Raw genomic sequence first — 115343 nt, 5'->3', positions numbered from 1 at the left:
TAAACAGATTCCTTTAGAAATTGAACCACAAAGTGCTATCACGAAGGATAATGTTATCGTTCAAATTGATGAAGCCATCAAATACCATGTCACAGATGTCCGGGCGTTTGTTTATGATAATGAAAACTCGGTCGTTTCTATGATCCAAGATGCGCAATCCAATTTGCGAGGAATCATTGGGAAAATGGATCTAAATGAAGTTCTCAACGGAACAGAAGAAATCAACGTGGCGTTGTTTACTTCCATTAAAGATATCACAGCGGGGTATGGGTTGGCGATCGACCGAATCAATATTGGTGAGATCAAAGTTTCGCAAGAAATCATTGAATCAATGAACAAACTGATCACTGCTTCACGGGATAAAGAATCCATGATCACGCGGGCACAAGGGGAGAAATCTTCTGCTGTCTTAAGTGCGGAAGCCAAAGCTTCTCAAATGACGATCGATGCCCAAGCCAGAGCGGAACAAACTCAGATTGATGCGGAAGCTCGTGCTAAACGTGTACGGATCGATGCAGACGCCGAAGCAGAACGAATTGCTAAAATTACTGAAGCAGAACGTAAACGGATCTTAGCCATCAATGAAGCAATCAAAGAAAGTCAATTAGACGAACGTTCACTCTCTTACTTGGGCATTGAAGCCTTTAAAGATATTGTCAACAGTAAGACGAATACAGTCATTCTACCATCAAACATGACAGAATTAGGCAATATTCCAGTTGTGAAACAACTCTGGGAACAAACAGACAAAACCAGCGAATAACAAACTAACTGAATCAACCAACATAAATGAGCTCCACCCATTGTTTGATAAACATGGCTGGAGCTCGTTTTTGATTTGTTGAACAATAGATTGATTACTGGATAGTTGTTGTTTTATTGGTACTTGTGGCGCAGTCTTTTTTTATCCTAAAGAGAAGAAGCAGTAATAGTTCGATTGTCTACTATCAACAATGCGATCATCACATAACCGATCCAACTATCTCTGGAATAGAGAATATAACGAGGAGACCAATTCGCTGCATACTTGCTCTTGTACTCCCGCAATCCCTCAAAGGAATAAAAGTGAGAACCAAAGTTATAGATCAAATAGGCGATCCGTTCTTGAATGAAACTGCTTCTGAACGTCCCTACATTCGCCAGCGGGGCCATCCCTAAGTCGAACTGTTCGAATCCTTGGTTTTTAAAATAATCGAAGAGATTGATGAACAAAAAGTCCATTGTGCCATTAGGTGCTTTTTCAGGATCATGACGCATTAAGTCGATTGACCCACAACCTGTCTGATAAGTAGGCATAAAAGAAGCAAATGCCACAATTTCTTGCTGTTGGTTCTTGACGACAGCGATTGGGACGGTGCTCAAGTAATCTTCAGAGAAAAATCCTAATGAGAAACCTTTTTCTTTGCGACCATCTAGCCAGCGATCAGAAATATCTCGTAGCTTAGCAAATGTTTCCGCATTGTACGGTGGTTGTAGGACATCGAAAGTAAAGCCTTCTTTATTGATTTTGTTGTTTAATGCCCGTTGACCCTTCATTTTTTTGCCAGACAAGGTGAAATTCTGTAGGTCCACGAAGGCTTTCTCACCAAATTTGATGAAGTCATAGCCGAATTCATGAAGAAGCATGACCATTTCTTCACTGCTTTCATAGAAGACAGGCAAATAATTCCACTGATCCATTTCTGTGATAAAGGCTTCTAGTGCAGCAGCAAAATCCTCTTGCTTACCAGCTGGGTCCCCCATGACCAAACATTTATTGTTATAGGTCGTAAACTGGAAAAAGACGGTAGGATCGGTCTCGTTCGGATAGAAATAGACTTCTTTATCTTTCAAAAAGACAAGATGGCTATCACTAGTACCACCGTAGGTCTCTAAAAGAGTCAAGATTTTTTCATTCTCAGGTCTCTGTCCAATTTGATGTTTGGGTCCCATTAAATAGCGTGAGAAAAGCAAGACCGCGATAGCGACGATCATGATAGCCAGAAAGCCTTGCAACCATAACTTTTCAGAAGGAAACAAAAGAAAATCAATGGAACGATGGGCGGGATGACGATTTAAATGGGGCATGTTATAGACCCCAATAATCACATAAAGGACAGTCAAAGATCCCATCAAAAGGCCATCGATCGTCAGCCATTCCCAAGAATAAACCAGTTGCTTACGAAATAGTTCACTTTTGGAAAGGACCATAATCGCCAATAAGAAGAGCAAGAAACACATGGTTGAAAAGCGGAAACCGGCTAAGACCGCATAGCCGATCGTTGCTGCAATCAACAGCAATGTTGGAAAATAAGCGCGCGAAACACGAGCTGAAACCCCACGACCAGCAATGATGAAAAGATAGCCTAAGAAAATACTTGGGTATTGCATGACAAAATTCAACCGTATCGGATTAAGATGGGCTAACCACTGAATGTGGTCAAATGCTTCCGGAATCGTTGCTGACAAAACCAGCATCGTACCAGTCAAATAGAGCAACAGTACTTCAATCTTATGGAATACTTCTAAAAGCAATCCTTTAGGAATACCAGAAAAGCGTGTGTTGAGCGTTACACTGACATTTTTAGAGAACAAAAGCACCCCAATCAAAAACGGAATGATGTAATAGAATAGCCGGAATAGCAGAAGCCACGCTACGACGCTTTCTCGGGGAATATTCAATGAACCCATTCCCATGATCATCATGACATCAAAGGTTCCTAATTCTCCGGGAATCATTGATACGATCCCTATCACAGATGCAGCAATAAATAATGGCAGTATTTGAAAAATATCCACAGAGATCCCCATCAGCATACCGGTGGTGATAAAGGCCGTAAATACCCCTACCCATTCCAATAATGAAACCAAAATCAGTTGACCGCGGTCAGAAGGGGTCAGACCGCCTAAATAGCCATTCTTCTTCGACAAACTTAAGACATAGACCACTGGAAAGTACAAACTTCCTCCCAATAGCCAAATCCAATATTGCTGCAGATAATCAGTTGTTGGTCCAAAGACGACGAACCCTAATGCCAGTAATGATAAAAGCGATAACCCAGACATCAGATAAATAAAAATTTTCGAAATTGCTTGAGCAACATCTTTGCCATTTTTTTCTTTGCCATAGAATTCGGAGCGAAGACCAATGCTGATAAAACCGCCGAATCCTACAAGATTATTCATGGTATTGATGATCCAGCTTGTTTCACTTAAATAACGGGCAGAAAGCTTTTGTCCTAAGAGCCGATTTAAGATAATGTCATAACCAATCATTGGCGCAATACAAAGCAAACTAATCAAAAACATCAATGCAACGCGCCAAACCGCTAATTCGGAAAACAGTGTCGTCAATTGATCGACGGAAATCGTCTTGCTTAAGGAAAGCAATTCACCTAAAACGATCACTGCTACAGCGATCAAAAAGAGTCCTTTGAACAAGGAGAGATGGTTACGAATCCATGTAAAAAGTTTCATTTTATTGTCCCACCTTATCTAAGAAAGAAAGAACTTTCTGATTGAATATATTTGGATTTTTGCGAGCAAAACTATGTCCTTGTCCCTTTACTACCATGAAATTGGCATTCGGAATATGATTGGCTAAATAAAATGAATGAGACAATTTGATTGAATCTCTTTTTCCTACCAAAATCAGTGTTGGGACAGTAATTTTTTTTAAATCGGTGGCTGATAAACCGATGTTACGAAAGAGTAGTGCAAGAATCGGTAAAAAACCACGCATGCCTTTATCGAAAGGCGCGCAAAGCCAAACGACTGCATATTGGATCAGACTGCCGATCCGTGCAAACAGCCGAACCCCTTTAGGATCCGTATTGCCGGAATTTAAAATCAGACAACTCACTAATTCCGGATATTTAAAACAAAACACCATAGCTAAATTTGCGCCATCACTAAAGCCTAGAAGAGCTACCTTTGACAGGTGTTCTTTTTGAATAATGGCATACAAGTCATCAGCCATCAAGAAAAAATCAATTTTTTTGCGGGTATTCGTTGATTTGCCATGCCCACGGCTGTCTATCAAGTACAGCTGATGTTTCTGACTTAATTCAGCTATCTGATTAGCAAAGTAAGCACTGCTCCCGCCATTGCCATGCAATAAGAATAATGGCTTGCCTTTTCCAATTTTCTCATAGTAAAGGACCGAGCCATCTTGCATTTTGGCATAACACTTTTCAGATTCCATTTTTTCACCTACTTTCTTTGAGTATACCTTGAAGCTCGCGATTGATAAAATCAAATGGTGATTTTTCACTAGAAATAATCATCGTTTATTCATTTTTGTCTTAGAAAACTGCTATCTTATTATATTAAGAAATCAGACAGATGCTGCTCTTTAGATTCATTTCTAGCCATATCTTAGGAGATCACTTCGAAATGGAACAGAAAACTTTGCCAAAATAGAAAATTTTCACATTTTCCCCCGTATTTTTCCTTCTTATTTCTTTAGAAGGAAACTATAGAAGAGAACTATAGAAGAAAACCATAGAAGAAAACTATAGAAGAGAACTATAGAAGAGAACTACGCAAAGCAGCAAGGATACCCCATAATGTCTCCCATTCAGTGACAATGGTTTTCATTAAACGGGGGAACAATGAATGATTTAAAGGTTGTTTAACATGTCTAAAGGAAATCCATAAGGTGCCTTCTGATTTTTTTATTTCATTCAGTTTGACCTGCAAGATGCATTCGTGGCGCAGAAAGCAAATGTTTGTTATTCCTAAAAGATTATATCTCTCCAATAATTACTGCAAAGTTTTAGGAATTCAGTTATTATTTTCAAGTTGTTATCTTGATGCTGGAGGGAAATAAATGAGAGAGACTAGATATGAAGAATTGAAGCGAGCAGAAAAGGGCGCTCTGCTTAGTATCATTGCCTATCTATTGATTTCATTCGTTAAATTATTGATCGGTAAAATAGCTGGATCGGAAGCTTTATGGGCAGATGGTTTAAATAATGCCACCGATATAATCGCTTCAGTGGCTGTTTTGATAGGTCTACGCTTAGCTCAAAAACCGGCTGATGAAGAACATAAGTATGGACATTGGAAAGCAGAGAATGTAGCAAGTTTGATTACGTCATTGATCATGCTTGCTGTAGGGCTGCAAGTACTTTATTCCTCTGTCTGGTCCTTGATCCAAGGGGAGACAGAAAGTCCTGATATGCTTGCGGCAATTATAGGTGTGGTCTCGGCTATTCTCATGTATGGTGTGTATACCTTTAATCGAAGATTGGCTGCACAAGTAAAAAGTTCCGCACTGCTTGCTGCTGCCAAAGACAATCGTAGCGATGCTTGGACCAGCATCGGAACCGCCATTGCCATTTTTGCCGCTTCTTTTGGCTGGGGGTGGCTTGATAGTCTAACAGCGATCGTTGTCGCTGTTCTGATCCTAAAAACGGCCATTGATATTTTTAAAGAAAGTGCCTTCTCATTGTCAGATGGTTTTGATCAAACATTGGTCAACGAGTACGAACAAGTCGTAGCCGATTTTCCGGAAGTAAAATCTGTCAAGAGTATTCGCGGCAGAATGTATGGCGCAAATGTGTTTCTTGATATTGTTATTACGATGGACAAATATTTGACAGTTGAAAAAAGTCATGCAGTAGCTGATGCCATAGAAGCATTGCTGTCTGATCGTTTCAATGTCTATGATACAGATATTCATATTGAACCAGATTAATCGCCGATTTATTTTTAAGGGTCATTTTGTGTTGTGTAAGTTAAAAAAAACAGTGTAAACACCACGTTTCTAGCATGTAAACATCCCGTTGCTTCTTTTTTTATTGAAAGAATGGCAAACTATTCTTATCAGAAAAAGAAAGTAGGGATCGTATGGAGACGATAAATATCACTGACCTTCAAGCAAAAAAAATTAATGAAGTGGGACAACCTGTCCTTTTAGAAATTTGTAAAAATTATATTTTATCAGTAGAAGATAGACAGATATTAGCCCTTCTTCAGAAACAAATTACAGAAAAAAAAGCTGAACTCGTTTGAGATTCAACTCGTTTTAGTCAAGTACAAAAAGAAAAACAGCAGTTTGATCCATCAATGATCAAGCTGCTGCTTTTTTAGCCTTTGAGAAAAGAAAGAATGAAGGTAATCCAACTTTTCTTTTGTCAGAGAAGATCAGTAGTCTGATGATATCCTAGAGGAAAGCAAAAGTAGAAATAAGAAAGATTTCGGTAGAAAGAAGTGATTCGATTTTTATAAAAGTCTTTTAAAAGACTTCAAAAAAACTTTTTGAGGTTAGTGACCGCTAGTCATTTTAATGCCTACAATACTGATCAATAATAATCCAACAAAAAGCCAAGTGGCTGGGTTTATCTTGTCATGGAACAATACCACACCAATGATGACTGAACCCACCGCACCGATCCCAGTCCAGATAGGGTAGGATAAACTCATTGGCAGTTGTTTGATTGCTTGCGACAAAAAGAAAAAACTGGCGATCATACCAATAATGGTGTAAATCGTAAAATTGATTTTTGTAAATCCTTCACTCCATTTCATCGTTGTGGACCAGAATACTTCCAGTACGCCAGCTAATAATAGTTCGAGCCAAGCCATTCTATTTCCCTCCTTTTTGATTATTTAGAAAACAAAAAGAGGAAGACCATTCCTTCTAAGACCTACTGGAATGATCGTCCTCGTTTAACTACCCGGTGGCAGTCTCTATTTTCTTGTAACCAGTATAGCACACTCGGATTTTTTTGGGGAATGAAAAAAACTTATCGAAAAAATGAGGGGTAGCACTTTCGGATAAAAATTGAAAGAAAGAGAAACTGTTCCAGAAAATGAGCTGGTCCTGTTTCTCGTCATCGCATCTAATTTTTCCTAACAAACTTGATGCGATCAGCAGAACTTTCTGATGGTGCTAAATCTTTCTTTCAATTGCGGATAGACAACATTATCAATAGTTAAGACAAAGAAAGACTTTTCTATTTATTTAAAAAACATTCCGATATAATAAAGATATGTAGGGATACATCTTTGAAAGGAGTCCACCATGAAAATTACATTTCAACCAGTCCGATCTTTAGAGGAGATTCAAGAATTAGAGCTTGTCGTTAAGGAGATTTGGTCAGAAGTCTTTACACCTATCATCGGGTCTGCTCAAGTCAGCTATATGCTAGAAACTTATCAATCTCCAGAAACGATCCAACAAGAAATCAAAGAAGGCGCCGCTTATTTTATTCTTCGATTAGAAGATGAGATTATTGGCTACACAGCTTACGAAGAAGAGGCAGACCGTCTGTATTTGAGTAAACTTTATTTAACACCTGCTATGCGAGGAAAAGGCGTCTCCAGCAAAGTATTTGATTGGGTTGAATCTTTAGCCGCTGGCAAAACACTCTTTTTGAACGTCAATAAAGGCAATCAACAAGCGATTGCCGTCTACGAACACCGGGGTTTTGTCCGGGTCGGGGAACGAAAGGTTGATATCGGTCAAGGTTTTGTAATGGATGACTATATCTACGAAAAAACATTCAAACAATGAAAGACATAAGCTTTTTTCCATCGCTCAGTTTGTGGGAAGAAAGCTTATTTCCTATTAAAAAAACGTTTACACACCTTTTTAACTGTGTTATATTGTCCTTGTAAAGATTATAATGTTATAATTAGGAGGGCTAAAATGAATGGATTTGTAGGGTTTATTGAACAAAAGTTAATGCCAGTGGCAAATAAGGTAGGTATGCAGCGACATATGGTGGCCATACGTAAAGGAATTATTGCCACATTACCATTGACGATCGTCGGTTCCTTTTTCACGATATTATTGAATTTTCCTATTGAGTCAGTTGCAGCATTTATTGAACCATATCGTGAAGTTCTAGACATTCCGTTTCGCTATACTGTTGGTCTGCTTGCACTTTATGCGACCTTTGGTATCGCATCTTCATTGGCAAAAAGTTACAAACTAGACTCATTGACAGCAGGTATTTTGGCAACAATGTCCTTTTTGATCACGGCAGCACCACCAATTCGGGTTCTTGAATCGGTAGAAGGTGTGATCGATGCTGGACGTTTCATCAATGTTGCTAACCTTGGTTCTGGATCACTATTTGGTGCAATTGTCACAGCTATTTTGTCAGTGGAAATCTATCGCTTCTTTATTGTCAAAAATATCACGATCAAAATGCCTGATGGTGTACCCCCTGAAGTGACCAATTCCTTCATGGCATTGATTCCCGGGGGAGCGATTCTTGTTTTGTTTTGGGTCATTCGTCATATCATCGGTTTTGATATCAATGGCTTCTTAAGTAACCTTTTGATGCCGCTGAAAGATGTTTTAGCAGGAAACAGTTTGTTTGGCGGCTTATTGACAGTTTTCTTGATTTGTTTCTTCTGGGTTCTTGGAATTCATGGACCAGCAATCATGGGTCCGGTGATCCGTCCTTTCTGGGATATCTCGATTGCAGAAAATATGGAAGTTTTTCAATCAACCGGCAATGCGCATGAATTACCAAACATCTTTACAGAACAATTTCTGCAATGGTTTGTTTGGATTGGTGGGGCAGGAACGACGCTTGCGCTGGTTGTCTTGTTTTTATTCTCAAAATCAAACTATTTGAAACAATTAGGACGTCTTTCGATTTTGCCAGGTATTTTCAATATCAATGAACCGGTCATCTTTGGGGCTCCGATTGTGATGAATCCGATTCTTGGGATTCCGTTTCTTGTAGCACCTTTGATTACAACGACAATTTCGTACTTTGCTACGACGACAGGGATCGTTCCAATGATGGCTGCCCGTCTAGGATTTGCCATTCCAGCACCCATTGCTGCTTGGATGAGTACAAATTGGAGTGTTGCCGCTGGAATCTTAGTTGTGGTGAACTTTTTGATCACATTGGCGATCTATTACCCATTCTATAAAGTCTTTGAAAAACAGCAATTAGAACGTGAAGAAGAACAAGCGACTCAAGAATGAAGGGTCTCTTTATCAAGAAGTCAAACGAGACGATGGGATAGGAGCAAAGAACGATCCATAAATGACAACCAAATGAGCTCTCTGGGAAATACCGAGTTCTTCTAGGTGACCAGAAACAATTCTACGGGATCATCCCAGTAAACACCTCAATCCCAGAGTGCTTTCTAGATGGTTCTTTTGAGTGAAGCAATTAGGGTTCATTTGTTGCTTAAACAGTGGTTCATGCGCGAGGATCCGCGTTTGATGATCGAAAGGAGACTAAGTGCATAAAATGATGCTGATGTATGCATGTTTATTATTTATCGGATTACAAATTTGGCTAACCAGACATGGAGCATTTATCCAGCAGATTCGCTTCCGCACACTGATAGCCGGATCCTTATTAGTATTAGTCATTGCCGTTATGCTATTTGGCAGGACAACGATTGCCCCGGTGATCTTGACAACACTGACTGTTGGTTGCAGTACGTTGCTGATCACAAAATTTTCTCAAATTGGTGCGCAGAAGGAGTGGACAAAATGAAAAGACAACTAGGAATCTCTATTTATCCAGACCACAGCAGTAATGACGAAGACAAAGCTTATTTAGAATTGGCTCAACGCTATGGATTTAGTCGAATTTTTATGAGCATGTTAGAAGTGACAGAAGGCAAAGAAATTGTTCGCAAGAAATTCTCAGAATTATTAAGATTTGCCAAATCACTTGGCTACGAAACGATTTTGGATGTTGCACCGGCAATTTTTGAAGAGCTGGAAATTTCTTATGATGATTTGACGTTTTTCCACGAATTGGGTGCGGATGGCATCCGCTTGGATTTAGGTTTTGACGGCAGCAAAGAAGCAATGCTGACTTATAATCCGTTTGGATTGGCGATCGAGCTAAATATGAGCAACGACGTCGCTTATTTAGACAATATTTTGACGTATCAAGCAAACTTGCCTTTCTTATATGGCTGTCACAATTTTTATCCTCAGGAAGGCACCGCATTACCGTATGAGTTCTTCGAAAAATGCAGCCAGCGTTTTAAAGCCAAAGGAATTCGAACTGCCGCTTTTATCACTTCACAGTCTGGAACGATCGGTCCATGGGATATCAATGACGGATTACCGACATTAGAGATGCATCGACATTTACCTGTAGAGATCGCAGCAAAACATCTCTTTGCAACAGGATTGATCGATGATGTAATCATTGGGAATGCCTATGCCTCAGAAGCAGAACTTGCAGCACTTGGCGCAATCAATCGTTACCAAACAGAATTTTCGGTGACTTTTACACCGGAGAGCACTTCATGCGAACGAAAGATCGTTCTGAAAGAGCAGCATTACCGTCGAGGGGACATTACTGATCGGATGATTCGATCAACAGAAGTCCGAAAAAAATACAAGCAATTTGATAACCCAGCCCACGATAATCTGGAGGAATTCCAACCTGGAGATATTGTGATCGGCAACGATGATTTTGGCAAGTACAAAAACGAATTACAGGTGGTGTTGACCCCTCATTGCGATCCGCGAAAAAATAAAGTTGGATCAATTGTCGCAGAAGAACGGCTGTTGTTGTCGTATATTCATCCGTGGACCAAATTTAAATTTACCGAGAGGAATGATTAACATGTTGGATATGATTATCCGCCAGGCACGTACACTCAATGAAGAGATTTTCGATATCGGGATCCAGCAAGGGAAAATTTGCCAGATCGCAAAAACGATCGAAGAATCCGCACAAAAGGAGTGGACACTTCTTCCGAATCAGTATCTTTCGGCAGGCTGGATTGATGATCATGTCCATTGTTTTGAAGAAATGAGCTTGTACTATGATTATCCCGATCAGATCGGTGTGGCAAAAGGTGTAACGACAGTAATCGATGCGGGGACTACTGGCGCCGAAAATATTCATCGTTTCTACGAATTCGCACAAGCAGCCAAAACGAATGTCTTTGCGCTTGTCAATATTTCAAAATGGGGCATCGTCGAACAAGATGAATTAGCCGATCTTTCTAAGATCAAGGGGGATCTGATCACAAAGGCCCTAAATGAATTTCCTGACTTCATCGTGGGGTTAAAAGCGAGAATGAGCAGGACAGTGATTGGCGAAAATGGCATCACTCCATTGAAATTAGCCAAAAATATCCAAAAAGAACACCCAGGCCTACCATTGATGGTTCATATTGGTTCAGCACCACCAGATTTGGCTGACATTTTGTCTTGTTTAGAGAAAGGTGACGTTCTGACCCACTGTTTCAATGGCAAGGAAAATGGTATTTTAGATCGTCAGTCAAATACCATCAAATCGTTTGTTTTTGATGCTTATGGCAAAGGTGTTGCTTTTGATATTGGTCATGGTACAGATAGTTTCAATTTTTCGGTGGCAGAAAAAGCCTATGCCGCCAATTTGAAAGCTGCTTCTATCAGCACCGATATTTATATACGTAACCGTATGAAGGGTCCGGTATATGATTTGGCTACTACTATGGAGAAATTAGCCGTTGTCGGTTATAGTTGGCAAGAAATCATCGAGAAAGTAACATTGGCACCAGCTCGTCAGTTTCAACTAAAAGGAAAAGGTGCGATCGAAGAAGAAATGGATGCTGATTTCACGATCTTTGAATTCAAAGAAGCAGCCAAAGTACTGATTGATTCAAATGGGAACAAGCGAAGTATTGATCGACAGATCATTCCGTTAAAGACTATAATTGGAGGACAAGTATATGACATTGAATATGACTAAACTTGGCTTGAAGCAAGTCATCAATGCTTCTGGTAAAATGACGATTCTCGGTGTTTCTAAAGTGAGCGAAGGTGTCTTAACAGCCCAACGCTTTGGTGGGGAACACTTTTTTGAGATGAGCGAGTTAGCAGTCAAAACAGGGGCCTATTTGGCCAAACTACTTCAAGTTGAAGATGCTCAAATCGTCTCTTCAGCTTCTGCTGGAATTGCTCAATCTGTGGCAGCAGTCATTGGACAAGGCTCATCATTCCATCTTTACCATCCTTATTCAGAAAAGATTCAGCGTCGAGAGATCATCTTGCCGAAGGGACACAATGTGGATTATGGCACACCTGTTGAAGTGATGGTTCAACAAGGTGGAGGCCAAGTTGTTGAGGCAGGCTATGCCAATATGTGCTCTGTTGACCATATTGCTCAGATGATCAGTCCCCAGACAGCTGCGATTCTCTATATCAAAAGTCATCATACAGTACAAAAAAGTATGCTTTCAGTAAAGGAAACAGCTCAAGTCGCAAAACAGTCGGGCATCCCTTTGATCGTGGATGCGGCAGCGGAAGAGGATCTTTTCAGGTACATCCAGGAGGGTGCCGATTTAGTGATCTACTCCGGAGCTAAGGCTTTGTCTGGGCCAAGTGCTGGTTTAGTGATCGGTCGTAAAGAACTAATAGAATGGGTGAGACTGCAATCCAAAGGCATCGGGCGTTCCATGAAGATCGGTAAAGAAAATATGATGGGGCTTACGCAAGCAGTAGAAGAGTATCTGGCTGAAGGAAGTGAGTCTGGCGCTTCCATGAAGCATCGTTTGGAACCCTTCGTCGCAGCACTCAATCAAATTACTGGCTTGTCTGCAGATATCGTCCAAGATGGTGCAGGGAGAGACATTTATCGCGCCCGGGTTCGGGTCCAAAATGGGCCATCGGCGATGGAAGTGATCCAGAAATTAAAGGTAGAAGAACCAGCCATCTATACGAGAGAATATCAAGCAAATCACGGCATTATTGAATTTGATATTCGGGCAGTCACAGAAACTGAAATGCATGTGATTGTCAATCGATTAAAAGAAATCATGAATCCGGAGGAACCAAAAGAATGAAAAAATCCCCGACTTATTTAGAAGATCGAATTTGTTTAAACGTTTTAGCTAACTCAGTGGAAAACGCCAAAGAATGTTTTGAAGCAGCCGAAGGGAAAATCTTATTAGGCGTTCTTTCCAAAAATTATTCCACGGATGAAGCAGCGATTGAAGACATGAAAAAATACCAAGCAGAAATAGAAAATGCATTATCAGTTGGTCTCGGTGCCGGTGATCCGAATCAGAGCGAGATGGTCTCTCGAATTTCTGCTGTGTTGCAGCCGCAACATGTCAATCAAGTATTCACGGGAGCTGCAACATCTCGGGCGTTGTTAGGACAAGAAGAAACTATTGTTAATGCATTAGTTTCTCCGACAGGCAAAGTCGGCTTTGTCAATATTGCCACTGGCCCGTTAAGTTCACAGGAAGAACCCACTGAGGTTCCTCTTGAAACGGCGATTGCATTACTCAAGGATATGGGCGCTAGTTCAATCAAATATTTCCCTATGAAAGGATTGGCGCACAAAGAAGAATATCAAGTGGTGGCAAAAGCTTGTGCAGCTCATGACTTTTATCTTGAACCGACCGGTGGGATTGATTTGGATAACTTTGCAGAAATCTTGCAGATTGCTGTGGATGCAGGAGTCAAGAAAATCATTCCTCACGTGTATAGCTCGATCATTGATCCAGAGACGGGCGATACCCGTCCGGAAGATGTGAGACGATTACTGAAGATGATGAAAGATTCATTGAAGTAAGAGTGAAGGAGGAATTGTGATGCGAATCGGTGCATACGGTGAAGTCATGCTGCGCTTGACACCACCTGAATATCGGACATTAGAACAAACCCATTCGCTGCGGATGGATTTTACAGGAACGGGCGTAAATATTTTAGGAAATCTGGCGCACTTCAATCTTTCAGCATCCTTATTGACGAAAGTACCAAAAAACCGTTTGGGTGATGCGGCCAAAGCGAATTTGCAAACTTATGGTATCAAGACAGAATTTATTGGTCAGGCACACAATCATATCGGCAGTTATTTTGCTGAAGTTGGTTTTGGCGCTCGCCCCACCTATGTGACGTATCAGAACCGCCGCGGTAGTTCATTTGGGGTTTCCGGACCTGCAACTTATCCCATCACTGAATATTTAGAAACGATCGATCTTTTGCATATTTGTGGTATTTCGTTGAGCTTGACCGAAGAAACGTGGCAAACCGCGATAACATTGGCAAAACAAGCTACTTTGAAGAACATCAAAGTTTGCTTCGATTTTAATTTTCGTCCCAGTCTGAATTTGGAAGAAGGACAGCGAGAAATCTTAAAAAAACGTTACGAAGCGATTCTGCCTTATTGTGATTTGGTATTTGGGTCTGTACGAGATTTGCACGGTCTTTTGGGATTTGGTGAGCAGCTGCCTATTGATGGACTAGAGGAACAGCAAATCGTTCAGGCCTTTATGGCGCAGTACGGGATTGAATGGTTTACAGGAACCAGACGGATAGCCAGTGAAGACAAACAGTTTATCAGCGGGATGATCTACACTAAAGAAGAAACTGTTGAAACTGCACCTCAATTGTTACAAGTGCTAGATCGAATCGGTGCAGGGGATGCATATGCAGCAGGTATTCTTTTAGGATATGCCGAGAAATGGCCACTAAAAAAAACCGCGGATTTTGCTATCACCAATGCTGTATTGGCCCATACGATGTTAGGAGATGTTCCCTTGATTACACGGGAACAAGTAGAGCAAGTGCTAAAGAATCCTGGGGTAGATTTATTTCGTTGAGTATTATTCGCTAGGATATACAAAGCACGCGTAAACAATAATAAATCATCCAACAAAGAGCGTTTGATGGCGAATCAGTGACTGCCGTCAAAAGGGCTCTTTGTTGGATGATTTTTGTTTTATTCGACAGGTAAGAAGACGAACAACAAGTGAATGGATTGTCGAGGGGGATATCAAGCAGCCGTTTTCATTGATTATTGATTCAGGTAGCGTTCGGCTTTCTTTTCGGGAATCACCCAAAGAAGTAGAACGAGACTATCGAGACTGATCACAAAAAGCGGATGAATCAACCAGCCAAGGAGCAATGCCACAATGTTGACAAAAAGAGTAAAGGTTAATTTCTGATAGCGTTGAAATAGTTTCCTAATGGTTGGATTATTTTGGCTTTCCCGGCTTAATGCTCGTCCTAACAAATAATAGCTAAAATCAGTCAAGAAAATCACAGCACCATAGAGCATTTGAGGAGCGAGGGACAGCGGGTATTGACTGACCCACGAAGTAACAAAAGGAAAAAGCGACAACGAGAGTATCAGCAAATGATTGGCCCATAATGTCCATCCATCAATATGTTCTGCAACTTGAAAGAGATGATGATGATTGTTCCAATAAATGGCCAGCATCACAAAACTGATCAAATAAATGATAAACTGATGTTCGATGCCTAGAAACGCTTGAAAGGTATCGTTTTTTGGTTGGTGAAGTTCTAAGACCAGCAAAGTCATCACGATAGCAATCACTGCATCTGTAAAGGCCTCGATTCGGTTCTTTGACATAACATGCTCCTTTCAGAATAGTAAATCAGTGTTAGTTTACGTCAATAGATACGATTCGTCTATCAAAGAGAATTGCAATAAAAAAAGGACAGTGATATAAGATCAAAGCTAACTCAAAAGGCAACGGTGAGTATGCCTTTGTGTCTGAAACTTCTCATTGCGAGAAGCATTAGCAGTATCTTATTTCATCGTCCTAATGGATTATTGTTTGACAGTGAATGTCAAATCAAATTGAGAAGGGTGGATGTAACGAAATTTTGGTCCTTGGCTATCGTCGATGATCAATTCGATCAATTCGCTGTTGATTTTTTTGACCTCAGTGATTTGATGCCCTTGGTCGTCACAAAGTTCAATCACCGCTTCTGGATAAATTGATTTGAGCTGATTGTATTTTGTGATAAAGGCGTTGACGATAGCAGCAGACGCAGTCAAGTCAGTATATTCTGGCATATTCTTCCTCCTTATTTAGTAATCAAGAATGAGTGGATGCGTTTGTCTAGTTAGACTCTTTATCTAAAACACCATATAAAAATAAATCAATGGCCTGATAGAGTTCAGTTTCTTTCTCTGCTGAATCTAAGTATGAAGCAATGAGAATAAACATTTGGCTGACAATAAACTGATAGGAAAGTTCGTTTCGTAATCGTAGTTCACTTGTTTGAAAAAGGCGAATAAATGGTTGCTGATAGTTTTCTTTCCAAATCAAGTAGAGTTTTCTGGCGGTTTCTTCAGAGACGGTATGTTTGATATCATCCATCATTAAGTAGAAATTGAAAGGGTGACGTTTTTGCAGAAATCGAGCCATCCGTTGCAGTTTCTCTGCTAAGGAGTCATTGGGATCATTAACGATCTGATATAAGTTTTCAGATACATCTATCGCTAACCGCGCAAGAACACCGTAATAAATATCTTCTTTTCTTTTGAAATGATAATACAAATTAGGCTGAGTAATGCCTAACAACTCCGCGATTTGTCTTGTTGAAGTTCCTTTATACCCTTGTTGCATGAACAACTGTTCAGCCACGTCTAAAATCTCATCTTGCATTATTTTCACTCCGGTTGGTTTTTATCTGCTGTTTTACAGAACGTAATAAAAAAGCTTTTCTTTGGATAGAGACAGCATTTTTTTTGAGAAAAACCTGGTAATTTTTCTCACGAATGACCGTCAATAGTTCGCGATAGATCAATAAAGCAGCCATAAGCGCTTCCTGGCAGTCTTCATCGATCTGAGGCATCATGGACAAGGCTTCATCGTACAGTTTTTCTGCTAGCAGAGCTTCAAACTCCCAAAGCTGGATAAAGGATTCAGTGACCTTTTTTTGTCTGAGGTGTTGAATGGTAATCTCAAACCGCTGCATCGTTTCTTTTGGTAAATAAATTCGATTCATCGCAAGATCTTCCCCAATATCCCGGAGAATATTCGTTCGCTGCATAGCTTCCCCTAGCTTCTTGGCCGGTTCTTGGATCTTGCCTGCCTGACTAGATAAAATCGGCAGCAACATCAACCCGACACTTCCAGCAACAAAGTAGCTGTAGCTACTCAAATCAGCCTCCGTTTCAGGTGGCTGAAAATTTAGATCCATCCTCTGTCCTGCGAGCATATCATAAAATGGCTGGAACTGTAAATCATATTTCGCAAAGACAACAGAAAGAGCCCGCCATAAAGGGGCATCCAGGACCTTTCCGCAAGCCATTTGTCGTAACCCGTGTTCTAGTTCATTTAATTTAACGATGTCTTGATAACGATCGAAGGCATCGTCTGCTTGCCGACAAAAGGCATAGACGGCAAATACGGAACGTGCTTTTTCTGAGGGTAATTGCGAAAAAGCACTGTAGAAACTTTTCGAATGTTTTTTGATGATTTGCTCGCAATAAGCAAAGTCTTCCTTATATCGTTCAAAAAGCGTGCTTTCCTTATTGATCATCTTTTAGTAACTCCTCTACGGCAAGCTTTGCACTTTGCATCACGATTGGGACACCGGCTCCTGGGTGAGTGCTGCTGCCACAAAAATACAAACCTTCTGCGTAAGCAAACTTATTATGAGGACGATAGTAATTGCTTTGAGATAATGTCGGTTTCAATCCGAAAGTCGCCCCGTTATAAGCGTTGTAGTGGTCTTTGAAATCTTGTGGTGTATAGTAGGTTTCAAAAACGATATGCTCATCGATATCGTTGAAAATCGTTTTTTCTTTTAGCGTGTGGATAATTTTGTTGCGGTAATTCGTGATTGTATTAGGTTGCCAATCATTAAACTTGGACAGCTCGGGAACTGGCACCAACACATACAAGCCTTCGTGACCCTCGGGTGCTAGTGAGGCATCTTTCAATGTGGGACGATAGAGATAAAAGGAAGGATCTTCTGGCAAAACACCAGTCTCAAAAAGGTCATCGACATTTTTTTTGAAGTCTTCGGCAAAGTAGATGCTATGCAAGCCATTGGCTTCATATTTTTTATCCAGCCCTAGGTACAAGAGAAAACATGAACAAGAATAGGCCATTCGGCTGATTTTTTTATTGGTGTATTTGCCCCGATTTTTTTCATTAGGAATCAATTCTTGCATCGCATAAGGAAAATCAGCCGCACAGACAATCGCATCTGCTGAATGGATGTGCCCATTTAGACGAATCCCTGTTGCTCGCTTGTTTTCAATGATCAGTTCTTCGATCGGTGAGTCATAATGAATCACGCCGCCTAATTCTTCAAATAAGCGAGCCAGCGAAGTCGCTAATGTATACATACCGCCTTTGATGAAATAGACGCCATAGAACAACTCGATCATAGGGATGATCGTATAAAGAGAGGGCCCTTGATAGGGAGAAACCCCGATATACAATGTTTGAAAGGCTAGCGACTTGCGCAAGCGGTCATCTTTAACAAACTTTGAGATCGAAGTGTAGGCATCGTTGAATGTTTTCAATTTCATTCCTGCCCAAAGGGATTGAGGATTATAAAAATCCCAGAATCCTCGAAACGATTTAGTGATGAAAGCTTCTTTTGCAATCACGTAGCGTTTATAAATATCTGCCAGAAAGGCGAAATAACCTTGGGCATCTTCTTCAGAAATCCCTTCTAATGTTTTAGTGAGTTCAATCAGATCATTGGAAAAGGTGAGAGGTGCTTCATCAGCAAAGTAGAGCTGCAGCATAGGATCAACCTTTTCCATCGGGATATAGTCATCTGGATCGACACCGCATAGTTCAAAAATCTCGCGATAAATCTCCGGCATCATAACAATGGTCGGGCCGACATCAAATGTAAAACCAGCTTGCTTGATTTGGTTCATTTTGCCACCGGGCTGGCTTTCTTTTTCGTATAGTGTGACCGCATAACCTGCTTGTTGCAATCTGACAGCGGCGGATAGTCCTGCGACACCGCCGCCGACAACGATAATTTTTTTCATGAGAACTCCTTATCAAATATTTCTTGGCTTCAGATTAATCGTGTTGTGTTTTTGTGTGTTCTTTTTCCTTTAAGACACCGTCTTCCATTACAAGCACCCGATCACAATAATCAGTTAGTCGGGTATCATGGGTCACCATAATCGTCGCTTTATTTTTTTCCTTTGTTTCTTGCGCAAGAATTTTGACTACTTCATAGGCTTTTTCGGAATCCAGACTGGCTGTTGGTTCATCCGCCAAAATAATTGTTGGGTCATGATACAAAGCTCTAGCGATCGCCACCCGTTGACGTTCCCCACCGGAGAGATCTTCAGGGTATTTGTTTTGCAATTTATCGATTCCTAATTGGGTAAATAAATCTTGGGCAGATTGGGTTTTATTCTCTTTGCTGACTTTGTCGACTAGTTTCAGTTGCTTTTTAACGGTCAAGAATGGGACAAGATTGGAAGCTTGAAGAATAAAACCGATCTCTTTGAATCGTAATTTGGCCCGATTTTTTTCTTTCTGGTCACTAAAAGGCTGATCGTTGATCAAAACTTCACCAGCTGTAGGTGCTTGTAATCCTCCCGCAATAGTTAAAAAAGTACTTTTACCTGAACCAGAGGGTCCAATGATGGCGACAAATTCTCCTTTTTCAACGGAAAAGTTTGTCTCTTTCAAAGCCTCAATCATCGTATCTCCATCTTTGAAGGTTTTCTTCACATCTTTAAATTCAATGGCACTCATTTTTATCCTCCTATCCAATAGCTTTCAATGGGTCAATCTTAACAATCGTTCTTACTGAGAAGAAAGCACCGACAATCGCAATCAAAATCATCAACACACTAATACCTGCAAAAAAGAGGCTGTTTACTTGAAAGGGCACAGCTTGTGGCAAGACCAACGCCGTTCCGATCGTCGCCGCTAATCCTACCAATACGCCCACCGTTGCTAAAAGGAAAGTTTGTGCGATGACAGAAAATGCGATGTAACGACTAGAAATTCCTTGTGCCTTCATGACACCAAAAATATCAGATTTCTGCATAGTCAAGACATAAATAAAGATCCCGATAACGATGGCAGCAATGACGATCAAGAAGCCGATCATAAACCCAAAGGTTAGCACTTGAGCACTATAACCAGGCAATTCATTGATGAAATCACTAATTTTGGTTGCTGTTAATTCATCCGGTACTTCTTCAACTGTTCCTCGCGTAACGATGGCATTGATGCGGGCTTTATCGCTGGTATCTTTTGTTTCAAAGCGAATTTCTTGATAGGCACCAATCGTCGTGTAGAGAACAGGTGCGACATTGAAGCGAGCATTTTCTGTAAAGCCGACGATCTTCAGTTTCTTTTCATTGCCGGCTAATTTGACGGTATCGCCGATCTTAATGTCGTATTCCTCTTTCAAACTGCTGTCAGCAACTGCCTCATCGTCGTTCGCGAAAAGTTCGCCTTCCGTGAGTTTAGGAGCCAAGAATTGATCTGGTTCGATCCCAAAAAAGCTGACATCAACTTTTTCACCACCGGAATCCTTGGTGATCACACCCGCAGTTTGAGCCAATACAGCTTTCTCATCTGCTTTGACTTCATCATAGAGATTACGAGGGATCATGGACATATTCAAATTGTTATTCGCTTCCTCGGCTAATAAAATCTCTGATGCCGACCATTTATCGACAGCAGTTCGGTTTTCTTGGGCAAGACCATAGGCTAGCCCCGTCAAGAAAAAAACTAAGTAAGCGATCAAAAACATGACACCGGTAACCAGTGCATACCGCAATTTAGAATGGCGGATTTCATTTATTGCTAAAAACATACAACTTCCTCCTAGAAATTTTATCAGGTGATAAAATCAAGTTACCACATTCTTATTCAGCTGCAAAATTTATTGCTTTGGCATGGATTCTTCCTTCCTGCAAAGATCTGACAGAAAAGCTGAAAAAAAGCCTAGGAAAAGCGATAGAACAAAAATCCTGATACCTGGCAATCCATAGAGGAATCAGGAAAAAACTTGCAAGAGTGAACAATGCTTCGTCTCCTAATCACAATTAAGCGTTTCGTTTGAGTAGGAACAATCAATCCTGATAGACTAATAGTGGATATTTTTATGGAAAGAGGAGATAGAAATGAAACAGTATGTGCGTTTTGGTGTGATGATTTTAGTATCGACGGTCGTGATGTTTGGGATGATGTACTTGAATGTTTTTCAATGGGATCATATCTTTTATAGTCAGACTCGATTATTTATGGCGTTGATGATGGGGGCCGTGATGGCGATGATCATGCTCTTATTTATGTGGAAAATGTACGAAAATAAGAAATGGAATCTAGCGATTTTAGCTGTCAGTGTACTCGTATTCTGTGGTTCACTTTTCATGGTGCGCTCCCAAACGGCTGTTGATGATGTGAAATGGATGAAAGCAATGATTCCTCATCATTCGATTGCCATTTTAACCAGTACCAATGCTGCCATCAAAGATCCTGAGGTCAAAGAACTAGCGGATGATATTATCCAAACTCAAAAAGAAGAAATTGAAAAGATGAAAGAAATGATCGAACGACTAGAAAAATGAAACAAAGCCGGATCTTGACGTCTTAGCTCAAGAAGTCGGCTTTTTTCATTCGTTGTTCATAGCAATCAGAAAAAGCGCTGTTAAATTTGATCGGATCTGTGAGCATTTCATGGATCTTTGCTAAGCCTGCGATATTTTTTGAATAGCCGAGCCAAAAGGTCAAGTGATGGTGGGGACCGTATTTTTGCTGAATGTATTCAAATGCCTCTTGGCAAAGATTATCAGGATCAGAAAGGCTCTTTCTTTCGATGGCAAAGTAAATCGTGCGTTCGAGAATCCGATAAAAATCAAGATCACGATCAGCTTCTGAAATGATTTTGCCATAGATGGATCGTGGCTCATAGGAGAGGGAAGCACGATGATCTTCGACGGCTTCTCCGATTATTTTACGCTGTTCTTTGGTAAAGTAATCCGCCAAAAAAGCATCTGATTCTACCATAGATCTTGAAGCGCGTTCATGATTTTTTCGTCCTTTTAATAGACCAAGATCATGAAAGACAGCAACAGTAGAGACAATGTCTAAGTCAACCGATAATGGGGCAGCGATTTCTATACTGTTTTCGAGCACTTGATAGACGTGCTCAGGGGAGTGACTTGTGTCTAATTGCTTGTATTGTGGAATGATTGTTGTTTCTAAATAATGCATTAGCTGTGGGTTGACCATCAAAAACCTCCATTGGCTCATTTCTTGTTTAGCAGACAAAAAGTCATCACAACAAAAGTCAATGCTTTATTAAGAATCAAAGCATTGATTTTTGTTGAATCAGCTACTTTCAGTTTAGCAAATACGACCTATTGATAAAAGAGTCATCGCGATCAATTTGCTAGGAGGGGGTAAGTGAGAGAACACCGTCTAACTTTTGGACGATTTCGTCTCGAAGGTGGTGGGTAATAAACAGGACGGTTTGCGGTTGTTGCAACAGTAATTTCTCGATCTTTTTAGCATTTTCTTGATCAAGATTAGAGGTTCCTTCATCAACTAACAAAATAGGTTTTTTCCATAGGAAGCCTCTAGCTAGTGCAAGACGCTGCAATTGTCCCCCTGAAAGATTACCGCCTGTTTCGGTAAGAACTGTGTCTAACTGCTCAGGTAGTTGTTCAATAACTGCAAAGAGTTCCGCTTTTTTTAGCGCTTGCTCGATTTCTTCATCGGAAAAAAATTGTCCTAATGTCAGATTCTCGCGAATCGATGCTTGATAGACAAAGGGACGTTGATCAATAACTGTCACATTGTCTTGCAATTCTTCTAAAGGGAATTCTTTTATTTCCGTTTCTCCCAAGCGGATCGATCCGCTATAGTCTTTGCGCCGTCCAGTCAACAAACTGAATAATGTTGACTTACCTGAGCCGCTTTCCCCCACGATGGCATACTTTTGTCCAGCTTTAAAAGTGGTTGAGAGATTGAACAACATTCGTTGCGGCTTTCCATCGGTCGTTTGATAACAATAAGAAGCTTGTGCCAACACAAGATCTTTTGCATCGTTTGTTTTTTTGCTGGGTAGCGAAATCTCATGCGCTGGCTTCTCATAAGCAAATGCATCGAATAAAGGGAATGTGCCTTGTATTTTTGACAGATAGGAACTGATATTTCCTAATGTATTAAAGATTGTCGAAGCAAGATTTCCTGTTGCTGTAATCGCTCCGATGGGAACGATTTGCAGAAATGCCAAGTAGCCAGTAAAACCTAAGACACTCAATTGACCAGTCACATTGCCAATTCCGCCAGTTACAGAGACAGCAGCCATCACTTGTGCTTGTTTTAGCTTTGCGGACTGGATTCTTTGTGCGGAACCCAAGAGTTTATTTTTAAGAAAATCAAGACGCTGGAAATTTAGGAAAGTATCAAATCCAGCTAACAGTTCGTTGGTTTTACTCAAAAAAGCTTCATTTGCCTGAGCAGTAGCGACAGCAGATTGTTTCATCTTTTTTTGGAAGATTTTCGGCAACAAAAGCAACAAACAGGACTGACCTAAGGTGAGCACGATCAATGACCAATGAAATTGGGCTAATGCGATAACGGCAAATAGTGAAGACAATACACCTTGCATGACCTGATAGATATTGGCGAAGCCATCTGTTTCGATCATGGTTATATCGTTACTCAATTTTGATGCATAGTTGCCTACGGTAACTTTGTGGAATGTCTGATAATCACTGTATCGTAGCCGAGTCAATAATTGATCTCGCAAATAAAGGGACATCTTCTGAGATGTATAGGCTGTATAACGGATTTGCAGATAAATAAACATCAGAAAACAACTATAGGCTAAGACCATCCCTACAACACCTTGGATAAATCCTTTTTGATCGAATTGGATGAGACTGTTTAGAACCTGCACATTTTGCAAGCTGGCTATCGTTTGTGAAAGTGCGACTCCTGCCATTAAAAGCAGGACGACCCCCTGATTTTTCCAATGTACCAATAACACCTTTTTCATTATTTTTTGCTCCTTTCTTATTACCTTTCTTGATATCTTTATTGTAAAAGGGTAAAGTAAAAGCGAAGGAATAATTACATATATGTAAAGAGGTGCTGTGAATGGACTATGGAGCGACATTTAAGAAACTGCGTTTAGAAAAAGGGATTACTTTGAAGGAAGCATGTCAGCAAGGGATATCAAGTGCACAACTTTCACGTTTTGAAAATGGAAAATCAATGTTGACGGTCGATCAGTTTTTTACATGCTTGCAAAATATCAATGTGACGATCGAGGAATTTCAATTTGTTGGGAAACAGACTTTTAAAGACCGTTTTGAAAAGTCTATCGAGCAGATGCAGGAGTATCTTAATACGAATCAAGAAGAGGCGGCTCGTTCGTTGGCACAACGTTTTTTTGCTGAAAGTCAGAGTCCGTATGATTGGCCGCAGTTTTTAGGCTGTTTCATTGAAGATGTACTCAATGCAGGAAATAATCGTCCATTCATTCATTCTCAAAAAGTACTCAGCTATCTCCAGCAAGTCAATAATTGGGGTGAGATGGAGTTGCGTTTGATCAGTATTTTTACCTTTGCATTGGACACAGAACAGATGGATCTATTACTGAAAAGCATTTTGAAAAAAGCCAAGCTGTACCAAAGTGTTCCGCAAACCAATGCCCTTTATTATGATCTGTTGGAGAACTTTTTTTCTAAATATGTGTTTCACCGCAATCTTCCAGCAGCCAGAAAGATCCAGAAACTGTATCGGCAGAGTCTGGACGAACGCACAATTTTATTGCGCCCCAGAATCACCTATATTTTTAACCAAGGAATTCTTTTTTATCTGGAAAAACAACCAGAACAGGGCAATGGATGCTTTGACCAAGCAATTTCTTTAGCGAGAATTTTTTATCAGAAGGAAACCGAACACTATTTTGAGAAGCGGGCCAAGAATTGGCGGGAAAATTATCAAGATACGAATTATCGTGAGCTGACGATCAATCTGAATTTTTTTAATTATTAAAAAGGGGTTGACTTGGAGTTCACTCGAAGGCGTATGCTAGAAGTATCAATCTTAAGGAGGAACGACAATGGATTATGTAAAATTTGGACATACTGGATTAGAAGTCTCCCCCCTTTGTTTAGGGGCAATGGGCTTTGGTGATCCGAAAAGCGGCTTTCATGAATGGGTATTGGAAGAAACGGAAAGTCGAGAAGTCATCAAAAAAGCCCTTGATCTAGGAATCAATTTTTTTGACACAGCGAATATCTATTCCTATGGTGCCAGCGAAGAAATATTGGGAAAAGCGCTGAATGATTTTGCCCCACGAGATGAAATCGTCGTCGCAACCAAGCTCTATTCTAAAATGAAAAAAGCCCCCAATAGCGGTGGGCTTTCACGCAAAGCGATCTTTTTTGAAATTGAACAAAGTTTAGAACGATTACAAATGGACTATGTAGACCTCTACATTATTCATCGCTGGGATTATACAACACCGATCGAAGAAACGATGGAAGCACTTCACGATTTAGTGAAAACAGGGAAAGTTCGCTATATCGGTGCCTCAGCAATGTACGCTTGGCAATTTGCCAAAGCACAGGCGGTTGCGGATAAACATGGCTGGACCAAATTTGTTTCCATGCAAAATCATTTGAATTTATTGTATCGAGAAGAAGAGCGGGAAATGCTCCCCCTTTGTGATGATCAAAAAATTGCGGTCACACCCTACAGTCCATTAGCTGCCGGTCGTTTGACTCGTGATTGGGATGCACAAACGAAACGTTTTGCGACAGATAAAACAGCACAATCAAAATATGATCAGACTAAAGAACAAGATCAATTGATCGTTCGCCGTGTGGCAGAGATTGCTGAGACACGTCAAGTCAAACGAGCACAAGTGGCCTTGGCATGGCTATTGCAAAAAGAATCAGTCGTGGCACCAATCATTGGGGCGACAAAAGAAAGTCATTTACTGGATGCTTTGCCAGCCATTGAGTTGAAGCTATCCACAGAAGAAGTTGCTTACTTAGAAGAACCTTATCTTCCGCATGCGGTTGTAGGCGCCAATTGATTTTACTAGAGAAATATCGTAGGAATAGCAGGAGGAATCTATGTGAATATCAAAAAAATAAGTGAACTTAGCGGTCTTTCTGCAGATACGATCCGCTACTATGAAAAGATTGCCCTTCTACCACCAGTCAAACGCAATGCTCATGGTGTTCGAGTCTTTGATGAAGAAGATCTCAAGTGGATCGAGTTTACCAGTAAGATGAGAAAAGCAGGACTTTCGATTGAGGCTTTGTCAACCTATTTGGCGTTATTTCGTGAAGGGAGTCAGACAGTTCCTCAAAGAAAACAATTGCTAGCAGAGCAAATCGCAGCGTTGCATGAACGAATTGCAACCATGACAGAAGCGGTAGAACGATTGGAATACAAATTGGAACATTATGATGACCACATCATTCCTGCTGAAGCTCGGTTACGCAAAGAAACGTTTACGAATTAATTTTGCAATTACACGCAATCCCTTTTAGGATACAGCCAAAATAGGAAAGGAATCGTTTGACAAAAGTAATGATTTTAGGTACCCAAGATCTTCTTCTGTTATCAGAAAACAATTATTAGCGAGAGACGAGACGCTTGTTTTGTACGTGCCAAAAAAGAATCAGACGACATTGCTTGATCCTCAACGAGAAAGCATGTTTCAAGGTGATTTACTAGATCTAGGCAGGATCTTGCGAGGAATGGTTGGTTGTGAAATCGTTTGCCTTTGTGAGATGCCTGAGCCACAAGTCACCTGGCGAATCATAGAAGCGATGAAACTACTTGACTTAACCCGAATCGTTTGCCTGGTGAAACCAGAGGAAAGCTTCCTGTCAGATCAAATCCCGGAAACAAAAACGACGCACAAGAAAGCTCGAAGCAGTCAAATGACATTATCTATTCGGATGATTGAAGAAGCGATGTGTGACTATACGATTTTGCATCTTCCTGCTTTTTTTGCATGAGTGTTCACCTGAATCTGATCTGCAAACGAGCAAGGACAATCAGCTAAGAGCAGTCGAATTACAAGTAGCAGATCTACTTGCGCAAATCAGTGAGCAGCCAACCTTCTTGGCTAAGAGAACTTTGTTTATTTCGAATCATTTGTTATAAAAAAATCCGTTGAATTAAATAAAGGTTGTCGTTTTAGCGATTACCAGAAGAGTCAAATTTTTCATAGCGACATGAAAAATTTGACTCTTCTTTCTGCTGCTTTTTTTGTTAAAATGGCAGCAATATCAAGAAGATCGATAGATTGAAATACAGAAAGGAAACAGGTGGATGACTATCAAACGAATAGGCTTGATTTCATTAGGGGTGTTATGGATCTGTATTGCATTGAACTTCTTTCTTTTACCTCACAGCATTGCCTCGGCCGGGGTGGGCTCAATCGGGTATCTTATAGAAACAGGATTAGCCATTGATCGCCATCTGATTGTCTGGGGAATCAACTTGATTATGTTAGGACTAGCGTTTCTTTTTTTAGAGCGGAAAGTCTTTATCAATACCGTCTTCGGAAGCCTGTTGTTTCCTGTCATGTTAGCATGGATTCCTGAATGGATGGTTTGGGAATTTTACCCAGCCTCTTTGATTCTAGGAAGCTTCTTCTTTAGCTTAGGGATATTTTCCCTTTACTGTATCGGTGCATCCAATGGGGGAGTCACGATCCCACCGTTGATTTTTGAAAAATATTTCGGCATAAAAAAAGCAGTCGGGATCTTCTTGACCAATACAACGATCATTGTTTTGAACTTTCTGGTCTTTGGACTGAGAGAAGCGATCATTTCTGCTTGCTCGATCTATCTCATTGCTTTCTTTATGAGTATCTTGCTCAAAGGGCAGCGTCAATTTGTCAAAAGAAAGGAAGCAAAGGAGTCCACACTTGCATCCGCTCCTGTCAAAGAAAAAAGAACGGCTGGATGAGGGAACCTCTCTTCCATTCCCTTTGTTGATAATCGCGTTCGCGAAGAGAGATTGAGATTACTGTCGGGACTAAAAAATATCACTTATTCAAAATAACAGCCTCTCTGACATCAATTGTCAGAGAGGCTGTTATTTACTACTTCCCAGAAATAATCAAATTAGTCTATAGCTTTCTTTTTTGAAAAATCGAACGACTAATGATTAATGACAGAAACGATCCGACTACAGCTATCAGAACAGCTGGTAAGAAGTCCATCAGCTCTGAATTTCCTTGAATATAAGCAATTGTCTGGCTGGACAATGAATAAGGATTGATCTTTTGGAGAGATTCAAAGAGACTACCCAATACGCCAATACCATAAAAAGCAGCTAAAAAGAGTAAGACTTGGTAAACATTTTTAGCAAATGCGGAGCTTAACAGCAGTAAGCTGATTGACAATAGCCCAAATAACCAATAACTAAAACCCGCACTGATAAGATGATGGGTCAAAGAGTCATTGAAATAAATTCTTGTATAAAGAAGACAAATGAGAAAAGCGGCAGCATAGAAAAGTGTCCAAAGGAAATAAAGATAAAGTGTTTTTGCTAAAAGAATCGTTTGTCTTGGCAATCCCTTTGTGATTAGATTGATCAGAGTTCCTTGCTCAATTTCCGCACAAATCGTATCCGCAAAGAGTATCACAAAAACCAAGAGACCCAATGAACCGATATTGTCATAAAATTGCATCCACGAATCGACAGATGTCGGCGTGGAAACAGTGATTTGGATCCCATCTGTCACCATGGAAGAAAAGATATCCGGCATTATTTTTGCCAGAAAAGGCGAGAGCATGCCCACCATCAGAAAAATCACACCACAAATGATGATCTTTTTATTCCGCCAGCCGCCTAATACTTCTTTTCTTAAAAAAACTGTTAGCTGCGTCATTTAACTACCTCCAAATAGATTTTTTCTAGCGAGGATTCATTTTTTTGGAAGAGTAAGGGGACCAATTCATTTTCAGCCATGAGTTGCAGCACTTTTTGGCCTTGTTGAAAAGTTTGATTTTCTGGAATAATCAGTTGATGTTTTTCCCTCGTCCAATTAATCGCCGCACCTTTCGCGAGCTGACAGAAATGCTCTGTTTCTTGTGAGCTGGCAAATTGAAGAAGATAATCTTCTTGGCGAAATTGTGTCTTTAATTCTTCCATTTCACCAAAGAGTTTGATCTTTCCCTGATGTAAAATCGCCACGTAATCCGAAATTTGTTCAACATCCGATAAAATATGTGAAGAAAAAAGAACTGTCGTTTCTTGTTTGATGGCAAGTAAAAGATCTAGAAAGGCTTTGCGTCCCAGCGGGTCCAGCGCAGAAGTCGGCTCATCACAAATCAATATTTCTGGTTTTGACAATAAAGCTTGTGCAAGACCCAGCCGTTGCCTCATCCCCCGTGAGTAGCTGCTGATTTTTTTGGTATTTTTTTCAAGGTTGACCAGCTGAAGAATCTCATCGATTCGGCTAGTCAGCTGTTTGCCAAGACCGCTTATTTTTCCGCAAAAATGCAGGTATTCTGTTGCGGTCATGAAAGAATAGAATTGGGGAACATCCGGTAAGTAGCCTATCTTACGGTTTGTTTGAGCATTTCCATAGACAACCGGCTCATCGCAGACCGTGATCTGCCCACTATCTGACTTTAGCAAGCCTAAAATCAGCTTCATCGTTGTTGTTTTACCAGCACCATTTTCCCCGACAAAGCCGACAACACTCCCTTTGGGAACGACAAAAGAAATGGCATCTAGAATTTTTCTTTCGCCAAAAGACTTAGATAATTGATTGATCTCAATGACGTTCATTCTTTTTCTCCTTTCCCAAAAGTGAAATACAAAATTGGTCCGATAATACTAATCAAACAAGAAACAAGTATCCATAACGTGCGGTTGCCGAATTTAAAGTGTTTCTGTTTAACGATATCTAAAACAGCAACAAGTATCAACCCGAATTGCAAAAGTGCTAATGGGATCAGAATGGGTAGATAGTCACCAATATTTTCTGGAATGCTCGTGGTCATCATCGTGTTTCCTCCTTTCCATGAGTGTCATCTGCAGTATGGGCGGCTACTGCTTGCAAGCGCTGGAATAATTCTGTAAATGATTGTTGATCTTTGAAGGGCTGCAATAGGGGTGATTCAAGAATCAGCCCTGTCAATTGTTTTTTTACCATATTAGAACTACGGGGCATCTGATTTCCAAGTTCCAACTCATCAATCCAACTTTCGATCTGATCAAAGTACGCATCACCATGAAGGAGATAAGGATCTTCTGTTTTTTCCAGCAATGAGACATAACGAGTCAAAGCGCAAAGCAAGCGGGCACTATTGCCTTGTACAGCAAAAGTGGTCAAACAGGCAGCCAAAAAATTGAGCATAATGACTGGATGTAGTCTGGATAAGTCAAATGTTTCACAAAAGGCCAGCCCTCGTTGGTAAGTTGCTTCCATAGCTTGGGGTTTTTTGGTCAGCAAAAGCGTGTAGTTAGTCAACAGACTGAGTAAAACTGTGACATATTGATAAATGGCACTTTGAAGAACAGTTTCTGCGGCTGAACCATCTGCCATTTGTTGGTGCGCAGCTGCAATCAAAGATTCCACTGGCAAGAAAACGGGTGTCTTATTTCCTAATACACCTAAAACGTCCTCTGCCTGACCAAGCATAAGCATTGAATAGGCTTCATAATAGCTAGCTTGTTGCAGGAGGTCAGCGGAACCGTTAGTTTTGACTAATTCAAATAATTTAACCGCCTCTTGTAAGTAATACTTTCGTTGATCCTCAACAGTTTTCTCATTATTTGGTACTTGTTCTGTCCTAGTAACTTGAGCTGGAATAGGCAACAGATCCCAATGATTCAGATAAAAAAGTCCCATCTGCAGCAGAAATGGATAGCAGGAATAATAACGGCGAATGAATCCTCTCAGCATAAGTAACACGTCATCAGCGGATTTAGTTTCAAACGAGTCTTTCAACAACTGGTAAATCCGCTTGATTTCTTGAGTTGTTAGCTGAGAATTGATCACTAAAAGATCATCGACGCTGCAATCAAAGAAAGCAGCCAAGAGTGGCAACAAGGTAATATCTGGATAAGATTGGCCCGTCTCCCATTTAGAAACCGAGGCCTTAGAAACACTCATAAAATCAGCTAGCTCTGTTTGAGTGATTTGTTTGTCCTTTCTTCTCTTGGCTATTTCCTGTCCAATTGGTAATTCCATGACGCACCTCCATTGAATTGGCTAGCTTTATTGTAGAACAGGAAAGAGAGGAGCACAATGGAGAACAAGTTAACTTTTGATTGATAAAGTTAACCATGGGTTGATAAAGAGTAGCAACACTCTTTTTTCTTGTTGTAAGACGTATTTCAGTGTTTAATGAAAGAAAACGAGGTGAGGGTTCGATATGAAAGTGATAGCAATGATTGACTCATTTAAAGGGAGTGCTACCTCGGAAGAATTAAATCAGGCAGCACTTAAAGGGTTTCCAGTCAAATGGGAAAAAGAATCAATCCCCATCGCAGATGGTGGAGAAGGAACAATGGCTGCGTTATTTGCTGCCTATGGAGGACAGTATAAATCCGTAACAAGTGTCGGTCCCCTAGGAGAAGAACGAGTAGTTTCGTATTTACTGACAACAATCAATCAAAAGCGAATAGCGATTATTGAATGTGCAGCAATCATCGGTATCCAATTACTTGATCCTTCAGATCAAACAACCAGACAGGCTAGTTCCTACGGGCTAGGTCTTTTGATCGCAGATGCAATCAATGAAAAAGTAACACAGATCTATGTAACGTTAGGTGGCAGTGCAACAACAGATGGCGGACTGGGTTTACTGGAAGCATTAGGTGCGGAACTAATGTATCAACCTGCGGAAGATGCGCGCAATCCTTTGTTGACCATAAATTATTTTTCGATAACAGCAGTGCAGAAACTGCTTTCTGGTATCGAACTGTTGGTTTTAGCAGATGTAACTAATCCTTATACTGGAGCTGAAGGATTTGCAACTACTTTCGGACCTCAGAAAGGTGCTTTACCTCAAACGGTACAGGTATTGGAGCAGCAAGCAAAAAAAGTAGCGTATTTCGTGCAGCAAGAATACCAAATTGATTTAAATGGGATCGCTGGAACGGGTGCTGCTGGAGGTATCGGCGGTGCGATGGTCTTACTAGGGGGACAGATCTGTCCTGGATTTATGACCATTGCGAAACTGTTGAAATTAGAGACTAGAATCAGTGATGCTACGTTGATCATCACCGGTGAAGGCCGTTTTGACCGTCAAACTGCAGCCGGAAAAGTGCCATTAGGTGTGGCCAAAATCGCACAGCCCCATGCTATTCCAGTTGTTGCATTGTGTGGGCAAAGGGAGCCTGATCTAGGAGAGATCGGTCAGTATTTTGCTGGTATTTTCAGTATTCAACCAGGCCCACTTCTCCTTGATGAAGCAATGAAAAAAAGTGTAACGCTCGCAAATATGGCAGAAACCGCACAGGCTATCGCGATGTTTCATGAAAAAATCACAAGAGCGAATCATGGTGATGGTGGAGGAAATGGATCTTTCTAATAGAGCGTTTTTTTAATGGGCATTTTTTTCATATTAGACTGAAATAATCGACCGTTTATTTTTAAGAATCCCCCCTATACTTATAGACAAGCGAAAGCTAAAAAGACATTAGGGGGAATGACAATGAAGTGGTATCAAATTTCAAAAGAACAATTGATGAAGCAGCTACAGTCCGATCGTCAGGGACTTTCAAATAAAGAACGTCAGGCACGGTTAGAAGCAGATGGTGCAAATCGCATTGCAGAAAAAGTTCAAATCAAAACTTGGCAAAAAATCGCAAAACATTTTACGGATCTGTTGATGATCGTGTTGATGGTTGCTGCAGCTTTAAAGGCTGTTACAGGTGATTATGTAGAAAGTGGCATCATTCTTCTAGTTGTTATCATCAACGGCATTGTGGGTTACTGGCAGGAACGAAAAGCGGAAGAATCTTTGGACGGCTTAAAACAAATGATGGGCCAAGAAGCCGTAGTCATTGTGGAAGGACTGCAGCAAACTGTTGCCGCAGAGTCGATCGTTCAAGGAGATTTAGTCTCATTGAAGGCGGGCGATGTCGTACCAGCGGATATGCGATTGATCGAAAATCATGGATTGGTCGTAGAAGAGTCGATCTTAACTGGAGAATCTGAGCCAGTCAAGAAAACAGAACACGTCATCACAGAAAACAGTATTATTGGAGATCAAAAGAACATGGTCTTCTCTGGTACACTTGTTCAAAGTGGGTCAGCTATCGGTGTGGTAGTAGCAACTGGCGACGAGACAGAAATCGGTAAGATCAATCAAGCTTTGCAGTCAGTGAAATCACAAGAGACACCGTTGGTAAAGAAAATGCATCAGTTGAACAAGCAGATTTTTCGCGGTATTGTCGCGCTGATTCTCTTCTTAATTTTCTTTACCGCATTCCGGTATGGTCTAGAACTAAACGTGTTGTTTTCCTCAGTGATCGCGTTAATCGTAGCAATGGTTCCGGAAGGATTACCAGCTGTTTTAACCATGATTTTGTCAATGGGTGTCAAAGAAATGGCAGATCAGCAAGCAATCATCAAGACGATGCCGTCGGTGGAAACGCTTGGTGCAATGACAGTCATTTGTTCGGACAAAACAGGAACGTTGACAAAAAATGAAATGACCGTTGTAGATACTGTCACTGTAACCGAAAAAGAGCAAGCGCTCATGTACGATATCATGGCAAATTGTCAAGATCTGAAACAAGATAGTTCTCAGCGGGCAGCAGATTTGCAAGGTAATCCTACTGAGCGGGCGCTGCTGCAGTTTGTGGAGACTCAGGAATTACCCTTGCAACAAGTTGCAGCAAAAATTCCTTTTAGCTCTACTTACAAGTACATGGCAACTTTGCATCCTTTGCAAGAGGATCAATCAATCTTATATGTAAAAGGCGCTCCAGAAGTTTTGCTAAATAAAAGTCAGCTATCAGAAGATCAAGTATCCTATTGGCAGCAAGCGGCTTCTGAGCTAGCACAGAAAGGACAGCGGGTCTTAGGGTTCGCATACAAGACAGTTCCAGCATCCAGTCAAGTTGCTCATGAAGAAGTCACTGATTTAGTCTTCATAGGTCTTGCAGGAATCATTGATCCGCCAAAAGACAGTGCAATCAAAGCAGTGAGAGAGTCCTTACAAGCGGGGATCAGAGTCAAAATGATCACAGGAGACCACAAAGAAACGGCGCAAGCCATCGGCGAGCAAGTCGGGTTGAAACATACGAAGAAAGTTCTTGAAGGATTAGATATCGACCAAATGACCGATGAGGAGTTGGCACAGCAAGTCAATCACGTGGATGTTTTTGCTCGGACGACGCCAGAGCACAAGCTACGAATTGTGACCGCTCTACAAAATAATGGTGAGATCGTAGGCATGACCGGAGACGGTGTCAATGATGCTCCCGCATTGAAAAAAGCAGATATCGGGATCGCTATGGGGATCAAAGGAAGTGAAGTAAGCAAGCAAGCAGCCGATATGGTTTTGGCAGATGATAACTTCCATACAATCGCGAATGCAGTCAAAGAAGGGCGACGGATCTTTGACAATCTGAAAAAAACTATCAACTTCTTTTTGCCAACAGCATTAGCGCAAGGATTGATTGTCATTTTTGCTCTCTTGTTAAATCGTCCATTACCTTTGACTCCAGTTCAGATCCTCTGGGTCAATATGGTAACAACAATTACATTGTCTTATGCACTAGGATTCGAAAAAGCGAGTAAAGATGTGATGGATCGGCCGCCACGTCCAGTCAATGAAGGAATTCTTTCCATGTACAGCATGTTCCGAATCGTCTATGTTTCTCTACTGATCATGATTCCTGCTTACTTTTTGTCCATGCAATTTGAAGGGCAAGCAGTCCAGCAAACGATTCTCCTGCAGAACATCGTATTAGGACAAGCAGTATACATGTTGAATTGTCGGGAGCTTTTAGAGCCAGCATTGAACAAGAGTATGTTCCAAAATCGGGCACTGTTCATTTCTCTAGGAATCTTGGTGATCTTGCAAGGAATGGTTCTGGTGTTGCCAGTTGCGCAGCAACTGATTGGGACAACTACATTGACGCTTGTACAGCATCTTAGTATCGCAGCAAATGGCTTCTTACTCTTTGCGGTGGTTGAAGTTGAAAAGCATCTAATGAAGCGGCGCGCCAATCGGCAAAATACAAAAACAACCAATGAACTAAGCTAAGTCATTGGTTGATCAGATAATATGTTTGGATGAGCTCAGTCAATTGATTGAGCTCATTTTTAGTTGGCAGCATTGAAAGATAGAAGACTGGTAATTTGGGATCATCCAAAGGGACGTTCGAAATAATGAAGTCGTCATTTCGAGTAGTCATCCCTGCGAATTCAGCTGGTTCGACTGGGACTAATTCGATCCTAGAACCCAAATAATCACTTATTTCCTGTTGCAAGAAAACTTTCCATGCTGGTTCTCCTTGAAAGAAGAAGAAAGCTCGGGTCGTTACTGGTCGTGCCTGAAGCACAGCTTGTTGTACGAGGAGTGAAGCCATATTCAAGATATACTTAGGTTCATCGGTTACAATGGCAAATTTTGGATCTAAGATAAATTTCCGTAATCGTTCAAAAATTGCTTGATAGTTGTGTTGACGAATGTGCATCATTTCTTGATACTCTAATTGAAATTGTTCAGACAGTTTTGCGGATTCATTGAATTTTAAGACCAAAAGCAGCAAATTGTCCGCTAACTGGGTTTCAGAAAGTAGGGGAATCGCCAATTCTTGCCCAAGTTCTTGAACAAATCGCTGGACGGATTGTTTGATTTCCTGATAGGCATCTAGTGTGACAGCAATTTTGCTTGTCCACTGATTGTTGTAATTCCAACTTTCCAGAAAACAATAGAAACTAAAGAAACACTCCTCCTGATTCAAATAGACGCCTTCTTTTTGATAAACTTGCTGGAGCGACTGCTGATATTGTAAAAAAAGCGGATCTAAAGGATCAAAAGCGAGTGCATTGACCCGACAATTGGCTTTGATTCGGATTGTATTGATGAAGAACCAGCAAGTGCCAAAAATTTCTTCAGAAAGAACGTCCAACTCTTGACGTTTCAGTGACTGTAAAAAGATAAGATAATGTGATTCATGAATAGCATAATCTTCAAAGAAATAATTATTGTGGGTAAAAGGCAGCAGCAGACGATGGAAGAAAACTCGAATGCTGATCTCACTACCTGACAGTTTGGCTTGCTTGGCGTTCAACTGAATTCGAATATTGTATGGTTTAATGCCACGGTTGATTTTTGTAACATGACGTTTCAATGTTTCAAAAGAGATACCACTGTCATGCAAGAAAGATTGTGTTGAGATTCCTTTTGCAAAGAATAACTGTTTGATCAACATAGCGCCAATTGAAAGCGGCAAGAAGCTTTCCCATAATTGATTGGTTAGTTGGGAATCTTTTTTAAGTAAAGAAAAGCCATTACTTGTCGCTTCGATTTCCCATCCGTCAGGCAATTGCTCTCGAATATACTGAATATCTGTAAAGACAGTCCGCTCTGTAGTTTGAATCGAAGCAGCCAATGCCTTTGCCGTAATCGTTTTGTGATTGGATAACTCTTCGAGAAGCAGGATCTGCCGTAATAAATCTTTTTCTGTAATGATACTTTTCATCATTGTATCCATAGAAAGCTTCCTCTCCGATTCAGAATAAGCTGATTGGTAAAAAGTTTTCTTTTATTTTACCTCGCATTGATTCAGAATGCTATTTCTTTTTCGTATAAGAAAAGGAGGGGAGCAGGATTTTTGCTTGGATCATTCAAGCACAGTAGTATTCCATAAGGTCTTGTGGCATCTTGAATTCTACTGTAGCTCATTTATTAACTATTCTTATTCCGAAAACGACAAGTTTTGGGGTTCCGTTGGGTAGTACTGTTCACTATTAAATTCGGTTGTTTGAATATCATTGGGAACGATTTCTAAACAAAAATCATCAGCCCACAAAGTGCCTTTTCCCTGCAACAAAAACCCAAAATTTAAAACTTCAGCTTCCTGTGAGACATCTAAGACAGAAGAATAATAATTCCAATCATTTGTGCCTGTTACTGGACGATTCTGCATATTATCGAACGCTAATTGTTCAAAATTCTTGCCATCAATTCTCAACCAAATTCCTCCCCAACCTTCAATTGATTCTGATTTTAGGTATGCGCTTAATCGCACACGTTGATTAATGTAATTTTTTGCACTCACTTGTTGCATAACAGTTGCAAAATTCTCTGTGTATAAGCTCTCTGTTTGGCTCATTTTTACTGACTGATTTCCACTATGAAAAGTCATTTGATCAATTGTCACTTCATATTTGTCAAAATTATTTCCAGAAAGCAACCAGCCATTTATTTTTGTCTCACTCATTTTTTGATTCCCCCTAAAAAAATTTTTAAATTGGATTCTATATTGTCGAGGAGGGAGTTGATAATAGGACTTAAAAACTCTGGAAAACGCCTCTTGTGAGGAAAAACCGCTGATCAGAGCAATTTCGATAATCTTCAATTCGCTCTTCAAAAGTAGTAGGGAAGCATGGGCCATACGTCTTTTTTGAAGATATTTATATACTCCCATGCCCAGTTGTTTTTTAAATACACGCTGAAAATGAAATTCTGACATGCCGGCTTTTTTTGCAATTTCTTTTGAGGAGAGATCGCCAGTCAAATTATTTTCAATGTAGAGTAATGCCAGTTGAATGTCTTTTGTATAATCCATAAATCACCTCACTGCCTCCTTGTATGTAGAATACATCTTTTATTGGAAGGTTTTTTGATAATTAATGCTTTTTTACGATAGGTATGAAATCTAGTGTAACAACGATAAGTTTTATTGAAAAGTACGAATAGAGTACTTGTTAACGTTCATTTTCCTAGAGATGATTATAACCAATAAAAGAACTGAGTTCGAGACACAATCATTTCTTTTGAAAAAAAAGTGAAGAGGAGTAAAATATAAGTGAAAAAATGAACATTAGGAGGAAAAAATATGTGTACATCAATTACTTATTCAACGCGAGATCACTATTTTGGTAGAAACTTTGATTATGAGCTGTCTTATGAAGAAGTAGTCACGATTACTCCTAGGAACTATAAGCTGTCTTTTCGAAAAGTTGGTGAGTTATCACAGCATTATGCGATGATCGGGATTGCTGCTGGTATAGCGGATTATCCGCTGTATTATGATGCTACCAATGAAAAAGGTTTAAGTATGGCTGGGTTAAATTTTGCTGGTTTTGCAGATTACAAAGAACCGGTTGAGAATAAAGACAATGTCACACCATTTGAATTCATTCCCTGGATATTAGGGCAATGCAGCACAGTAGCTGAAGCAAAACAATTGTTGAATAAAATCAATTTGGTTAATATCAATTTTAGCGAAAATCTTCCGCTGTCGCCTTTACACTGGTTATTAGCGGATAAAGAGTCTTCAATCGTTGTAGAAAGTATGAAAGACGGACTTCATATCTATGATAATCCTGTTGGTGTCCTAACGAACAATCCTTCTTTTGACTATCATTTGTTTAATTTAAATAACTATCGTTCTTTATCTAGTAAAACGCCAACCAATACCTTCTCAGATGCAATCGAATTGAATGAGTATAGTCGAGGAATGGGCGGAATTGGGTTGCCTGGGGATTTGTCCTCGATGTCTCGATTTGTGAAGGCTGCATTCACGAAACTGAATTCTGTATCTGGTGATTCAGAATCAGAAAGTATCAGCCAATTTTTCCATATTTTAGGGTCTGTCGAACAGCAAAAAGGATTATGTGATGTGGGAGACGGGAAATATGAATATACCATTTATTCTTCTTGCTGCAATGTCGACAAAGGGATTTATTACTATCGGACCTATGAAAATAGTCAAATCGTCGCTGTAGATATGCATAAAGAAGACCTAGACAGTGAAAAACTGATTAGTTATCCGTTAGTTGAACAACAGCAAATACACGTTGCTAATTAATCGGTAAATAACTTTCAGAGAACAACGGTAGCGTACGTATCGCTTGGATGAAGTGATCGAAAGAGAAGTTGGTTTTTACTGCTAAGAAATACGACAGAAGATGATTGATGACTAGCAGCAATGACCAACACCTTTAGATAATTGATTTATGAATCCGTGTGTTACAGTTTTTTCGTGATAACTCGGACATTCGTGAGATGAAAAAATAAAAGAACTTGCTAGTTTGATAAGATGCACTTTTTGGTTGAACAAAGAGTGCATCTTTGATTTATATTTGGCACAGATTGAGCACAAAGCAAAATAAAAACCGCTAAGGCCAAGGGTCCTTAGCGGTAAAACAACGTTTTTTGAATACGGGTTCACCTAAGTAATTTCAATTAAGGAAGTTCATGAGTTTTATTCTTCTGGATAATCGAAAGGGATATCAGGATAGGCAAAATTTTCTTTGATTACTTTTTTACTGTTTTCTGAGGTTCCAGATATAATATAATTAAATGATAAACGTTTTTTAAATCCATAATTTTCTACTGCGTAAATAAAACTATAAATTAATTCACAGTCTTCTAAGGTAGGAATGTAATCTTTGGGAACAAGATTTCCATTATAAAATTTTCCCGTTTTGGTAATTTCTTTTTTCCAATTTTCAAAATCTTTTTTTGTTGTGATATCTTTTGAAAAATAGGTTTCATATTTATTAGAAAGAGGGTAAATATCTTTCACTAATAGGATTTCTTCTTGAGGGATTTCTTTTGTTTGGCCTATAAAGTTATCGATCTTTTGGTAAGATGTGTATTCTTGATATTTAAAATAACCGAAATATAATAGGATCACCACTATTACAAATAAAAAACAGCTTAATAAAATGTACAAAATTTTTTTCATAAGAATCTCTCCTATTAATAAGTTCCAACTTTATATGGTTTGTAAGAAGTAGTGAATATATTAGGCAAGGCACCTGGAGCAATGAACGTAAGTCCTGAAGCATAGCTTTGCATGACCGGAGCAGAACCACTACCATACCAAAAAGCATGGAAAACCAATTTTGAACAGTAGGTTGGATTCGTAGATAGCGTATTAGGACCAATGAAATAATCATAGTGACGGTTCTTTTTATAGCCACCAGATGAATTCCAAAAAATTTTGTCCGCATAAGAAGCGCATTTATTTGCCATAGTTTTATTTGGGAGCCGCCAGATTTGGACCCAATTATCTATATGTCTGATACTCTTAGCTCCTTGTTCACTACCACCATTTATCCACTTTTCTTTACTAAATTGATGGTTATTATCTTTCATGACACCAGTAGGCCATTTGTTAATTACTCCTCCTCCAGACATCTCTAAGATATAGTTATCACTAGTGGCGATTGCTGCATGCCCCATACCACCACTGACAACAATAATATCTCCTTTACGAAGATTACGTTTGAAACGGTCTGCGTTTTGTTTTTGGGTTGCACATTTTTACCGTTGATTATTGCGAGGAGAATGTCCTTCTCCATCCGGGAAGGCACTGTAATTTAATATTTCTCCAAACCAGTTATCATAGGTTAATCCAGCGCCAACAACTTCTTTCATTTCTTCATAAGATGTTTTATTTACTTGATAATTCTCTTGAAAAGCTTCATAGGAGTATAATTCTCGATTAACTTTTCCTTCAGCGATCCCTTTTTCATATAATTCTTTGATTTTCGTTGCTTCTTGATCTGTTAGTTCTGGAGAATTTGTTTAATCAGAATCATATTTTCCTTTGTTTTCGTCTTCAATATCCCAAAGAGATGTTCGAGCTTCTTGCTCTGATGAAGTGGCTGCAGTAGGTTCTGTTTCTTCTTCAAGTGAGTTTGTTAGTATTGGATCAGAAATATCAGTTGATGAAACAGTTATGAAGGTGTTGCTTGTATCGGTGGTAGTAGTTGAACGCGTTGAGTGTTCTTCTGAATAAGCGTTTCCAATGAAGCTTAGGTCAATGAATAGCATAGAGAGAATGGAGAGGACGATAAATCATCTTTTCATTTAATTCACGCCGTTCTGTAGGTTTTTGAATTGTATATATATTATATCTAAGTGGAAATTAACATTAAAAATGTAAAAAAACAACTTACGCTTTTGTCACGTGCTTATTGAACAAGCGAAAAAGGTTTTTGCACTAAGACTTTTTTACTTAAAATCGAGGAGGAGATTTTTTCTTTAATGATGGTTAGTTTCAATAATGATGGTTAGTTTCAATTTTTTTTAACCTACAAGCTTAGTAGGATAGTGAATAAAAGATAGGCTACATGAGATGAGCGCTTCTCCTATAGATATTTTTAGCGTCACCTTAGCTCAGAAAAATTTATGATTTCACGTGACAAAAAAGTTCAAATTCTTGTCGCCCGATAAATACAAGATTTGACAAGCTTAATTTCGATAGATTCGTGTAATCTGTGTGCTTATAAAACTAGTATGACGTAAAAATGTCCCGTGATGTCCATAAACGGTAAACAAAAACCGCTAGGAATTCATATTCCTAACGGTTTGTAAATAGAACGTATGATAATATAACGTCACAGGAGGGATTCGAACCCCCGACCGTCCGCTTAGAAGGCGGATGCTCTATCCAGCTGAGCTACTATGACAAGTCAGCAACAAATAACATTATAGAAAAAGGAGCGCCTAATGTCAATCGCTTTTCGCTATTTTTGCCAACTTTCTTTAAAATGACTCGTTACTCGCTGGTTGTAGCCACGTCCACATGATCTGCTTCTTTCGTAATAAGAATAACGCCATCTCCTAAGGGAATTAAGCTAGAAGTCAGTTGGGGATGATCCATCACTGTATTGAGGAAAAGGTTTAGTTTACGGTGGATGGCCCGTTGTCCTCGTGGAATGTCTTCTATAGGATCTAAAATCGTTCCTGCCTGAAAGACGTCATCGACCATTAACACGCCGCCTTTACGTAAAAGTCGTAAGCATTCCGGTAAAAATTCGATGTATTTAGACTTTGCACTATCCATGAAAATAAAATCGTAAGGGCCATCAAGTGTCGGCAAAACGTCTGCTGCCTGTCCCTCTAAAAGAGTGACTTTATCCTCAAGGCTCAATTGTTTGTAAGTTTCTCTGGCTTTTTTGATCATGACATCATAGCGATCGATGGTAGTTACGTGACCATCACCTACATACTGTGCCATCAAACTTGAAGAAAAGCCGATTGCTGTACCGATTTCTAATATTTGCTTGGGCTTCATTTGTCCTAATAAAAATTGCAGGAACACCACTGTCTCATGCGGAATAATAGGAACTTCTTTTTCATGAGCTGCCTGTTCGATTTGACCTAATTTCCCAGTTAATTGCTTTTGTTTTTCCCGCATAAACGCCACTAGTTCTTTTTTTACTACTGGACGATGCATCATTTCGTTACGCATCCTGATCCTCCTAAATAATTTCTGTTACTTATTATACGGATAACTCTCTTTGAGTTCAATCCTTTCTACTTGGGAAAAGAACAGATCTTTTGCTCAGTAAGACAAAAAAACCAGTCGAATGACTGGTAGGGGAGAAAGGTTGAAAAATAATTTTTGGTATACAATGATACTAACAGAGCAATGTTTAAATTGTGTTAAGAGTCTGTGAAGATATAACCAGTATTTGCTGAAAAAAATCTGTTTTAAAGGGACGTATTTCAAAAGAAGTATTTCCAATGGATCCTAAGAAAGAAAAAAATGATCTCTTTTTCTGATAAGAACTCTTATCTAAATATTCAGAAAATTCAATTAAAAGCATTGACAGATGCAGTGTCTTTCGGTATCTTCTTATATAAGGTAACGAGAAGCAGAAAGTGACAGGTGAATAAAATGATTAGAAATAGGCCGATGAACACTAGCAACTTATTATTACCGTGAGGACTCTTTTTTGTATTTCATGATCTGATGACGTGAAACAGAAGAGTCCTATTCGCATTGCATAAAGGGAAGACCTTTATGGAGTGCTTTTTTTATACCCTAAAAGAATAAATGAGCCAGAGGAGGAATCAGTTTGAGACAGATCCAGTTTTTTGACACCACCCTTCGAGATGGAGAACAGACTCCAGGAGTGAATTTCAATACGAAAGAAAAGGTACAGCTTGCTTTACAGCTGGAAAAATGGGGAATTGATACAATTGAGGCAGGTTTTCCAATTGCTTCGGAAGGAGACTTTGCAGCGGTTCAAGCAATCGCAACTGCTGTATCCACGATGACAGTGGCAGGTCTGGCACGCTGTCAAATTAAAGATATTGATCGCGCTTATGAGGCATTAAAGCAAGCAGTAAGTCCCCAGATCCATGTGTTTTTGGCAACCAGTGAAGTCCATCGCCGTTATAAATTAGCCATGACTAAAGAAGAAGTAATCCGAGCAATCAAAGAACATGTTACCTATGCTAGAACTTTATTTGACAAGGTTCAATTTTCTCCAGAAGATGCGACCCGAACAGAAAAAGATTTTCTGTTAGAAGCGGTCCAAACAGCGATCGATGCCGGGGCGACCATCATCAACATTCCAGATACCGTTGGCTATAGTAATCCCACTGCCTATGGCGAATTATTTGCCTATTTGATTGCCAATACCAAAAGCAAGGAACAGATTATGTTTTCCTCCCACTGTCACGATGATCTGGGAATGGCAACGGCGAATGCTCTGGCAGCTATTGAGAACGGAGCCACTCGTGTGGAAGGAACGATCAATGGCATTGGTGAACGGGCCGGAAACACGGCGTTGGAAGAGGTGGCATTAGCATTGCATGTGCGTCAAGATTTCTATGACTGCACAACGAATATCCAGTTAGGCGAAACCAAACGAACCAGTGACCTAGTCGCTCGACTATCAGGGATCGCTGTTCCTAAGAATAAAGCGATCGTTGGAGGAAACGCCTATGCACATGAATCGGGCATCCATCAAGATGGCGTCTTGAAGAATCCTGAAACATACGAGATCATTACGCCGCAATTAGTCGGTGTTCAAACAAATTCGCTACCGCTGGGAAAATTATCTGGTCGGCATGCGTTTATAGAAAAGATGAATCAATTAGGCTATCAGTTTGACTCTGAGGAAACAAATGCATTGTTCAAACGATTCAAAGAACTGGCAGACAAAAAGAAACAAGTAACGGAGCAGGATTTGCTGGCGTTAGCAGCGGATCAAGGTCGCACGCAAACAGAGGGCGTTGAATTAGAGGCTGTTCAGCTACAATATGTCTCCAATGGTCATCAAGGTGCCGTGGTATCGATCACAAAAGATCATCAATCTTATGTTGCCTCAGCAATTGGCGCTGGGAGCATTCAAGCAATCTATAATTCGATCGATCAGATTTTTGATCAGCAACCGCGACTGCTAAATTATGAAATCACGGCTCTTACGAGTGGAGAAGATGCGCAAGCAGAAGTGCATGTAGCTATCGAATGCGCAGAGACAAACCGACAAATCAGTGGGATCGGTGTTGATTTTGATGTGTTGCAAGCTTCTGCAAAAGCCTATGTACAAGCCAGCGCTGCTTTGAAGAATCGAGGCGAGAATAAATGAAAAAAATCGTCGTTCTTGCTGGTGATGGCATCGGACCGGAGATCATGACCAGTGCATTGCAAATTGTAAAGGCGTGTTTGCCAAGCAACCCGTATTTCGCTTTTGAGTCTTATGCATTTGGCGGACAAGCCATTGAGCAGTATGGCACACCACTGCCAAAAAAAACATTGCAAGCTTGTCAGCAAGCGGATGCCATTTTGCTCGGAGCCATTGGAGATCCCAAGTGGGAAAATGCAGCTTATACACCGGAAAAAGGTTTATTGGACTTGCGGCGCGCGCTTGATCTTTATGCCAACATTCGCCCCATCAAAGTAACGGATGCTTTTTTACCCTTTTCTCCTTTGAAAGAGCAGATCGTTAAAGGAACCGATCTGGTACTGGTAAGAGAATTGACGAGCGGCATCTATTTTGGAGAAAAAAAGCTATCGGCAACAGAGGCTTCGGATCTGAATTATTACCATAGGGAAGAGATTCGCCGTATCTTACGAAAGGCGTTTCAGATCGCACGAACTAGACAACGGCGAGTAGTGTCCGTGGACAAGGCCAATGTTTTGGCAACAAGCAAATTATGGCGAAAGGTGGCGAATGAAGTAGCGCAAGAATTTCCCGATTGTCAGTTAACACACCAATATGTTGATTCTGCCGCTATGAAGATCTTGCAACAGCCAACTGCATTCGATGTGATTGTGACTGAAAATCTTTTTGGCGATATTCTCAGCGATGAGGCGTCAGTCCTACCAGGATCATTAGGTGTTTTGGCTAGTGCAAGTCATAGTCTTTCTGGGGTTTCACTGTATGAACCGATTCACGGTTCAGCACCGGATATTGCCGGCAAAGATATTGCTAATCCCATTTCAATGATTCTGTCTGTGGGGATGATGCTAACTTCTTTTGGGATGAAATCAATTGCTGATCAGATGGAGCAGGCGTGCTATCAAGTGATGGAAGATGGGGTCGTGACTTGTGATTTTGGAGGGAATACTACTACAACAGAATTTACGGATGCGGTAATCAAAAAATTAGGGGGCTACTGAATGGGGAAAACATTATTTGACAAACTCTGGGAACGTCATGTAGTGCTGGAAGAAGGTGAGGCACAGCTGTTATATATCGATCTGCATCTGATCCATGAAGTGACTTCTCCTCAAGCTTTTGAAGGACTGAGGCAAGCTGGCCGGCGTGTTCGTTGCCCTGAAAAGACCTTTGCAACGATGGACCACAATGTCCCGACTAAAGATATTTTTACGATCACGGATTTGGTTGCAAAGAAACAGATAGATACACTGCGCAACAACTGCCAAGCATTTGGGATACAGTTATGTGACAATGGCTCAGCCCGACAAGGAATCGTACACATGGTTGGCCCGGAAACCGGTCTGACACAACCGGGGAAGACGATCGTTTGTGGAGACTCACATACAGCCACACATGGCGCGTTTGGAGCTATCGCTTTTGGTATTGGCACAAGTGAGGTGGAGCATGTTTTTGCAACTCAAACGATTTGGCAAACGAAACCAAAACGTATGGGGATTGAGATCAAGGGAACTTTGCAACCAGGCGTCTACGCTAAAGATATCATTCTTGCCTTGATCGCCACTCACGGTACGGATTTTGGAGTAGGTCATGCCATTGAATTTTATGGAGAAACAATCCGGAATCTGTCAATGGAGGAGCGCATGACGATTTGTAATATGTCGATTGAAGGTGGGGCGAAGATAGGGCTGATTGCCCCTGATGCAACAACCTTTGCTTATGTCGCGGGTCGGGAATATGCACCCAAAGAGCTCGCTGACGCAATTGCAGACTGGCAAACGCTAAAAACCGACGAAGATGCTGTTTTTGATACCCAACTGACACTTGATGCCTCTCAGCTGGAACCTTATATTACGTGGGGAACCAATCCTGAGATGGGAATGCCTATCAGTGGAGTCTTTCCTGAAATTCGTGACCATAATGATGAACAAGCTTATCAATATATGGCATTGCACCCTGGACAGCGAGCCGAAGATATTCCAATTGAATATATTTTTATCGGTTCCTGCACAAATGGTCGACTCTCTGACTTGCAAGAAGCCGCAACTATTTTGGAAGGAAAAAAAATCAAAGATGGGGTCACAGGCATCGTGGTTCCAGGATCACGTCCAGTTAGAAAAGCGGCAGAAAAACTGGGGTTAGATCAGATCTTTAAAGATGCAGGTTTCGAATGGCGAGAGCCTGGTTGTTCCATGTGCCTAGGCATGAATCCAGATAAAGTACCAGCGGGCGTCCATTGTGCTTCTACATCAAATCGGAACTTCGTTGGACGTCAAGGTAAGAATGCCCGTACCCATTTATGCAGTCCAGCAATGGCTGCGGCTGCCGCTGTTTATGGACGCTTTGTAGATGTTCGAGAAATCGTCGGGAGGAAAAATTAATGGAAGCCTTCACTTACTATCAAGGGAGAACGATCCCATTAATGAATGATAATATTGATACGGATCAAATTTTACCGAAAAATTATTTAAAACGGGTTGAAAAGACAGGATTTGGTCAATACCTTTTTGATGACTGGCGCTATTTACCAAATCGCCGTTCAAATCCTGAATTTATTTTGAACTTTCCAGAATACAAAGAAGCATCTATCCTCATTTCTGGAGATAATTTTGGTTCTGGTTCTTCGCGTGAACATGCGGCTTGGGCGCTGATGGACTACGGCTTTCGTGCAGTGATTGCCGGCAGTTTTAGCGATATTTTTTATATGAATGCAACGAAAAACGGCTTGCTGCCTATCGTTTTATCGCTTTCTGCTCGTCAAGTATTGGCAGCATTGGCTCCTGATGAGAGGATCGCTATTGATCTTCCCAAACAGCACGTAATTGTCAAACAAACGGTCTATCCTTTTGAGATCGATGCAACATGGAAGCATAAACTGGTCAATGGATTAGATGAGATTGGCATCACGTTGCAAGAAGAAGAAAAAATCACTGCTTATGAAAAAACAATCCCTCATTATCGCCGCAACTAAAAGACAGAATTGCGAGATACTAGTGCAAGCCATGCTCTCTGATGTGATTCAAGCCAGACCAATCTTGATGGATCCGCTCAGCCAATGTTCGATTATAAAAAATGGCAGCGGGATGATACATTGGAACAATCAGGTATTGTTTGTCAGACCACGTATAACCATTTTTTTCAGCATTCAACTGTTGGATCGCACTTCTGATTGGCTGCCCATGAACATTTGTAATGGAATAGCGATTGCCTAATAATCTTTGTAACCCGATGTTTCCAACCGTAGCAATCAAAGGCGGATCCACCTTTTGGATTTCGTAATCCAATAAAGGCGCATGCAACAAGACTTCTTTTTTTGTTGGCGTTCGATTGGGGTGCACTACTTCATGTGCGCCACTTCGTTTGTTGATTCGTTCTTTGATCGAATAGGGACGGCTCCGTACTGCACTCGTGATATATACCTCTTCACGTGTCAGTCCGACTAACGCCAAAGAGGCCATCAGTTCTTTGCCTGCTTGGCCACTGAAAGGAATAAAATTCTCGATTTCGGTCCGTCCAGGTGCTTCACCAACGATCATTAATTTGGGATGAAGCGGTCCTTGACCAGGAACAAACCCTTCAAGCTGATAGGCTTTTGATTGTTCAATGATTGGCTCAGCTAGTTTTTTTGGGTAGTTCATTTTAACACCTCATTTGTTTCTTTCTTCTATAGTAAAACAACTTACTTAAAAAAAAATAGTAAAGCGGCATGACGAAAATAAATCATTATTTTTCATTGACTTTACGGAAACATTTTGATAAAGTTAATCTGTTGTAATTGTGGACTCCACAGCTACAACCGCACAGAACAAGTTATTAAGTACGAAAGTCACTTGGGATGGCGAGTCTAAGTATAATAGAAGGAGGTGCTTTAGAGCATGTACGCAATTATCAAAACTGGTGGTAAACAAGTAAAAGTTGAAGTGGGTCAAGCAATCTATGTTGAAAAATTAGATGTAGAAGCTGGACAAAAAGTTACTTTTGATGAAGTGATCTTAGTAGGTGGCGAATCAACAAAAGTAGGTGCCCCAATCGTTGCTGGTGCAACTGTTGAAGGAACTGTAGAAAAACACGGCAAACAAAAGAAAGTCGTAACTTTCAAATACAAACCTAAAAAACATTCACACCGCAAACAAGGTCACCGTCAACCTTACACAAAAGTTGTTATTGACGCAATCAATGCATAATTCTTACGAAAAGTAGGGTAACGAATATGATCAAAGGGACATTCAAGCGTAATGACTCTGGTCGGATTGTTTCTTTTGAACTTACCGGTCACGCGCAAGCAGGAGAATATGGCAAAGACATCGTCTGCGCAGCTGCTTCAGCATTAGCGATCAGTGCGGTAAATGGGATCGATGCTTTGGCTGGTGTAACACCAATCGTTGAAGCGAACAATGAAGAAGGTGGCTACCTTCTTGTTAAACTTGTTCCTCGTTTGACCCAAGAGCAGTCGAATATCTCTCAGATTCTTTTAGAGAATCTATTGATTGGTCTGCAATCTGTTCAAGAAGAATACAGCGATTATATCCAAATTAAAACAATCAAAGAAAACTAGGAGGTGCATCTCATGTTGATGAAAATGAATTTGCAATTCTTCGCTCACAAAAAAGGTGGCGGTTCTACTTCTAACGGACGCGACTCTCAATCAAAACGTTTAGGTGCTAAACGTGCTGATGGTCAAACTGTTTCAGGTGGATCAATCCTTTATCGCCAACGCGGTACTAAAATTTACCCAGGAGTAAACGTAGGTATCGGTGGAGATGATACATTATTTGCAAAAGTTGACGGTGTTGTTCGTTTCGAACGTAAAGGCCGCGACAAAAAGCAAGTTTCTGTATACCCAGTAGCGCAAGAAGCTTAATAAATACAGTTAGATGATTTACTATATCCTTAGTAAGTCATCTTTTTTTATTCGGTTTTTTTGAAAGCGATTTAATTAGAGGAGGTCTGAAATGATCCGGTTAAAACCAATCACAAAAGAGAATTATCGTGGCTGTATTGAACTAAAAACAACCAAAGAACAAGAAAAATTTGTTGCGCCTAATTGGTATTCTTTGCTGGAAGCTGTATATGAAGAAGCTCGGCAGGCTTTTGCGATTTATCATCAGGAAGAAATGATCGGTTTCTTATTGTTTAGTTATTACGAAGCGGATGAAGATTATGCAAAAGAATCATGGTGGATCGAGCGTTTTATGATTGATCATCGCTTTCAGCAAAAAGGATATGGATCACAGGCAATGGAAGCAGCGATTGAATGGTTCCGGCAGGCGATCCAAGCAAAAGAACTACGAATTTCTTCCGTTAAAGAAAATACGATCGCTAAACAAATGTACGAAGGTTTTGGATTTGTTGCAACTGGAGAGTTTGTAAATGATGAGACCGTGTTGTTGAAAGAATGGAGATAATCTAGTTGAAAATAAACTCATGGTGGTGTTGGATGTGAGGAGCCGACAGCCATGAGTTTTTTTGCACTTGAAAGAATGCTGTTGTAAGTCCGGGGAAGAAAAGGCGATCATCTTTTCGATCTGTCTCTTCAAACTTTTGTTTTGGTAATCTTGGTCAAACTAGTTACCGGTAGATGTGAAGAGAGAATTGTAGCCTCAAAAGTAGAGAATTTCCTGATTGATGACATGTCCAATAGATCACAACTATCTTCGAGAGGATTAACAGAAACTTTACGTGTTGTAAATACAAACAATAAATTGCTTTGGTACTCTTTTTAAAGTAGAGCAAAGCAATTGACAGACTGTGAAATACTCTTTGATTGAGAAAAGGCACACAAGTTAATGTTCGTGATTGGATTGATTTTACTAAAAAAAATATCCATTTATAGCGAAAAATAGTTGTAATTAAATGTACGTTTTTCTATAATCAAAAAGGTAAAGTTCGTTAATTGGTTGTTCTGATTTTTAACACAAAGGAGAAGAAGAATGAAGCTTTGGAAAAAGGTAGGAATCGTTGGATTAGGGTTAGCAACTGGATTGGCATTAGCAGCTTGCGGAGCGGGAGAATCTAGTTCGAGTGCAGAGGAACAATATGTTCCAGAAAAGTTGACAGTTCAATTTGTGCCCTCGCAAGCAGCAGAAACGTTAGAGGCTAAAGCGAAACCGCTTGAAAAGCTGCTAAGTGATAAATTAGGAATTCCAGTTACCGTAAGTGTTTCAACAGATTACAATACGATCGTCGAAGCAATGGCTTCTAAGCAAGTGGATGTAGGCTTTTTGCCTCCAAATGCTTATGTTTTGGCTCATGAACAAAGCAATGTAAAAGTATTACTGCAGGCACAGCGATATGGAATCAAGCAGCCTGGTGGTGAAGCGACAGATGAATTGGTGGATAGCTATCGATCAATGGTTGTGGTCAAGAGCGGCAGCGATATCAAGGAATTAGCTGATTTGAAAGGGAAAACGATCGCTACACAAGATGTAACCTCTTCGGCTGGGTATGTTTGGCCAGTTGCGGAACTTCAAAAAGAAGGGATAGACATCAATAAGGATGTAACGACAGTTCAAGTCAAAGGTCATGACCAAGCAGTTTTGGCTGTCTTAAACGGAGATGTAGATGCGGCTTTCGTTTTTGAAGATGCGCGAAATACAGTGAAGAAAGATTATCCTAAAATCATGAATGACGTGGAACCTATGTATTTCACAGAACCAATCCCGAATGACACCATTAGTGTTCGCAGTGATATGAGTGAGGAATGGGACAAAAAAATCCAAGATGCCTTTATCGAAATTGGTAAAGATGAAGAAGGTCATCAAATCATTTCAGATATCTACTCTCATGAAGGCTATGTAGTCTCCCAAGACAGTAATTTTGATATCGTTCGTGAATATGCAGAACAAGTAGGACAATAAGCGGCAGAGAAAGGGTATCGTATCAGCAGATACCCTTTTCAATTTTATAAAAGTAGTTTAATGAGAGAAAGTAGGAGAACCATGGCGTTAGCAAATAAAAAGATCATTTCGTTTAGAAATGTGACAAAAGAATATCCAAACGGTGTGCTGGGGTTAAAAGATTTGAATATTGACATCGATCAAGGGGAGTTTGTGATCGTTGTTGGGTTGTCTGGTGCGGGGAAATCAACCATGCTGCGTTCCATCAACCGCTTGCACGAAATCACCAGTGGCGAAATTTTGATCGATAATCGCTCCATTACAAAAGCAAAGGGCAAAGAATTACGTTTGATTCGCCGAGACATTGGCATGATTTTCCAAAGCTTCAATTTGGTAAAACGTTCGAGTGTCTTAAGGAATGTTCTCACTGGAAGAGTCGCTTATCACCCCACTCTTCAGATGCTTTTGGGATTGTTTCCGCAAGCGGATAAGGAACTAGCTTATCAATCGCTACAAAGAGTGAATCTAGCCGAAAAAGTTTATTCAAGAGCCGATCAATTGTCTGGTGGGCAGCAACAACGGGTCTCGATTGCACGGGCATTGACTCAGGAACCAAAAATCATTTTAGCGGATGAGCCGGTAGCTTCTCTGGATCCTATGACAACGGAGAAGGTCATGAGTGATTTAAAGCGGATCAATCAAGAGTTAGGTATTACGATCGTTGTCAATTTGCATTCCGTGCAATTAGCGCGAGAGTATGGTACACGGATCATTGGGTTACGTGATGGTTGCCTTGTTTTTGATGGACCAGTTAGCGAAGCCACTGACCGAAAATTAAAAGAAATCTACGGCAGTGAGATTATCGAAGAGCAAGGAGGCACAGAAAAATGACCACTCAATTGTTGCCTAAACGAAGCGGACTATGGAAGAATATTCTTTGGTTGGTGCTTTTTTTGCTCGTCTTGATTTTGAGTGGATCGATTACGGGAGTCGATCTTCGCCGTTTTTTTGAAAATGCGGATCAAATGAACGTGATACTGATAAAAATGCTGCGACCAGATTGGTCGTATAGTACGATCATTGTGGAGCCTCTTCTTCAAACCATTCAAATGGCAATTGTCGGAACAACGTTTGGGGCGCTCATTGCTTTGCCTTTTTCTTTGCTGGCAGCCAGAAATATCCTAACAATTCCTTGGTTATCGGGGATTTTTCGCTTTCTTTTGAATATCGTGCGAACGATTCCTGATTTGATGTTGGCGGCGCTGTTCGTAGCAGTTGTCGGTATTGGTCCGGTAGCTGGTGTGATTTCAATTTCCATCTTTTCTTTTGGGATGATTGCGAAATTATTTTATGAGTCGATCGAAACAATTGAAGCGGGACCGATCGAGGCTGTCACCGCTTCAGGGGGATCAAAACTGGCGATTATCCGTTACGCGGTACTTCCGCAGGTAACGAGTCATTTTTTAAGTTATCTTTTGTATGCCTTTGAAATCAATGTTCGCGCCTCAACGATCTTAGGGTATATCGGCGCGGGAGGAATCGGTGTCTTTTTGCAACGATCATTGAGTCAATTTCGCTACGACCAAACGGCAATTATCGTTTTGGCGATTTTTATCGTTGTTCTTCTTATAGATACCATCAGTAATAGAGTAAGGGAGCGATTGCTATGATGTTGCCAACGGAACCCCAGAAAAAAAGAAAATGGCTTTTCGTGCTCGTTCTGGTTGCTATTTATATTTGGGCATTTGCAGGAATCCCCTTAGCTGCTATCAAAGAAAACGTTGGTCAAATCTTAGGGGCAATTTTCTACGGATTGATCCATCCAGATTGGAGTTATGTCTATACCGGGGATGGCGAAGATTTGTTCAGTTTAATGATTGAAACGGTAGCCATCGCTTTTGTTGGTACATTTATTTCTTCTTTATTAAGTATTCCTTTTGCGTTTTGGGCAGCTCGAAGCAAAAATACACCTAGATTCTTGTCGAGCACAGGAAAAGTCGTCTTAACAGCGATTCGCACGTTTCCTGAGATTGTTCTAGCCATCATGTTTATTAAAACTGTTGGTCCAGGATCTTTTGCGGGCGTTTTAGCCGTCAGTGTCCATTCCATAGGTATGTTGGCCAAGTTATATAGTGAAGCGATCGAGAATATGGATCAGGGACCTTCTGAATCTGTTGTGAGTGCTGGCGGAAATCGCTGGGCGGTTTTAGGATTTGCGACTTTACCGCAGTTGATTCCAGAATTTTTGTCGTTTACTTTATATCGTTTTGAATTAGCTGTTCGCTCTGCATCGATTCTGGGAATAGTGGGAGCAGGAGGGATTGGTACACCGATGATTTTTGCTATCAATGCACGATCTTGGAGTCGTGTGGGCATCATTTTGCTTGGTATTATTTTGACAGTTACCTGTATTGATTTTATTTCGGGGCGTTTACGCAAACGATTGGTCTAAGAATAAGAAATACGGCAATTACACACAGCTCTATTCGATTCAATTGGAGATTCGGTCAGAGTTATTCGCGGTGGTTTGCAAAAAAGACAAATCTGGTGGCTCTTTGTTATACTAAAATGTGAAACGAAGTAGCATTAAGGAGGCAGAGGAGATGAAAGCACTATTGATCGTCAATCCTAGTTCAGGAGGCGAAAAAGCTGCAGAATACGAGGAATTAGCAACAAAAAAATTGCAGGAACTATTTGATGAAGTGGCTGTTGCACACACAGAAAAAGCGGGTGATGCCGAGCGGTTCGCTTCTGAAGCTGTCGGCTCCGTGGATAGCGTGTTTGCAATGGGAGGTGATGGTACAGTTAATGAGGCGATCAGCGGAATTGCTAGTCATGAGGAGCGTCCGCGTTTTGGCTTTTTCCCTCTAGGTACAGTCAATGATTTGGCTCGTGCATTGGCCATTCCTCTTGATCCTGAAGAAGCAATCGAATCATTTTCGTTGAATCATTCTCGCAAAATCGATATTGGGAAAATCAATGACGATTATTTCATGAATGTAGTGGCGATCGGCATCATTCCAGCAGCTATCAACAATGTTGAAGTTGAAGAAAAAACGAAACTTGGAAAAATGGCTTATTTCCTTTCCGGGTTGCGGGAAGTACGCAAAAATGAAAGTCATCAATTTGAAATTATCACTAGTGGTCAGGAAGCAACAGAAACCAAAATTGAAAGCAGCACACTGATCGTAGGATCGTCGAATACGATCGGTGGTTTTGAATCGCTGTTACCAGAAGCGAGTACGAATGATGGGAAATTGCATCTTATCTACATTAAAGACAGCAATCTTTGGGAAACCATCAAGAGTATTCCCGAACTGCTAAAAGGAGTGACGGAATCCAACGAATCCCTTGGATATCTAACGTTTGAAAAAGCGCAGATCAAACTACTGGATGATACAACGATCGAAACCAATGTCGATGGAGACCCTGGTCCAAGTCTGCCGGTTGAGATCCAAGTATTACCACAACATATTACTGTGTTTTGCGGGCAAGAAAAAAATCAAGCATAAGCTAGTGGGTAAAGATGATCCTTGTTTTTAGACAAGGATTGTCTTTTTTTTATTAGAAAGGTATACTGATAAAAATTTGAAGAAAGAAGGGAATATATGAACATTCGAAAGGCTGCTGTTGCAGATACCAAATCATTGTTAAAAATTTATGCGCCTTATGTAGATCATACGGCTATTACTTTTGAAACAGAGATACCAACTGAGGAAGCGTTTGCATACCGGATCACTCAAACGCTTCAGCGTTATCCATACTTGATTGCTGAAGAAAATGGTGTCATTCTTGGCTATGCTTATGCCACCGCTTACAAAACACGAGCTGCCTATGACTGGACGGCGGAAGTGACGGTTTACATCGATCGAGAAGTAAAAGCAAAAGGGATAGGAACGATGCTTTATCATCATTTGGAGTCAGAGTTGAAAAAACAAAATATCGTAAATTTGACCGCTTGTATCACGGCTGGGAATGAAAGCAGTGTGAGGTTCCATCAAAAATTTGGTTACAAAGAAGTTGCATATTTCCCACAAATTGGCTATAAGTTTGAGCAGTGGCACGATGTTTTATGGATGCAAAAAGAGTTGCAGCAGTTTGATGGTGACGTGCCAAAATTTATTCCCTACCCATTGACACAATAATCATAGCATTAGATTGTCTTTTTTTTGCTAAATGCTTTATTCTTAAGTTAATCAAAAGGTGCTATGAAAAAATGGTTAGTGCTGTATGCTGCAAGATTTTTCAAGGGGCGTGTTTAAGGGTGGCTAGGTTATTGGCTGGTTTGAGTAGGGAAAGTATTCAGAAAAGATTTGCAATTTTTATTCAAACCCATTAAAGTATTCAAGGATAAAACTTTCAAGGAGGCGGAGCTGTTGGGGAAACGGATTGAGCGTATTTATCAATTTTTATTGGAAAATACAGAAAATGGCTTGAATGAAAAGGGAACGACGACATCAGAGGTCGCTGATCAATTGATGATCCAACGAAGCAATGCCAGCAAAGATTTGAATCAACTTGTCAAAGAAGGCCGCGTTCAAAAGAGTGATACCCGGCCAGTGAGGTATTGGGTAGCTCAAGATGCACGGTCTGGGCCTGAGAAATATGTTCCAAGTTATAAAGAGAACCGCCCCCAAAGAGAGAAAGCTACGCCGCAGCGAGTGGATGTCAAATTGGGAAACCGTGATATTTTTTCAACGATCATTGGTGTGAACGGCAGCATGAAAAATGCTGTCGAACAGGCCAAAGCGGCAATTCTGTATCCTCCTAAGGGGCTGAATTGTTTGATCACTGGACCAACAGGTTCAGGGAAGACGTATTTTGCTCACGCCATGTTTCAGTTTGCGAAAAGCAATCAGGTGATCGAAGAGGAAAAAGAGTTGATCGTTTTCAACTGTGCCGATTATGCCAATAATCCAGAGTTGCTTATGAGCCATTTGTTCGGTTATGTTCGCGGTGCTTTTACCGGAGCGGATCAGGAGAAAACTGGAATCATTGATCAGGCGGATGAAAGTATGCTATTTCTAGATGAAATACATCGATTGCCGCCTGAAGGACAAGAAATGATTTTTTACTTTATGGATCATGGAACCTTTAGTCGATTAGGTGAGACTGGTAAAAATCATCAAGCCAATGTTCGCATCGTCGGAGCAACTACTGAGGATCCCAATTCGACATTGTTGGACACTTTTACTCGGAGAATTCCGATCAATATCCAACTGCCGTTTTTTGAAAAACGACCTGCCTCAGAAAAAGTGGATCTTGTTCGGGTACTTGTAGGACAAGAAGCAACACGAATCCAACGCACGATCACATTGACGGAAGATGTCGTTAAAGCGTTGATTGGCAGTGTCAGCTTCGGAAATATTGGTCAATTGAAGTCCAACGTTCAGTTGGTCTGTGCACGAGGGTTCTTGAATCATATGCAACAAGATGAAATCGAGATTGATTTGGACGAACTTCCCGAAGGAATCCGCTCAGGATTAATGGTCTTGGGGAATCGCCGAGATGAGTTAGCAGAGCTGTCCAAAATTCTTGAGCCGACTGTGCGTGTTCAACCAAACCAAAATCTTAATAATATTCAATCCGATTCTTATGAATTACCGTATAATCTTTACGATATTATCGGCGATAAAGCTGCTTTATTAAAAGCGGATGGTCTGGATCAAGAAGCCATCAATCATTTCATATCTACAGATATCAATGTTCATTTGAAATCATTTTACAAAGATCACGGCTTTTCTTTCAATTCAGAAAACAAATTGAGCGAGTTTGTGGATCAAAAAGTGATCACAGTGACAAATCGTATTTATGATCTGGTACGCACAAGGCTGAACTATGAATTTCAGCAAAATTTTGTGTATGCGATGAGCTTACACATTAGTTCTTTTTTGAAAAAAATTCATCTGGGAGAAGAACGGCATACCAATGACAATATTCGTCAAATGGTCGCCGACTATCCGAAAGAGTTTGAAGTTGCTAAAGAAATTCGTACATTTATTGGTGATAGTTTCAAAGTATCGATTCCTGAAAGTGAAACCTATTATTTGGCTGTTTTACTCGTATCTTTGCGGACTGCCCATTCCTCTGGAAAAATTGGTGTAGTTGTAGCAGCCCATGGGAACAGCACGGCAAGCAGTATGGTTCAAGTGGTTCAACAACTTTTAGAAGTGGATCAAGTGGCAGCAGTAGACATGCCTTTGGACATGCCGCCTACCGTTGCATTGAAAAAGATCGAAGAAAGTGTTCAAGCAGTTAATGATGGTAGCGGCGTGATTTTATTAGTAGATATGGGATCTTTAGCTACCTTCAACAATGAGATTCAGAGGGAAACAGGTGTGATTGTACGGACTGTCGATATGGTGACGACATCAATCGTTTTGGAAACAGTCCGAAAAGCCTCAGTTATCGGCACGGACATCGATAGTTTGTATGAATCGCTTAGAAAATTTCGCGGCTATGGTTCCGTTGAACAGCCGGAGGGTCACTTAAGCAATCATCATCGCAAAGCCATCTTAGCCATCTGTGCCTCGGGTAAAGGAACGGCTCAGAGGATCAAAGAACTAATTCAAAGTTCCCTCTCGAAACGTCAAAATCAGAATGTAGAGGTTGTGACACTTTCAGTGGCTGATTTAAAGACTGAGTTAGAACCCATACAAAGACAGTATCAACTGATCGCCACGACAGGGATCATAGATCCAAAAATCGATGCGCCTTTTATTTCTCTGGAACGATTCATTGATCAAGATGTGGATCAATTGTTGGAAGAAATTTTGTTAGAGAATGATCTGAGTTTTGAACAAGATGTTGAACTTGGTGAAGAACAAGCAGAAGAAATTTGTTTTAAATATATGGAGCAAAACCTGACTTTTGTCAATCCGCGAAAAGTTATCGAGCCATTGTGGCAATTTGGCCATCAATTGATCAATGATTTAGAATTGACGGATGCAATACCAGGGTTTCAAATCAATTTTGTGCTCCACTCTGCTGGAATGATCGAACGGATCGTATTAAAGCAACCTTTAACTGTCGATGAACCCCTTGTTTCTGAACTGAAGCAAGAGCCGATGTACAAAAAACTTCACATCCATGTTCGCTCGTTCTCGCGCTTGTTAAATGTAGAAATACCAGAAAGCGAAGAATATTACTTAGCAGAGTTGATTAAAAATCATCAAGAAAAAACGGTTTTGGCTGATCAATAATACATTAAGAATAGAATACACTAAAAAAGATACACTGTTTTTCAGTGTATCTTTTTTAGTGTATCATCAAGAGGCCGATTCTTAAGCCTTTCCAAAGATTAGTGTATTGTATAAAAGTTGGCACGCTTCTTGCTTCTATATAAGTGGATACAGGAGGTGAATGAAAAAAGTAAGGGATCCACAAATAGCCAGCGGATCGATGGATGTAGGAGGTTTTTACGATGGGAATGGATATACGTCTTGCTCGGATCGATGATCGTTTGATTCATGGTCAAGTAGCAACAGCCTGGTCGAAAATGACTGGTATTAACCGAATCATCGTTGTCAGTGACGAAGTCGCAAATGATCAGCTTCGCAAATTTCTTTTGAAAGAAGCCGCTCCGCCAGGAATCAAATCCAATGTCGTCACAGTGGCGAAAATGCTTGAGGTTGCACATAACGCATTATTTGATACCCAAAAAGTCATGTTATTATTTACCAATCCTCAAGATGTTGTCACACTAGTCAAAGGCGGATTACCGATTCATTCAATCAATATTGGAGGAATGAGCTTTTCGATAGGAAAGCGGATGATCACTAATTTTGTTTCTGTCAATGATCAAGACCTCGAATCACTGCTTTATTTGCAGAAACAGGGCATTGAAGTCGAGATTCGAAAAGTTCCTGCTGATCGTAAAATCTATTTGATGGATATTTTGGAAAAAGAGGGTAGTCACACTTGATTTTTCGTCGTTGCTTTTTTTCTTTCATTTAAGTGTCACATTTATCAATTTTGAAATAGGAGGTAAAAAGATGGTAGGAATTATCCTAGCAAGTCATGGAGAATTTGCAAACGGCATTTTGCAATCTGGTTCAATGATTTTCGGCGAACAAGAAAATGTTAAAGCTGTAACATTGATGCCAAGTGAAGGCCCAGATGATATCAAAGCAAAAATGCAAGAAGCAATCGCCACATTCGACGATCAAGAAGAAGTGTTATTCTTAGTTGATCTTTGGGGCGGTACACCTTTCAACCAAGCAAACAGCTTGTTTGAAGACCACAAAGACAAATGGGCAATCGTAGCTGGTATGAATTTACCAATGGTCATCGAGGCTTACGCTTCACGTTTTTCAATGAATACAGCACATGAGATTGCTGCACATATCATTGAAACAGCTAAAGAAGGGGTCAAGGTGAAACCAGAAGAACTTGAACCGGCAGAAGCTGCTGCTCCAGTTGTGGCTGACGATCAACCTAAAGGATCACTTCCTCCAGGTACTGTACTGGGCGATGGCAAGATCAAAATTGTATTGGCTCGTGTTGACTCTCGTTTGCTTCACGGACAAGTAGCTACAGCATGGACAAAATCAGTGAATCCATCACGGATCATCGTAGTATCAGATGCAGTTGCAAAAGACGACTTGCGTAAAAAATTGATCGAACAAGCAGCTCCTCCAGGAGTAAAAGCCAATGTTATTCCAGTAGAAAAAATGATCGAAGTGTCAAAAGACCCTCGTTTTGGTAATACGAAAGCATTGCTATTGTTTGAAAATCCAGAAGATGTATTGCGAGTAGTAGAAGGCGGCGTAGACATTCAAGAAGTCAACGTTGGTTCAATGGCTCATTCAGTCGGAAAAGTTGTTGTAAGTAAAGTATTGTCTATGGGTACTGAAGACGTTGAAACGTTCGAAGAACTAAAATCACGGGGCATCAAATTTGATGTGCGTAAAGTACCAAACGATTCACGCGACAACATGGATGAAATTTTGCGTAAAGCGAAAAACGAATTGTCGAACAAGTAAAAAGTATACAACTAAATAGGAGGTCTATCATGTCTATTATATCTATGGTATTAGTAGTAGTCGTTGCCTTTTTAGCTGGTATGGAAGGGATCTTGGATGAATTCCAATTCCACCAACCGCTAGTGGCATGTACATTGATCGGTCTAGTGACCGGTAACTTAGAAGCATGTATTATTTTAGGTGGATCATTACAAATGATCGCGTTAGGTTGGGCAAACATTGGTGCCGCTGTCGCACCGGATGCTGCATTGGCATCTGTTGCATCTGCAATTATTTTAGTTTTAGGTGGACAAGGACGTGGCGGTGTTGACACAGCCATTGCCGTTGCGATTCCTTTGGCTGTAGCTGGTTTGTTCTTAACAATGATCGTACGTACATTAGCTGTACCAATCGTTCACTTTATGGATGCAGCTGCTGAAGAAGGTAATATCCGCAAAATCGAAATGTGGCATGTGATTGCCGTATGTATGCAAGGGATCCGTATTGCGATTCCAGCAGCAGCATTGCTAGCAATTCCAGCTGCAACTGTTCAAAACTTCCTAGAATCTATGCCAGCTTGGTTAACAGATGGTATGGCTATCGGTGGTGGTATGGTTGTTGCCGTAGGTTACGCAATGGTTATCAACATGATGGCAACTCGTGAAGTATGGCCATTCTTCATCATTGGTTTTGTGATTGCAGCGATTTCTGAATTGACATTGATTGCGATCGGTGCGTTGGCAGTAGCTATTGCATTGATTTACTTGAACATCACCAAAATGGGCGGATCATCAAATGGAGGCGGCGGCAGCAACACTGGCGACCCTCTAGGCGATATCTTGAATGACTATTAGAATCGAAGGAGGAGAAAAAAATGGCAGAAAAAATTCAATTAAGTAAAAAAGATCGTTTAGCCGTAGCATGGCGCTCTACCTTCATTCAAGGTTCATGGAACTATGAACGTATGCAAAATGGTGGTTGGGCATTCTCAATGATTCCAGCAATCAAAAAATTATACAAAACAAAAGAAGACCGTGCCGCTGCTTTGAAGCGTCATTTGGAATTCTTTAACACTCACCCATATATTGCTTCACCAATTCTAGGGGTAACTTTAGCATTGGAAGAAGAACGTGCCAATGGAGCCGCTGTCGATGATGTAGCGATCCAAGGGGTAAAAGTTGGTATGATGGGTCCTTTGGCTGGTGTCGGTGACCCTGTATTCTGGTTTACTATTCGTCCGATGTTAGGAGCTCTAGGTGCTTCTCTAGCGTTAGGAGGAAACATCTTAGGCCCAATCATCTTCTTCTTGGCTTGGAATATCATTCGTTGGGCATTTATGTGGTATACACAAGAATTTGGCTACCGTGCCGGATCAAAAATCACAGATGACCTTTCAGGTGGTTTGCTGCAAGACGTAACAAAAGGTGCTTCAATCCTAGGGATGTTCGTATTAGGATCGCTTGTTCAACGTTGGGTATCAATTTCATTTGCACCTGTTGTATCTCGTGTCCCTCTTGATGAAGGAGCATATGTGGATTGGGCAAAATTGCCATCAGGTCCAGAAGGGTTACAACAAGCATTCCAACAAGTCGCTGAAGGCCGTGCATTAACAGATACGAAAGTAACAACCTTGCAAAACAACTTGGATCAATTGATTCCTGGGTTGGCTGCACTATTACTTACTTTGTTATGTATGTGGTTATTGAAGAAAAAAGTTTCTCCAATCATCATCATTATCGGTTTGTTCTTAGTCGGTATCGGTGGACACTTGATCGGATTGTTCTAATCTTTCAACTAAAAGTGCTTGGGGAAACCCAAGCACTTTTTATCTATTCGCCAAAAATCATCAGAACAAGTATAATAAGAAACAATAAGACGTAGAAATGGAGCAAACAAATTATGGTACAATCCCTGAACACCAAAGTTGATTTGACGATCGATGCGACCTCATTTTTGGGTATCAACGAATATGGCAAAATTATGATCGGCGACAAGGCTTTTGAATTTTACAACGACCGTGACCAGCGGAAGTTTATCCAGATTCCTTGGGAAGATGTAGATTACGTGATTGCCTCTGTCATGTTCAAAGGTCGTTGGATCCCAAGGTACGCTATTCGGACGAAAAAAAATGGCACCTATACTTTTTCTTCGAAAGAGCCCAAGAAAGTTTTGCGGGCGATTCGCGTCTATGTTGATCCGGATCATATGGTTCATTCTCTTGGCTTTTTCGATGTGCTAAAGCGGGCGTTCACTCGCAGAAAATAACATGCAGGCATATTTTTGTTCAAACCATAATTGATGTGGTACCCTTTTATTAGAAAGTTTAGGAGGGGTATTATGCATTTTTTATGGACATTGATCGTAGGTGCGGTCATCGGATCAATCGGAGGCGCAATCGCTGGTGAGAAACGCGGTTGTATCTTTGATATCGTAGCCGGGCTAGTTGGGGCATCGATTGGTCAAGCACTATTTGGAACATGGGGACCACAGATTGCTGGAATGGCAATTGTTCCTGCCATTATCGGAGCGGTCATTTTTGTCGCTGTTGTTTCGTTCTTCTTGGGACGTAGAAAATAACTTACAGCCATTCATTTTTTAATGAATGGCTTTTTTTTTGTGACTTTTTCTCTGTGAGTTCGTATAGTAGGTATGGAGGGGTGACTGAGTTGGGAGATGAACTGTTAGCAAAAATATATAAAGATTACTCGCAAGACTGTTATTTGTATGCGTTTTATTTTACAAAAAATAAAGAGCAGGCCCAAGATTTAGTCAGTGAGGCGTTTCTCGTCATAGCGGAATCTCTCGATGAGCTAAACGAAAAGCAAATCAACTATTTTTTACTAAAAATAATCAAAAATCGCTTCATTGACTGGACGCGTAAACAAACGGTGGCACATAGATGGCGAAAGTTTCCTTCACACGTTTTTCAAGCAGAAAGCCAACAGTTGTCTACCCCATTGGAAGAAATAATAGGACAAGAGAGAAAAAGAGCATTGTATCGCAGTATTGAGAAATTACCTAAAGATACGCGAGAAGTGATTTTACTATACTATTTTTTGGAGTGGCGAATTGAGGAAATTGCAACGTATAAAGAATGGAGCTACACTCAAGCGAAGAATCGTTTGTATCGAGGAAGACAATTACTTAAGGAGGAATTAACAAATGAATGAACCATTTCACTTTGAACAATTGCAAAGAAAAATCAAACAACAACGTTACAAACGAGGGATTTTCTTTCTTTTTGCAGCTGTTGTACTGACAATTGCAGTTTTACTTGTAATGCCAAAATTTGTTGACCTCTTTTTCTATGATCCTCGGCAAAGTAGCCTACAAGTAAATCAAGATAGTTACATCATGAATCGTCAAATCAATAACGAGTTAACGACGCAAAATCATTTTCTATCGAAGTATGAAATACGTTCATTAGGTTTTGGCAGTTATGAGGTGACAGAAGTTTATCAAAATCTCGATCAGAATCATTCTACGATTCAGACAGTAACGATCGATAAAAATCAATTGCTGAAGAATTATCTCTCTAATTCGCAAAAAAAAGATTTTCTTTTTGAATCACGTATGCGAGATTCATCGCGTCTTGAATTCTCTGAGAATCAGACAATGAAGCAGAACCTTTTGAACAATTTAAAAAAATTGCCCAAAAGCACTTCATTGATCACCACATTAATTTTTGAGAAAGACTTATCTTTGGAAGAATTGAGAGACTGGCAGATGTATCAAATACCCAAAGGAGAAATTCTCTGGACAGCTGTTCGAACAGGGGGGGCAACTGGAAATCAAGATTTTCAGCCGCTTGGGTTTTCCAATAGTTTTTCTCGTGTAGTCCCAGAAGAAAAGACACTTGAAGAGAGTTTTTTAAAAGACTTTCCTTTTCTGGATTTATCTGAAGCAACTAGCAAACAACAATCAGACTATTCAGAAACAGAACAATCCGCTGCGCATTTTGAATCGATGTTGAAATACTCACTAACCCAGAAAGACTTTTTAGCCTTGGAATCGAATGACGCGCGTGATATTTTATCTGTTGAACAAATTGAAACAGCGTTGACCTACATTCAAAAAAACGGTGTACAAACCTATGGAATTTCAGCACGCATGTCCGTAGATGCACTGATTACCCTTCTAGAAGACGGTGAAAACATTTTAACGGCGCGTGTGATGGAGACGAATTTGTTTTCTTTGATAGACCAGATTAACGAGGATTAAAGAATGTCAAAAAGCAATCTGTCTTTTTTTGTATAAATTTTTTTCATTCTTTTCGCTTTTCTGGGAAGTTTGCTATAATAATACAGAACAAGAAAGTGGGGAGAAAGAATGTTAAGAGTTGAAAAATTAAGAGAAGCAATGAGAAAAGATGCCGTTGATGGTTTTTTGATCACGAGCCCATACAATTTGCGTTATTTGACTAATTTTACCGGCACGACTGGTTTAGCTGTCATTACATTGGAAAAAGCTTTTTTCGTTACTGATTTTCGTTATACAGAGCAAGCGGCTGCTCAAGCACAAGGATTTGAAATCGTAAAAAATAGCGGACCGATTTTTGAAGAAGTTGCGGCTATTTGCGAAAAAGAAGAGATCAATGTTTTGGCTTTCGAAGAAAGTTACGTCAGCTTTTCTGATTATTCGGTCTTGGAGGAGATTATTGAAGAATCTTCATTGGCTCCTGTTTCAGGTATGATCGAAGCATTGCGGGAAGTCAAAGATGAGTCAGAAATCGCGTTGATCCAACAAGCTTGCCATATTGCGGATCAAGGATTTGAACATATTTTGAAAATGATCCGTCCCGGAATGTCAGAAATAGAAGTAGCCAATCAACTTGACTTTTTCATGCGTTCTTTGGGCGCTACAAGCGTTTCTTTTGATACAATCGTTGCCAGTGGATTACGTTCAGCTATGCCCCATGGGGTAGCTAGTGAAAAAGTAATTGAACAAGGAGATTTGATCACTCTGGATTTTGGTTGCTACTATCAAGGATATGTTTCTGATATGACTCGGACGTTCGCCGTAGGTGATCCCGGAGACAAATTAAAAGAAATTTATCAAATCGTCCTTGAAGCTCAAGAAAAAGTTTTAGCTGCAGCCAAACCGGGCATGACAGGAATTGAATTAGATGCAATCGCACGTGATCATATTGCTTCATTCGGCTATGGAGAAGCTTTCGGACATTCAACGGGTCACGGAATCGGTCTAGAGATCCATGAAGGACCAAACGTCTCTTTCCGAGCAGACAAAGCATTTGTTACGGGCAACGTCATTACAGACGAACCGGGAATTTATCTTCCAGGTATCGGCGGCGTTCGAATCGAAGATGATTTGTTGATCACAGAAACTGGTAATCAAGTTTTGACGCATTCTCCTAAAGAATTGATCATCTTGTAAATCAACATCCTCGTTTATTTCAGAAAATTCATTGAGAATAGTGGGTTATTATAGATTCTCAGTGCAGAAAATGATAAACTTAGAGCGAGAAGAAACCTCTATACAAATGAAACTGTCTATCCAAGTCATGACTTATTGAGACGAAACATATCGTGAAGGGATAGATAACAATGTGTGGAAGTTTAGAATGGAGGCAAAACTTATGAATGAAGATAAAAATCTAGTCTTAGACGCAAGTCCTGAATTAGGCGAAATCGTGATCGCACCAGAAGTCATCGAGATCATTATTGGTATCGCAGCATCTAAAGTGGAAGGTGTCTATGGGATGCGGGGGACATTAGCCAATAGTGTGACTGAATTGCTTGGACGCTCCGCGCATGGCAAAGGGGTCTACTTGACAATCGATGAAACTGGGATCAAGGTTGATCTTTATTGCTATCTAAGCTATGGCGTTTCAGTGCCTAAAGTAGCAATGGAAATTCAAGATCGAGTGAAACAGCAAGTATTGTTCATGACAGATGTTCACTTAGCGGAAGTCAATGTCCATGTGGTAGCTGTAGTACCAGAAAAGATTGAGCAACCTGATATTGAAGAATTATTCGGAAACGACGAGGAAGAAAATGAGTAAAGAATTATCACGTCACGAGATTCGGAAAATGGCTCTGCAAGCCTTATTTCCTTTAGATTTTAATAAAGATTTAACGAAACAAGATGCGATCATGCATGCAATTGAGTTGGAACACCATGAGCTGATTGATGAAGAACAGGAACACTTCGTTCCAGCGTATTTGGATCAACTTGTAGCAGGGGTATGTCAGTACAAAGAAGCGTTGGATGAAGTGATCCAGTCCCATTTAAAATCCGGTTGGAAGATCCAACGATTATCAAAAATGGATGTAACGATTTTACGAATTGCATTATATGAAATGGTGTATGTTGACAATGTTCCTAATCGAGTCGCGTTAAATGAAGCCATTGAATTAGCCAAAACATTCAGTGATGACCAATCAAGAAAATTTGTGAATGGTATTTTATCTAATGTGAACAGTGAAATTGAAAGTAAGAATGACTAGTTTATAATCAAAACAGCCTCAGCTAAAAGCTGAGGCTGTTTTTTGGTTATTTGCGATACAATGCCATAGTTGCTATTAAGTTGGTTGAGGTAAAAAAACTGAGTCTTTTTACAGAGAGAAGTGTTAATAAAAGTATTTTTTTCAAAAAAACAGCTGAAAAATAAAAATAAAAGCGATATTTTGAATAAAAGTATTGACTTTAGAATATTCTGACGATTTAATTGAAAGTAATAATTGAAAGGAGTCAGAAAAAAATGAAAATTATTTCAGTGGATAATGGGAAAGAATTTGAAACGATATTTGATTCATTGAATCAAACCAACGGAAAGGTTCAGATGGGAGTGGTTCGGTTAGCTCCCGGTGAGAAAAGACCATTAGAGGGATTTGCACGTCACACACAAGATGAATTTTCCTATGTGATCAAAGGCAGCGCTCATACAGTTTTAGAAGACGGAACAGATCTCACTGGAAATCCGGGAGACTGTCAATGGATCGAAGCCGGAGAAGGGCATATCAACTACAATGATGGCACAGAAACGGCTGAGGTTGTGTGGTTTTTGGTGGAACGATAAAAAAGGAGGAAAAGAATGAGAAAAGGATTTAACAGATTGTTGGGGTTGATAGTAGCAATGATATTTTTGACTGGATGTACAGCAGGCACAACAACAAAGCAGAAAGAAGATTCAGCCTCTCAAGTGATTCGACTAATGTCTATGACAGAGCTAACTTCATTGGATCCGGCTGCCATGTTGGACTTCCCAGATGCAATTATTCAAACAGCCACTTTTGAAGGCTTATATCTATTGGATGAAAAGGATGAAGTGCAGCCGGGTGTAGCAGTTGATTTACCGGAAATTTCGTCTGACGGCAAAACTTATCGCTTTAGGTTACGCGAAAATGCACAATGGAGCAATGGGGATCCGGTGACAGCGAATGACTTTGAATATGCTTGGAAACGGATGATTGATCCTGAAAATGCATTTCAGTATAGTTTCTTGATGAATGGGTTGATCGAAAATGCGGAAGAAATTGCCCGTGGCGATCAGTCGGCGGATACGCTAGGTGTTGAAGCAAAGGATGACTATACATTAGAAGTCCGTCTTACACAACCAGCTCCGTATTTTACTTCCTTGATGGTTTTTCCGATTTTCTTTCCTCAAAATCAATCGGTTGTCGAAAAATTTGGACAGGAATATGGGACAGCTAGCGACAAAATTGTTTATAATGGACCATTTGTTGTAAAAAACTGGCAGCAAACTGAGATGAATTGGGATTTAGCCAAGAATGAATCTTATTGGGATCAAGAAGCTATTCTGGCAGAAGAGATCCATTATGATGTGGTAAAAGAATCTGCAACCGCGCTAAATCTTTATGAAGATGGACAGTTGGATGTCGCGATCATCAGTGGAGAGATCGCCAAACAAATGCAGTCAAGTGACCAATTTGCCTCTTATCCTTCTGCAACGATGAATTATATCCGGTTAAATCAAGAAAGAAAGGGACAACCGACACCTTTACAAAATGAAAATTTACGAAAAGCTCTCGCATTGGCCATTGATAAAGAGAATCTTGTCAATAATATTATGGCAGATGGATCCAAACCCTTGAATGGCGCGATCACAGAAGGCTTTGTCGCTAATCCTGATACTGGCGTGGACTTTCGTGAGGAAGCTGGTGATTTGATGGCCTATGATAAAGAAAAAGCGCTAGCCTATTGGGAACAGGCAAAAGCAGAATTAGGCGATGAAATCGAGCTTGATCTGTTAACGACTGATGATGGTTCCTACAAAAAAATGGGTGAAAGTATCCAATGGAGTTTGGAGGACCTCTTTACTGGTTTGAAGGTCAATATGCGCTCGCTGCCAGCCGAAACAGCGTTGAATCTTGCTAGTGAAAGCGACTATGATTTGTTCCTAATTTATTGGACTCCCGATTACCAAGATCCTTATTCTACACTTAAGATGATGTATAGCGGAAACAATCGCCATTACTCGAATCCTGTTTATGACCGCTTATTGGATGATGCCAGCACTACCTATGCTCTTGATGAGAACAAGCGATGGGAAACGATGATTGCAGCCGAAAGAGAACTGATGGAAACAACTGCCGGTATGATCGTTATCAGCCAAAATCAAAACTCAGTGTTACAAAATCCTTCAATCTCAGGATTAAACTATCACACTTTTGCGGCACCGATGACTCTCAGAAACCTTGTGAAAAATGAGTGAAGAATAGCTGATCAATCAGACTCATTATATCAAAACTGCGGGTTTTGAATTGATTAGGTTTCTACAAATAAATAGTGAAAACTAGGCAGTCCTTTTGCAAAAGAGGCTGCCTTTATTGTTCTGTGTGAGTCTTTGGTTAAGCAGTTGCAATGAGAAAATGCTATGATACTAGAGATGGGAAACTATGATTTTCCTACCAGAAATCATTTTTCTTCAAAGCGAACTATGCTAGAATAGAAAAAAGTCAGAGGAGTTGTCAAGATGGGTATTTTGATTAATGGAAAAGAATTAGCAGAAAAAATGCAAGCAGATCTTACTGCAGAAACCGCCCTTTTAAAAGAACAAGGAATTGTTCCCGGCTTAGTTGTTTTACTGGTAGGGGAAGATAAAGCAAGTCAAACGTATGTGCGAAACAAAGAACTGGCTGCGGCAAGAATCGGCATACGATCTAAAGTTGAACATTATCCCGAGTCGATAACTGAAGAAGAACTACTTAGTGAAATCGACAAGTACAATCAGGACCCAGACTTTCATGGTATCTTAGTCCAGCTGCCACTGCCAAAACAAATCGATGAAGAGAAAGTGTTGCTAGCTATCCGACCTGAAAAAGATGTCGATGGTTTCCATCCTATCAACCTTGGTAAATTGTTTGCTGGTGTTCCCGATCGAATCCCTTGCACCCCTTACGGTATTATGAAAATGTTTGAAGCGTATGATATTCCACTTGAAGGTAAAAATGCATTAGTGATCGGCCGAAGCAATATCGTAGGCAAACCGATGGCACATTTGCTTCTCGGTAAAAATGCTACCGTCACTATCGCACATTCAAAAACACAGAATTTACCAGCATTGGCTAGACAAGCCGATATCTTAGTGGTTGCGATTGGACGCGGTCATTTTGTAACTAAAGAATTTGTGAAAGAAGGAGCAGTCGTTATTGATGTAGGAATGAATCGTGATGAGGCAGGAAAATTGATTGGGGATGTGAAATTTGCTGAAGTTGAACCTATCGCAAGCTATATCACGCCAGTTCCACGAGGCGTCGGACCAATGACGATCACGATGCTGATGGCACAAACCTTAGCAGCGGCAAAGGAGACTGTAAAGAGATAACATGGCACAACAATATTTAACTGTGACCGCATTGACCAAATACTTGAAACGCAAGTTTGATGCTGATCCTTACTTGGAACGGGTCTATTTGACTGGAGAAATCTCCAATTTTCGCAGACGGCCAAACCATCAATATTTTAGCTTGAAAGACGATGGCGCAAAAATTTCGACAGTCATGTTCAAGGGAGCTTTTGACAAGCTGCGATTTCAGCCGGAAGAAGGAATGAAAGTGTTGGCTGTTGGCCGCATTTCACTCTATGAGGCCAGCGGAAATTATCAGATGTACATTGAACACATGGAACCTGACGGAGTGGGGGCGTTGTATCAAGCCTACGAACAACTTAAGAAAAAATTAGCAGAAGAAGGGCTATTTTCAGCTCCAAAAAAAATCCTTCCACGATTTCCAAAACGAATCGCGGTACTTACAAGCCCGAGTGGCGCAGTGATTCGGGATATTATCACCACTGCGCAGCGGCGCTATCCGATTGCCGAAATCGTCTTGTTTCCAACCGTAGTCCAAGGAGACAAGGCAGCAGATGATGTAGTAAAAAATATCCAGCGAGTAGAAGCAGATGGCACCTTCGATACAATGATTATTGGCCGCGGCGGAGGTTCTATCGAAGATCTCTGGCCATTTAATGAAGAACGCGTTGCACGTGCCATATTCGCTGCCGAGACACCAGTCATTTCTTCTGTGGGACATGAGACAGATACCACCATCGCTGATTTAGTGGCTGATGTACGAGCAGCCACACCAACTGCTGCTGCTGAATTAGCAGTGCCAGTTCTTTCAGAAGAAATTTTACGGATCGAAGAGAAGCAAACAAGGCTTGAACAAGCATTTATGTATCAAATCCAGCGGAAACAAGAACGTTTCCAACGGGCAATAGGTTCTTATATTTTTCGTCAACCAGAGCGCTTATATGAGGCCCAAGCGATTAAGCTGGATCAGTTGCAGCAACGAATGAATCAATCGTTGCAAACACAGCTCTATGATAAAGAGAAGGTGGCCAGTCAGTTGATTCATCGTTTGGAACAACAGCTACCTAAGGCACGGCTATCAGCTGCAGGACAAGAAGTTACTTATTTAACGCAACGACTAGAAAAAGCCATTCAACTTAGCGTTGAAAAAAAAGAACAGCGATTTTTAAGTGCTCTCCAATCGTTAGATCTTTTGAGCCCTCTAAAAATCATGGGACGAGGCTACAGTTTTACGACGAAAGACGAGCAAGTCGTTAAAACCATCGCAGATATTGAAGCTGGTGATGAGTTGAACGTCCATTATCAAGATGGTCAAGCGCTTGTTAAAGTTATTGCAACAGAAGGAGAAGATCATGGCAAATCCAACATTTGAAGAATCATTACAAGAATTAGAACAAATCGTTACTCGGCTGGAACAAGGGGATGTACCATTAGAAGAAGCTCTTGACGCTTTTCAAAAGGGAATGGTGTTAAGCAAACAGTGCAAAGATACATTGGCTAAAGCAGAAAAATCATTAACAAAAATGATGACTGAAAACAATGAAGAAGTTCTTTTTGATGAGGAAGACTAATGGATAACATGCAACAATTTCAAGAAAAATATCTTTCGGAGATCGAAGCTGTGATTGTTCGATTTCTAGAAGAGCATACAAGTGATCAAACGTTGAAAGATAGTATGCTCTACTCCATTCATGCTGGCGGTAAACGAATTCGTCCATTGCTGTTGACAGCGACCGTTGCTTCTTTCCATAAGTCAATGACGTTGGGAGTATACCAGACTGCAGCAGCCCTAGAGATGATTCATACCTATTCACTGATTCATGATGATTTGCCGGCGATGGACGATGACGCCTTGCGACGAGGCAAACCAACAAACCATAAAGTCTATGGAGAAGCACTAGCGATCCTTGCTGGGGACGGTCTATTGACTGCTGCGTTTCAGTTGTTATCGTTAGCTGATCTTGAACCAGATAAGAAAATTTTGCTTTTGCAGCAGCTTAGTCATACGGCAGGCACAGCGGGGATGGTGGCTGGACAGGCAGCAGATATCCAAGGGGAAAATCAGCAACTCACACTTGATGAGCTGATCAGCATTCACGAACGCAAAACAGGTGAACTGATTCGTTTTGCAGTGATTGCAGGTGGTATTTTAGCGGATCAGACAGAAGAAGTTATCCAGCTGCTCGATCAATTTGCTCGTCATATGGGCTTAGCCTTCCAAGTCCGCGATGATCTTTTAGATGTCACCAGTACAACAGAAGTATTGGGCAAGATTGTCCATCGAGATGATGCACTAGCTAAAAGTACTTATCCGGCTTTGCTAGGACTTGATGGCGCTAGTGAAGCGTTGAAGGATGAATTGAATCAAGCGTATGCTGTGTTAGATGAACTGAGCAGTTATGGTCATTTCGATCAACGATTGCTCGCATCCGTTGTCAAACAATTCGAGATTAGAGGAAAGTAATGAAAAAAGAACGAGTAGATGTTTTAGCGGTCCAACAAGGACTTTTTGAAACCAGAGAACAAGCGAAACGCGGTGTCATGGCTGGATTAGTTTACACAGAGAAAAATGAACGTTTAGACAAACCAGGTGAAAAAATCAGCGGGGAGACACAGTTGCAAATCAAAGGCAAAAAGCTGCCTTATGTCTCCCGTGGTGGCTTAAAACTTGAAAAAGCTTTGAAAATTTTTGACTTTGTGGTGAAAGACCAAATTCTGCTGGATATTGGTGCGTCTACCGGCGGCTTTACTGATGCAGCTCTGCAGAATGGGGCAAAAATGAGTTATGCCTTAGACGTTGGCTACAATCAATTGGCGTGGAAACTACGTCAAGATCCGCGAGTAGTCGTGATGGAACGTGTGAATTTTCGTTATGCCAAACCTACTGATTTTTTAGAAGGATTACCAGAAAGAGCAACCATCGATGTGTCATTTATCTCTTTGAAGTTGATCTTGCCGCCGTTACATGAAATTCTCGTAGACCAAGGAGAAGTCATAGCGCTGATCAAGCCCCAATTCGAAGCAGGGAAAGCATCTGTCGGAAAAAACGGCATTGTTCGTGATCCTGCAGTCCATCAAAGGGTTCTCGAAGAAATCTTGGACTTTGCCCAATCGAATGGCTTTAATATTCTTGATCTTAGTTTTTCACCGATCACGGGCGGTGAAGGCAACATTGAATTTTTGGTTCATCTACAGAAAGTGCAGAATGGTGATGGCACAAGGAAAGCTGAAATCTCTGTCCCTCAGATCGTTGCTGAAGCACATGAAACCTTTCATCATCCAAAAACTTACTGATTTTGCAGAGCTGGTATTTTACATGCCGGCTCTCTTTCTTTCTGTCTAAAAATAGGATAAAATTAGTAGGAATTCAATCAGGAGGAACGAGAGATGAGAAAAAAAGAGCGTCATCGTTTGATAACACGATTGCTTAGTGAGCAAGATATTCAAAAACAGGAAGAATTTGTCGAATTGCTTCAGGAAAAAGGGGTGTCGGTCACACAAGCGACAATTTCCCGCGATATCAAAGAAATGAAGCTAGTCAAAGTCCCTTCACAAAAAGGTGGCTACCGCTACAGCATTCCTCAAGAAACGTCAGAAGATGTCATTGCCAAATTAGAAAAGATTTTGAAAGCTGCCTTTGTTTCTGTTGATCGAATGGATAAATTCGTTATTTTACGCACATTGCCGGGAAATGCTTCCGCTTTGGCAAATTTGATCGATAAACAATATGCAAAGGAACTGTTTGGTACCTTAAATGATGATGACAATGTATTGATGATCACTAAAACAGAAGCAGATGCAGAAACTTTGTTTAAAGATTTTCAACGATTTATGTAGAGGAGGCAATCCATGCTTTTAGAGTTGACCATTCAAAATTTCGCAATTATTTCCCACTTACACCTTTCTTTTCATGAAGGAATGACAGCTTTGACAGGTGAAACAGGTGCCGGGAAATCAATCATTATTGATGCGATGGGCTTGTTAGCCGGCGGACGCGGATCTACTGACTACTTGCGTCAAGGAGCAGAGAAATGCCGACTGGAAGGCCTTTTTGAATGGCCGCAGCAGTCAGAGTTTCAAGAACTGACAGAAGAATTAGGCATTGATCAAGAAGATGTGCTGATCGTCCAACGGGATATCACACAAGCAGGAAAAACAATCTGTCGTGTCAATGGACGTACGGTCACCTTGGCAAGTCTGCGAAAGATTGGTCTTTTTTTAGTTGATATTCAAGGACAAAACGAACATCAAGAGTTATTACAGCCGGAAAGGCATCTTAGCTTGGTAGATGGGTTTGGCGATGATGGTTTCAAAGCAGAACTGTTGCACTATCAGGATGCCTATCAGGAATACCGCAATTTAGAAAAACAGGTTCGCAATATTCAGGAAAATGAACAATTATATGTTCAACGGATGGATATGCTGCGATTCCAACAAGAAGAAATCGCACAGGCTGAATTAATCGAGGGCGAAGAAGAAAATCTGATCGAAGAACGTGAGAAGTTAACCAACTATCAGAAAATCGTCGATGCACTGGGGCAAAGTTATGGTGCGCTCTCTTCAGAAGAAATGAGCAGTGTCGACGGTGTAAGTGTGGCACTGTCCGAGATCCAATCTATCGCCCACTTAGATCAAGCCTATGAAAAAATCACTGAAACGATCCAGAGCGCTTATTATTTGTTGCAGGATGCTGCTTCTGATATTTCACGACAATTAGATAACCTTGAACTTGATGAAGGACGTCTAGAAGAAGTTATCAACCGACTGGAAACGATTCGTCAATTGAAGCGCAAATACGGCGAGTCCATCTCCGTCATCCTAGCTTATTATGAAGAAATTAGTAAGGAGATCTCTGAATCTGCCTATACTGAAGGCCAGCTGGAACAGTTAGAAGAGCAATTGACAGCTAAGGCCGATGCTGTTTGGGCTCTTGCTGAACAACTCCATGTCAAGCGGCGAGAAATCGCACATCGATTAGAAAAAGAAATTGTGCAAGAATTGAACGACCTCTATATGGAACATGCACAGTTTGAAGTTCGCTTTGCAAATGGCAAGCAGTTGACAGCTACTGGATTTGATAGTGTGGCTTTTTATCTCACGACCAATCCTGGGGAAGGCATGAAGCCGTTGGTTCGGGTAGCATCTGGTGGTGAGCTGTCTCGTATCTTATTAGCATTGAAATCGATTTTTTCACGGAAACAAGGGATCACGAGTATTGTTTTTGACGAAGTAGATACCGGAGTCAGTGGCCGCGTGGCGCAAGCAATTGCTGAAAAGATCTCAAAAATTGCGTTGAATTCCCAAGTCTTGTGTATCACTCATTTGCCGCAAGTAGCCGCAGTAGCTGATTATCAATATTTTATTGAAAAAGCGATCCAAGAAGGACGGACGGAGACTCGAGTTCGTCAGTTATCCTATGAAGAACGAGTGACTGAGATTGCTCGTATGTTATCAGGAGCAGAAATCACAGAACTGACAGTAGAGCATGCGCGTGAATTGTTAGCCTTGGCTCATCAGTAAATGCTTGAAAGAAGTTACCCACAAAATGGAAACGCGAACGCAAGTGCCGCTCCCTTCAAACTAGTTAAGAAGCGACTGCTTGGTTCAGGCGGTTCCATTTTGTTGATTTTGGAGGATGGAAAATGAAAAAATATCAAAAAATACTACTTGGTCTAGTGATCGGTTTACTGCTGATCGGTGCAGGTGGATGGTTGGGCTGGCAAAAATTACACTATCCGGCAAGTGAAGCCGCTCAAGCAGCTCTTTCAAAAGGGCAAGAGAAACGAGATGCGCTTTATTTCTCTGGAGACCCTGAAAAACCACTCGTTGTTTTTTATCCGGGAGCACTAGTAGATGCAGAAAGTTACAGTATTTGGGCAAAAGAGGTGTCTGAAAAAGGATACTCGGTTGCAATCGTCAAGATGCCCTTTGATATGGCGGTCCTTGGGGGAAATCGAGCAGAGAATATTTTAAACGAATTTCCACATAATGGCTATGTGATTGGCGGGCATTCATTGGGTGGCGTGATGGCAAGCCGTTATGCCGCTAGTCAAAAGAATGGCTTAAAGGGAGTCTTTTTCTTAGCGAGTTATCCAGATGAAAAAGGCAGTTTAGCAGAGACTAATTTGCCTGTGCTTTCTCTCACTGCTAGCAATGACGAGGTATTGAATCAAGGGAATTATCAAGCAGCAAAAACCTATTTGCCGGATTCAGCTATTTTCGAAACAATCTCAGGAGGCAATCACGCTGGTTTTGGTAGTTACGGCTCACAGCGTGGTGACGGAGCTGCCGCGATTTCAAATGAGGAACAACAACAACAGATCGCTGAGAAACTCACACAATGGTTAGATAACCTGGATAAAACACAATAATCCGTTATTTTGGACAAAAAAAGACGGCAGAAGCTGGTACATAAATGACCACTTCTGCCGCTGTTTTGATTCAACATACATTTGGGGAAATGTTGATGAAATCACGAAAACGTCGAACATAATTTGGGGCTATTCTTGATTGGGGAAGCAAGAAAGGTTATTATGTTCTTTTAATAATTGTTTTCTTATCCAGTATAGCACAGTAAGAATTGACAATATACTTCTTTTTACTAATTGAAAAAAATTTTTACTTTTTTACTTTTAGTTATTTTCTGTAAGTGATTGTAGGAAATGGAGTAAATTTTTGTCAGGAGTGAGAAATATTAGCAAATAATAATTTTCAACAATTTCATAAAATGGTAAAATGGAAATAATTGTATTTAACTTTGGAGAGAACAAGGAGCGTTATCATGAAAAAATTGAAATTTTTGGGACCAGTTTTAGGCTTGGTCATTCTATTATCAGGATGTGCAAAATGGATCGATCAAGGGGAATCGATCACCGCTGTCGGCTCATCCGCATTACAGCCGTTAGTAGAGACTGTGGCAGAAGAATTCCAAAATGAAAACCCAGGCAGATTTATTAATGTTCAAGGTGGCGGTAGTGGTACAGGATTGAGTCAAGTTCAAGCAGGTGCTGTAGATATCGGCAACTCAGATCTGTTTGCAGAAGAAAAGTCTGGTATCGATGCTAAAGCACTTGTGGATCATAAAGTAGCTGTAGTAGGAATCACTCCTATTGTAAATAAAAATGTCGGTGTATCTGATATCTCTACAGAAAATTTACGAAAGATTTTTCTAGGCGAAATTACCAACTGGAAAGAAGTAGGGGGGAATGATCAAAAAATCGTTCTATTGAACCGTGCGGCAGGAAGCGGAACAAGAGGAACTTTTGAAAAATGGATCATGGATGGAGAAACAGCAATCCCATCGCAAGAACAAGATTCAAGTGGAATGGTCCGTTCGATTGTTTCGGATACGCCGGGAGCTATCAGTTACGTTGCATTCTCTTATGTGACGGATGATGTCAATGTTCTTTCTATTGATGGCGTAGCACCGACAGACGAAAATGTGACGACAAATGACTGGAAAGTCTGGGCGTATGAACACATGTATACGAAGGGAGAACCTACAGCACTGACAGCAGAATTCTTAGAGTATATCCTTTCGGATGAAGTTCAAGAGCACATTGTTGGGGATCTTGGTTATATTCCTATTTCAAGAATGCAAGTTGAACGCGATTGGGAAGGAAACGTCATCAAGTAACCTTTACACAAAATTTACAATGTTGCCGAAAAATTTACAAAAGGTTTAACAGAAATTGATGTTCGAACGATAAACTAATATTTGTGAATTTAGTTTGATTTTTGAGGAGGAATCCCTCGTGGAAAATGTAAAAGAAGTGTTAACGAAAAAATCTAAGCGAGCAAAAATGGAGCAGCGGGGAAAGCTCATTAGTTTTCTTTGTATCGCATTGATCGTTTTGGTTGTGATTTCAATTTTTTATTTTGTAGCAAGTCGTGGGCTTGCCACGTTTTTCGTTGATAAAGTAAATGTGTTTGATTTCTTGTTTGGTACACAATGGAACCCTAGTGCTGTTGGTCCAGATGGACAGCCGCTTGTCGGCGCATTGCCGATGATCGTCGGCTCATTTGTGGTAACTTTCTTATCAGCGATTATCGCAACACCATTTGCGATTGGTGCAGCTGTCTTTATGGTAGAAGTTTCCCCTCGCAACGGTGAAAAGATTTTGCAGCCAGTTATCGAGTTACTAGTGGGGATCCCATCCGTTGTTTACGGATTTATCGGACTATCCGTGATTGTTCCAGCGGTCCGTTCTGTTTTTGGCGGTACTGGTTTTGGGATTCTGGCAGGGACATTTGTTCTGTTTATCATGATCTTGCCAACTGTGACGACAATGACTGTCGATGCGTTGCGAGCAGTCCCAAGACACTATCGCGAAGCCTCACTTGCTCTTGGAGCAACAAGATGGCAAACGATTTACAAAGTTGTTTTGCGGGCAGCAGTTCCAGGGATTTTAACAGCTGTCGTCTTTGGAATGGCTCGGGCATTTGGTGAAGCATTGGCCATCCAAATGGTGATCGGGAATGCGGCATTGATGCCGTCTAGCTTGGTGACACCTGCTTCAACATTGACATCGATTCTAACGATGGGAATCGGAAATACGATCATGGGGACTGTTGAAAATAACGTGCTATGGTCATTAGCGCTGATCTTATTATTAATGTCTTTATTGTTCAATATTGTGATTCGATTGATTGGTAAGAAAGGAGCGTTGAAATAATGAATGCAAAACGCTCAGATAAAATTGCGACTGGTGTGCTTTATGCTGTAGCAGGAATCATTGTTTTGATTTTGGCTTCTTTATTGCTTTATATCTTAGTACGAGGGATTCCTCATATTAGTTGGGAATTTTTGACCTCACCTTCCAAAGCTTATCAAGAAGGTGGTGGGATTGGGATTCAGCTATTCAACTCATTGTATCTTTTATTGGTTACAATGATCATTAGTTTCCCGATTTCATTAGGTGCCGGGATCTATTTATCCGAATATGCGAAAAAGAATTGGTTTACAGATGTAGTGAGAACATCGATTGAGATTCTTAGTTCGTTGCCTTCAGTTGTAGTCGGTCTTTTTGGTTTTTTAGTCTTCGTTATCCAATTCGGTTACGGATTCTCGATTATTTCAGGAGCCCTAGCACTAACGTTTTTCAACTTACCATTACTAACAAGAAATGTAGAAGAATCATTGCAAGCCATCCACTATACACAGCGTGAAGCTGGGTTGTCGCTTGGATTGTCACGCTGGGAAACAGTCATGCGAATCATCGTTCCTGAAGCAACACCAGGGATATTGACTGGTGTGATCCTAAGTTCAGGACGTATTTTCGGGGAAGCCGCAGCATTGATTTACACCGCAGGTCAGAGTGCGCCAGCGTTAGACTTTTCAAATTGGAACCCGCTGAGTGTTTCCAGCCCGATCAGCATTTTCCGACAAGCGGAAACATTGGCTGTCCATATTTGGAAAATCAATACAGAAGGAACGATGCCTGATGGAATCCAAGTTTCAGCTGGCGCTTCAGCTGTCCTGATCATCGCTGTTCTATTGTTTAACTTTGGCGCTCGTGCAATCGGTAAACGATTGTATAAGAAAATGACGTCAGCATAAGGAGAATCACTGTATGAATGATTATAATTGGGAAGAACGCAATATCATTACCTTTGATCGACCAGAAGACGTCGCTCTTTATACAAATGATCTGCACGTATGGTATGGAACGAATGAAGCGATCAAAGGAATCGATCTGCAATTTGAAAAAAACAAAATTACCGCATTGATTGGACCTTCTGGTTGTGGGAAATCGACCTATCTTCGTTCATTGAATCGCATGAACGATGGTATTGCGAATACGAAAGTAACGGGTCAAATTATGTACAAGGGTGTCGATGTCAATACGAAAGAAGTCGATGTCTATGAAATGCGCAAACGGATTGGTATGGTTTTTCAACGTCCAAATCCTTTCAGTAAATCAATTTATGACAATATCGCATTTGCTTTGCGTCGTCATGGTGAAAAGAACAAGAAGAAATTAGACGAGATCGTTGAAACAAGTTTGAAACAAGCCGCTCTGTGGGATCAAGTCAAAGACAGCCTGGATAAAAGTGCTTTAGCATTGTCCGGGGGGCAACAACAACGTCTGTGTATTGCTCGTGCCATCGCTATGAAGCCGGATATTTTACTTTTGGATGAACCAGCGAGTGCGCTAGATCCAATCTCTACCGGAACGGTTGAAGAAACATTGGTCAACTTAAAGCAAGATTATTCGATTATTATCGTGACGCACAACATGCAGCAAGCTGCACGGATCAGTGACTATACCGCGTTCTTTTACTTGGGAAATGCAATTGAATATGATCACACACGAAAAATATTCACGCGTCCTAAAATCCAAGCAACAGAAGATTATGTATCAGGTCACTTTGGCTAATCTGATCCGATCAGTAAACGGAGGCTAAGAAATGGCAGAAGAAATTATCACATCAAAAGATCTGCATTTATATTATGGAAAAAAAGAAGCACTAAAAGGAATCGATCTTTCCATCAATAAAGGAGAAATTACTGCAATGATCGGTCCTTCCGGCTGCGGCAAGTCGACTTATCTTCGTTCGTTGAATCGGATGAATGATTTGATTCCTGGTGTCACGATCACAGGGAGTGTCGTATATAAAGGAAAAGACATCTACAGTCCGCAACAAGATACAGTAGATTTACGGAAAGAAATCGGTATGGTTTTCCAACAACCGAATCCATTTCCCTTTTCGATTTACGAAAACGTTATTTATGGGTTAAAATTAAAGGGTGTCAAAGACAAAGAGATTCTCGATAAAACCGTGGAAGAAAGCTTGAAAGCTGCCTCAGTATGGGATGATGTCAAAGATAAGCTTCATCAAAGTGCGCTTTCTTTGTCTGGCGGCCAGCAACAGCGGGTTTGTATTGCCCGAGTATTGGCTGTCGATCCGGAAATCATTTTATTAGATGAACCAACCAGTGCGTTGGATCCTATTTCATCAGGTAAAATCGAAAATACCCTTTTGACACTAAAAGAACGATACACAATGATCATTGTGACTCATAACATGTCTCAAGCTTCAAGAATCTCTGACAAAACAGCCTTCTTCTTAGATGGCAACTTGATCGAATTCAATGATACCAAGAAAGTATTCTTAAGTCCGAGGGAGAAAGAAACAGAAGACTATATTTCAGGAAGATTTGGTTAGGAGGAAAAAGCAATGTTGCGTACACAATTTGAAGAAGAATTACTGAATCTTCACAATCAATTTTATGAAATGGGGATGCTTGTAAGTAGTGCGATCCATAAATCTGTTCGTGCTTATGTGAAGCATGATAAAGAGATCGCTCAAGAAGTAATAGAAAACGATGAAGCAATCAACAATATGGAAGTTCGACTTGAGAAGAAAAGTTTCGAAATGATTGCCTTGCAACAACCTGTAACGACTGATTTGCGAATGATCATCACTGTGATGAAAGCTAGTTCCGATTTGGAACGAATGGGAGATCACGCGGTATCTATCGCAAAGTCAACGATTCGTGTTAAAGGCGAGACCCGAATTGCAGAGATTGAGAAAGAAATTTCCGATATGTCTGACTATGTCAAAAAAATGGTGGACAATGTTTTGGTCGCTTATGTAAAAACGGACCAAGAAGACGCCCGGATGATTGCACAAATGGATGAGCGGGTAAATGATTACTATCGAGATATCTATTATAAAACGATCGATAGCATGAAAGCCAATCCTGAGACAGTTGTCAGTGGTACGGATTATCTTTCTGTGGCCCAATATCTCGAGCGGATTGGTGATTATGTCACAAATATTTGCGAATGGATCGTTTATTTGGCTACTGGTAAGATCAGTGAGTTAAATAGTAATCGTTCTGAGCTGATGTAGTGAGCATATCTTTGTTCAAAATATAGATTTAGCTCATCAGCTTTCACATGAATGTATATTATTATTGTATGGACTGTACTGTAAGAAGAGAGATGAAAAATAGCGTATCATTGATCTGGGATCATGGATAAACTATTGGAAAACGTGTGAGGTTATTCCTGCGCTATTCTGTTCTTCTGTAGTACAGTTTTTTTGTAGTTTTTTAGATAAAGCTGATAAGCACAAGTTTTCCTTTCACAAAGAATCATCTTCTCTGATTTCAAGCAGAACAATTACTCTTTTATTGAAAGAACTTCGGATTGATAAAAACTTGGTACTTAAGACCTATGACAGTTTGCGGAAAAACAGGCATAATAGGTTCGTAAGCTAAACTTGCAAACAAAAATTTGCTGAAGGAGGCAATTTCCATGAACGAAAGAGAACGTGTATTGGATTTAGTGAAAAAAGGTGTGCTTTCTACAGAAGAAGCATTGGATTTGCTGGAAGGAATGGCAAAAGCCAAAGACGAGAATCAAATCAACAAAGCTGCAGCTGAAGTATCCGCTGATAAGACAAATAATGACTTTTTTGAAGAAGTTGAAGAAGCCCACGAGAAAGAAGAAGCTTCTTTTGATGGTGAAGAAAAACTTCGTCAAAATGAAGCACAAGATAAAGAAAATCTTGAAAAAATCTTGGACGGATTGGCAACTGAGGCAAACCAAGCTTCTGCTGAATTAGATGAGATCAATGTAGAAATTCAAGGTGTAAAAGAGGAACTGAAAGAAGCACAAGAAGTCCTCATGCAATTGAACACAAAAGAGGAATTGGATCAATTATCTGAAGAAGAACTTGCAACACGGCAAGAGACGGAAGCGACAATCGCTTCTCTAGAAGATTCATTAGATAGTTTGAGCGAAGAAAAAGCGACATTGGATGCGAAGTTGAAAAATATTCGCAAAGACCAATGGTCACAAACAAAAGAAAAAATCAGCCAAAAACTTGATATTCCAGATGACTGGAAAGAACAAGCCTCTGATACATTTACTCAAGTCAGTGAAAAAATGGTTGATGCAGGTACTCAATTTGGCCAATTCTTGAAAAAAACAGTTCGTGCTGTTTCAGAATCAGTGAATGACAACATGGAATGGAAAGATATCAATCTGAAAGTTCCAGGAGTAGCAGCAACGAAATTTGAACATACCTTTGAATATGCTGAAACAGAAGCAACATTGATCGATGTGAAATTAGCAAACGGAAATGTTGAATTCCGCTTGTGGGATCAACCGGGTGTGAAAGTGGATGCTAAAATCAAACTCTATGGTAAAATGGATGCTGCAACACCTTTCGATGCTTTTGATGCACGAAGCCAAATTGATGTTGACGATGAACGCATTTCATTCCAAATTCCAAACAAGCGTATCCGCGCTGATCTGGTTTTCTATCTGCCGACACGTACCTATGATCATGTTGCAGTGAAATTGTTGAACGGGAATGTAACATTTGACGAATTGGTGGCAAGAGATGTTTATACGAAATCAACCAACGGTACGATCGATTTCCGCAAAGTAGATGCTACGATGTTGGAGATTGAAGGTGTCAATGGAAATATCTTGGTTCAAGATGGAGATATCCTTGATGCTATCATTGAAACTGTCAATGGGGATGTTACTCTTACCGCGACACCACAAAATACTGGAATTTCTCTAGTGAACGGGAATATCCGAATCACTTACAAAGAAGACCGACTACAAAAATTAAATGCTAGCTCAGTCAACGGAAATGTCAAAGTAGCATTACCACAATCAGTTGGATTTGAAGGCTTGGCAAAAACCAGCTTAGGAAGTATCAATCAACGGCTGAGCAATTTTGAAATCGTGCGTGAGAAAAAAGAACGTATGAACCAATTATTGCAATTCCGCCGCGTAGCTGATAAAGTAGCACAAGTCGATCTTTCAACAACGACTGGGAATGTCTTTATCAAAGACACAGAACAATAATCTGATTCCATCAGATCTATAGATAGATTGTCAGAAGGAAGGTGAAGGTAAATGAACAAACGATTAACGAAATCAACCAATAATGTAGTGATTACAGGTACTCTGGGAGGTTTAGCAGAATACTTAGGAATCGATCCAACGATCATCCGTGTGATCTATGTCTTTCTATCATTAGTGACAGCTGGTTTCCCTGGGATCACCCTTTATGTCATCATGGCGATCTTGATCCCTTCTGGACGCAAAAGCTCTGGTGGATATGGACACGACAATCAGTACTACAAAGCGAACAACAAAGAAACAAATCGTCCGCGCAAAGAAGCAGATAAAGTCGAGGATGAGGACTGGAGTGACTTCTAATGTCCTACTTTCAACGACTGATAATGAATACACTCACCTTTGTTGCTCTGGCAGTATTGCTGCCAAACATGGTCCATGTACGTAGCATCATGATGGCATTAGTAGCCAGCTTTGTTCTCTCTATTTTAAATGCGTTGATCAAACCAATCTTGAGTATCATCTCATTTCCATTAACGCTGTTGACATTTGGGCTTTTCAGTTTTGTCATCAACGCTTTAATGCTAAATTTGACTTCAACTTTTGTAGGAGCTGCTAACTTTGGCTTTTCCTCATTTGGTGCAGCGATTCTGGTTGCTTTGATTATGTCAGTGATCAATATGATTGTGACTGAACACCATATTGAAAAATATACAAAATAAAACATCCACACGTTTCTGATACATAGCTAGCTATGTTGAAAGAACGTGTGGATGTTTTTGTTTTTTAATATTAAAGAACAATGTGAACAAACAAACTGTAATAATAAGAAAAGCAAAACATCTTTTTTTGTAATATTTATAAAAGAAAGACAAATCCGCCAATTATTTCTTCGAAATAACCATTTTTTGTCATGTTCATCTAGCTGTGTCATGTTAAATTGAGTAGAAAAATCTGTGAAAATACTCGTGTCTATTAGTTCCATTTGTTATTGTTTCGCAGTGATAAATATTGATAGAAGTAGTATTTTATGAAGGGGATCGATGGGAATACGAGCAGTATCATCGCACCACTTTTTTGACTAATAGCTATTCACTAAAACGAATAGTCTAAGCAGTTAAGCCGCCCACGCTAGAGTACCATTCTAAAATCTACGGAAACAATTCTTGCTGAATATCCACTATGACTAACTAAGTGAATAGTTACATTGTTCTTAAATACAGCTGAATTTTTGCACAAAGGTTCTTTTAATGCGCTTGAAAGTGCAAGCGGGCATTTTTGATTAATAATACAATTAAAAATGATGTAAAAAAGGAGAACTTAGATGTCTGCAAATTTAAGCAACTTTGCTGTTTATGTAGTAGATGATAATTTTTTTAATGGAGAGTGGCTAAAAAAAGCGATCCAAGAATGCCAACTTCCGTGTGCTTCAGTAGAAATTTTCCTGCCGGACCAATTTGAGCGTTTTATTAATGAACACCTTACCGATATCAATGATTTATTCTTATTTTCCACTGATATGAAAGGATATGATCGAGGTTTTCAATTAGCAGGAAGATTGAGAAGCCAATGTAAAAAATGTCAAATAGCTTTTTATGGAATAGATGCTTCAAAGATACAGATGAAAAAAATGAACCTCCTGTGCCCATTAGGGATCATTGATACAAAAGAAGCGTTTAAACACCAACTAAGAAACTTGTTAATTGAAGCAATAGAAGTAAAGCAATCATTATTAGGCAAAAAGCACTTATTAAAGCTTGAAAACAAACGAGAATTGATCGTTATGGATGCAGAATCAATCAACTATATCACAACGGTCAAAGAAGAGCGCAACCAAATCGTTCTTCACCAAAAGAAGTCGATCGAATACATTGAGATGTCCTTGAAAGTCATCAAGCAATTGGACCTACCCGCTTATTATAAAGTGTTTAAATCCTACATTATCAATACAGGACAAATCAGGAAAATTGATCGAACAAACAACATTCTTTCTTTTTTTAGCGGTGAAGAATTAGAAGTGGGTAAGAAAATAAGAAAAGCGATTGATTAAAAATACATATATAAATTGGAGGAGAATAATGAAGAAAATCACTAAAAAAATAGAACAAAGTATGGTTGTTATTGCGTTGAGTCTTACCCAGATCACAACGCCAATACTGGTGATTGCTGAAACATCTGAGGCTGATCAGCCAGCTGAAACAACTAGTAAAATAGACAAAGAAAAAGATCCTATCTTGGCTTCATCTGAAAAAGAAGCTTCCTCATTCACTTCAAGTGCTAGTAGTCAAGAAGAAGCTGATACTTCTTCCAGTGAAGAGAACGAAGTGGATCAAAGTGAGGAAACATCAGGTATAAAAGATTCTAGTGTTGCAGAAACTGAAACCAACAAATCTTCTACTGATCCCAAAATAGCTAAGAAAGAAGAAAATGCTTCTCGTTCCAATCGACAAATAAAGGCGCAAGAACTTTTAAAGAAAGGAACACTGCTTACGATGGCTGATGAAGAGTACAGCCAAACACAGGAAACAAGAGTGCTAAATAATACACCAGTTAAACTAAAATTGGATTTTGAAATCATTGACGAAGATTACTTAGCTGGAACAACTGTTGTTTTTAGTTTGCCGGACACCCTTGGATTTACCGATAATCAAGGGACGATTCAAGGCATCGATGCGACTTGGCAAGTAGACAGTGCCAATCGTCAAGTAACGATCACTTTTAATCAAGCTATCCACGATGCAACATTTTCCCTTGAATTAAAGAGTTATCTTTATTCAGAAAGTACCCCGCAAATCAAAGTGACAATTGATGATCTAAATAAAACCAGTTATGCGATCGATCTTTATGAAGATGTCGAATCATTGAAGTACGAGCAACAAAAAAACATTTTTGGTCTAGATGGTACAGTGTATTATAATTTAGACCGCAAGCTCTCGGGAACGGAAACACTCTCTTTGCAACTTATTGACATCCCAGGAGCAGTTTTCAAAAAAATAGAATCGCAACCACTAAAGGTTTATAGCTATGATGTAGATATCAAAGGAAATATCAAGCCAGAAACGCAAACGGAGCTAGTCGCTGGCACAGATTATACAATTACAGCTAATGACTTACAAAATACAGCAGTTGAGATCAAACAAATGGATCAGCAAAAGGCTTATGGTGTTGTCTATCAATTCACGATGAGCTTATCTGAAATTAGTGACCATCAGTATTCTTATTACAAAAACTATCCAACCACCGGTTTTGGATCAGTAAATCTTGAACCATCGGCTGGGAAGTACCGTGGAATTTCTTTTGTGGCAAAAACTAGTCAAACTGAAAAAGAAATTTCATCAAGGTATTATACAGCTGTTGCCGGTGGAAATTTATATTCCAATGAAAAGGGATCCTACTATTTAACATTACATGGCATGCCAACTGAAATGAAAAAAGGACAGCAGATAACGATATCCGCTGAAAATGGACAGGAACTTACAGTGAAGCAACTAATGGTCAATGATGCTTTTTATCAAAATGTACCTTTAGATGAATACTTTAAAGTCGAAAATTCTAACGGCATGTTGACCTTGACGGCAACCAAAGACAGTAACCTAGCATTTTCCATGATTCATCTTACGGTTCCTTTTGATCAAAAAGACATCGTCATGAATGTCACGACTCCTTTGATTCCCAATGAAAAATTCAAAGTGATTGGGGATGATTATGTACAACCGATCTCAGTTTTATATCCTAATTCAGCTGAGACAGCTTGGGGGAACTACAACCAAAATGGTGCCTATGCAAATGATACTTCAGTCAACGTTGAAGGAAGCACAACACAACCTGTCGAAAATCTTAAAATCTTCGTCGAACATCCAGATTATTTGACACTTAGAAAAGTTCCAGAAGTGAACTATTATTACAAGATCGATCAAGATTACCGTATCGAGAAGGTTGAGGGAGGGTCCTTAGTTACTTTTATTACGCCAATCAATCGTTCAATTCAATTTGACATTGGATTTAATTATGTGCCAGACAGTCTCGCTTCTACAACGCGGATCCCAGTAGATAAAATTCCGATTAGTATCTCAGCGGATGGCTTGGATACTGTCAATACAACAGTTACCACTGGAAGAAAAAACTATTCAGAACAAACGTTGCAAGGAAGCAAAAATCAATTTTTAGTTAATGCCCGGCAAGATACCATCAAAGATCTGAAGGTACAAACACATGTACCAATGAATACAGATGTCGTATTTTCCATTATCGATGTCTCCAATGATCAAGTGGACGGGATTTATCCTCAATACTGGGATCGGGGGCAATACAATACGCAAGTCATGAAAGAAACAGATCCGAATTACCCTACCATCACGCATGATGAAGCGACGAATTATTATACGTTCGATTTTGGGACAACTAATCACAGATACATCATTGCCTATCATTATGCAAATGGTTGGCAGGAAATGAAATCAATTCTGATACCGGGATTTTCTAAAGAACCACTGTATGGTAATCAACAAGGGTCATCGACGGTCACTGTCTCTAATACCGCAACAGACATTATCGATATTAGTCAAAGGACAGTTACTAGCGCAAAAAACGTAACCCAAGTCACTGTGAAAACGAAAAACATTGATGATGGAACAAAGAAAGTTGTAAATCCAACGTTCAGCTTAAAATCTATTGGTAACACCAATGGAGAAATCGATCCAAACTCCATCAGAATCTCAAATGTTCCTGATGATAGTTATAAAGTAGAGAAAGTTAATGGTGAGATTCAGCTGGTTTTTGCAAACTATGTGCTTAAGGAGAACGTGGAGATCAGCTATACCGTCCTTTCTCAAAACGCTGGTCAAATTTCTGCATCAGCCACCATCTCATCCGAGACGATTGATACATTGTCCGAAGCAAAGCGCACCGCGACATCCACTATCGCAAATCTGCAATTTTCAGCAGGTGATTCGGAAGGGATTATCTATAAAACGTCTGCTTTACTTGATGTCTTTGATACAGAAAGGCCGACAAAAAAGATTGCTGGAGTTTCATTAATGTTAATCAATCAGTTGACTGGAACTGTGATCAACACCACCACTGATCAAGTAGGCGAGTCACAGTTGACAGATATTTATACAGGTAAATACAAGATATACGTTTCAAAAGTTCCTGAAGGATATGTTGTTCCAGAAGATATTCAATCTGGTATGGATGTAAAAGTCAATCGAACGGGTAACCAGATATCTATTGGAATCACACCAGAAAAAGATTTATCCAGTATTTCAGTAAAAGACAGCACCTTATACGTAGGAGACACATGGCAAGCCGAGGACAACTTTGTCTCTGCGACGGACAAACAAGGCAATAACGTAACATTTTCAGAAGTAACCATTAGCGGCGATGTTGATACTTCAAAAGCAGGTAGTTATCAAGTGACCTATAAAAATGGAAACGCCGAGTCAGTGGCAACGATCACCGTCGTGTCTGATCAAGCAACCGTGGTAGCCAAAGATAGTACGCTCTATGTGGGAGATTCTTGGCAGGCGGAAGACAACTTTGTATCCGCCACAGATAAAGACGGAAAAGCAGTATCAATCGCTGATGTAACCGTCACAGGTACGGTAGACACTACGACACCCGGAAAATATGAAGTCAGCTACCGCAATGGAAAAGTCGAAGCAGTAGCTACGATCACAGTTTTAGCAGATCAAACAAGCGTCAAAGCAAAAGACAGCACATTGTATGTAGGAGACACATGGCAAGCCGAGGACAACTTTGTCTCTGCGACGGACAAACAAGGCAATAACGTAACATTTTCAGAAGTAACTGTTAGCGGCGATGTTGATACTTCAAAAGCAGGTAGTTATCAAGTGACCTATACCAATGGAACAGCTAAGTCAGTGGCAACGATCACCGTCGTGTCTGATCAAGCAACCGTGGTAGCCAAAGATAGTACGCTCTACGTAGGAGATTCGTGGCAGGCGGAAGACAACTTTGTATCCGCCACAGATAAAGATGGAAAAACAGTATCACTCGCTAATGTAACCGTCACAGGTACGGTAGACACTACGACACCCGGAAAATATGAAGTCAGCTACCGCAATGGAAAAGTCGAAGCAGTAGCTACGATCACAGTTTTAGCAGATCAAACAAGCGTCAAAGCAAAAGACAGCACATTGTATGTAGGAGACACATGGCAAGCTGAGGACAACTTTGTTTCTGCGACGGACAAACAAGGCAATAACGTAACATTTTCAGAAGTAACTGTTAGCGGCGATGTTGATACTTCAAAAGCAGGTAGTTATCAAGTGACCTATACCAATGGAACAGCTAAGTCAGTGGCAACGATCACCGTCGTGTCTGATCAAGCAACCGTGGTAGCCAAAGATAGTACGCTCTACGTAGGAGATTCGTGGCAGGCGGAAGACAACTTTGTATCCGCCACAGATAAAGACGGAAAAGCAGTATCACTCGCTAATGTAACCGTCACAGGTATGGTAGACACTACGACACCCGGAAAATATGAAGTCAGCTACCGCAATGGAAAAGTCGAAGCAGTAGCTACGATCACAGTTTTAGCAGATCAAACAAGCGTCAAAGCAAAAGACAGCACCTTATACGTAGGAGACACATGGCAAGCCGAGGACAACTTTGTCTCTGCGACGGACAAACAAGGCAATAACGTAACATTTTCAGAAGTAATCATTAGCGGCGATGTTGATACTTCAAAAGCAGGTAGTTATCAAGTGACCTACAAAAATGGAAACGCCGAGTCAGTGGCAACGATCACCGTCGTGTCTGATCAAGCAACCGTGGTAGCCAAAGATAGTACGCTCTATGTGGGAGATTCTTGGCAGGCGGAAGACAACTTTGTATCCGCCACAGATAAAGACGGAAAAGCAGTATCATTCGCTAATGTAACCGTCACAGGTACGGTAGACACTACGACACCCGGAAAATATGAAGTCAGCTACCGCAATGGTAAAGTTGAAGCAATAGCTACGATCACAGTTTTAGCAGATCAAACAAGCGTCAAAGCAAAAGACAGCACCTTATACGTAGGAGACACATGGCAAGCTGAGGACAACTTTGTTTCTGCGACGGACAAACAAGGCAATAACGTAACATTTTCAGAAGTAACTGTTAGCGGCGATGTTGATACTTCAAAAGCAGGTAGTTATCAAGTGACCTACAAAAATGGAAACGCCGAGTCAGTGGCAACGATTACCGTCGTGTCTGATCAAGCAACCGTGGTAGCCAAAGATAGTACGCTCTACGTAGGAGACACATGGCAGGCAGAAGATAACTTTGTCTCTGCGACGGATAAAGAGGGAAAAACGTTGTCAGTAGCTGAATTGGATATAACAGGGGATGTCGATACTACGACACCTGGCAAATATGAAATCAGCTACCGCAATGGTAAAGTTGAAGCAATAGCTACGATCACAGTTTTAGCAGATCAAACAAGCGTAGTTGTTAAGGACTCAGTAGTGTATGTAGGCGATCAATGGGAGGCTAAGAACAATTTTGTTTCAGCAACTGATCGTGAGGGCAATACCCTATCAATTGAACGACTTCTTATTGAAGGATCTGTTGATACCAGCAAGGTCGGTACTTATCAGGTGAACTATTCTGTTGTTTCAGATGAGAAAGTAGCAAATCCAGCGCTGTTTGAGCGCATATTTGGGACAACCAAACAATTGGCTGTTACGGCAACGGCTACGATTCAAGTGATCGAAAAACAACCAGCAACGGACGATGGAAAAAAATCTAACAACAACGATCAAACTAAACCAGTTGATCCAAAGTCAAATGATGGAAGTAAGCTGGTCAAAGCAACTGCTAAAGATCGTCAACAGCGAGTTTTGCCAAAAACTGGTTCGAGTGACAATCAAGTTTATCCATTAGTGGGAATTGCATTCATTGGGCTTGTTGTTACCTTCTTCTTTAGAAGAAAGAAAAAAGCGAACGAATAAGCTTATAAAATTGGCTCAATAGCCAAGCAAGAAAGCAGCGAGTATTCGTTGCTTTTTTGTTGGTCCTTAGTAAGTTAGTCCTAGCAGCTGGCAAAAAAAGAGCTGACTATTCTTTTAACGTACCTGGTTGACTAGTTCGTGACTGCATGTCGTTTATTTAAAGGACTGCAATGAAAAATGGAACGAACAAATCAATGATGATTCGTTCGTTCCGTGGATTGTGTGGTCTAGTTTAGTTGTTCTTCGGAAACATTCTCTAGGTAATCATCAACAGCCTTCAGAGTATCATCTAACGCACCTTTTTCAAAGGGCGAACGTAAGTGAGCTGTTTCGAGAATTTCAAGAAATGTTTGTGTACCGCCGACTTGACAAATGGCCAAATAATCTTGCCAAGCAGTAGGATCTTGGGCTACGATCGAACGATACCAAAATTGAAAGGCACAAACTTGAGCTAACGTATAGTCGATATAATAAAAGGGTGACTCAAAAATATGTCCTTGTCTAAACCAGTAAAGCCCGCGATCCAAATCAGGAAATTCACTGTAGTCACGTTCTGGACAATAGCGGCGTTCCAGGTCTCTCCAACAAGTTTTGCGTTGCTCTGGAGTCCAATCAGGATTTTCGTAGACTTCTTGTTGGAAGTGATCAACTAACACGCCGTAAGGTAGAAATTGTAGACTGCTAGCCAGATGAGCGAACTTGTACTTTGCAGTTTCCTCTTCAAAAAAAGCATCCATCCAAGGCCAAGCGATAAATTCCATTGACATGGAATGAATCTCACAAGACTCGAAATTTGGAAAAAGAATTTCTGGCTCTTTGATCCAACGAGACTGAAACGCTTGAAATGCATGACCAGCTTCATGAGTCAAGACATCTACATCAGCAGCAGTCCCGTTGAAATTCGCAAAAATAAAAGGAGATTGATATTCCTGGATAAAGGTACAGTAACCTCCAGATTGCTTGCCTTTTTTGCTTAAAAGATCCAAGAGCTCATGATCAACCATGAAGTCAAAGAATTCACCTGTTTCTTGAGACAGTTCATGATACATGGTACGGGCTTTCTCCACTAATTCGTTTGCGGTGCCTTTCGGTGTTGCATTTCCGTTCGGATAGACCAATGGCAAATCCGCAAAAGTGGCTTTTGATAGCTGATTACGTTTTGCTTGGCGGGCATACAGCTTTTGAGTGATTGGGACAACTTTTTCTAAAATTTCCTTTCGATAGGTTTCGATCATTTTGCGATCATAATCCCAGCGGTTCATTTGGACATCTGCAAAAGCAACATAATTTTCGAAGCCCAATTTATGGGCGATTTCTGTACGCACTTTGATCAATTCATCATAAATTGTGTCGAATGTCGTTTCATTTTCAGCAAAAAATGTTGTTTGAATGTTTATTGCTTCCAAACGAATTTCACGATTTTTGTGTTCAGTAAAAGGGCGTAGTTGTGCAAGGGTATAGCTGTCTCCTTGGAACTCCAGCTGGGCGGAAGCAATCAATTTGCCATAATCAGAAGTCAGTTGATTCTCTTTTTGGAATAATTCGATCAGTGATTCATCAAATAACTTCACGCGACTTTCAGCAAATAAAAAGAACGTTTCTGGATAGATAGTTTTTAATTCTTCCACTAGCGGTGAAGCGAGTAGACAACGGTAGAAACGAAAATCCAGTGATTCAAAATGAGGCTGGTACTCATTCCAAAATGTATCTTCTGCTTCATAATACGGATCCGTCGTATCAATTGAGTGTCGAATTGAAGCCAAGTTGACTGCCGTGTCGATCGTTCCCCGCAAATAATTCAATTCATCGATGGCTGCTTTCGCAGATTCAAGGTTGGCTGCTTCCTCAAGGTTGTGTAACGCTTCCAAATAATTGTGTTTGTAAGAATCAAAATCTGGTCGTACGTAAGTATAGTCTGAAAATTTCAATTAAATCCCTCCTCTTTAAAAATAATAGCATAAAATAAAAAGAAATAGGTAGTTCCAATAACACGTGTAGTAAGTTTTAAGATAGAATGATAAAATAGAGAGGAACAGTTTGCGAAAAAGAAGCAGCTGAAGAATCAATGGAGATGAAGAGAGGGACTATTATGACAGAAACCGTCAAGGTCAATGAGTTGGCTGAGGCTTTGAACTTAGAGATCGTCCAAGGGGATGAAACAAGTTTGGAACGGACAATCATCACCGGGGATATTTCGCGACCGGGGTTGGAATTGACCGGCTATTTCAATTATTATTCCCATGATCGATTACAACTATTTGGAAGTAAAGAAATTACTTTTGCTGAACGAATGATGCCGGAAGAGCGGTTGATGGTCTTGCGTAAAATGTGTTCAGAAGATACACCTGGATTCATTGTTTCCAGAGGATTGGCTATCCCAGAGGAAATGATCCAAGCTTGTGCAGAGCACAATATCGCAATTTTGCGTTCGCCTATTTCAACTTCACGATTGCTAGGTGAACTTTCGAGCTATTTAGATGGACGATTAGCAGCTCGAACAAGCGTACATGGAGTTTTGGTAGATGTTTATGGATTAGGTGTCTTGATTCAAGGAGATAGTGGCATCGGGAAAAGCGAGACGGCATTAGAGTTGATCAAGCGTGGACACCGGCTGATTGCTGATGATCGAGTAGATGTTTATAAGCAAGATGAACTGACACTGGTGGGAGAACCGCCCAAAATCCTCCAACATCTAATTGAAATTCGCGGAATCGGAATTATCGACGTCATGAACTTATTTGGTGCCAGTGCAGTCAGAGGCTATATGCAAGTGCAGTTGGCAGTTTACCTTGAAGCGTGGGCTAAAGATAAAAAATATGATCGCTTAGGTACGGATGATACAACTGTTCAGATTGGTGAAGTAGATATCCCGCAAATCAAGATTCCAGTAAAAACCGGACGAAATGTCGCCATCATTATTGAAGTTGCAGCCATGAATTTCCGGGCAAAAACAATGGGTTATGATGCGACACAAACGTTTGAGAATCGATTGACACAGTTGATCGAAGAAAATTCTGGAAATTAGAGAGGAACAGTTTATATGTTAGCTTTAGTAAATCGTGTTGCTTTTGAGTTGTTCGGTCTGCCGATCTATTGGTATGCGATCATTATTGTCTCCGGTGTCATCATTGCGATGTGGTTGAGTACGAGAGAAGCAGTCCGTGTGGGATTGAAGGCCGATGATGTAACGGACTTTATGTTGATTGGCTTGCCAGTTTCAATTATCGGGGGCAGACTGTATTACGTCCTATTTGATTTAGAACCTTATTTGAAAGATCCAATTCAAATTTTCAATACTCGTTCTGGGGGATTGGCAATCTATGGGGCTTTGATCGCTGGAGGAATATGGCTGTATTTCTTTTGCCGACGCAATTTTATTTCACCAGTGACCTTTTTGGATATTGCAGCACCTAGCGTGTTGTTGGCACAAGGAATTGGACGTTGGGGGAATTTCATGAATCATGAAGCTCACGGCGCAGAAGTCAGCCGTTCCTTTCTAGAAAGTCTCCATCTACCTAATTTTATTATTGATAATATGAATATCGATGGAGCTTATCGACAACCAACATTCTTATACGAATCTGTCTGGAATGTTTTAGGTTTTATTGTTTTGGTCTTACTCCGTAAGAAAAAAGGACTTTTAAAAGAAGGCGAAGTCTTCCTAGGGTATCTGATCTGGTACGGTTTTGGACGCTTCTTCATTGAAGGAATGAGAACGGATAGTTTGTACTTGTTTGGACCGATCCGAGTATCGCAAGTCTTATCAGCTGTGTTATTCTTTGGTGCAATCATCGTCTTGATCTGGCGCCGTAAAAAAACAAAAGTAAAAGATTATAACCGTTCCTATGGAGAAAATGAATATGTAATCTAGCAGTTATTTTTCGGCAACTATGGTAAAATGATTGAGTGAAGTTTTATTGTAAATGAACAGAGGAGGTTTCCATCGTGAAACAAAAAATAGCCGTATTAGGCCCTGGCTCTTGGGGGACTGCGCTTGCGCAAGTGTTATCCGAGAATGGTCATGAAGTGAAAATTTGGGGCAACAATCCAGCTCAAATCGATGAAATCAATACGTACCATACGAATCGTCATTATCTGCCGGATTTGAAGCTACCAGAAAATATTTTAGGTGTTAAGGCTCTTGAAGAAGCGATCACTGATGCAGATGCCATTCTTTTCGTTGTACCGACGAAAGCAATTCGGGCGGTCGCTAAAGAGTTTGCCGAAAAGGCAACCAATCGTCCCGTGATCATCCATGCATCGAAAGGATTAGAGCAAGGAAGTCACAAGAGAATATCTGAAATTTTGGCAGAAGAGATTCCTACAGAGAAACGACAAGATATTGTTGTGTTATCTGGACCTTCTCATGCAGAAGAGGTGGCTGTCCATGATATTACTACCATTACTGCAGCGAGTGAAAATGAAGAATCAGCAAAATATGTGCAGGAATTGTTCATGAATGACTATTTCCGTATTTATACGAACAATGATGTAATCGGGGTTGAGACTGGTGCAGCATTAAAAAATATTATCGCAATCGGTGCGGGAGCAATTGCTGGCTTAGGCTTTGGAGACGACGCAAAAGCGGCGATCATGACCCGCGGGTTAGCTGAAATCAGCCGACTAGGAGTAGCTATGGGAGCCAATCCATTGACCTTTATCGGTTTGAGTGGTGTTGGTGATTTGATTGTGACTTGTACGAGTGTTCATTCACGAAATTGGCGTGCGGGAAACTTACTTGGTAAAGGACACAGTTTGGATGAAGTATTAGAAAACATGGGAATGATCGTTGAAGGTGTAGCGACGACAAAAGCAGCGCGAGAACTGGCAGCAGCTTTAGGTGTTGAAATGCCAATCACCGAAACCATATATTCCGTTCTTTATGAAGGAAAAGCAATTGAACAAGCAGCCAAAGAAATCATGCTGAGAGATGGCAAAGAAGAGAACGAGTTTACGCTTGAAAAGTAACGATAAGGAGAGAGACAAATGAATGTAAAAAAAGCAGTTATTCCAGCAGCAGGATTAGGGACCCGTTTTTTACCGGCAACAAAAGCAATGGCTAAGGAAATGTTGCCGATCGTTGATAAACCAACGATCCAATTTATTGTTGAAGAAGCTTTACAATCAGGGATCGAAGATATTTTGATCGTTACCGGAAAAGCAAAACGCCCAATTGAAGACCATTTCGATGCAAACTTAGAACTAGAAATGAATCTGCAAGAAAAAGGCAAAACTGAATTATTGAAATTGGTCGAAGAAACCACAGATGTTAATCTTCACTTCATTCGTCAATCACATCCTAAAGGGTTAGGGCATGCTGTCCTACAAGCAAGAGCCTTTGTAGGAAATGAGCCCTTCGTGGTAATGCTTGGCGACGACTTGATGGAAGATGAAGTCCCATTAACGAAGCAATTGATCGATGATTACGAAACAACGCATGCTTCAACGATTGCTGTGATGGATGTTCCGCATGAAGACACATCAAAATATGGGATTATTGATCCTGGCATGCAAGTTGATAAAGGATTATACAACGTGAAGAACTTTGTGGAGAAACCTGCTCCAGACAAAGCGCCTAGTGATTTGGCAATTATTGGCCGCTATTTGTTGACCCCAGAAATTTTTGATATCTTAGCTAATCAAAAACCAGGTGCCGGCAATGAGATTCAGTTGACTGATGCTATTGATACGTTGAATAAAACACAACGCGTATTTGCTCGCCAATTTACTGGTAAACGGTATGATGTTGGTGATAAATTTGGTTTCTTGAAGACAAGCATTGAATATGGCTTGAAACACCCAGAAGTCAAAGACAGTCTAAAAGAATACTTGATTGAATTGAGTAAAGAATTAACACCAACTGAAAAAACAGCAACCCAGCCAAAACCAACAAAAGAGAACAAGTAAGAAGAACGCTTGCCGAACAACTGACGATCAATCAAAGTTGTTCGGCATTTTTTTGGTTTTGTATGAAAGCGGATAGATTTTAGTAAAAAAAACAAAATTCGCTAGTCTTTTATTTGTAGAACGCCGTTTGAAATGCTATTCTTAATATAAGTAAAAGGGGAAGGAGACATTTTATGACAGGAGGAGAGATTGCAGCATTGATCGCTGCGATTGCATTCGTCGTACTTGTCGTTTTTGTTGTACGATTATTGATGCAAGTAAGCAAAACGATGACCAAAGTGGACAAAACAGTGGAAGAAGCCAATACCACGATTCGAGTCATCACCCAAGACGTAGATATCCTTTCAAAAGAAGTGGAGGGATTGTTGGTTAAGACCAATGAATTGCTGCAGGATGTAAATGGCAAAGTTGCGACCATTGATCCGCTCTTTACTGCAGTAGCAGATTTAAGTACCAGCGTCTCTGAATTGAATAGTTCAGGAAAGAACTTGGTCTCGCGAGTTGGCAGTTTAGGTCGAACAACGGCTAAAGCAACTGTTGCTGGTAAAGTAGGTCAAACAGCAATGAAATTTTTCAAAGACCGTAACAAACAACAATAAGAGGAGGAATTTCAATGAGTAAAAAAGGTGGATTTCTATTAGGTGCAGTAATTGGTGGGACAGCAGCAGCGGTAGCAGCCCTGTTATTAGCACCCGAGTCAGGTAAAAACTTGCGAAACAAACTAGCCAAACAAGCCGATGATTTATTGGATAAAGCTTCTGATTATGGTGATATGGCTAAAGATAAAAGTACCGATTTAGTGGAGATCGCTAAAGATAAAGCAGCTAAACTTGGCGAACAAGCTTCAGGTTTTACTGATTCATTGACTGCAAAAGTAGATGACTTAAAAGATAATGCAGCTAGTTCTTCTAGCGATACAGTTGAAGAATTAAAAAAACAGGCAGGAGATTTATCTGAGCGCTTCAAAAAATCTGCTGACGAAGTCAAAAATTCTGCTAGTGATCTTCATGAAGACGTCCAAGAAACAGCAGAAGACATTTTTATTGATGCAAAATCTTCCGCTGCAGACATGAAGGAAACGGTAAAAGAAGGGGCAGAAGAGGCCAAACCAATCGTAGATGATGCTGCAAAAGAAACAAAATCAGCAGCAAACGAATTGAAACATGAAGCAAATAAAAAAGCGGCTGATGTAAAAGCAACAACAAAATCAGAAGCCAAAGATGCGAAAGAAGATTTTGAAGAAGTCAAAGAAGAATTAAAAGATAAAATGGAAAAAAATAATCCAGAAGCATAATCTTTCTCTTTTGAAAGTTAAAGGAGCTGCTTTTAATCGGTAGCAAAAAAACATCCAAACGAAGATAAAATGCCGAGCCGTGACAACACGGTTCCTGCGATCAAACAGATCACAGACGCATTTATTTCTAGTTTGGATGTGTTTTTTTTAGCGAAGGCGCACATAGTTAAGCATTTTTGATCTCTTGATCACATAGTGAGTAGATCCAATCAGATAGTTGGGAGAATTGAAAGCCATTTGCTTCAGCTAGTGCTACATTTATCGAATATTCTGGCGTGCCATTGTATTTCCCGGCTTCTCCGGTAGGTGATAAAAGTGGGTCAATGCCAGTCTCTTTTGAGACATAAGCTAAAATTTCTGCCAGTGAGAGGGTACCTTTAGCAGCAGCGTTGACGGGTCCTGTAAAGGAACTGGTTCCTAAAAATGCTAAAAATTTTCCTGCTTCTTTAGAATCGATAAAACTCATTTGATGGGAAAGATTGTCAATAAACATGGCTTTTTTTTGACAAACGGATTGAATATAGAAAGACAACCGTTTGGTATAGTCATCAATTCCCACCACATAAGGAAAGCGGACAAATGCCGAATTTTGTGAGTATTTTTGGCTTAAAATCTCCTCGACACTGCGTTTTCCTTCTGCATAGTTCACTTGTTCTGAGGTCACAAGACGATAAGCATGTGCTGTTGGATCAAAATCTTTTTCGACCAGATTGTCATGGAAAGTTGGATAAACAGACATAGAGCTTGTGACAATATAGCGTTCGGTAGTGACATGACGCATCAAAATATCAATATCATTGGAGGTATAGGCGATATTATCGTAAATCACATCATAAGTTTCTTTTGTCAAAACAGATCGGATACTGTCTTCATCTTCTCTGTCAAAAATCAATCGAGTTACCTTTGGACCAAATGAGTCTGGTGTTTTTCCACGAGTAGCAATCGTTACGTTCGCACCCTGTGTAAGCAGTTCATTGACGAGATGTTTGCCAAAAAAGCGTGTCCCACCTAAAACCAATACATTTTGCGTCATAATCCATCTCCTTTTTTAATTCAATACTAGTAGCTCTTTTGCAGTTTTTGTAAACGGCACACAACCAGTTTCAGTAACATAGATACAATCTTCGATACGAACACCGACTTGTTCAGGAATGTAAATCCCAGGTTCGATGGAAAAACACATGCCTTCTTCAATCACCAAATCATTCCCGGTAATCAATGATGGAAATTCATGAACCGTTGTGCCGATCCCGTGACCCAATCGATGATTGAAGTATTCACCGTATCCATGACTTTCGATGACCCCACGAGCAATTTCATCCAGTTGACCCGCAGTAATGCCTGGTCTAACAGCTGCTTGGGCAGTCAGTTCCGCTTCAAGGACGATATCATAGATATTTCGTTGCAATTCAGTCGGCTCGTGATAGGCAATGGTACGCGTTGCGTCGCTGCAATAGCCATTCCAGATCACACCTAGGTCGAAGAGAACTAGTTCATTTGGTTTGATTTGTTGTTTACCTGGAACCCCATGAGGGCTTGCAGCATTGGCACCTGCTAAGACCGTCGTATCAAAGGACATGTGGGAAACGCCGCGTTTTTTGAGTTGATATTCAATCTCTGCAACGATCTCCATTTCAGAAATACCTTCTTTGACAGCAGAAAAACCAATCTCAAAAGCGACGTCTGCCCAATTACCTGCTTCAAGCAATGTGTCGATTTCCGCTGCTGTTTTGGTTAATTGCATTTTCTGGATCACAGGAGTGATATCAAGTGAAAAATCAGTTCCTGGAAGGAAACCATTCAATGCTTCGAAACGTTCAACAGTCAAATCATTCTTTTCTAGTGCTAATCGTTTGAGGTGATAACGAGATTCTAGCTCTGAACAGATTTTTTTCCAAGGATCTTCACTATCTAAATAACCAATCACATCGTAGGGCCAGCCACTATTTTTAGCTTCTTCAACTTCTAAAGCTGGTGTAAATAGGAAAGGGTCTTTATCAGGTGAAAGAAAGAGTGCTAATACGCGTTCATGAGGTTCACTCTTGAAACCTGAAAAATAGGCAATCGTTGAAGGATTTGAGATATAAGCGACCTCAGCTTGATTGTTGGCTAACCACGTTGTCATTTCTTGTATTTTTTCTTTATTCATGAAAAAACCTTCTTTCAAGTATTCTTTCTCCATTTTAGCACGCTTTACTGGAGAATGCTTGTCCGTAAATATGTAAAATTGACTAAGTTTTCATGAAAGCGGAATTAAAACGGTTGCATATTCGCAAAAAATTTGCTATTCTATCAAAGAAATGTAAATAAGATTTTCTGAAAACAGAATAAAGGGAGATATATCATGGAAAAACAAACAATTACGATTTATGATGTTGCTCGTGAGGCAAATGTTTCGATGGCGACGGTTTCTCGTGTCGTGAACGGCAATCCAAATGTTAAGCCAGCGACACGTAAGAAGGTTCTGGAAGTCATTGACCGCTTAGATTATCGTCCAAATGCTGTTGCACGAGGATTGGCTAGCAAAAAAACAACTACAGTCGGTGTAATCATTCCCGATGTCAGCAATATGTTCTTTTCTTCATTGGCTCGTGGGATCGATGACGTAGCAACGATGTACAAATACAACATTATCTTGGCGAATTCCGATGGCGATAGTATGAAGGAAGTAAACGTACTGAACAATCTTTTGGCAAAACAAGTAGACGGTGTGATTTTCATGGGTCATCGGATCACTGATGAAATCCGTGGCGAATTTTCGCGTTCAAAAACACCAGTGGTACTTGCTGGCTCAATCGATCCCGATGAACAAGTGGGGAGCGTGAACATTGATTATACAGCAGCTACGAAAGATGCAGTAAGTTTACTAGCCAAAAACAATCAAAAGATCGCTTTTGTCAGCGGTGCATTGATTGATCCAATCAACGGTCAAAACCGGTTGAAAGGGTATAAAGAAGCGTTAAAAGAAAACAACTTAGACTATTCAGAAGGCTTGATTTTTGAAGCGCCTTATAGCTTTAAAGAAGGCTTGGCATTAGTTGAACGAATCATGAACAGTGGAGCGACAGCGGCATATGTAACAGACGATGAACTTGCTATCGGTGTTCTAGACGGTTTGATTGACCGAGGTGTCAAAGTACCTGAAGAATTTGAAATCATTACAAGCAACAATTCTTTATTGGCAGAAGCTGCCCGTCCACGTTTATCTAGCGTGACACAGCCTTTATATGACATGGGTGCTGTAGCGATGCGTTTACTAACGAAAATGATGAACAAAGAAGAAGTAGAACAAAAAACAATTGTTTTACCATATGGTATCTCTGAAAAGAGTTCAACGAAATAAGTGAGAAAAAAGAAGAAACCGTTCTTAGGAGCGGTTTTTTTATTTACATATAGATATAAAAAAGAACAGGAGCAACGATGTGCTTCCCGTTCTTCAGGTAAAACAGATTTTGGCAAATGACTGTGATGACGTAATCAGTCATCCTCTTTCTGCTCGTTTTTCTTTTCTTCCGTTTTTTCTGCTTCTTTTTGATTATTGTTATTGTTCGTGGCGTTTTCTTCTTTATTGGTACTTCTAGAGCCATTGTTCGTGGCTGTATTGGTAGAAGTAGATGTTGTTGTTCGGCTAGGGGCGATTTTCTTCCAATAATCTGCATAATTGGCATTCGATCCGCCAATCCCAAATTCAAAGGATGCTTCTTTGGGACCGCTTTTTGTCCAATACGAAGTGACTGTGTCGCTTGGATTGGTTCTTCTTGTGTTATCTACTGTGACCGTGCCGCCTGGAAGTGTTCCTGTAGCCTTAGACACTTTGATCTTTTTGACATCATCGGATAACTCGAATTTTTTATCCACTCCAAAGACCTTCTGGTCGGATTGATAAATGCGATTGATCAAATAAGCCATGTATTGAGCGGTACGTGTTCCGGCACTACTATCGGTGGCTTTGTTGTCATCACGACCAGACCAGCTACTGATGGTAATGGAAGGAGTTGAGACCACGAGCCAAGAATCGGACCAATTGTTTGTCGAACCTGTTTTACCGACCCAATCGGCATTTCCAAGGTTCCAATCCAGACCACTAACAACGGATTTAAAGTTAGACGTCTTTTGTTCGTCAATTACACTGCGCATCATGTCATTCATGATTGATGCTGTTGCTTCAGAGAAGACTTGAACTGGTTTTTGTTCATGCTGATACAAGACTTCGCCTTCATTGTTCTTGATCGATTCGATCACATAACCTTCCTGGTAAACGCCTTTGTTTGCTAACGTTTGGAATCCATTGGTCTGAGTTAAAACAGTTACGTTGGTGACTCCTAAAGGAGCAGACTCATAAGCCCAACTATTGTCTTCAGGATAGTTCATCTTGCTCAAATAATTCTTATAAGAGAAGAATGGGTCACCTTCTTGCTCCCAAATGTCTTGAAAAATGTTTGTCGCAGCGATATTACTAGAGACTTCTAATGATTCTCGAATCGACATAAAGGTATTGGTTCCCTTATTTGTCGCGTTAACGATTGGTTCATCCGCATTTTCACCAGTGCGCCATTTAGCTGCGTAATCAGAGACCATTGATTCAGAACCCATCAAGCCTTCATCGATGGCAGGACCGTAAACGAGCATTGGCTTAATACTTGATCCAGCTTGTCTTTGGGCATCGAACGCATGATTGAATTGATTTTGCTGATAATCGCGACCACCAATGAACCCAAGCACACGGCCTGTTGCATTATCCATCATGACATTCCCAACTTCAATGGGCGCATCGCCCCAGTTATCCAGCATATAGCCATATTTGGACACAGCGTCTTGCATGGCATTATAGATGTTTTTATCAATGGTAGAGGTAACTGTGTAACCACCATTGACTAATTTTTGTTGTGCTAATTCTAAATATTTCTGATAGGTTTCTTCTTTACTGTATTCTTCTGCGCTAACTTTATCTTCGTCCGCCAATTGTTTAGCGATGATATCTTTGGCTTCATTGAGAACCGTATAATAGAGGAAACTCTGATCGGTCTGCTCAATGGCTTCTTGTTTTTTGAAGTCTTGTTTCAAATCATAAGCCATTGCTTCGTCGTATTCTTTTTTTGAGATGTCATGATTACGATACATACTAAAGAGGACGAAGTCTTTTCGATCTAAACCGGCACTGAGATTTTCTTTGATTTCACCAGTATTCGTGTACGGACTATAGACGATCGGGCTTTGTGGCAATCCAGCAATAAAAGCAGCTTGGGGCAGTGTAAGATCGGCAGCATTGACGCCAAATATTCCTTGGGCCGCTTCTTGCACGCCGGCAATATTTTGCCCTTTATTATTTCTACCAAATGGTGAAATATTTAAGTACATTGTGACTATCTCATCTTTAGAGAAAAACTTTTCGACTTCCATCGCCAAGAGAATCTCATTTGCTTTGCGTTTAAAAGTAGTTTCGCTTGAGAGAATTTGCTGTTTGACTAATTGCTGAGTTAATGTCGATCCACCGCCACCACCAAAGCCAGTTGCTTCAGAGAGGAGGGCACGGACGACCGCTTTAGGAACGACGCCATTATGCTGATTGAAATATTCGTCTTCTGTTGCAATGATCGCTTTTTTGAGATAATCAGAAATTTTATCTGAAGAAACCGATGTACGCATCAGATCTGATCGAATCGTGGCGATTTTACTACCATCCGCATAAGCTAGCTGTGAAGTCTCTGTGATGTCGGTTAATTCTTGCTGCAGTTCTTCTTTTGACGGGGCAGCGGTATCTTCTACTAAAAATGCAAAATAGCCAACACCGATACCTAGTGCGAGTGAACCGCCCAGAATCAAAAAGGAAATTGCGACTAAAAAGAGCGAATGGAGCACGCGCAAGCTGATATTGAAATAAAACCAGCTCTTTTTCGTACTTGGAGATTTTGGTTGTTTTTTCTTATTTTGGGGCAAAAATGGTCACCTCAATGATATTAGAATAGATTCCGTTGTATTATAGCAAAAATCAACGCACTTGGATAGTTTTGCTCGTTATCACAATCAAATTATAACAAATACGGGATTGATCCAAAATGGGATTAAGGCTTTTCTTTAGGCGGATTTTCAGTTAATATGAACAGTGAGTAATGATTTAGGAGGAAAAAAAATGAGTTCAGACTTTTTTGAAGAATTAAAAAGTCGTGGTCTGGTTCATCAGACTACTGACGAAAGTGCATTGATCAAACAATTAAACGAAGAGTCTGTGAAACTATATATTGGGTTTGATCCAACCGCTGATAGTTTGCACATTGGCCATCTTTTACCGATCTTGATGCTGCGCCGTTTCCAACAACGAGGGCATGTTCCTATTGCATTAGTAGGCGGAGGAACAGGGATGATTGGGGATCCATCTTTCAAGGACCAAGAACGGCAATTAAATACATTAGATACCGTCAAGGAATGGTCTCAAAGTATCAAAAATCAATTGTCTCGTTTTATTGACTTTGAGGATCAAACGAATCCAGCAATTTTAGCCAATAATTATGACTGGTTAGGCGAATTAAAATTGATCGATTTCCTACGTGATGTGGGGAAGAACTTTACCATCAACTACATGATGAGCAAAGAAAGCGTAAAACGCCGCATTGAAACGGGAATTTCTTATACCGAATTTGCTTACCAATTGCTGCAAGCCTATGACTTCCTAAATCTTTATGATGAACATGGCTGTCTATTGCAACTTGGAGGCAGTGACCAGTGGGGAAATATCACGTCAGGAATTGAACTGCTACGTCGCGAACGAGAAGTCCAAGGGTTTGGTTTGACGATGCCTTTGATTACTAAGGCAGATGGTACCAAGTTTGGTAAAACTGAGGGGAATGCAGTTTGGCTAGATGCCGACAAAACAACACCTTACGAATTTTATCAGTTTTGGATCAATACGGATGACCGTGACGCTGTGAAATTCTTGAAATACTTCACTTTCTTATCCCTTGAAGAAATTGCAGCAATTGAAAAAGAATTCTTAGCTGCACCAGAAACACGAGTTGCCCAAAAAGCGTTGGCCAAAGAAGTGACCACATTAGTTCATGGTGCAAAAGCATATGAGCAAGCTGTTCATATTTCTGAAAGCTTGTTCAATGGGGATATCAAAGGACTGTCTGCTGACGAAATTGCACAAGGATTCAAAGGGGTCCCAACCTATCAAGTCTCGAATGATGATGAGTTAAACATTGTAGAATTGTTGACTACTTCGAAAATCGAAGCATCGAAACGACAAGCCCGGGAAGATATCCAAAACGGGGCAATCTATGTGAATGGCGAACGCCAACAAGACTTAAATTACGTGATCAACGAAGAAGACCGTATCGGCGGCAAATATGTTGTTATTCGCCGTGGGAAGAAAAAATATTTCTTGTTGACATTTTAGCCAGTTGCTAGAGAGTGAAATGAGTAAAAAGCGAACCGCTGAGTGGGTTCGCTTTTTTTCAAATCAATAGAGGAGGAAACAGATCGTTTATGGGACAATTATTTTTGAATGCCGCTGGTCTCTTTGCAATGATCTTTTTGGGGTATTTTCTTAAACAGCTAAAGGTCCTATCAAAAGCGGATGGATCTATTCTGTCTCGGATGATCCTCAATGTCACTCTGCCAGCAGCAATCATTCTTAATCTTGCCGATATGCAGATCCAAATGGACGCACTGGCATTAATTTTAATTGCGGTAATCATCACGTTCGTGCAGATTATGACTGCCTTTTTCCTAACCAAAAAAGAGAATGATGTGTTACGTCAGTTTTCGATGTATTGTGGCTCCGGATTCAATATCGGAAATTTCGCGATTCCTTTTGCACAAAGTTTTTATCCATTAGGAATCCCCTTGATTTCATTGTTTGATATGGGTAACAGTATTATGTTGGCAGGAGGCACCACCATTTTGATTGAGTATCTAATCGGGAAACGGACAGTTTTTGAGCCAGGAAAAATCATTCTTAATTTATTACGATCGCCAACCTTTACTTGCTATTTATTCATGTTGCTGATTCGCAGCTTTGGGCTCTCATTACCGCAAGGGGTGATCCAGCTAGTCCAACCTATCGGTAATGCCAATACCTTTCTATCGATGTTCATGATTGGTTTGTTTTTAGATTTTCGTTTACCGAAACATGCTGCTGCAACGGTAGGAAAGATTTTGAGTTTGCGTTATGGAATCGGTTTGCTATTATTTCTCTGCTTTTTCTTTTTACCTCTTCCCGCTTTTTTGAAGCCCGTGTTGTGTTTACTGGTATTTGCTCCAATTCCTTTATTCGGTGTGATCAATTCTGTATTGGCAGGTATGGAGGAAGAGGCAGTCGGCTTTGTGTCTTCTATCAGTTTCTTGATTAGTTTGCCTCTCATGACACTCGTACTGATTTTATTTGGATTGGCTTAATATAGTGGATAAAGTCAAAGAAAACGGCAAGCAAAAAACTAGCGTGAATGAATGTTTTTTCGCATAATAGACAAGACTTATTTTTAGGAGGAAGACAATCAATGTTAATTGGATCACATGTTTCCATGAGTGGGAAAAAAATGTTGCTGGGAGCGGCAGAGGAAGCAGCAAGCTATCAAGCAACTACCTTTATGATTTATACGGGGGCTCCACAAAATACCCGTCGTAAGAAAATTGAAGAGATGAATATTGCTGCTGGACAAGATTTCATGACGAAAGCAGGCATTTCGAATATTGTTGTCCACGCACCTTATATCATTAATTTGGGAAATACCATCAAACCAGAAAATTTTGGCTTTGCGGTGTCGTTTTTACAAGCGGAGATTCAACGAGCACAGGCATTGGGCGCAACGCAAATCACATTGCATCCAGGAGCTCACGTTGGTGCAGGGCCAGAAGCAGGTATCAAGCAAATCATCAAAGGATTGAACGAAGTCTTGGAAAAAGGGCAAACGGCTCAGATTGCTTTAGAAACGATGGCTGGTAAAGGAACGGAAATCGGACGCAGTTTTGAAGAAATTGCTGCAATTATTGATGGTGTTACGCTGAATGAGAAGCTTTCGGTGACGTTTGATACTTGCCACACCAATGATGCTGGATATAACGTCAAAGAAGATTTTGATGGTGTCTTAAATGAGTTTGATAAGGTCATTGGACTGGAACGTTTAAAAGTAATCCATGTCAATGATTCCAAAAATCCCCAAGGCAGCCATAAAGATCGGCATGCGAATATTGGTTTTGGAACGATTGGTTTTGAAGCATTGAATAAAATCGTCCATCATGAACAATTGAAACAACTCCCTAAAATTTTAGAAACCCCTTATGTTGGAGAAGACAAAAAGAATAAAAAAGCTCCTTATGGTTTTGAAATCGCCATGCTGCAGCAACAAACGTTTGATCCAGACTTGTTGACTAAGATCATGGAGCAATGAACCACATTATCCTATGGCGTAAAAAAAGTCTAACCTAGTTTGGAACTGTTTCGATTATTAAAGAAAGAATGGGTTTAGCAGGAGGAATAGATGGAGTTTGATGAATTGATTACTTTCGCCCAAGCGAAGATTGCACCAAGAAAACTGTCTCCCTGGGCAGAATCCGGCGGTGTTGCAGCAGCCATCCTTACCAGAGAAGGGAACGTTTTTACTGGAGTGTGCATTGACACTAGTTGTTCTATGGGTTTTTGTGCAGAACATGCCGCTGCAGCAGCTATGATCACTGCGGGAGAACATCATATTGCAAAAGTTGTGGCTGTGGACTGGCAGGGGCATCCGATCTCACCTTGTGGTCGTTGCCGCGAGTTTCTCAGTCAGCTGTCTGAAGACAATCTTTCTGCGCAAGTCTTGACGAAGGCGGGCAGTCTGCCGCTTGCTCAGCTTTTACCACTTGATTGGAAAGACGGTCTTGTTTAACAGTAATAAAAAAATCTCAGGAATAAAGCTGTCCCATAACTGCTAGTTCGCATTGTTGGTTCGCTTATCATTCCTGAGATTTTTAATTTTTTATTAGAATTTTTTTGCTGCTTCTGCCACTTTTTCTAGGCCGGCTGCAATGATTTCTTCTGTTTTTGAAGGGTCTGCATTGTGACCTTCAATGATTACTTCATCGCTGATCGTCATGCCAAACATACCACCAAATACTTTTTCCATAAATGTAACAGCACTTTCCATACCGCTCATTTCACCTGAGTAAACACCGCCACGAGCATTTAACAAGACAACTTCTTTGTCTTTCAATAATTGGTTCATAGATCCATCTTCATTGTAGGAGAAAGTGAAACCGGCTTGGAAAATATAATCGATAAATGTGTGCAATGCCGCAGGAATCGTCAAGTTCCACATAGGAAATGCAAAGACAATCGTATCTGCTGCTGCAAATTTATTCATGACATCTTGACGGACGGTCATCAATTCTTGTTCTTCTTGGTTTAATTCTTGTTCTTGTGCTAATTTTCCGAATGCTTCGAACAATGTTTGTCCGATATAAGGCATTGGTTGTGCGTAAACATCAAAAGTAACTACATCTACTGCTGTTCGATCTAGATTTTCTACAAAAGTATCGAACATTTTTGCAGATACTCCGTCAGGACGGTTATTTGCTTTTACAACTAAAACATTTTTCATCAATTTTCCACCTTTTAGATATATTTAACATGTCACGAGAAATAGTATACTATAAAATCATTTTGCTTACAATAAATAAGTAGACAATCTTTTTCTGATTTTTTTAAGGAAGTGATCCGTTGCTTTTGGTAAACTAGAAGTACTTCAGGAGGTGCACTGTGAAAATATTTCTAATTGAAGATGACAAGTCATTAGTCAAAATGATTGAAAGTCAGCTGTCTCGCTATGCCTTCGAGACCTTTATTCCGCAGGATTTCGAAAAGATCTTGGAAGAATTTCATAGAATAGAGCCAGATTTGGTTTTGTTAGATGTTAATTTACCTTTTTTTGATGGTTTTTATTGGTGTCAAAAAATCCGCGAGCAATCCTTGGTACCCATTTTGTTTATTTCGGCTCGTGACGGTAATATGGATCAAGTGATGGCACTTGAGTATGGAGCAGATGATTTTCTGATCAAACCGTTTTCTTATGAATTACTCTTAGCAAAAATAAAAAGTCATATTCGGCGAGTATATGGAGACTATGCACAGAGCAATCGTGCTCGCCAACTAAAAGCTGGGGAATTGATTTATTATCCTGAGGCTTTAAAGATGAATTATCTAGAAAAGGAAGAAGTGTTAACTGTTCGTGAAGGAGAATTGCTTACTTTATTAATGATGGCTTATCCAGAAATGGTCTCCAGAGAACAGATCTTGAATAAATTATGGGACGATGAACGTTTTGTAGATGATAACACATTGTCAGTAAATGTTGGTCGTCTGCGAAAAAAAATGGTAAGTCTCGGTCTTGATGAACCAATCCAAACGATTCGTGGAAAGGGTTATGCTCTTTTTATTGCAGGGAGACCAGAATGAAAGAATACTTGAAAGTTCAATTACCAGCAATTGCTTTATTTGGGATGTCGATTGCTTTGATCCTTTTGCTCGTTTGGTTAGATGGGTATCGCAATGGTTTTGTGATCGGCTATGGCTTACTATTAGTGGGCTTGTTAGCGATAGGAGTTTTCACGATTGATTATCTCGCCAATCGCAGTTTCTACCACTATCTAAAAACAGGATTATCTGGAAGAAGCGCTGGTTACTTAGCTAGAAGAGTCAAAAAGCTTTTAGATGACGACCATCATCATGTACAAGAGCAACTAGCAGCGATTGATGCCCATCATCAAACCCATATCAAATTTATGAATATCTGGGTCCATCAAATGAAAACACCAGTCTCAGTCCTAGAACTGATGGCAGAGAGTAGTCAAATTGACCCTTACGATCTTTTAGCAGAGACGGATCGTTTGAAAAGCGGATTAGCCACAGCATTGAATTTTGTTCGTCTGGAAGATTTTGAAGAAGACTTTTTGATTGAATCAACCTCCTTATTAGCATTGATCAAGCAAAGCATCGGTGAACAGAAGCGCAATTTCATCCGGCATGAAATTTATCCGAAAATTAAGGATGAGACTGATTTTTGGATAACAACAGACAAAAAATGGTTGCAGATTCTACTTTTTCAATTGATCAGTAATGCCATTAAATACTCGAATCCGAAAGCAACAGTCACTTTTGCATTAGATGATGCGAACAGAAGTCTGACGATTACAGATACAGGTTGTGGCATTTCAGCGGCAGATTTGCCACGGGTGTTCCGACCTTTTTATACCGGTGACAATGGACGGCAGCGGGGAGAAGCTACCGGTATGGGACTCTATTTAGTCTCTCTCATTAGTCAAAAACTCTCGATTACGGTTACGATTGCTTCTGAAGTCGGTCAAGGGACTGTCCTGCAATTAAAATTTCCCGAGAGCTAACGAAACTTACAAAATTGTAAGTTATCTTTCAAACAATCGATAAGTTTGTTTCAGAAAACCTGTTACACTGACAGCAAAGGAGTGAGTGCTATGGCTTTACTAGAGTTGAAAAATATCACTAAAACGTATACTGGTGAAGTATCTGTGGAAGTGTTGAAACAAATTGATCTCAAAGTGCCTGCCGGAGAATTTATTAGCATTATGGGTCCTTCTGGCAGTGGTAAAACCACCATGCTGAATTTAGTTGCGACTCTGGATCAACCAACATCCGGCTCGGTCATCATCAATGGCGCCCAACCGCTGACATTGCCAAAACAACAGCTTGCTGAGTTTAGACGCCGACAGTTAGGTTTCGTGTTTCAAAATTATAACTTATTGTCTCCGCTAAATGTGGTAGAGAATGTTATGCTGCCCTTAACATTGGATCGAGTACCGGTTGATGAGATGAAACGGCGCTGTGAAGCGCTTTTGACAGAGTTAGGAATCAATGACAAAAGAAAAAAACGGATCTATCAGTTGTCCGGTGGAGAACAGCAGCGTGTTGCGATTGCTCGAGCGCTGATACATCAGCCAGAACTGTTGCTTGCGGATGAGCCGACAGGTAATCTAGATTCTAAAGCAGCCCGTGATGTCATGGAAATTTTGAGCCGAATGAACAAACAGCGACAAGTGACAACGATGATGGTTACCCATGATCCCTATTCCGCAAGTTTCTCTGATCGTGTTGTTTTCATCAAAGACGGCAAACTTTACAATGAGGCCTATCGCGGAAGTGATCAGCAACAATTTTACCAAAAAATTCTTGATGTTCTTGCACATCTAGGAGGTCGCCGTCATGAATTTCAGACAGTTGATCATTCGTAATTTAAGAGGTAACTTCCGCACCTATGCTGCTTATTTCGTAAGCAGTACATTTGCTGCCATGGTTTTTTATATATTTAGTCTGCTTTTGTTCCATCCGCAACTAAAAGAAAACTTGTCAGCGAGCGATACCATTTCCAGTCTAGCTAAGATGGGATTAGCGGTTGCTTTAGTAGTAATTGCATTTTTATCTTTGATGTTTCTTTGGTACACCTTTGTTGTTTTCTTAAAACGTCGCAAACGCGATCTCGCGATCTATCTCATTTTAGGGATTGAAGAGAAGGATTTGCGAAGGATTCTATTTATTGAAAATGCGCTACTAGGATCGCTGGCCACCTTTCTAGGGGTTGGCTTAGGAATTTTGGGAACAAAGCTATTATTGCTTGTTGCTCAGAATGTGATGCATCTCAATCGCGGATTGTCTTTTATGGTTCCATTGACTAGTTTGGGATTAACAATCGGCGTGTATCTTTTGATGTTCCTGCTGATCTCATTTTTTAGTACGCGTGCTTTACAAGGGGAAAAGATCATATCATTGATCAAAGAAAACGAGAAGCCCAGGCCGGAGCCTGTGAGTCGTCGGATCTATGCATTCCTTGGGGTGCTTTTGCTCTTTGTCGGCTACGGATGTGTGTTTTATTTTTCTTTCAAAGCTGACGGTTTTTTGATTCTTTTATTAGGCGTTTTGTTGACGGTAGCAGGCACGATCTTGTCCTTCTATCAGTTTAGTGTTTACTTATTGAAACAACTTAAAAGAAGTCCTTCTTTTTTACAAGGAACACGCTTGTTAACGATTAGTGAATGGATTTTTCGTATGCGGGACAATGCGGCAATGTACAGTCTGATCGCCATTAGTACATCAGTGGCTTTTGTAGGAATAGCAGTAATGATGGCGATTGGCAACACTTCGTTTTCTTCGATTCAAGGAATTAGTGTAGCGTATGTTTTTTCGGAATACGAAAAAGATGAAATAGGTAAAACGAAGGCTTTTGAAGTGAAAGAAAAATTGGAAGCGCAAGGCTATCATCCGGTTATGGAACAAGTGGATCTCATTGAGACCTACACAAATCTTGAAAATCCAGCGATTGCTACTGATCCATATTACATGAACAATGCATTTTCATTGATGCGAGAAAGTGATTATCGCAAATTGATGAGCCAAATCGGAGAAAAAGCTGAACCTGTTATGGATGATCAAGTGCTTGAACTTAGCAGCAATTATTCAAGACGTAAAGAACTGTTGTCGGTTGACCAAAGCCAACGACAACATGTGTATCCGCTGGAAATTGGCGGAGATAGCGATTTTCAGCAAGATATGACGATCGTTCATAGTCCCTCAATGCTTTCGTTGAACTATTTTGGCCTTGGTGTTGTAACTGATCAAACTTTTGAGAAGTGGCAAAAAGAAATTGGTGATTCTGAAGATTCGGGAGGATTTGTTTGGTTAGATTACCCCGAGTGGGCAGACGATCCTACGTTAATTGATGGTATCAATCAGCAAATCGATCAAGAAAATAAAGAAACAGATGAAAAAGTATCCGCTATCTACGATGAATTAGGAGCAGACAAAGTCAACGAGATGTCCGATGAAGAGTGGTCAAAAGCACTTGAAGGCATTCCGTCTCATATTGGTTATCAATCAAAATACAAAGTTTTCCAGGAAACACGTCAAGGCAATGGTCTCATTTTAATGATCACTGTTTTACTGGGCTCCGTTTTCTTTATTTTCTCTGCATCAATCATCTATTTCCGCCTGTTTGCGGATCTTGACAAGGACGGCGCTTACCATCGCTCCTTGCATGTGCTTGGTGTTTCACCAAAAGAACGGCATAAAATTCTGCGTCATCAGCTACAAGTTATGTATTTTTTGCCAACTATCGTGGCAATGATTCATTTTGCTGTTGCGATGACCGCACTGCGTTTATTAGTTGAATTGCCCGTTTGGCAGTTCTATGGTGAAATCGTAGGTATTTACTTATTGTTCCAAGTTATTTTTTATATTTGTTGTCAACTACGTTATAATCAACAAATTGATCGCTATGCAGATCCAACAGAATAATCAGTCAGTCTTTTTCCAAAACCTATCGCTTTGTTTGAGTGATAGGTTTTTTTCTGTGAAAAGCAGATGATTAATTTGAAAGTGAAGCCCTGCCTTGTGATATAACTCGCACAGTTCGTATGACTTGCTTCTGAATTTTCCGTAAATTATACTGGCGGTGACCTATTAACTATCAGGGAGGGATCACATGCTTTCAAAGATTGCAAAAGTACTTGTTGCTCTGTTGCTAACTATCCCCATTTTTACCGGTATGGAAATCGTATATGGAGAGACGGATGTGGGGGCAAACTTAATCACTGACGTATCCGTTGTCAATAGTCAGAATCAAGAAGTGACGACTTTAGATGAAGACGAATCTTTCAAAATTGATCTCAAATGGAGTCTCGAAGGATTAGGTGACTTAAAGGCCGGGGACAAAGCGACGATTATCCTCCCAGTAGAGATTGAAGGTGTCAATAATAGCTATGAACTGTATGATGAGAACGGTCATTTAGTAGTAAATGTCACCCAAGTTGGGAATCAGCTTACTTTTGTATTTACTGAGTTTGTTGAGCAGAACAACAATGTGCATGGAGACTTTTACTTTTGGACAAAATTTAGTGAAGACATTACTGTCGATCAGATCAATCAACTCGATTTTGAAACAGTTAATGGAATTAAGACAATTCCTTTATTTATTCGAGGGGTTGAGGATACTGGAACAGGTGCATTACTTACGAAACAAGGGCTGTATCTAGGCACACAAGAACCCAAACGAACGATTGATTGGCGTATTTATATCAATTCTTATGATACGAATAAGGTTTCAATTAAAAATGGGAGATTCATTGATACTCTTGGACCCCATCAAGCATTGATCAGCACCATGGCACGAGTGGTGTATGGTCCAAGCGTAACTAATCCCACTTATGTTGACCAAGTCCCAATTATGCTTAATTCAGACGGCACTTTTGAAATTCCTTTGCGGGATACGAGTGAGAGAATCTATATCACCTATAAAACAGAAACTGATGGGTCTTTGGAGCAATATACAAACAAGGGAACCATTCAAGCATTGATCAATGATTCAGCAGCAGTCCACACAACTACTGGCTACACGCCGAAATATGGAGGCGGGGGCAGTGGTACCGGAGAAACGAGCACTTCAAGCGAAAGCACGACCGCAAGCAGTGAGAGTACAACAAGTAGCACAAGTAGCGAAAGTACGACCACAAGCA

Annotated in this window: 110 protein-coding genes, 1 tRNA gene and 1 other annotated feature (2 of these 112 only partly in view); of the genes, 83 read left to right on the top strand and 28 right to left on the bottom strand. The window is 40.4% G+C overall.

Translation table 11 applies throughout. From position 1 onward, the window contains the following. Positions 1-763: the 3' portion of an SPFH domain-containing protein gene (locus IGJ45_RS10500; RefSeq protein ID WP_005471067.1), read on the top strand. The gene continues 194 nt to the left of window position 1, outside the view; only the last 763 of its 957 coding nucleotides appear in the window; the start codon falls outside the window, past its left edge; it ends in the stop codon at positions 761-763. Positions 764-909: 146 nt separating this feature from the next. Here the strand turns inward: IGJ45_RS10500 and mprF are convergent, their stop codons facing one another. Then, entirely contained in the window at positions 910-3456 is a 2547-nt protein-coding gene (gene mprF, locus IGJ45_RS10495; RefSeq protein WP_349703827.1) for a bifunctional lysylphosphatidylglycerol flippase/synthetase MprF, read from the bottom strand. A gap of 1 nt (position 3457) precedes the next feature. After that, the gene (locus IGJ45_RS10490) at positions 3458-4183 is read right to left on the bottom strand and encodes an alpha/beta fold hydrolase (RefSeq protein ID WP_003126124.1); all 726 of its coding nucleotides are present in this window, start codon (positions 4181-4183) and stop codon (positions 3458-3460) included. Positions 4184-4810: 627 nt separating this feature from the next. On the opposite strand from IGJ45_RS10490, the gene IGJ45_RS10485 reads away from it, so the two are divergent. Both IGJ45_RS10485 and IGJ45_RS10480 read left to right on the top strand, forming a co-directional pair. Beyond that, positions 4811-5680 (top strand): cation diffusion facilitator family transporter, encoded by an 870-nt coding sequence (locus tag IGJ45_RS10485; protein WP_021149989.1) that lies wholly within the window; start codon positions 4811-4813, stop codon positions 5678-5680. Between the two features lie 152 nt (positions 5681-5832). Next, on the top strand, positions 5833-5997 hold the full coding sequence (locus tag IGJ45_RS10480) for a hypothetical protein (protein ID WP_003126127.1): 165 nt from the start codon (positions 5833-5835) through the stop codon (positions 5995-5997). 252 nt (positions 5998-6249) lie between these two features. On the opposite strand, the gene IGJ45_RS10475 is transcribed toward IGJ45_RS10480, so the two are convergent. After that, positions 6250-6570 (bottom strand): DMT family transporter, encoded by a 321-nt coding sequence (locus tag IGJ45_RS10475; protein ID WP_081131659.1) that lies wholly within the window; start codon positions 6568-6570, stop codon positions 6250-6252. Positions 6571-7009: 439 nt separating this feature from the next. Between IGJ45_RS10475 and IGJ45_RS10470 the strand changes: the two genes are divergently transcribed. From IGJ45_RS10470 to IGJ45_RS10435, 8 genes are all read left to right on the top strand, one after another. Then, positions 7010-7501 (top strand): GNAT family N-acetyltransferase, encoded by a 492-nt coding sequence (locus IGJ45_RS10470; protein WP_081131658.1) that lies wholly within the window; start codon positions 7010-7012, stop codon positions 7499-7501. A 135-nt stretch (positions 7502-7636) separates the two neighbouring features. After that, positions 7637-8935 carry a PTS sugar transporter subunit IIC gene (locus tag IGJ45_RS10465; RefSeq protein WP_349703826.1) on the top strand — a complete coding sequence of 433 codons (1299 nt, stop codon included), beginning with the start codon at positions 7637-7639 and terminating at the stop codon, positions 8933-8935. 271 nt (positions 8936-9206) lie between these two features. Further along, complete coding sequence (locus IGJ45_RS10460) at positions 9207-9458, top strand: hypothetical protein (protein ID WP_216661509.1); 252 nt, start codon at positions 9207-9209, stop codon at positions 9456-9458. Continuing rightward, complete coding sequence (locus tag IGJ45_RS10455) at positions 9455-10549, top strand: DUF871 domain-containing protein (RefSeq protein ID WP_081131655.1); 1095 nt, start codon at positions 9455-9457, stop codon at positions 10547-10549. The genes IGJ45_RS10460 and IGJ45_RS10455 overlap by 4 nt, the downstream gene beginning before the upstream one ends. A gap of 1 nt (position 10550) precedes the next feature. After that, positions 10551-11666 (top strand): amidohydrolase/deacetylase family metallohydrolase, encoded by a 1116-nt coding sequence (locus IGJ45_RS10450; protein WP_279282163.1) that lies wholly within the window; start codon positions 10551-10553, stop codon positions 11664-11666. After that, on the top strand, positions 11647-12759 hold the full coding sequence (locus IGJ45_RS10445) for a DgaE family pyridoxal phosphate-dependent ammonia lyase (protein ID WP_409531452.1): 1113 nt from the start codon (positions 11647-11649) through the stop codon (positions 12757-12759). The genes IGJ45_RS10450 and IGJ45_RS10445 overlap by 20 nt, the downstream gene beginning before the upstream one ends. Continuing rightward, the gene (gene dagF / locus IGJ45_RS10440) at positions 12756-13496 is read left to right on the top strand and encodes a 2-dehydro-3-deoxy-phosphogluconate aldolase (protein WP_138372081.1); all 741 of its coding nucleotides are present in this window, start codon (positions 12756-12758) and stop codon (positions 13494-13496) included. The genes IGJ45_RS10445 and dagF overlap by 4 nt, the downstream gene beginning before the upstream one ends. A gap of 16 nt (positions 13497-13512) precedes the next feature. Then, positions 13513-14526: a sugar kinase gene (locus tag IGJ45_RS10435; protein ID WP_138372080.1), complete on the top strand. Its 1014-nt coding sequence runs from the start codon at positions 13513-13515 to the stop codon at positions 14524-14526. A gap of 194 nt (positions 14527-14720) precedes the next feature. On the opposite strand, the gene IGJ45_RS10430 is transcribed toward IGJ45_RS10435, so the two are convergent. The 7 genes from IGJ45_RS10430 to IGJ45_RS10400 all read right to left on the bottom strand — a co-directional run bounded on the left by IGJ45_RS10430 (position 14721) and on the right by IGJ45_RS10400 (position 20500). Beyond that, positions 14721-15299, bottom strand: a complete 579-nt coding sequence (locus tag IGJ45_RS10430) for a TMEM175 family protein (protein ID WP_081131650.1) — start codon at positions 15297-15299, stop codon at positions 14721-14723. 201 nt (positions 15300-15500) lie between these two features. Beyond that, entirely contained in the window at positions 15501-15749 is a 249-nt protein-coding gene (locus IGJ45_RS10425) for a hypothetical protein (protein ID WP_005471087.1), read from the bottom strand. Between the two features lie 46 nt (positions 15750-15795). Next, on the bottom strand, positions 15796-16344 hold the full coding sequence (locus tag IGJ45_RS10420; protein WP_005471088.1) for a TetR/AcrR family transcriptional regulator: 549 nt from the start codon (positions 16342-16344) through the stop codon (positions 15796-15798). Continuing rightward, positions 16334-17224 (bottom strand): phytoene/squalene synthase family protein, encoded by an 891-nt coding sequence (locus IGJ45_RS10415; protein ID WP_438768676.1) that lies wholly within the window; start codon positions 17222-17224, stop codon positions 16334-16336. Before IGJ45_RS10415 ends, IGJ45_RS10420 begins: the two co-directional genes overlap by 11 nt. After that, positions 17214-18701: a phytoene desaturase family protein gene (locus IGJ45_RS10410; RefSeq protein WP_349703824.1), complete on the bottom strand. Its 1488-nt coding sequence runs from the start codon at positions 18699-18701 to the stop codon at positions 17214-17216. Before IGJ45_RS10410 ends, IGJ45_RS10415 begins: the two co-directional genes overlap by 11 nt. Positions 18702-18735: 34 nt before the next feature. Continuing rightward, positions 18736-19425 (bottom strand): ABC transporter ATP-binding protein, encoded by a 690-nt coding sequence (locus tag IGJ45_RS10405; protein ID WP_003126143.1) that lies wholly within the window; start codon positions 19423-19425, stop codon positions 18736-18738. 10 nt (positions 19426-19435) lie between these two features. Beyond that, on the bottom strand, positions 19436-20500 hold the full coding sequence (locus IGJ45_RS10400; protein ID WP_103299638.1) for an ABC transporter permease: 1065 nt from the start codon (positions 20498-20500) through the stop codon (positions 19436-19438). Positions 20501-20810: 310 nt separating this feature from the next. On the opposite strand from IGJ45_RS10400, the gene IGJ45_RS10395 reads away from it, so the two are divergent. Then, positions 20811-21257, top strand: a complete 447-nt coding sequence (locus IGJ45_RS10395) for a DUF305 domain-containing protein (RefSeq protein ID WP_003126146.1) — start codon at positions 20811-20813, stop codon at positions 21255-21257. Between the two features lie 22 nt (positions 21258-21279). Here the strand turns inward: IGJ45_RS10395 and IGJ45_RS10390 are convergent, their stop codons facing one another. Together IGJ45_RS10390 and IGJ45_RS10385 are read right to left on the bottom strand one after the other, a co-directional pair. Further along, positions 21280-21921, bottom strand: a complete 642-nt coding sequence (locus IGJ45_RS10390; RefSeq protein WP_138372076.1) for an HD domain-containing protein — start codon at positions 21919-21921, stop codon at positions 21280-21282. Between the two features lie 160 nt (positions 21922-22081). Continuing rightward, positions 22082-23695, bottom strand: coding sequence for an ABC transporter ATP-binding protein (locus IGJ45_RS10385; protein WP_138372075.1), 1614 nt, complete (start codon positions 23693-23695; stop codon positions 22082-22084). Positions 23696-23796: 101 nt separating this feature from the next. On the opposite strand from IGJ45_RS10385, the gene IGJ45_RS10380 reads away from it, so the two are divergent. The 5 genes from IGJ45_RS10380 (at position 23797) to IGJ45_RS10360 (ending at position 27642) form a co-directional block, all read left to right on the top strand. Then, positions 23797-24699 (top strand): Rgg/GadR/MutR family transcriptional regulator, encoded by a 903-nt coding sequence (locus IGJ45_RS10380; protein WP_103299642.1) that lies wholly within the window; start codon positions 23797-23799, stop codon positions 24697-24699. Positions 24700-24766: 67 nt separating this feature from the next. Then, the gene (locus tag IGJ45_RS10375; RefSeq protein WP_021149965.1) at positions 24767-25747 is read left to right on the top strand and encodes an aldo/keto reductase; all 981 of its coding nucleotides are present in this window, start codon (positions 24767-24769) and stop codon (positions 25745-25747) included. Between the two features lie 42 nt (positions 25748-25789). Further along, a complete protein-coding gene (locus IGJ45_RS10370) occupies positions 25790-26182 on the top strand; it encodes a MerR family transcriptional regulator (protein WP_003126151.1) in 393 nt (130 codons plus the stop codon). A gap of 40 nt (positions 26183-26222) precedes the next feature. Continuing rightward, entirely contained in the window at positions 26223-26684 is a 462-nt protein-coding gene (locus IGJ45_RS10365; RefSeq protein WP_328291047.1) for an NAD(P)H-binding protein, read from the top strand. Positions 26685-27000: 316 nt separating this feature from the next. Next, entirely contained in the window at positions 27001-27642 is a 642-nt protein-coding gene (locus IGJ45_RS10360; protein WP_138372073.1) for a YitT family protein, read from the top strand. Positions 27643-27805: 163 nt separating this feature from the next. Here the strand turns inward: IGJ45_RS10360 and IGJ45_RS10355 are convergent, their stop codons facing one another. The 4 genes from IGJ45_RS10355 to IGJ45_RS10340 are packed head-to-tail and all read right to left on the bottom strand — an operon-like array spanning position 27806 to position 30883. Then, the gene (locus tag IGJ45_RS10355) at positions 27806-28570 is read right to left on the bottom strand and encodes an ABC transporter permease subunit (RefSeq protein ID WP_349703823.1); all 765 of its coding nucleotides are present in this window, start codon (positions 28568-28570) and stop codon (positions 27806-27808) included. Continuing rightward, positions 28567-29475 (bottom strand): ABC transporter ATP-binding protein, encoded by a 909-nt coding sequence (locus IGJ45_RS10350; protein ID WP_081131643.1) that lies wholly within the window; start codon positions 29473-29475, stop codon positions 28567-28569. The genes IGJ45_RS10355 and IGJ45_RS10350 overlap by 4 nt, the downstream gene beginning before the upstream one ends. After that, positions 29472-29693, bottom strand: coding sequence for a PLD nuclease N-terminal domain-containing protein (locus tag IGJ45_RS10345; protein ID WP_003126159.1), 222 nt, complete (start codon positions 29691-29693; stop codon positions 29472-29474). The genes IGJ45_RS10350 and IGJ45_RS10345 overlap by 4 nt, the downstream gene beginning before the upstream one ends. After that, positions 29690-30883: a helix-turn-helix domain-containing protein gene (locus tag IGJ45_RS10340; RefSeq protein ID WP_138372072.1), complete on the bottom strand. Its 1194-nt coding sequence runs from the start codon at positions 30881-30883 to the stop codon at positions 29690-29692. Before IGJ45_RS10340 ends, IGJ45_RS10345 begins: the two co-directional genes overlap by 4 nt. Positions 30884-31067: 184 nt before the next feature. On the opposite strand from IGJ45_RS10340, the gene IGJ45_RS10335 reads away from it, so the two are divergent. Next, on the top strand, positions 31068-32228 hold the full coding sequence (locus IGJ45_RS10335; RefSeq protein WP_138372071.1) for a glycerate kinase family protein: 1161 nt from the start codon (positions 31068-31070) through the stop codon (positions 32226-32228). Positions 32229-32351: 123 nt separating this feature from the next. After that, positions 32352-34916, top strand: a complete 2565-nt coding sequence (locus IGJ45_RS10330; protein ID WP_081131640.1) for an HAD-IC family P-type ATPase — start codon at positions 32352-32354, stop codon at positions 34914-34916. Between the two features lies 1 nt (position 34917). On the opposite strand, the gene IGJ45_RS10325 is transcribed toward IGJ45_RS10330, so the two are convergent. Together IGJ45_RS10325 and IGJ45_RS10320 are read right to left on the bottom strand one after the other, a co-directional pair. Continuing rightward, positions 34918-36372: a helix-turn-helix domain-containing protein gene (locus IGJ45_RS10325; RefSeq protein WP_103299652.1), complete on the bottom strand. Its 1455-nt coding sequence runs from the start codon at positions 36370-36372 to the stop codon at positions 34918-34920. A 204-nt stretch (positions 36373-36576) separates the two neighbouring features. Continuing rightward, positions 36577-37449 (bottom strand): helix-turn-helix domain-containing protein, encoded by an 873-nt coding sequence (locus tag IGJ45_RS10320; RefSeq protein ID WP_138372070.1) that lies wholly within the window; start codon positions 37447-37449, stop codon positions 36577-36579. Positions 37450-37719: 270 nt separating this feature from the next. On the opposite strand from IGJ45_RS10320, the gene bsh reads away from it, so the two are divergent. Then, complete coding sequence (gene bsh, locus IGJ45_RS10315; protein WP_103299655.1) at positions 37720-38694, top strand: choloylglycine hydrolase; 975 nt, start codon at positions 37720-37722, stop codon at positions 38692-38694. 396 nt (positions 38695-39090) lie between these two features. Here the strand turns inward: bsh and IGJ45_RS10310 are convergent, their stop codons facing one another. The 4 genes from IGJ45_RS10310 to IGJ45_RS10295 all read right to left on the bottom strand — a co-directional run bounded on the left by IGJ45_RS10310 (position 39091) and on the right by IGJ45_RS10295 (position 42093). Beyond that, on the bottom strand, positions 39091-39576 hold the full coding sequence (locus tag IGJ45_RS10310) for a DUF3139 domain-containing protein (protein WP_060814046.1): 486 nt from the start codon (positions 39574-39576) through the stop codon (positions 39091-39093). A gap of 14 nt (positions 39577-39590) precedes the next feature. After that, the gene (locus IGJ45_RS10305) at positions 39591-40076 is read right to left on the bottom strand and encodes a hypothetical protein (RefSeq protein WP_257602184.1); all 486 of its coding nucleotides are present in this window, start codon (positions 40074-40076) and stop codon (positions 39591-39593) included. 1158 nt (positions 40077-41234) lie between these two features. After that, positions 41235-41308: transfer RNA gene (locus IGJ45_RS10300), tRNA-Arg, on the bottom strand. A gap of 89 nt (positions 41309-41397) precedes the next feature. Further along, entirely contained in the window at positions 41398-42093 is a 696-nt protein-coding gene (locus IGJ45_RS10295) for an O-methyltransferase (protein ID WP_138372067.1), read from the bottom strand. Between the two features lie 610 nt (positions 42094-42703). On the opposite strand from IGJ45_RS10295, the gene IGJ45_RS10290 reads away from it, so the two are divergent. The 4 genes from IGJ45_RS10290 to leuD are packed head-to-tail and all read left to right on the top strand — an operon-like array spanning position 42704 to position 47228. Next, complete coding sequence (locus tag IGJ45_RS10290; protein WP_349703774.1) at positions 42704-44224, top strand: 2-isopropylmalate synthase; 1521 nt, start codon at positions 42704-42706, stop codon at positions 44222-44224. After that, entirely contained in the window at positions 44221-45258 is a 1038-nt protein-coding gene (gene leuB, locus IGJ45_RS10285) for a 3-isopropylmalate dehydrogenase (RefSeq protein ID WP_349703773.1), read from the top strand. Before IGJ45_RS10290 ends, leuB begins: the two co-directional genes overlap by 4 nt. Further along, on the top strand, positions 45259-46638 hold the full coding sequence (leuC, locus tag IGJ45_RS10280; protein ID WP_349703772.1) for a 3-isopropylmalate dehydratase large subunit: 1380 nt from the start codon (positions 45259-45261) through the stop codon (positions 46636-46638). Continuing rightward, the gene (leuD, locus tag IGJ45_RS10275; RefSeq protein ID WP_349703771.1) at positions 46638-47228 is read left to right on the top strand and encodes a 3-isopropylmalate dehydratase small subunit; all 591 of its coding nucleotides are present in this window, start codon (positions 46638-46640) and stop codon (positions 47226-47228) included. The genes leuC and leuD overlap by 1 nt, the downstream gene beginning before the upstream one ends. Before the next feature lie 19 nt (positions 47229-47247). On the opposite strand, the gene IGJ45_RS10270 is transcribed toward leuD, so the two are convergent. After that, entirely contained in the window at positions 47248-47895 is a 648-nt protein-coding gene (locus tag IGJ45_RS10270) for a uracil-DNA glycosylase (protein ID WP_113849566.1), read from the bottom strand. Positions 47896-48041: 146 nt separating this feature from the next. Beyond that, positions 48042-48113, top strand: a sequence feature (ribosomal protein L21 leader region). A gap of 19 nt (positions 48114-48132) precedes the next feature. On the opposite strand from IGJ45_RS10270, the gene rplU reads away from it, so the two are divergent. The 43 genes from rplU (at position 48133) to IGJ45_RS10055 (ending at position 91633) form a co-directional block, all read left to right on the top strand. Continuing rightward, positions 48133-48441: a 50S ribosomal protein L21 gene (gene rplU, locus IGJ45_RS10265; RefSeq protein WP_005225751.1), complete on the top strand. Its 309-nt coding sequence runs from the start codon at positions 48133-48135 to the stop codon at positions 48439-48441. Between the two features lie 26 nt (positions 48442-48467). Continuing rightward, complete coding sequence (locus IGJ45_RS10260; RefSeq protein WP_003126178.1) at positions 48468-48812, top strand: ribosomal-processing cysteine protease Prp; 345 nt, start codon at positions 48468-48470, stop codon at positions 48810-48812. 12 nt (positions 48813-48824) lie between these two features. Then, complete coding sequence (gene rpmA, locus IGJ45_RS10255) at positions 48825-49118, top strand: 50S ribosomal protein L27 (RefSeq protein WP_003126181.1); 294 nt, start codon at positions 48825-48827, stop codon at positions 49116-49118. A 91-nt stretch (positions 49119-49209) separates the two neighbouring features. Next, complete coding sequence (locus tag IGJ45_RS10250; RefSeq protein ID WP_003126182.1) at positions 49210-49662, top strand: GNAT family N-acetyltransferase; 453 nt, start codon at positions 49210-49212, stop codon at positions 49660-49662. A gap of 525 nt (positions 49663-50187) precedes the next feature. Then, positions 50188-51114 carry a phosphate/phosphite/phosphonate ABC transporter substrate-binding protein gene (locus IGJ45_RS10245; RefSeq protein WP_003126183.1) on the top strand — a complete coding sequence of 309 codons (927 nt, stop codon included), beginning with the start codon at positions 50188-50190 and terminating at the stop codon, positions 51112-51114. Between the two features lie 81 nt (positions 51115-51195). Next, on the top strand, positions 51196-51984 hold the full coding sequence (phnC, locus tag IGJ45_RS10240) for a phosphonate ABC transporter ATP-binding protein (protein ID WP_005471132.1): 789 nt from the start codon (positions 51196-51198) through the stop codon (positions 51982-51984). Beyond that, on the top strand, positions 51981-52763 hold the full coding sequence (phnE, locus tag IGJ45_RS10235) for a phosphonate ABC transporter, permease protein PhnE (RefSeq protein ID WP_349703770.1): 783 nt from the start codon (positions 51981-51983) through the stop codon (positions 52761-52763). Before phnC ends, phnE (IGJ45_RS10235) begins: the two co-directional genes overlap by 4 nt. Next, entirely contained in the window at positions 52760-53545 is a 786-nt protein-coding gene (phnE, locus tag IGJ45_RS10230) for a phosphonate ABC transporter, permease protein PhnE (protein WP_171917336.1), read from the top strand. The genes phnE (IGJ45_RS10235) and phnE (IGJ45_RS10230) overlap by 4 nt, the downstream gene beginning before the upstream one ends. Positions 53546-53696: 151 nt before the next feature. After that, positions 53697-54605: a diacylglycerol/lipid kinase family protein gene (locus IGJ45_RS10225; protein WP_081131633.1), complete on the top strand. Its 909-nt coding sequence runs from the start codon at positions 53697-53699 to the stop codon at positions 54603-54605. Between the two features lie 96 nt (positions 54606-54701). Further along, positions 54702-55238, top strand: coding sequence for a GNAT family N-acetyltransferase (locus tag IGJ45_RS10220; RefSeq protein ID WP_349703769.1), 537 nt, complete (start codon positions 54702-54704; stop codon positions 55236-55238). 231 nt (positions 55239-55469) lie between these two features. Continuing rightward, on the top strand, positions 55470-58295 hold the full coding sequence (locus IGJ45_RS10215) for a sigma-54-dependent transcriptional regulator (protein WP_005471136.1): 2826 nt from the start codon (positions 55470-55472) through the stop codon (positions 58293-58295). Between the two features lie 227 nt (positions 58296-58522). After that, positions 58523-59017, top strand: a complete 495-nt coding sequence (locus tag IGJ45_RS10210) for a PTS system mannose/fructose/N-acetylgalactosamine-transporter subunit IIB (protein WP_029486684.1) — start codon at positions 58523-58525, stop codon at positions 59015-59017. A 70-nt stretch (positions 59018-59087) separates the two neighbouring features. Continuing rightward, positions 59088-60077 carry a mannose/fructose/sorbose PTS transporter subunit IIB gene (locus tag IGJ45_RS10205; RefSeq protein WP_003126193.1) on the top strand — a complete coding sequence of 330 codons (990 nt, stop codon included), beginning with the start codon at positions 59088-59090 and terminating at the stop codon, positions 60075-60077. Positions 60078-60106: 29 nt separating this feature from the next. Further along, positions 60107-60910: a PTS mannose/fructose/sorbose transporter subunit IIC gene (locus IGJ45_RS10200; RefSeq protein ID WP_003126194.1), complete on the top strand. Its 804-nt coding sequence runs from the start codon at positions 60107-60109 to the stop codon at positions 60908-60910. A gap of 20 nt (positions 60911-60930) precedes the next feature. Then, complete coding sequence (locus IGJ45_RS10195; RefSeq protein WP_349703768.1) at positions 60931-61842, top strand: PTS system mannose/fructose/sorbose family transporter subunit IID; 912 nt, start codon at positions 60931-60933, stop codon at positions 61840-61842. Positions 61843-61955: 113 nt separating this feature from the next. Continuing rightward, positions 61956-62321, top strand: coding sequence for a DUF956 family protein (locus IGJ45_RS10190; RefSeq protein WP_005471141.1), 366 nt, complete (start codon positions 61956-61958; stop codon positions 62319-62321). A 72-nt stretch (positions 62322-62393) separates the two neighbouring features. Next, positions 62394-62633 (top strand): GlsB/YeaQ/YmgE family stress response membrane protein, encoded by a 240-nt coding sequence (locus tag IGJ45_RS10185; RefSeq protein WP_005471142.1) that lies wholly within the window; start codon positions 62394-62396, stop codon positions 62631-62633. A gap of 80 nt (positions 62634-62713) precedes the next feature. After that, the gene (locus tag IGJ45_RS10180; RefSeq protein WP_005471145.1) at positions 62714-63226 is read left to right on the top strand and encodes an RNA polymerase sigma factor; all 513 of its coding nucleotides are present in this window, start codon (positions 62714-62716) and stop codon (positions 63224-63226) included. Next, entirely contained in the window at positions 63219-64277 is a 1059-nt protein-coding gene (locus IGJ45_RS10175) for an anti sigma factor C-terminal domain-containing protein (RefSeq protein ID WP_349703767.1), read from the top strand. The genes IGJ45_RS10180 and IGJ45_RS10175 overlap by 8 nt, the downstream gene beginning before the upstream one ends. A gap of 108 nt (positions 64278-64385) precedes the next feature. After that, positions 64386-65450 carry a M24 family metallopeptidase gene (locus IGJ45_RS10170; protein WP_081131629.1) on the top strand — a complete coding sequence of 355 codons (1065 nt, stop codon included), beginning with the start codon at positions 64386-64388 and terminating at the stop codon, positions 65448-65450. Between the two features lie 202 nt (positions 65451-65652). Then, on the top strand, positions 65653-66078 hold the full coding sequence (locus tag IGJ45_RS10165) for an Asp23/Gls24 family envelope stress response protein (protein ID WP_003126202.1): 426 nt from the start codon (positions 65653-65655) through the stop codon (positions 66076-66078). Further along, positions 66071-66523: a transcription antitermination factor NusB gene (nusB, locus tag IGJ45_RS10160; protein ID WP_003126203.1), complete on the top strand. Its 453-nt coding sequence runs from the start codon at positions 66071-66073 to the stop codon at positions 66521-66523. Before IGJ45_RS10165 ends, nusB begins: the two co-directional genes overlap by 8 nt. 254 nt (positions 66524-66777) lie before the next feature. Beyond that, positions 66778-67095 (top strand): cupin domain-containing protein, encoded by a 318-nt coding sequence (locus IGJ45_RS10155; RefSeq protein WP_113849571.1) that lies wholly within the window; start codon positions 66778-66780, stop codon positions 67093-67095. 15 nt (positions 67096-67110) lie between these two features. Continuing rightward, positions 67111-68751 (top strand): peptide ABC transporter substrate-binding protein, encoded by a 1641-nt coding sequence (locus IGJ45_RS10150; protein ID WP_311828330.1) that lies wholly within the window; start codon positions 67111-67113, stop codon positions 68749-68751. Between the two features lie 261 nt (positions 68752-69012). After that, entirely contained in the window at positions 69013-69864 is an 852-nt protein-coding gene (locus tag IGJ45_RS10145) for a bifunctional methylenetetrahydrofolate dehydrogenase/methenyltetrahydrofolate cyclohydrolase (protein WP_005471160.1), read from the top strand. Between the two features lies 1 nt (position 69865). Further along, on the top strand, positions 69866-71218 hold the full coding sequence (gene xseA / locus IGJ45_RS10140) for an exodeoxyribonuclease VII large subunit (protein ID WP_113849573.1): 1353 nt from the start codon (positions 69866-69868) through the stop codon (positions 71216-71218). Then, positions 71199-71417 (top strand): exodeoxyribonuclease VII small subunit, encoded by a 219-nt coding sequence (locus tag IGJ45_RS10135; RefSeq protein WP_003126209.1) that lies wholly within the window; start codon positions 71199-71201, stop codon positions 71415-71417. Before xseA ends, IGJ45_RS10135 begins: the two co-directional genes overlap by 20 nt. Positions 71418-71425: 8 nt before the next feature. Then, positions 71426-72310 carry a polyprenyl synthetase family protein gene (locus IGJ45_RS10130; protein ID WP_438768769.1) on the top strand — a complete coding sequence of 295 codons (885 nt, stop codon included), beginning with the start codon at positions 71426-71428 and terminating at the stop codon, positions 72308-72310. Beyond that, positions 72310-73140 (top strand): TlyA family RNA methyltransferase, encoded by an 831-nt coding sequence (locus IGJ45_RS10125; RefSeq protein ID WP_171917332.1) that lies wholly within the window; start codon positions 72310-72312, stop codon positions 73138-73140. The genes IGJ45_RS10130 and IGJ45_RS10125 overlap by 1 nt, the downstream gene beginning before the upstream one ends. Positions 73141-73233: 93 nt before the next feature. Beyond that, on the top strand, positions 73234-73683 hold the full coding sequence (gene argR / locus IGJ45_RS10120) for an arginine repressor (RefSeq protein WP_003126212.1): 450 nt from the start codon (positions 73234-73236) through the stop codon (positions 73681-73683). A 12-nt stretch (positions 73684-73695) separates the two neighbouring features. Continuing rightward, positions 73696-75366, top strand: coding sequence for a DNA repair protein RecN (recN, locus tag IGJ45_RS10115; RefSeq protein WP_103299678.1), 1671 nt, complete (start codon positions 73696-73698; stop codon positions 75364-75366). A 122-nt stretch (positions 75367-75488) separates the two neighbouring features. Beyond that, positions 75489-76217, top strand: a complete 729-nt coding sequence (locus IGJ45_RS10110) for an alpha/beta hydrolase (RefSeq protein WP_156247406.1) — start codon at positions 75489-75491, stop codon at positions 76215-76217. A 410-nt stretch (positions 76218-76627) separates the two neighbouring features. Then, on the top strand, positions 76628-77482 hold the full coding sequence (locus tag IGJ45_RS10105; RefSeq protein ID WP_003126216.1) for a phosphate ABC transporter substrate-binding protein PstS: 855 nt from the start codon (positions 76628-76630) through the stop codon (positions 77480-77482). A gap of 118 nt (positions 77483-77600) precedes the next feature. Next, complete coding sequence (pstC, locus tag IGJ45_RS10100) at positions 77601-78521, top strand: phosphate ABC transporter permease subunit PstC (RefSeq protein WP_003126217.1); 921 nt, start codon at positions 77601-77603, stop codon at positions 78519-78521. Next, positions 78521-79405 (top strand): phosphate ABC transporter permease PstA, encoded by an 885-nt coding sequence (pstA, locus tag IGJ45_RS10095; protein ID WP_003126218.1) that lies wholly within the window; start codon positions 78521-78523, stop codon positions 79403-79405. Before pstC ends, pstA begins: the two co-directional genes overlap by 1 nt. A gap of 13 nt (positions 79406-79418) precedes the next feature. Then, the gene (pstB, locus tag IGJ45_RS10090) at positions 79419-80225 is read left to right on the top strand and encodes a phosphate ABC transporter ATP-binding protein PstB (RefSeq protein ID WP_003126219.1); all 807 of its coding nucleotides are present in this window, start codon (positions 79419-79421) and stop codon (positions 80223-80225) included. Between the two features lie 31 nt (positions 80226-80256). Then, positions 80257-81015 (top strand): phosphate ABC transporter ATP-binding protein PstB, encoded by a 759-nt coding sequence (gene pstB / locus IGJ45_RS10085; RefSeq protein WP_003126221.1) that lies wholly within the window; start codon positions 80257-80259, stop codon positions 81013-81015. A 12-nt stretch (positions 81016-81027) separates the two neighbouring features. Next, positions 81028-81705: a phosphate signaling complex protein PhoU gene (gene phoU, locus IGJ45_RS10080; RefSeq protein ID WP_003126222.1), complete on the top strand. Its 678-nt coding sequence runs from the start codon at positions 81028-81030 to the stop codon at positions 81703-81705. Positions 81706-82112: 407 nt separating this feature from the next. Continuing rightward, positions 82113-83681 carry a daptomycin-sensing surface protein LiaX gene (liaX, locus tag IGJ45_RS10075; protein ID WP_005471173.1) on the top strand — a complete coding sequence of 523 codons (1569 nt, stop codon included), beginning with the start codon at positions 82113-82115 and terminating at the stop codon, positions 83679-83681. 51 nt (positions 83682-83732) lie between these two features. After that, entirely contained in the window at positions 83733-84038 is a 306-nt protein-coding gene (locus IGJ45_RS10070) for a PspC domain-containing protein (RefSeq protein WP_003126224.1), read from the top strand. Then, positions 84038-84397, top strand: a complete 360-nt coding sequence (locus IGJ45_RS10065; protein WP_003126225.1) for a phage holin family protein — start codon at positions 84038-84040, stop codon at positions 84395-84397. Before IGJ45_RS10070 ends, IGJ45_RS10065 begins: the two co-directional genes overlap by 1 nt. 602 nt (positions 84398-84999) lie before the next feature. Further along, a complete protein-coding gene (locus tag IGJ45_RS10060) occupies positions 85000-85725 on the top strand; it encodes a LytTR family transcriptional regulator DNA-binding domain-containing protein (RefSeq protein ID WP_081131622.1) in 726 nt (241 codons plus the stop codon). A 28-nt stretch (positions 85726-85753) separates the two neighbouring features. Continuing rightward, the gene (locus IGJ45_RS10055; RefSeq protein WP_438768675.1) at positions 85754-91633 is read left to right on the top strand and encodes a bacterial Ig-like domain-containing protein; all 5880 of its coding nucleotides are present in this window, start codon (positions 85754-85756) and stop codon (positions 91631-91633) included. 227 nt (positions 91634-91860) lie between these two features. On the opposite strand, the gene IGJ45_RS10050 is transcribed toward IGJ45_RS10055, so the two are convergent. Further along, complete coding sequence (locus IGJ45_RS10050; protein WP_349703764.1) at positions 91861-93561, bottom strand: M3 family oligoendopeptidase; 1701 nt, start codon at positions 93559-93561, stop codon at positions 91861-91863. Positions 93562-93722: 161 nt separating this feature from the next. Here IGJ45_RS10050 and hprK point away from each other — a divergent pair, with 161 nt between their 5' ends. The 6 genes from hprK to IGJ45_RS10020 all read left to right on the top strand — a co-directional run bounded on the left by hprK (position 93723) and on the right by IGJ45_RS10020 (position 98834). Then, on the top strand, positions 93723-94658 hold the full coding sequence (gene hprK / locus IGJ45_RS10045) for an HPr(Ser) kinase/phosphatase (RefSeq protein WP_003126230.1): 936 nt from the start codon (positions 93723-93725) through the stop codon (positions 94656-94658). A gap of 15 nt (positions 94659-94673) precedes the next feature. Next, positions 94674-95504, top strand: coding sequence for a prolipoprotein diacylglyceryl transferase (gene lgt / locus IGJ45_RS10040; RefSeq protein WP_103299686.1), 831 nt, complete (start codon positions 94674-94676; stop codon positions 95502-95504). A gap of 74 nt (positions 95505-95578) precedes the next feature. Further along, a complete protein-coding gene (locus tag IGJ45_RS10035) occupies positions 95579-96601 on the top strand; it encodes an NAD(P)H-dependent glycerol-3-phosphate dehydrogenase (RefSeq protein ID WP_409531782.1) in 1023 nt (340 codons plus the stop codon). 18 nt (positions 96602-96619) lie between these two features. Further along, positions 96620-97540: a UTP--glucose-1-phosphate uridylyltransferase GalU gene (gene galU, locus IGJ45_RS10030; protein WP_003126234.1), complete on the top strand. Its 921-nt coding sequence runs from the start codon at positions 96620-96622 to the stop codon at positions 97538-97540. 173 nt (positions 97541-97713) lie between these two features. After that, positions 97714-98139: a DUF948 domain-containing protein gene (locus tag IGJ45_RS10025; protein ID WP_003126235.1), complete on the top strand. Its 426-nt coding sequence runs from the start codon at positions 97714-97716 to the stop codon at positions 98137-98139. Positions 98140-98153: 14 nt separating this feature from the next. Further along, on the top strand, positions 98154-98834 hold the full coding sequence (locus IGJ45_RS10020) for a YtxH domain-containing protein (RefSeq protein WP_003126236.1): 681 nt from the start codon (positions 98154-98156) through the stop codon (positions 98832-98834). A gap of 166 nt (positions 98835-99000) precedes the next feature. Here the strand turns inward: IGJ45_RS10020 and IGJ45_RS10015 are convergent, their stop codons facing one another. After that, on the bottom strand, positions 99001-99867 hold the full coding sequence (locus IGJ45_RS10015; RefSeq protein ID WP_003126237.1) for an NAD-dependent epimerase/dehydratase family protein: 867 nt from the start codon (positions 99865-99867) through the stop codon (positions 99001-99003). Positions 99868-99882: 15 nt separating this feature from the next. Next, complete coding sequence (locus IGJ45_RS10010) at positions 99883-100983, bottom strand: aminopeptidase P family protein (protein ID WP_252711421.1); 1101 nt, start codon at positions 100981-100983, stop codon at positions 99883-99885. A 195-nt stretch (positions 100984-101178) separates the two neighbouring features. Between IGJ45_RS10010 and ccpA the strand changes: the two genes are divergently transcribed. Beyond that, positions 101179-102177 (top strand): catabolite control protein A, encoded by a 999-nt coding sequence (gene ccpA / locus IGJ45_RS10005; RefSeq protein WP_060815299.1) that lies wholly within the window; start codon positions 101179-101181, stop codon positions 102175-102177. Between the two features lie 134 nt (positions 102178-102311). Here ccpA and IGJ45_RS10000 read toward each other — a convergent pair whose 3' ends face one another. Then, positions 102312-104771: a transglycosylase domain-containing protein gene (locus tag IGJ45_RS10000; protein ID WP_349703762.1), complete on the bottom strand. Its 2460-nt coding sequence runs from the start codon at positions 104769-104771 to the stop codon at positions 102312-102314. 193 nt (positions 104772-104964) lie between these two features. Here IGJ45_RS10000 and tyrS point away from each other — a divergent pair, with 193 nt between their 5' ends. The 4 genes from tyrS (at position 104965) to IGJ45_RS09980 (ending at position 108697) form a co-directional block, all read left to right on the top strand. Further along, a complete protein-coding gene (tyrS, locus tag IGJ45_RS09995; RefSeq protein ID WP_123867033.1) occupies positions 104965-106227 on the top strand; it encodes a tyrosine--tRNA ligase in 1263 nt (420 codons plus the stop codon). A gap of 89 nt (positions 106228-106316) precedes the next feature. Further along, a complete protein-coding gene (locus IGJ45_RS09990; protein ID WP_003126243.1) occupies positions 106317-107228 on the top strand; it encodes an AEC family transporter in 912 nt (303 codons plus the stop codon). 101 nt (positions 107229-107329) lie between these two features. After that, the gene (locus tag IGJ45_RS09985) at positions 107330-108220 is read left to right on the top strand and encodes a deoxyribonuclease IV (protein ID WP_003126244.1); all 891 of its coding nucleotides are present in this window, start codon (positions 107330-107332) and stop codon (positions 108218-108220) included. A 105-nt stretch (positions 108221-108325) separates the two neighbouring features. Continuing rightward, on the top strand, positions 108326-108697 hold the full coding sequence (locus IGJ45_RS09980; RefSeq protein ID WP_228074045.1) for a cytidine deaminase family protein: 372 nt from the start codon (positions 108326-108328) through the stop codon (positions 108695-108697). 93 nt (positions 108698-108790) lie between these two features. Here the strand turns inward: IGJ45_RS09980 and IGJ45_RS09975 are convergent, their stop codons facing one another. Further along, complete coding sequence (locus IGJ45_RS09975) at positions 108791-109408, bottom strand: FMN-dependent NADH-azoreductase (protein ID WP_103299697.1); 618 nt, start codon at positions 109406-109408, stop codon at positions 108791-108793. A 158-nt stretch (positions 109409-109566) separates the two neighbouring features. Here IGJ45_RS09975 and IGJ45_RS09970 point away from each other — a divergent pair, with 158 nt between their 5' ends. From IGJ45_RS09970 to IGJ45_RS09950, 5 genes are all read left to right on the top strand, one after another. Continuing rightward, complete coding sequence (locus tag IGJ45_RS09970; protein ID WP_003126248.1) at positions 109567-110262, top strand: response regulator transcription factor; 696 nt, start codon at positions 109567-109569, stop codon at positions 110260-110262. Continuing rightward, positions 110259-111206 (top strand): sensor histidine kinase, encoded by a 948-nt coding sequence (locus tag IGJ45_RS09965; RefSeq protein WP_003126249.1) that lies wholly within the window; start codon positions 110259-110261, stop codon positions 111204-111206. The genes IGJ45_RS09970 and IGJ45_RS09965 overlap by 4 nt, the downstream gene beginning before the upstream one ends. A gap of 90 nt (positions 111207-111296) precedes the next feature. Then, entirely contained in the window at positions 111297-112070 is a 774-nt protein-coding gene (locus tag IGJ45_RS09960; protein ID WP_349703761.1) for an ABC transporter ATP-binding protein, read from the top strand. Further along, a complete protein-coding gene (locus tag IGJ45_RS09955; RefSeq protein WP_003126251.1) occupies positions 112042-114126 on the top strand; it encodes an FtsX-like permease family protein in 2085 nt (694 codons plus the stop codon). The genes IGJ45_RS09960 and IGJ45_RS09955 overlap by 29 nt, the downstream gene beginning before the upstream one ends. 187 nt (positions 114127-114313) lie before the next feature. Then, positions 114314-115343, top strand: partial view of an Ig-like domain-containing protein gene (locus IGJ45_RS09950; RefSeq protein ID WP_349703760.1) — the 5' portion only. It continues 272 nt past the right edge of the window; the window shows 1030 of its 1302 coding nt (coding positions 1-1030); the start codon lies at positions 114314-114316; the stop codon falls past the right edge of the window.

Origin of the sequence: Enterococcus sp. DIV0574 (assembly GCF_051711125.1) — a bacterium.
GTDB classification, from domain to species: Bacteria; Bacillota; Bacilli; order Lactobacillales; family Enterococcaceae; genus Enterococcus_D; species Enterococcus_D gallinarum.
This window is presented reverse-complemented; position numbering and strand designations above follow the sequence as displayed.

Bases quoted from the DNA above. Each gene is read 5' to 3' on its own strand.
- pstB (WP_003126219.1), top strand. From the start codon at position 79,419: ATGAATGATTATAATTGGGAAGAACGCAATATCATTACCTTTGATCGA.
- phnE (WP_171917336.1), top strand. From the start codon at position 52,760: ATGATGTTGCCAACGGAACCCCAGAAAAAAAGAAAATGGCTTTTCGTG.
- nusB (WP_003126203.1), top strand. From the start codon at position 66,071: ATGAGTAAAGAATTATCACGTCACGAGATTCGGAAAATGGCTCTGCAA.
- IGJ45_RS10245 (WP_003126183.1), top strand. From the start codon at position 50,188: ATGAAGCTTTGGAAAAAGGTAGGAATCGTTGGATTAGGGTTAGCAACT.
- pstB (WP_003126221.1), top strand. From the start codon at position 80,257: ATGGCAGAAGAAATTATCACATCAAAAGATCTGCATTTATATTATGGA.
- IGJ45_RS10185 (WP_005471142.1), top strand. From the start codon at position 62,394: ATGCATTTTTTATGGACATTGATCGTAGGTGCGGTCATCGGATCAATC.
- IGJ45_RS09960 (WP_349703761.1), top strand. From the start codon at position 111,297: ATGGCTTTACTAGAGTTGAAAAATATCACTAAAACGTATACTGGTGAA.
- IGJ45_RS10010 (WP_252711421.1), bottom strand. From the start codon at position 100,983: ATGAATAAAGAAAAAATACAAGAAATGACAACGTGGTTAGCCAACAAT.
- tyrS (WP_123867033.1), top strand. From the start codon at position 104,965: ATGAGTTCAGACTTTTTTGAAGAATTAAAAAGTCGTGGTCTGGTTCAT.
- IGJ45_RS10305 (WP_257602184.1), bottom strand. From the start codon at position 40,076: ATGGGGCATGCAGCAATCGCCACTAGTGATAACTATATCTTAGAGATG.
- IGJ45_RS10485 (WP_021149989.1), top strand. From the start codon at position 4,811: ATGAGAGAGACTAGATATGAAGAATTGAAGCGAGCAGAAAAGGGCGCT.
- IGJ45_RS10310 (WP_060814046.1), bottom strand. From the start codon at position 39,576: ATGAAAAAAATTTTGTACATTTTATTAAGCTGTTTTTTATTTGTAATA.
- IGJ45_RS10345 (WP_003126159.1), bottom strand. From the start codon at position 29,693: ATGATGACCACGAGCATTCCAGAAAATATTGGTGACTATCTACCCATT.
- IGJ45_RS10125 (WP_171917332.1), top strand. From the start codon at position 72,310: ATGAAAAAAGAACGAGTAGATGTTTTAGCGGTCCAACAAGGACTTTTT.
- IGJ45_RS10195 (WP_349703768.1), top strand. From the start codon at position 60,931: ATGGCAGAAAAAATTCAATTAAGTAAAAAAGATCGTTTAGCCGTAGCA.
- IGJ45_RS10220 (WP_349703769.1), top strand. From the start codon at position 54,702: ATGAACATTCGAAAGGCTGCTGTTGCAGATACCAAATCATTGTTAAAA.
- IGJ45_RS09955 (WP_003126251.1), top strand. From the start codon at position 112,042: ATGAATTTCAGACAGTTGATCATTCGTAATTTAAGAGGTAACTTCCGC.
- IGJ45_RS10340 (WP_138372072.1), bottom strand. From the start codon at position 30,883: ATGGAATTACCAATTGGACAGGAAATAGCCAAGAGAAGAAAGGACAAA.
- IGJ45_RS10355 (WP_349703823.1), bottom strand. From the start codon at position 28,570: ATGACGCAGCTAACAGTTTTTTTAAGAAAAGAAGTATTAGGCGGCTGG.
- liaX (WP_005471173.1), top strand. From the start codon at position 82,113: ATGAACGAAAGAGAACGTGTATTGGATTTAGTGAAAAAAGGTGTGCTT.
- IGJ45_RS09985 (WP_003126244.1), top strand. From the start codon at position 107,330: ATGTTAATTGGATCACATGTTTCCATGAGTGGGAAAAAAATGTTGCTG.
- ccpA (WP_060815299.1), top strand. From the start codon at position 101,179: ATGGAAAAACAAACAATTACGATTTATGATGTTGCTCGTGAGGCAAAT.
- IGJ45_RS10060 (WP_081131622.1), top strand. From the start codon at position 85,000: ATGTCTGCAAATTTAAGCAACTTTGCTGTTTATGTAGTAGATGATAAT.
- IGJ45_RS10145 (WP_005471160.1), top strand. From the start codon at position 69,013: ATGGGTATTTTGATTAATGGAAAAGAATTAGCAGAAAAAATGCAAGCA.
- IGJ45_RS10445 (WP_409531452.1), top strand. From the start codon at position 11,647: ATGACATTGAATATGACTAAACTTGGCTTGAAGCAAGTCATCAATGCT.
- phnC (WP_005471132.1), top strand. From the start codon at position 51,196: ATGGCGTTAGCAAATAAAAAGATCATTTCGTTTAGAAATGTGACAAAA.
- IGJ45_RS10405 (WP_003126143.1), bottom strand. From the start codon at position 19,425: ATGAGTGCCATTGAATTTAAAGATGTGAAGAAAACCTTCAAAGATGGA.
- IGJ45_RS10190 (WP_005471141.1), top strand. From the start codon at position 61,956: ATGGTACAATCCCTGAACACCAAAGTTGATTTGACGATCGATGCGACC.
- IGJ45_RS10460 (WP_216661509.1), top strand. From the start codon at position 9,207: ATGATGCTGATGTATGCATGTTTATTATTTATCGGATTACAAATTTGG.
- IGJ45_RS10330 (WP_081131640.1), top strand. From the start codon at position 32,352: ATGAAGTGGTATCAAATTTCAAAAGAACAATTGATGAAGCAGCTACAG.
- IGJ45_RS10105 (WP_003126216.1), top strand. From the start codon at position 76,628: ATGAAAAAATTGAAATTTTTGGGACCAGTTTTAGGCTTGGTCATTCTA.
- phoU (WP_003126222.1), top strand. From the start codon at position 81,028: ATGTTGCGTACACAATTTGAAGAAGAATTACTGAATCTTCACAATCAA.
- leuB (WP_349703773.1), top strand. From the start codon at position 44,221: ATGAAAAAAATCGTCGTTCTTGCTGGTGATGGCATCGGACCGGAGATC.
- IGJ45_RS10200 (WP_003126194.1), top strand. From the start codon at position 60,107: ATGTCTATTATATCTATGGTATTAGTAGTAGTCGTTGCCTTTTTAGCT.
- IGJ45_RS10250 (WP_003126182.1), top strand. From the start codon at position 49,210: ATGATCCGGTTAAAACCAATCACAAAAGAGAATTATCGTGGCTGTATT.
- rpmA (WP_003126181.1), top strand. From the start codon at position 48,825: ATGTTGATGAAAATGAATTTGCAATTCTTCGCTCACAAAAAAGGTGGC.
- IGJ45_RS10135 (WP_003126209.1), top strand. From the start codon at position 71,199: ATGGCAAATCCAACATTTGAAGAATCATTACAAGAATTAGAACAAATC.
- IGJ45_RS10430 (WP_081131650.1), bottom strand. From the start codon at position 15,299: ATGTCAAAGAACCGAATCGAGGCCTTTACAGATGCAGTGATTGCTATC.
- IGJ45_RS10130 (WP_438768769.1), top strand. From the start codon at position 71,426: ATGCAACAATTTCAAGAAAAATATCTTTCGGAGATCGAAGCTGTGATT.
- IGJ45_RS10025 (WP_003126235.1), top strand. From the start codon at position 97,714: ATGACAGGAGGAGAGATTGCAGCATTGATCGCTGCGATTGCATTCGTC.
- IGJ45_RS10450 (WP_279282163.1), top strand. From the start codon at position 10,551: ATGTTGGATATGATTATCCGCCAGGCACGTACACTCAATGAAGAGATT.
- mprF (WP_349703827.1), bottom strand. From the start codon at position 3,456: ATGAAACTTTTTACATGGATTCGTAACCATCTCTCCTTGTTCAAAGGA.
- IGJ45_RS10480 (WP_003126127.1), top strand. From the start codon at position 5,833: ATGGAGACGATAAATATCACTGACCTTCAAGCAAAAAAAATTAATGAA.
- recN (WP_103299678.1), top strand. From the start codon at position 73,696: ATGCTTTTAGAGTTGACCATTCAAAATTTCGCAATTATTTCCCACTTA.
- IGJ45_RS10350 (WP_081131643.1), bottom strand. From the start codon at position 29,475: ATGAACGTCATTGAGATCAATCAATTATCTAAGTCTTTTGGCGAAAGA.
- IGJ45_RS10155 (WP_113849571.1), top strand. From the start codon at position 66,778: ATGAAAATTATTTCAGTGGATAATGGGAAAGAATTTGAAACGATATTT.
- IGJ45_RS10320 (WP_138372070.1), bottom strand. From the start codon at position 37,449: ATGGATTATACAAAAGACATTCAACTGGCATTACTCTACATTGAAAAT.
- IGJ45_RS09975 (WP_103299697.1), bottom strand. From the start codon at position 109,408: ATGAAAAATGTTTTAGTTGTAAAAGCAAATAACCGTCCTGACGGAGTA.
- IGJ45_RS10410 (WP_349703824.1), bottom strand. From the start codon at position 18,701: ATGAAAAAAATTATCGTTGTCGGCGGCGGTGTCGCAGGACTATCCGCC.
- IGJ45_RS10170 (WP_081131629.1), top strand. From the start codon at position 64,386: ATGTTAAGAGTTGAAAAATTAAGAGAAGCAATGAGAAAAGATGCCGTT.
- IGJ45_RS10385 (WP_138372075.1), bottom strand. From the start codon at position 23,695: ATGAAAAAGGTGTTATTGGTACATTGGAAAAATCAGGGGGTCGTCCTG.
- xseA (WP_113849573.1), top strand. From the start codon at position 69,866: ATGGCACAACAATATTTAACTGTGACCGCATTGACCAAATACTTGAAA.
- IGJ45_RS10420 (WP_005471088.1), bottom strand. From the start codon at position 16,344: ATGCAAGATGAGATTTTAGACGTGGCTGAACAGTTGTTCATGCAACAA.
- lgt (WP_103299686.1), top strand. From the start codon at position 94,674: ATGTTAGCTTTAGTAAATCGTGTTGCTTTTGAGTTGTTCGGTCTGCCG.
- IGJ45_RS10270 (WP_113849566.1), bottom strand. From the start codon at position 47,895: ATGAACTACCCAAAAAAACTAGCTGAGCCAATCATTGAACAATCAAAA.
- IGJ45_RS10055 (WP_438768675.1), top strand. From the start codon at position 85,754: ATGAAGAAAATCACTAAAAAAATAGAACAAAGTATGGTTGTTATTGCG.
- IGJ45_RS10175 (WP_349703767.1), top strand. From the start codon at position 63,219: ATGAATGAACCATTTCACTTTGAACAATTGCAAAGAAAAATCAAACAA.
- galU (WP_003126234.1), top strand. From the start codon at position 96,620: ATGAATGTAAAAAAAGCAGTTATTCCAGCAGCAGGATTAGGGACCCGT.
- argR (WP_003126212.1), top strand. From the start codon at position 73,234: ATGAGAAAAAAAGAGCGTCATCGTTTGATAACACGATTGCTTAGTGAG.
- pstA (WP_003126218.1), top strand. From the start codon at position 78,521: ATGAATGCAAAACGCTCAGATAAAATTGCGACTGGTGTGCTTTATGCT.
- dagF (WP_138372081.1), top strand. From the start codon at position 12,756: ATGAAAAAATCCCCGACTTATTTAGAAGATCGAATTTGTTTAAACGTT.
- IGJ45_RS10205 (WP_003126193.1), top strand. From the start codon at position 59,088: ATGGTAGGAATTATCCTAGCAAGTCATGGAGAATTTGCAAACGGCATT.
- IGJ45_RS09990 (WP_003126243.1), top strand. From the start codon at position 106,317: ATGGGACAATTATTTTTGAATGCCGCTGGTCTCTTTGCAATGATCTTT.
- IGJ45_RS09965 (WP_003126249.1), top strand. From the start codon at position 110,259: ATGAAAGAATACTTGAAAGTTCAATTACCAGCAATTGCTTTATTTGGG.
- IGJ45_RS10015 (WP_003126237.1), bottom strand. From the start codon at position 99,867: ATGACGCAAAATGTATTGGTTTTAGGTGGGACACGCTTTTTTGGCAAA.
- IGJ45_RS10165 (WP_003126202.1), top strand. From the start codon at position 65,653: ATGAATGAAGATAAAAATCTAGTCTTAGACGCAAGTCCTGAATTAGGC.
- IGJ45_RS10395 (WP_003126146.1), top strand. From the start codon at position 20,811: ATGAAACAGTATGTGCGTTTTGGTGTGATGATTTTAGTATCGACGGTC.
- leuD (WP_349703771.1), top strand. From the start codon at position 46,638: ATGGAAGCCTTCACTTACTATCAAGGGAGAACGATCCCATTAATGAAT.
- IGJ45_RS10475 (WP_081131659.1), bottom strand. From the start codon at position 6,570: ATGGCTTGGCTCGAACTATTATTAGCTGGCGTACTGGAAGTATTCTGG.
- rplU (WP_005225751.1), top strand. From the start codon at position 48,133: ATGTACGCAATTATCAAAACTGGTGGTAAACAAGTAAAAGTTGAAGTG.
- IGJ45_RS10110 (WP_156247406.1), top strand. From the start codon at position 75,489: ATGAAAAAATATCAAAAAATACTACTTGGTCTAGTGATCGGTTTACTG.
- IGJ45_RS10070 (WP_003126224.1), top strand. From the start codon at position 83,733: ATGAACAAACGATTAACGAAATCAACCAATAATGTAGTGATTACAGGT.
- IGJ45_RS10295 (WP_138372067.1), bottom strand. From the start codon at position 42,093: ATGCGTAACGAAATGATGCATCGTCCAGTAGTAAAAAAAGAACTAGTG.
- IGJ45_RS10415 (WP_438768676.1), bottom strand. From the start codon at position 17,224: ATGATCAATAAGGAAAGCACGCTTTTTGAACGATATAAGGAAGACTTT.
- IGJ45_RS10465 (WP_349703826.1), top strand. From the start codon at position 7,637: ATGAATGGATTTGTAGGGTTTATTGAACAAAAGTTAATGCCAGTGGCA.
- bsh (WP_103299655.1), top strand. From the start codon at position 37,720: ATGTGTACATCAATTACTTATTCAACGCGAGATCACTATTTTGGTAGA.
- IGJ45_RS10380 (WP_103299642.1), top strand. From the start codon at position 23,797: ATGGACTATGGAGCGACATTTAAGAAACTGCGTTTAGAAAAAGGGATT.
- IGJ45_RS10375 (WP_021149965.1), top strand. From the start codon at position 24,767: ATGGATTATGTAAAATTTGGACATACTGGATTAGAAGTCTCCCCCCTT.
- phnE (WP_349703770.1), top strand. From the start codon at position 51,981: ATGACCACTCAATTGTTGCCTAAACGAAGCGGACTATGGAAGAATATT.
- IGJ45_RS10360 (WP_138372073.1), top strand. From the start codon at position 27,001: ATGACTATCAAACGAATAGGCTTGATTTCATTAGGGGTGTTATGGATC.
- IGJ45_RS10260 (WP_003126178.1), top strand. From the start codon at position 48,468: ATGATCAAAGGGACATTCAAGCGTAATGACTCTGGTCGGATTGTTTCT.
- IGJ45_RS10325 (WP_103299652.1), bottom strand. From the start codon at position 36,372: ATGGATACAATGATGAAAAGTATCATTACAGAAAAAGATTTATTACGG.
- IGJ45_RS10225 (WP_081131633.1), top strand. From the start codon at position 53,697: ATGAAAGCACTATTGATCGTCAATCCTAGTTCAGGAGGCGAAAAAGCT.
- IGJ45_RS10210 (WP_029486684.1), top strand. From the start codon at position 58,523: ATGGATATACGTCTTGCTCGGATCGATGATCGTTTGATTCATGGTCAA.
- IGJ45_RS10490 (WP_003126124.1), bottom strand. From the start codon at position 4,183: ATGGAATCTGAAAAGTGTTATGCCAAAATGCAAGATGGCTCGGTCCTT.
- leuC (WP_349703772.1), top strand. From the start codon at position 45,259: ATGGGGAAAACATTATTTGACAAACTCTGGGAACGTCATGTAGTGCTG.
- IGJ45_RS10400 (WP_103299638.1), bottom strand. From the start codon at position 20,500: ATGTTTTTAGCAATAAATGAAATCCGCCATTCTAAATTGCGGTATGCA.
- IGJ45_RS10065 (WP_003126225.1), top strand. From the start codon at position 84,038: ATGTCCTACTTTCAACGACTGATAATGAATACACTCACCTTTGTTGCT.
- IGJ45_RS10390 (WP_138372076.1), bottom strand. From the start codon at position 21,921: ATGGTCAACCCACAGCTAATGCATTATTTAGAAACAACAATCATTCCA.
- IGJ45_RS10455 (WP_081131655.1), top strand. From the start codon at position 9,455: ATGAAAAGACAACTAGGAATCTCTATTTATCCAGACCACAGCAGTAAT.
- IGJ45_RS10150 (WP_311828330.1), top strand. From the start codon at position 67,111: ATGAGAAAAGGATTTAACAGATTGTTGGGGTTGATAGTAGCAATGATA.
- IGJ45_RS10425 (WP_005471087.1), bottom strand. From the start codon at position 15,749: ATGCCAGAATATACTGACTTGACTGCGTCTGCTGCTATCGTCAACGCC.
- IGJ45_RS10020 (WP_003126236.1), top strand. From the start codon at position 98,154: ATGAGTAAAAAAGGTGGATTTCTATTAGGTGCAGTAATTGGTGGGACA.
- hprK (WP_003126230.1), top strand. From the start codon at position 93,723: ATGACAGAAACCGTCAAGGTCAATGAGTTGGCTGAGGCTTTGAACTTA.
- IGJ45_RS10470 (WP_081131658.1), top strand. From the start codon at position 7,010: ATGAAAATTACATTTCAACCAGTCCGATCTTTAGAGGAGATTCAAGAA.
- IGJ45_RS10335 (WP_138372071.1), top strand. From the start codon at position 31,068: ATGAAAGTGATAGCAATGATTGACTCATTTAAAGGGAGTGCTACCTCG.